Raw genomic sequence first — 115,343 nt, forward strand, 5'->3', positions numbered from 1 at the left:
ATACCTTTTTTTATCTTACGTCCGGAAAATCCCACGGTTGTCATGTTTTATTAAATACATTAATATTCGATTCTTGGTAAATTTAGTTTTCTTTGTTCCGAAATGATTCTGATGAGAACGATAAAGATGACAGAAATAAACAAAGCTAAGTTATGGCTGATTACCGATTGAAGGTATACATATAGAATTCCACCAATAATACATGGTAGGGCATAGATGTTTTCTCTAAAAATCATCGGAACTTGATTTGCAATCACATCGCGTATCATTCCACCACCGACACCTGTCAATACTCCTAAGAATACAATGAAGAAGATATTTTGTGAATAACCATGTGCTATTCCAGCATCAATCCCTAATACAGTAAAAATTCCTAGACCTATGGCATCAGAAACTAAGAGAAGATTATTGTAGAAACGTGCTGCTTTAAAAATACTCAATGCTTCTCTTCTTGATTTAATTATTAGTGCTACAAGCATAGCTACTATTGATGCAATAATCGAAATAACTATAAAAAATGGCGATTTTAATGCTGTAGGAGGTGTTGCTCCTAAGAGTAAATCTCGAAATATCCCACCACCAACAGCTGTTATTACTGACATCACAAGAATACCAAAAATATCTAGTTTATGATTGATCCCCACCACGGTCCCCGAAATAGCGAATGCTACGGTTCCTAAAATTTCCAAAAATAAATAAAAACTGCTAATCACTTCCATATCCCTTTATACTTCACCTTAATAATCTTTTTAGTACAATTTATTATACCCTATAATTCTCCAATATAAATAAAAAAGAGACTGATTTTCAACAGTCTCTTTTTCTTTAATCAACGCGGCTAAAATTAGCAACATCTGCGCTGATATTTTCAATAAATTCTTCAAGCGGAATGACTTTTGTTTCTTTTGAGCCATAACGACGAATATTTACAGTTCCATCAGCTTGTTCTTGGTCTCCAATAACGATTTGATATGGAATTTTGTGTGTTTGTGATTGACGAATCTTCCAGCCCATTTTTTCATTGGCTTCATCGACAACAACGCGGAATCCTTTATCTTGAAGTTCACGTTGAATTTTCCAAGCATAATCGGCATGAATTTCATTATTTACTGGGATAATGGTTGCTTGAGTTGGAGCGAGCCATGTTGGGAAAGCACCTTTATAAACTTCGATAAGGTAGGCAATGAAACGTTCAAGTGTTGAGATTACGCCACGGTGAATCATTACTGGGCGATGTTTTTCCCCGTCAGCACCGATATACGAAATGTCAAAGTTTTCAGGATTAAGGAAGTCCAACTGAATAGTTGAAAGTGTTTCTTCATTACCAAGCGCAGTTTTAACTTGAATGTCAAGTTTAGGACCGTAAAATGCTGCTTCTCCTTCTGCTTCAACGTAGTCAAGATTCATGTCATCCATTGTCGCTTTGAGCATGGCTTGAGATTTTTCCCACATTTCATCATCTGGGAAATACTTCACTGTATCTTTAGGGTCACGGTAGCTGAGTCGGAAGCTGTAATCATTGATTCCAAAGTCACGGTACATGTCCATAATCAATTGAAGAATTTTACTAAATTCTTCTTGAACTTGTTCTAACATGACGAAAGTATGACCATCATTCAAAGTCATTTCGCGGACACGTTGAAGTCCTGAGAGTGCTCCTGATTTTTCATAACGGTGCATCATCCCAAATTCAGCAATACGAATTGGGAGTTCACGATAAGAGTGAACGTGATGTTTATAGATAGCAATATGGCTCGGACAGTTCATTGGACGAAGTTCCATTTCTTCGCCATCACCCATATCCATTGGTGGATACATATCTTCATGGTAATGTTGCCAGTGACCTGATTGTTTATAAGTATTAAGGTTCATCATGACTGGTGTGATAACGTGTTGATAACCATTTTTCACCTCTTGGTCAACGACAAAACGTTCAATAATTCGACGAATTGTTGCTCCAGCTGGGAGCCAGTAAGCAGTTCCCGCACCAAGTTCTGCGTCATTAAAGAACAAGTCAAGTTCGCGACCGAGTTTACGGTGGTCACGTTCTTTTGCTTCTTCACGAAGTTTAAGATTTTCTTCTAATTCTTCTTTTGTAAACCAAGCTGTACCGTAAATACGTTGCATCATCTTGTTATCAGAATTACCGCGCCAGTAAGCACCTGCAACGTTGAGAAGGTGGAAAAATTTGATGACACCAGTTGATGGAACGTGTGGGCCGCGGCAAAGGTCAGTATATTCACCTTGAGTATAGATAGTAAGTCCACCTTCATCTTCATTGTGTTCTTCAATGAGTTCGAGTTTGTATGGATCATTTGCAAAAATTTCTTTTGCTTCTTCTTTGCTTACTTTTTTACGTTCTGATTTGAAGTTTTCTTTAACAATTTTCTTCATTTCAGCTTCAATTGTTGCCAAATCATCATTTGAAATTTGACCGGCTTCGTTATCTGTATCGTAATAGAAACCATCTTGAATAGCTGGTCCAACACCCAAGTGAATATCAGGGAAATGGCGTTTTGCTGCTTGAGCAAAAAGGTGAGCAGCTGAATGTCGTAAAATTCCAAGTGCCTCTTCATGGTCTGGTGTTACAATTTCAAAGTTGCTATCTTCATTGATTGCTCGAGTGGCATCAATTAATTTTCCGTTGACCTTACCTGCAAGTGTTTTTTTAGCAAGACTAGGTGAGATTGATTTAGCAATTTCAAATGTTGTTACGCCCGCCTCAAATTCTTTTACGTTACCGTCTGGAAATGTTATTTTAATCATTTTATGTGCCTTTCTTTAATCTTTTTTTAGTTGGAAATTACTGACAGAAAAATCCGAATTGCTTGGGAGCAATGAATTACTTGTTAAAAGTCTTGTCAATAATTTATGGAAATAAAAAAACGCAAATCTCATCCTATAAAGGACGCTACTTGCGTGTTACCACCTTTGTTCTATTTGCTGACAAAATTCGTTAAGCTCTTTCTAGCAATTATTGCTTACAAAAGTGCTCAATTTCTAGCTATAAAATTGCTGTCAGTAAATTTCTCTTCTTTGACGTAACGTGTCAGAGACGCTTTTCTGTTGTCCAAAAAAGAATTTAACTTACAAAAAGTCTGTAAGTAGTGAGTGGTATTTTTAGCTGCCATTTTCAGGCTCGCATCAACCGCCTGATTTCTTAGAAATTTTCACTAAAAACATGTCTCTTTTTATATTGTAAAGCTTGACCTAAAATTTGTCAAGAAGGAAATAATACTAAATAAAATTACTGACAGCCCAAAATTAAAAGTTCTGTCAGTAATTTTTACTGACGAGTAAAAAAGAACTCAATGAGTTCTTTTTATATTAATGTCTTTGCTCAATATTTTGCTTTGTTTTGTAAGCAAGAAAATCGCGTGCCACATCTTTATCAAAATCATTGAGTTGTTTTATCACTTGGTTTTGAATCGTTTCAATCTCAATTTTTTCAAAAGAGAGCTCAGCAATTACTTTTTCAACGACTTTTGTTACATTATTAGCAATCATATTGGCGTGGAGCGGTTTATCTTTGTATTTACCATTGATTGCAGCTTTGAATACTGCCGTTTGAATGCGGAAGCTATCCCAGTCAACGACATGTCCATTACGTTTGATAACTACTTTATTAACTAATTTTGCTTGCATCAATTTCTCCTTATTTTTTAATCTTCTTACAATACTATTATACCAAATTTTTCGGAATTATTTAAAAGTTTCGACGATTAATACGATATTGAGTAAAGTTACAAAAACTCCTGTTGCTAATAAGAGCCACTTTGTAAACCAAACATTTTTATATTTGCCCATTACTCTTTTAGAACTTGTCAAATAAATTTGCAAAAAGATAGTAATTGGTAATTGGATACTTAAGAAAACCTGTGAATAAATTAAAATATTAAAGGGCGAAGTCACAAAACTTAAAGCGCAAATGGCAATCGTTGCTCCAATTATTGTGATTAAAACACCTAATTTACTATGTGGGTCTTGTGCATCATAAGGTTCTGCAAAGATTCCTGCAAAAATTGACCCACCTGCCATTCCGGCTGTTACCGATGAGGCTACTCCTGCAAAAAGAAAAGCAATCGCAAAAATAATTGCAGCCACTGGACCAAGGAGAGGAACGAGCATTTCTTGTGCTTGATTAATTTCTGTTACAATTCGAGGGAAAAATAAAGCCGCAGCAATGATAATAATTGCAGAATTAATCACCCAGCCTAGAAACATTGAAAAAATTGTATCAAAGAACTCAAAACGCAATTGTCTTTCCATCACCGCTTCATCTTTTAAATTCCACTGACGACTTTGAATAACTTCCGAGTGTAAAAATAGATTATGTGGCATGACAACGGCCCCTAGGGCTGACATGATGATTGGCATTGATTTTGCATCAACAAAAGGAATGACCATTCCTTTTGCTGCTTGTCCCCAATTAATATGTGGAATAATAAAAATTTCTAGTAAAAGTGCAATCCCAATCAAACTTACAAAACCAATAATAACTTTTTCAATTTTAGGATATGAATTACTAAACAAAAACCAGATAACCAAACCAGCTGTTAAAATTGCTCCTACCACAATTGGTAATTTAAAGAGCATTTGCAAAGCTATTGCTCCACCCAAAATTTCAGCAACTGCTGTCGAAATAGAAGCTAAAACTCCCGTTCCCAAAACTGTTCTACTGAGCCAGGGTCTAAGGTATTGGGTCGCATTTTCTGACAAACACTTTCCTGTGACAATCCCTAAGTGGGCCACATTATGCTGGAGAAAAGCCAACATAATTGTTGATAGTGTAATTACCCAAAGTAATTTATAACCAAATTGAGAACCCGCAGCAAGATTAGCAGCCCAATTTCCTGGATCTATAAATCCCACCGCAACAATCAATCCTGGTCCAACATACTTCAAAAAATCAAGGGCTGGATATTTTTTATCTTGTAAAAATCGCCTCATTTTTATCCTTTTCATTTTCACTTCCTTTTGGACAATTATAGCATGCAGCTTTTAAGAGTTCAACTTTACAAAATAAAAAACCGTCAGTAAATTTTACTGACGGTCATTAAAAATGATTGATTATTTAGCAACGATGAAACGGTCTGCATCATCCATGAAAGTTTTTTCGCCAGCAGGTGCTTCGATTGAACCAAATACAAGTTGTCCACGAAGTTTCCAGCTTTCTGGAAGATTCCATTCTTTAGCAACAGCTTCGTCAATCAATGGATTGTAGTGTTGCAAGTTAGCGCCTAAACCTAGTTCAGCAAGAGCAGTCCATACATTTACAGAAATAATTCCTGAACCTTGTTCTGACCAAACTGGGAAGTTATCTGCATAAAGAGCAAATTGTTCTTGAAGATTTTTAACAACTGCTTGGTCTTCAAAGAAAAGAATTGTACCAAAAGCAGCTTTAAATCCATCAAGTTTTGCACGTGTGTTATCCCAAGCTGATTCAGGAACACCTTGTGCTTCCATGGCTGCTTTAAGTTCTGGGGCAACAATTTCATCCCAAAGTTTATCTTGGGCATCACCTGTGAGAATCAAAAGACGTCCAGTTTGTGAATTGAAAGCTGTTGGTGAAAAACGTACAGCTTCTTTAATTGTTTCAATCACTTTTTCTTCATCTTGAACGTTTCTTCCAAGAGCGTAGATTGTGCGACGGTTTTCTAATGATTTAATGAATGACATAATAATTACTTCCTTTTTGTTTTTATTGTTTACACATGTAATCTTATCAAATAAATTTACACTTGTAAACTATTTTGATTCAAAAAATTACTTTTTTTATAAAATAAAAAAAATCCCTATTTGAAATAGGGATAAATTTATTATTTAGTACCAAACAAACGGTCTCCAGCATCACCAAGACCTGGGACAATATAACCATGTTCATTAAGTTTTTCATCCAAAGCTGCAGTATAAATTTCAATATCTGGATGTGCTTCTTGGAGAGCTTTCACTCCTTCTGGTGCAGCAACAAGACAAACAAATTTAATATTTTCTGCTTTAGCATTTCGTTTTTTAAGAGAATCAACTGCTAAAATTGCTGAACCACCAGTTGCAAGCATTGGGTCAACAAGGAAAATTTGACGGTCAGCAATGTCGGCTGGAAGTTTCACTAAATATTCAACTGGTTTAAGTGTTTCTTCGTCACGATACATTCCGATATGCCCTACACGAGCAGCTGGAATCAATTTCAAAATTCCGTCTACCATCCCAATACCAGCACGCAAGATTGGTACAATCGCTAATTTTTTACCTGCGATTTGTTTAACCGTCGTTTTTTGAACGGGTGTTTCGATTTCGACATCTTCAAGGGGTAAATCTCTTGATACTTCGTAGGCCATGAGCATTCCAATTTCATCAACAAGTTCACGGAATTCTTTTGTCGATGCCTCTTTACGACGCAAGATTGAGAGTTTGTGTTGAATCAATGGATGTTCTACGACTTGAAATTTTGACATTTTGATTTTCCTTTCGCTAGATCCCTTTGCTAAGCAAAGTTCAGATTTATAAACTGCCTTTAAAAGGCAATTTTGCTAATTTTAGGCAAAATTTTTTAGAGCCTAGCAAGTTCGCTATTCTCTAAAAGCATTTTTTCTATTTTACCACTTTTTTGGTCTTTTTGGGAGGAATAAGATGAAATTTAAAAAAATTTAAATTTTTCGTCTTTTATTCTTTATTTTTTCTTAATTATCATATTTTTTCAAGACCATTTTAATTAAAAATGGTGCTAATACAGTTGCTAAAATAATCACGATAACCAGCTCCGAATAAACTTCATCTGTGATAATGGCACTCGTCAGACCAATTTGAGCCACAATCAGAGCCATTTCCCCTCGTGAAATCATTCCTGTTCCAATCAACATACTCTCACCAGTACTTAATTTACTTGCTTTTCCAACAAAATAGGCGGGGATAAATTTCGTCAAAATTGCTAAGAAGGTAAAGAGTAAAATTATCCAAGGATGATGAATCAAACTATCGAATTGAACAGATATGGCGATAAGTACAAAGAATACTGGGATAAAAATAACATAACCGATTGCTGAAGTATATTCTTCAATCTTATGACTTACTTCTGTTTGTGAAATAGCAAGTCCTGCAAAGAAACTACCTATTACCGCTGACATTCCTACGCTATCAGCAAGTAGACTTAAGCCCAAACAAATAATCAAGGCAACAATCGTATTTTTGTTGGCAATGGGTAGTTTTTGGACGAATTTCCAAAATCTTGGAATAAGCTTATGCACAAGAAATAAAAAGGCAAAAAAGAGAAGTTCAAGCAAAAATTGGATGAAAAGATGAGAACCAGAACCACCATTTTTAAAACTAGTAAAAATTGATAAAATCAATACAGCTAAAATATCATCAACAACTGCTGCTCCTAGAATAATCGAACCTGCACGTGTACTGAGTTTACCATATTCTTGTAAGACTTCAACCGTAATCGACACTGAGGTCGCAGCGAAAACAATTCCATAAAAGAAACTGGTCGATATTCCGTAACCAAAGCCAAAAGCAACAAGTCCAAAGGCAATTAATGGCACAATTACACCACCAACTGCAACGAGCATTGATGCTTTAAAATTTTTCTTTAGAACAGTTAAATCACTCTCAATTCCTGCTAAGAACATGAGTAAGATAACTCCAATCTCAGACATCACTTCTAGAACATGACCGCTATGAACCAAGCCTAAAACTGATGGAGCAATCAAAATCCCAACAAGCATTTGTCCAACGACAGCTGGAATTTTAAGGCGTCTTGAAACAAGAGTAGCAATTAAAGAGGCAATTAAAACAATTGTGAGTTGTAAAATATCATTCATAAGTTGATTTTAACATATTTTTCATTCTTAAAAACACATTTTCGACTAAAATCCTTAAATTTTGAATGTTTCTACGAGTCGTTTGCTTGCTTCTTCAATCAATGAAAAAGGTGCAGCAGCATTTAATCTGGCATGCGCTTGTCCAGCTTTTCCAAAGCTTATTCCTTTATTTAGAATCACACCTGCCTCTTCTGCTAATTTTTCATCCAATACCTTATCTTCTAATTGATATTCAGAAAAATCAAGCCAAATTAAATAGGTTCCTTGAGGTTTCATTACTTTGATTTTTGTTTTTTGATGAAGTTCTGACTCAATATAAGTGATATTTTTTTCAAGCACATTTTTGAGTTCATTTAACCATTCATTTCCATTTTCATAAGCAACTTTGGTGGCTAGCATTCCTAAAGTGCTAATTTCTTGTTGATTATTTGCTAGTCTTCTTTGCAAGTATTTTTCACGTAAATCTTGGTTTTCAATAATTGCATAAGCGCATTTCACGCCAGCAATGTTAAAACTTTTAGTGGCAGAAGATAAAACAACTGAAAAATCTTTGAAGTCTTCTGAAAGAGTGTTAAAGGTCTGATGCTGATGACCAAACAATGTTAAATCTTGATGAATTTCATCAGAAACGACAATCACATTATGCTTTTTACAAATTTGACCAAGTTTTATCAGTTCTTCTTTCGTCCACACGCGCCCACCAGGATTGTGGGGGTTACAAAGAATATATAATTTCACGGAATTTTCAACAATTTCTTTTTCAAAAACTTCAAAATCAATTAGAAATTCCCCATTTTTTTCCATCAGTTTATTTTCAATTAGCTTTCGATTATTTAGCTTAACTGTTCTGGCAAACGGGGGATAAACAGGTGTGTTTATTAAAACAGCATCATTTTCTTTGGTCAATGCTTGAATGGCCAGACCAATTCCTGGAACAACTCCTTCAACCAAAATTAAAGCTTCTTTAGAAAAGTCATACTGATGTTGATTTTTTTCCCAATTTTGAATGCTTTTAATTAAATCTTCTTCAACATAAGCATATCCATAAACTCCATAGTCTGCGTAATCATGGATACTTTGTTTTATTTCTGGTAAGGTAAGAAAATCCATATCAGCCACCCACAATGGAAGTTTATGAGGATTCTCTTTTATTTCTTGCCATTTTACAGAATTGTGGTCAAGTCGATTTGGAATGGTTGTAAAATCATATTTTGTCATTTTTATACTCTCTTTTTTCTTTTCGTCATAGGATAGCTGTCACTGCTTTAGCAGTTTACAGATATGATAGTAGTTCCATCAGTAAAAAATTTACTGACAGAACATATTTTAGCACTTATGGATATGCTGGTAGTCTCATCATAGGATAGCCGTTGGCGCTTCGCTTTAGCGGATAGACAAAACGGACAGCGTAGCACGCAGTGCGTAGATAGCCTTTACGGATATGCTAGTTTGTTCATCAGTAATTTTTTAATTTTCTAAAGCTTCTTTGAGGTCTTCTATTAAATCGCGAACATCTTCTATCCCAATCGAAAGGCGAAGCAAATCATCTGTTAAACCATAACTTTCTCTAATCTCAAGTGGAATATCATGGTGAGTTTGCGCTGTTGGATAAGTGATTAAAGATTCAACACCTCCTAAGCTTTCAGCAAATGTAAAAACGCTCAAGTGATTTAAAATAGCAGGAATTTTGTTTTTGTCAGTAACTTTTAGAGAAATCATACCACCTAATCCTGGGTAAAGTACTTCTTTTACTGATGGAAGTTTTTTTAGGAAAGTCACAATTTTTTGGGCATTTTTAGTTGCCCTCTCCATTCTGAGGCTTAAAGTTTTCAAACCTCGCATGACAAGATAACTGTCAAATGGAGAAAGAACTGCTCCAGTAGTATTGAGCTGATATAATAATCTTTCATAAAGTTCTTCATCATAAACAATGACCGCTCCAGCCAAGACGTCATTATGTCCTGATAAATATTTTGTTGCCGAATGAATCACTAAATCCGCACCCAATTCTAATGGTTTTTGATAAATTGGGGTATAAAAAGTATTGTCAACAATCACTTTTGCATGATATGCCTGTGCTTTATTGGCGATTTTTTCAATATTATATTTAACCATCATTGGATTTGTCGGTGTTTCAATATAAACAATATCAGTATTTTCATCTATTAGCTCAAGCATTTCTTTTTCAGTTTTAGCATAGGAAAAGCAAAATCGCCCCTCTTTTTCTTGTTCATCGAACCAGCGAAATGAACCTCCATACAAATCTCGACTGGCAACGATTTTGGAACCGACTGGAAAAACTGAAAAGGCCAAGACAATTGCAGCCATTCCTGACGAAGTTGCTAGAGCAAATTGTCCTGATTCAATTGAAGCAAGTGCTTCTTCCAAGGTTGCTCTTGTTGGATTTTTTGTTCTGGTGTAATCAAAGCCAGTCGATTGACCAAATTCTGGATGTTGATAGGTCGTTGAAAAATGCAAAGGACTAACTAAAGCTCCCGTTGCCTCATCTTGATGAATTCCGACTTGCGCCAATAAAGTATCTAATCTTTTATCCATAAATTTCCTCATTTTTTAACTCATTATTTTTTACTTTTACTCTTTTTGATTAAAATCATAATTTTCTTCATTCAAATGTTGACTCAGACGTTCTCCTAGATAAGGCGTTCCTTGATAAACCGCATAATTCAACCAATTTGAAAAAAAGAGGGAAGCTGCTGAAGCCCAAGTACTTTTTGGCTTATTTTTATCATCATTTTCTGGAAAATAATTTTGGGGAAGATTGGGTTTCAGTCCCTCTTCTTTATCTCTCTCATATTCCCAAGCTAAAGTTTCACGGTCATATTCTAAATGGCCAAAAAGGTAAATTTCACGCAAATTTTTCTTCGCTAAAATTGAAAATCCGGTTTCTTTGGAGCTTGACAAGACTTCCAAATCAGGTACTTTTTTTATTTCTGATGGATTTGATTGGGTATATCGCGATTGTGGATAATTAAAAAAATCATCAAATCCTCTAAATAATGGATTTTTAGGTTGCTCTACTGAGCTTTTGTAAATACCACACAATTTTTGCGGAAGATTTTCTTTAGTTACACCATAGCGAGCATAAAGTGCCGCTTGTGCCCCCCAACAAATATGCAGACTTGAATAGACATGGCTTTTAGACCAGTCAATAATTTTCAAAAGCTCACTCCAATAGTCCACTTCTTCAAAGTTTAACTGCTCAACCGGAGCTCCTGTGACAATTAATCCGTCGTAATATTGACTCTTAATCTCAGAAAAAGATTTATAGAAGGAATCTAAATGCCCTTGTTTCGTATTTTTAAAATCATGAGAAGTCATATATAAAAATTCAACATTAATTTGTAATGGAGTGTTCGATAGTAATCGTAAAATTTGTCTTTCAGTTATTAATTTACGCGGCATGAGATTGACCACCAGCAAATTTAAAGGGCGAATATTTTGATTCTTCGCTCGTTCATCATTCATAACAAAAATATTATCCGCTCGCAAATCATCAATTGCGGGCAGACCTTCAATCACTTTTACCGGCATAAATCACTCAACTTTCAAATAGAATTAGACTCAATTATAGCCCTTCGTGATTTTTTTGCAATAGTCTCGCATTTTAATTCTGTGATGGTCTAATTTAAAATTTTTAATCTTATAATAAAACTTGCCTATGGCAAGTCTCATTTTGTATTTTATTTATTTATAATTCGAGCAATGATTTTATCATAGATTACTCTCATTTCTTTTTCTGAGGATTTTTCGGAAAATTTTTCTAGGGGAATCCAGGCTAATCCCCCTGTTTCATCCGTATTCTTTTGAAGTGAATCACTTTCCTTTGCTTCAAATAAAAAAGTAACATTAAGATGAATATGAGCACTGACATAACCATATTTTCTGTGATGATGTCCAAAAACAGGTAAGGCTTCAATTGAAATTGGCATTTCTGAAAGTTTTTTGAAAGATCGCAGTCCCGTTTCTTCTTGAACTTCTTTTACCGCTACAGCTAATAAGTCAGCATTGCCGTCAGCATGGCCGCCTACCCAACCCCAACTTTGATAAATCTTATGATAAATTCCTAAAATTTTATCATGACTTTCATTCAAAACAAATGCACTTGCCGTAAAATGTGCAATAGAAGACCGATTCAAATTTTTTTCATCAGCTGCAAAATCTTGAAAAACTTTAAAATCTGTTTTTTCTTGCTGACCTTCTGGTACAAAATTCTCTAATAATTTTTCTATTTGATTTTTCATTTTTCACCTCATAAAATTATTACAATGATACTCATTAAAATTAAAGAAATAAACATGGATAAACTTATTGTCAATCCAGCTAAGGCCTTATCATTTCCAAGTTCTATAGCCTGAATCATATGTAAAAAGGACATTGGGCAAAAGAAGATTAATAAAAGAATTTCTTTTATTATGGCTGGAAATGGAAGGAAAAAATAAACCAAACTAGCTAAAATAAAGGCTAGTAAATAGCGCCAAGTCAATATTTTTAAAACAAGTTTTAATTTTCCCTTTGGCAGACGAAATTCCATAAAAAGCCCAATCGTAAAGATAGATAAAAGAGTATTAGCATTTGCTAAGGGGCGAATTGGAATCAGCCATTCATCCGGAAAAGATAGGCCGAAAATTGCTAAAATAAACATAAAAATATAAACAACAAAGGGTGGATTACGAAATAAGACGCCAAATATTTCTTGTAAGATAAAGCCGTGTTTTTTTCTGCCACTTGAAAGTTCAACAATTGCTTGAGTAGTCCCTGTCACCATTAATGAATTTCCCATGTCAAACATGGCAAGAAATGGAATTGCTGCTGGAAAAAAACTAGAAACAAAAGGAATTGAAAAATTTCCGATATTATAACCTGACAAATCAAACATATAAAGTCCACGTTCTTCAACAGTAGCTTTTCGTCCAATAAATTTTCCTAGAAAAACTAAAAGAAGATTGGAAAAAAGTCCCATAAACATCAAGATAAAAAAAATATTAGAGAGTTTTGTATGATTGACTCCAATTAAAATTGTTGCTGGCAAGGTCAAATAAACAACCATTTTTGAAGTTAATGCTCCGTCTTTTTGATGAAGAATTCTAATTTTCTTTAGTAGGAGAGCTAAAAATAAAACAAGCATGATACTCAAGGCGTTGAGAAGAATTGTAGTCATTATTTTACTTTCTGTCAGTCGTTTTTTATTCTGTCAGTAATTTTGTAACTCCTAAGTTTACTGACAGCCTATCTCAATTAATTCTAGCATTTTTTTAAGCAAAAACTCCCGTAAAAATACGAGAGTCTTTTTTGATTATTTAATTTCAATGGTATATTCACAAGAAAATTTTCCTTCTGGTGCCAATTGATTGATTCCAAATTTGTTGGTAATATCTCCATCAGTATTTTCATCATCTGCAATTCCACACCAAGGTTCGATACAAACAAAGGGTGCTTCATTTGGATAAGGTGACCATAAACCAAAATAAGGCATATTTTTCCATGTTAGGCTGACTTCGTGGTCATCTAATTTATTGGTCAATGAAACTTTCATCTCCTTTGATGAGGTATAAACTAAAGCATCTTTATCAAAAAGTGCTCTTGTTAACGGAAGTTGACTGACTTGACTTTCAACTCTTTCATCTAGTTTCAAAGTTCCTGACGGTGGATCAAGTGGAATAAATGTCCGCTTTTCATCTGGTGAAATTGTTAATTGGTAATCTTCAAAAGTTCCATTTTTTAAAGGAACATTGAAAGCTGGGTGAGCCCCAACGCCAAAAGACATGAATTTTTCATCTTCATTTTTCACTTCATAACGAACTCTAATTTTATTGTCTACTAGTTTATAAGAAACACGGAAAACAAAATGAAAGGGATAGTGGTTTAAGCTATCTTCATTGTCACGAAGTTCAAAAACAAGTTCATCAGCTGATTTCTTAATTAATTCAAAGTCATTATCACGTGCAAAACCGTGTCCGCCCATTTTATAAGTTTTGTCATTATAGCGATATTCCCCATTTTTCAATTTCCCTACGATTGGAAAGAGAACTGGAGCATGACGCCCCCAAAATTTTGCATCTGCTTGCCACAAATATTCAATATCATCATGTTGAATAGAATGCATTTCTGCTCCAAAAGTATCCACAACAACATTTAAGTGGCCATTTTTTAAAGTGTAATTCATAAAAAACTCCTTATATTTTTTTAACTTCCTCTATTTTACCATTTTTACTGACAAAAATTTCTGTCAGTAAAAAAATGTACGTCACACTTCAGAATGTTGACAAAGTACTTTCCACAAAAAATCAAAAAGTTAAATTATGACTCAAATGTCTGTGGAAATAGACAAAAGAGGAGCCCCTTGGGCTCCCCTTTTAACAATCCACTCGACTGCGAGAGTGGAGAGCCTAGCATGAAGCGCGAAGATGTTCCACACCAAATTGCTCAAATTTAGGTGCAAAACAGCTTTTTTATTCACTTGAACCATGCGCCACGGTTTAATCTTTTCTTGGTTTATAAAAATTACGATTAGATAAAGCCCAAACGCGTTGACTAAATTGACCTGGGTCAAGCGTTTGAGTCGCCGTAGTCATCATCATCATATTGGCATCCATAACATCAATTTGATGAATCATTTCTGCTTCCATAATTTGCGGACGAACAGGGCTACCATATTCCAACTCACCATGATGACTCAACAAACAATGACGAAGCATTAATAAATCTTCATTGTCATCATCAAAGCCAAGTTCAATGGCGGCTTTACTCACTTCTTCATCAATCAAAACAATGTGCCCAAGCAAATTTCCGCGCAAAGTATAAGAAGTATTTTCCGCACCTGTAAACTCTAAACATTTTGCCATATCATGCAGTAAAACACCGGCAAACATCAAATTTTCGTTGAGTTGTGGATAAACTTCGCAAACTTTTTCTGCTAATTGAAGCATGGTGGTTGTATGGAAAGCAAGACCTCCTTCAAAAGCATGGTGATTAGTTTTTGCAGCAGGAAATTCATAAAATTCTTTATCAAATTTTTTCAAAATCGTTCGTACAATTCGATTTAAAGTCGCATTTTCAATACGGAAGACGATTGATTGAACATATTCACGTAGATCTTTTTCTTGAACAGGAGAACTTTCTCGGTAATCATGAGGTTGATTAGGTTCACTATCTGTCGCCAAACGTAATTGTATTTTATTGACTTGAGGCATTCCATTATAAAGTTCTTTGAGAGCCTTCATATGTACGACACGTCCAGCTCTAAATTGTTCAACCGCTTTAGGATTGGCATCCCAAATATTTCCGTTGATTGTTCCTGTTCGGTCTTGAAAACTTAAAGCTAAAAAGTCTTTTCCTGCACGAGTTTGACGTAATTCAACTGATTTAATCAGATAAAACCCTTCAAAAAATTCGCCAATTTCTAAGTTTTTAATGAGCACCATGTTTTCTCCTTTAAGATGTGAGAACGAGCATTCAGAAGTGATAAAAATTGTGGTTCTGAATATAATCCAGTTTCTATTTCACACGCTTCTACGAGCCCGAACTCAGTTAAATTAATTTGCAGGGGCGCTTCATTTCACCAAAGAAATAAATGTTTTTCTTTCTTACGTCCCACTTTTATATGTTAATTTTTTACCGCTTTTAAGAGCGACTTTCTTAGATATCGAACCTAAACTAGAAAGAGAAGTTTATTCATTATCTATCCCTAGAAGTTCACTACTTTTACTATTATCAATTTCATTGATATTCCGTAATTTACGATTCATCACATTTGTTCTTGTGGTGATTAGATTGCTAATCTCTTTTTCAGATTGTTGCAGACGTTCTTGAACTTTTTTCAGTGAACCTTCAAACTTACCAAATTCTGTTTTGACAGCACCTAGTAGCTCATAAACTTCAGCTGATTTTTGTTCGATTTGCAAAGTTTTAAAGCCCATTTGCAAACTGTTCAAGACGGCTGTCATTGTCGTTGGACCTGTCACATTGACCTTGTAATCACGACTGATTTGTTCATAAAGTTCAGGGTTATTGACCACTTCCATAAACAGCCCTTCAGTTGGTAAAAACATGATGGCAAAATCGGTTGTTTTTGGTGGAACAATATATTTTTCGCTGATTGATTTGGCTTGAGCTTTGACGGCATTAAACAATGCTTTTCTTGTCTTATCAATTTCCAGACTGTCATTAGATTCTAAAGCCATTTGCAAGCGTTGATAATCTTCCATCGGGAATTTTGAGTCAATTGGTAATAAAAGCTCTGAATCATCAGATTTTCCAGGTAAAATCAAAGCATAATCAACTGCATTGCCCCCTTGGATATTGACTTGTTCACGGTATTGACTACTTGTAAACATTTGCTCTAAAATTCGGCCTAACTGAATTTCACCAACAATCCCACGTGTTTTAACACCGGTCATTACCTTTTGTAAGCTGTCCACATCGCTGGCAAGATTTCTCATTTCACCCAAGCCCTCTTCCACATTTTTCAAATGTAAAGTTACCTGTTCAAAGGATTGCGAAATTCTGCGATTTAATGTTTCTTGCAATTTTTCATCGACCGTTTCTTGAATCTGACTCAATCTTTTATCATTTGAATCTTGTAATTCTTTAAATTTATGGTCAAATTTGGCGGTAATTGACTCTGTCAGTTCTGACAGTTTACTAACTGTTCTATCAGTAGATTCTACCAAACTTACAGAAATTTTTTCTAATTTTTGCTCATTTGAGTTTTGTAAATCTTTAAACTGCCAATCAAACTTACTATTGATATTTTCTGTCAGTGCCGAAAAATCATTATTGACCGAACGTAAACTACTAGAAAGTTCCTGTCTATTTTGCGCAAGTTGCTGGTTAATATCTGAGCGCATTTCCGATAAATTTTGATTAAGATAATTTAACTGATGACTCGTATTTCCTTTGTCAGTTTTTTTGAAAAAATTGGCAAGGGACAGTAAAATCAAAAGTATAAGTAATATAATAATTATGACTTCCATCTTGATTTTTTATTTTCCTACATTTCTAAAAACTTTAAATCAATTCCTAAAGTTTACTGACAAAAAAGCTGTCAGTAACTTTTTGAGAATTTTATAAATTTACACGAAGTTTTTCAATATTTTTCTCAACTTCACCATTAAAAATAAATGACCCTGCAACAAAAACATTAGCTCCGGCAGCTTTAGCAACTTTAATTGTTTGGTCATCAATTCCACCATCAACTTCGATTTCAAAATCAAGCTTTTTATCAGTCCGAATTTGAGCGAGTTCACGAACTTTATCCATCATTTCAGGAATAAATTTTTGACCCCCAAAACCAGGATTGACTGTCATTACTAAGACCATATCCACAAGTGGTAAAACAGTTTTAATCGCCTCTACAGGAGTTCCAGGATTAATAACTACCGAAGCTTTCATGCCGGCATTCTTAATTTTTTGAAGTGCTCCGTGAATATGATGAGTTGCTTCAACATGAATACTCATGCTATCAGCTCCTGCCTTTGCAAAATCCTCCACATATTTTTCAGGATTTTCAACCATCATGTGAACATCGAAAAATAAATGAGTTTGTGCGCGAAGTGCCGAAACAACGCCAGCTCCAAAGGTTAAATTATCCACAAAATGTCCGTCCATTACGTCAATATGTACAAGGTCAGCTCCAGCAGATTCTAAACGTTTCACATCTCTTGCAAAATTTCCAAAGTCTGCTGACAAAATTGATGGAGCAATTTTATTTTTCATTTCTATCCTCTCTCTAAATAACTTGAATTAGTAATTTATCTTTTGAAACTAAAAACACTTATTCACCACTATTTTCTGATGAATCATCATGAAGTTCTTCTTTAATAATTGTTTTCCAAGATTCACCCTCACGTTTATGCTCTACAACTGTTGCCGCACGAACTCCAAGCATAATTGCTAAGCCTAAAGCAATGACGGTCAAGAAATTCATCACAAAGGCCAGACTTCCACTTTTGAAGACAAACATTTCTAAGATTTGGCAAATAAGCGCAAAAATAACCGCTAAAAAGGCTTCTGTTTTCAATCGTTTTTTCATTTTTCTTTGTCCTGTGAACTCTCTAAATCTTTTTTATCCTCTTTGGGCTGATTAGTTAATCCAAAAAAGACACGGTTTAACCAAAAAATAACAAAGAAAGTTGCAATAACCAAGAGGATAAATACAATAATCATCATTGTTTTTGACAAATCATTTTTAAAATAAATCGCTAAAATCCATGCTAAAACAAGGGCAAAAAAACCAGCTTGTTTTAACCAAATATTATCTTTAGCCCTGTTTTTTTCGTTTTTTCTCATAAGTTTCCCTCGTGTGATTAATTTCATCTAAAATCTGTAAATAATTATCATAGCGGCTCTCTAAAATTTCATGATTTTCTAGTGCCAGCTTGACTGCACAGCTGGGTTCATGCGTATGTGTACATTCGCGAAACTTGCAATCATGACTGATTCTTAAAATTTCAGGAAAAGCAGCATTTAAATCCGGCTGATTCGTCACTTCATAGTCTAGACTAGAAAATCCTGGTGTGTCAGCAATTAAGCCACCAGCCAATTCAAAAAATTCAACATGACGTGTCGTATGACGCCCACGTCCCAGTTTTTCTGAAGTTTCTCCCGTTGCCAGTTGCATTTCTGGTGCAATTTTATTTAGCAAAGTAGTCTTACCCGCGCCAGTTTGACCCATAAAGACAGTTACTTTTCCCGCTAAATTACTGACCAAATGCTTAGCATCAAAAAAAACATCATAACCAATTTGTTCATAATCACTTTTTATCTGTTCATAATCTGTCAGCTGATCAAAAGTCTTTTTATTCTTATCTGAACCTTCCTGCATCTCTGTCAGTAAATCCAACTTAGAAATGTAAATCATCGGGTGAATATTTTTATGCTCTAAAAAAACCAAAAAGCGGTCTAATAAATTCAAACTAAAATTTGGGCTCACTGTTGACATAATAATCACAGCTTGATCAATATTAGCAATAGATGGTCGAATTAAAGAATTTTTTCGCTCACCAATTTTTAAAATATAACCTTCTGAATTTTCCTCAGTAGAAAATTCAACAAAATCTCCCACAACAGGTTTCATCCCTTTTTTTCTGAAATTACCACGCGCACGCGTCTGATAAACTTCACCTTCTGATTCTACATCATAAAAGCCTGCCAAAGATTTGACAATACGTCCATTTTTTATCATGTTCTCATTATACCAAAAAAAGGCTTCACTGTAAGCCTTTCATTATTTTTTAAAGTTTATTAACTCAAAACAGTGATTTGAATATTTTTCCGTCCCCAAGCAATTGCTTGGTCATTAGTTGGAAAATGGACATCAATGATATTCCCAATAATTGCTCCCCCAGTATCACCAGCAATTGCAATTCCATATCCTGGAACTTCAACAAGAGAATTCAAAGGAATAACACTTGGGTCAACCGCAATACAAATTGGATTTTTACTTAAATCAATTCCCGTTGCTGTAATCCCATTCAAAGCATAAGCCGTTGCTTCTACATTTAAAGTACGACCACCAGAAGTTGTTGTAGATGAGCCATTGTTAGCACCATCCGTTCCTTTATCGCTTGAAGCCTGTGAACTTTGAGAACTTGATGAGCTTGAGTTTTGAGTACTTGACGAACTTGATGAAGTCTTAGCCTTCTCTTGCTCCGCTTTAGCTTTAACCTCAGCTACCGATTTAGCCAATGCTTCATCGCGAGCTTTTTGTTCTGCTGCTGCTTTTTCTTGCATTTCACTCAAAAGTTGTTTATTAGAACTAATTTTATCCTTAAGCGATGAAATACTACTTTGCAAGCTATCTACTTGTCCTTGATAGTCATTTTGGTTTTTCACAAGAGATTCTTGCGTTTCTTCCAATTTAACTTTCATTGTTTTAAGTGAAGCTTCTTTTTCTATCAAAGATTTAGCTTGGTCAGCCTCGGCTGTCAAAACTACATTCAGATTGGTCAAACGTGTAATCATCTCTGAGAGATTTTTTGATGACGCAACGACATCAATATATGAGAACGTAGCCCCACCATTTGATTGTACTGCCCGCATTTGTTTTGCGACAGAAGCCTTGAGTTGAACAATATCATTTTCAGTTTCAGCAATTTTGCCTTCATATTCTGTGATTTTGCTCTTTGACTGCTTAACTTTTTCTTGAGCTTCTTGCGCTTGACTATAAATCTTATTCGCCTGCGCTAATTTGCTATCGAGTTCTGTTTGGAAGTTTGTAAGTTCTTGGTTGACTTCCGTTTGAGAGCTCTCAGCATTTACCTTTGTTACTCCTAAGAGATTAGATGGTAGTACTGACAAAATCATCAGTAAAGCTCCCACAAGTATTCCAACTTGTTTTATTTTTTTAGGAATTAAATTCTTCATACTTTGTCTATTCTAACATATCCCCTCAGGATTTTAATTGCAATATCTTTACTAACATTAACATAATTTTAAAATAAATACAAAACGACACTTCCACAAGAGCCTTTTGATTTACTGAAAGCAAATTTTCATTCGCTTCTTTATTATTTATTTGCAAAAAAATCTCTATCAGTAAAATACCAATAGAGATTTTTACTGACAGTTTTTTTGTCAGTACTTTTTCAAATTAACGGATTTCTATATCCAATTTTTCCACAAGATTTTTTGTAATTTTATTGACCGCAGCCGTAATTTCATCATCTGTCATTGTATTTTCAGCAGGTTGGAAAGTGAGACTGTAAGCCATTGATTTCTTACCAGCCGGTAAGTTTTTGCCTTGATAAATATCAAATAACTCAACTTGGCTAAGTGTTTTGACACGACTTGATTTAATGACAGAAACAATTTGTGCATGTGTCACTTCAGCATCAATCAAAAGTGCGATATCACGGTGAACAGCTTGAACTTTCGGAATGTCAGTAAAGATAGTTTGAGCTGGTAATTCTTCAAGCATCACTTGCATATCAAGACCAGCAACATAAGTTTCTGCAATATCGTATTTTTTAGCTGTCGCCGGATGAATTTGTCCTACAAAACCAGCCACACGACCATTAATTTTAATGACAGCAGTCCGTCCTGGGTGCATCGCTGCTTGATTATTGCTTGGAATAAATTCTACTTCTTTGTATGCTTCGAGAAGGTTTTCCACAATTCCCTTAGCATAGTAGAAATCAACAGGAACAGCTTGCCCATTATATGATTTATCCACAACATTTCCAGAAATAGCAAAAGCAAGGTTTGGTACTTCTATCGGACGAATATCATCTGGATTTGGTAAGAAAATATTGCCAATTTCATAAATTGCCACATCAGCATTTTTACGATTCTGATTGTAATTTACAATATCCAAAAGTCCTGGAATCATGTTTGCACGAAGTGTTTGACGATCTTCGGTCATTGGCATCATAAGCGTTGTTGTTTCAAGCTGACCCACAAATTCAGTTGCTTTTTCTGGAGTTACAAGCGAATAACCAATAACTTCATTAAGCCCTGAACTTTCGAGACCTGTTCGCACCGTACGACGGAATTTTTGCATTTGAGTCAATTCCCCAGCATTTTGTGAGGAAGGCAAAGTACTTGGCAAATTATCATAGCCATAAATACGAGCTACTTCTTCAACTAAATCAGCTTCAATATGAATATCCCAACGACGTGATGGGATTTCACAAGTAAATTTTTCACCCTCAACTTCAACCCCAAAGCCAAGTTGAACAAAAATTTTTTCCACAGTCTCAAGAGATAAATCTGTTCCCAAAGCACTATTAACACGACTCAAAGTAATTGATACTTTTGGCAAAATAGGTTGATAATCATTTGATTCAACAACACCTGAAAGAACTTTTCCACCAGCCAATTCAACTATCATTGCTGCTGCAAAATCAAGTGCCTCACGAACCGTTCCTTCATTAATTCCTTTTTCAAAACGACTTGATGCTTCCGAACGCAAAGCAAATTTTTGAGAAGTTTTACGAATTGAAGTCCCATCAAATAGAGCCGCTTCAAGGGCAACACTTGTTGTTTCGTCAGTAATTTCACTATCAGCGCCACCCATAACACCACCAAGCGCTACAGGAAGTCCATTTGCGGTAACCACAATATCAGAATCATCTAATTCACGTTCAACATGGTCTAAGGTTGTCATTTTTTCACCAGCCTTAGCTTGACGAACCAAAATTTCATCAGAACCAAATTTAGAAAAATCAAAACTATGCAAAGGTTGACCAAAAGCCATCAAAACATAATTCGTCACATCCACTACATTGTTGATTGGTTTCACACCAGCATTCATCAAACGGTTTTGCAACCATTGTGGTGATTTAGCAATCTTAACCCCTTCAATCAAACGAATTTTATATGTTGGAACCTTATCTGTTTCAACTTTTACTGCAATTTTACTTGCTGCTGATTCAGAAGCTTCTACTAAATCTTTCTTTTCTAATTGAACTGGTAAACCATAAATAGCACCAACTTCCCAAGCTGCCCCATGCATTGACAAAGCATCCGCACGGTTTGGTGTAATTGATAATTCAATGATTTCATCATCCATATCAAGATAAGAGAAAATACTATCACCAACTTTAGCATCCACTGGCATTTCAAAAATACCATCCTCATGCTTCATTGGATTAATTTTTTCATCAATCCCAATTTCATCAAGCGCACAGAGCATCCCGAGAGATTCAACTCCTCGAATTTTACCTTTTTTGATTTTATAATTATCAGCAATTCGAGCACCCACAAGTGCTACAATTACTTTCATACCCACACGAACATTTGGCGCACCACAAACAATTTGCAATGATTCTTCAGCTCCAACATTCACTTGTGTGATGTGTAAGTGTGTGTCAGGAATATCTTCACTTGATAAAATTTCTCCCACAACAAGTTTTGACAAACCTTCCATTGGACTTGTCACGCCTTCAACCTCAATCCCAGACGTTGACATCTTTTGTTCTAATTCAGCCGATGTCGCTCTAAGATTAGGCACCAACTCTTTTAACCATTTATATGATACTTGCATTTTATTTCACTTTCTATTCACAGTTTTTTGACTTTTTTATTTTCCAAATTGCTCCAAGAATCGTACGTCCCCTTGATAGAATCCACGAATATCATTGATTCCATAACGGAGCATCGCAATACGTTCTTGACCAAGCCCGAAAGCAAAACCAGAATAAACTGAAGAATCTAAACCAGACATTTCAAGCACATTGGGATGGACCATACCTGCACCAAGAATTTCAATCCAGCCGGTATGTTTGCAGACGTTACAGCCTTTTCCGCCACATTTGAAACAAGAAATATCAACCTCAACAGAAGGTTCAGTAAATGGGAAATAACTTGGACGCCAGCGTAATTCACGGTCTTGACCAAACATTTTTTTCATGACAAGGTCAAGCGTTCCTTTAAGGTCTGCCATTGTGATATTTTTATCTACAACCAAACCTTCAATTTGATGAAATTGGTGGCTGTGAGTGGCATCATCTGTATCACGACGATAAACACGACCAGGAGCAATCATGCGTAAACCCCCTTTAGAGAAATCATGAGCATCCATTGTCCGAGCTTGCATAGGTGAAGTATGCGTACGAAGTAAAACTTCATTAGTGATATAGAAGGTATCTTGCATATCACGAGCTGGATGATCTTTTGGAAGATTCATTCGCTCAAAATTATAATGGTCCGTTTCCACTTCATAGCCATCAACAATTTCATAACCCATTCCAAGGAAAATTTCTTCAATTTCTTCTTGCGTTTGAGTTAAGATATGGCGACTTCCTTTTTTCTGAGCTTTTCCTGGCAAAGTCACATCCAAAGTTTCTGATTCTAAAGCGGCATTCATTACTGCTTGTTCAATTTCCACTTTTTTAGCTTCAAATTTTGCCCCAAACTCATCACGAAAAGCATTGGCAAGTGCGCCAATAACTGGACGTTCTTCATTAGTCAGGTCTTTCATCCCTTTCAGAATTTCAGTCAATTCACCCTTTTTACCAAGCATCACAGTTCTTAAATTATTCAGTGTTTTTTCATCAGCAACAGAGAGTAAGTCAGACAAAGTCCGCTTGCGAAGGTCTTCAATTTTTTCTTGTAAGTTCATTTTTATCCTTTCAACTTATGAAAAATATATATTTGTTATTAAAAAGAGATTTGAGTCAGATTTAATAGAAAATAAAAAATACCACAACTCTCATCTCCAAAGGAGCGAAAGCCGCGGTACCATCCTATTTTATCACTTAATTTAATTATTTAATTCACACAAAAGCCTACCTTTTAGACTATCACTCTAAATCATAGATTAAAAATAGCTTTCTTTAGTAAGGTGAACTTCAATTGCAATTCCATATTGTGGCTTTCAGTCGGTGACCACAATTCCCTCAAATTTCATAGACAATCTACTCTTCTTACATCTATGCTTAATTTTATCACTTTCATAAGATTTGTCAACTTTAAGAAAGTGTATTTTTTTATCTTGACAAAACAAAAAACGTATTTTATAATAAATATATATTTAAAACATGTTTATAAAACATGTTTAGAAAGAAGGAATTTAATGAAAACATTTAAAAGCTTAGAAGATTTTGTCGGAACACACTTTATCTATACCTATGATAATGGTTGGGAATATGAACTTTACGTCAAAAACGACCATACCATTGATTACCGTATCCATGGCGGAATGGTCGCTGGCCGATGGGTCAAAGACCAAGAAGTTTCATTAGTGATGTTAACCGAAGGGATTTATAAAATTACATGGACAGAACCTACTGGTACTGATGTTGCCTTAGATTTTCTTCCAAATGAAGGAAAATTACATGGCATGATTTTCTTCCCGAAATGGGTAGAAGAACACCCAGAAATCACTGTCTGCTTCCAAAATGATTTTATTGACTTAATGCATGAGTCTCGCGAAAAATATGAAACTTATCCTAAATATTTAGTCCCAGAATTTGCAAAAATCACTTATGCTGCTGAAGCAGGTAAAGATAATGACGATGTCGTCGCACAAGCTCCTTACAAAGAAATGACAAATGATATTCGTAACGGAAAATACTTTGACCAAAATTATAAAATGATTAAGCATTAATTTTCAAGTCAAAAATAATAAAGAAGAGACAAATAATATTTAATTTGTCTCTTCTTTATTTGAGAAATCAATAGAATACCATCTTATCAACATTAAATAATTATCAATTTAGATTTCCTTAAATTTCGTTATATATAATAGAATAGACAGTTTTTTAAAAATGAAGTTTAAATTCTACATCAAAAATTTACAATTTACTATTTTTTGTGTATCATGGAAATAAAGGAGAAAAAATATGAGCCATAGAGATAAATTATCTTATATTATACTTGGACTTTTAAAGACCGAACCATTAAGTGGTTATGACCTTAAGAAAAAGTTTGAAAGTGAAGTCGGTGAATTTTGGCAAGCCAACACAGGGCAAATTTATCCTTCACTTAGAGTATTATTAAACGATCAAGCCGTTACTTTTGATGTACACATTGTAGGTGAAAAGTTAGAGAAAAAAACCTATCAAATTACTCCAAAAGGAATCGAACTATTTAACGAGTGGTTAAAACACCCTGTTGACCGCTATCCAATTCAAAAAGATGAATTCATGCTCCGCCTTTATTTTCTTGATGACAAAAATGAAGAAAATCTCCAAAAACTAATTGAAGAAGAAAGTATTGTCCACCAGAAAAAACTGGAATATCTGATTAAACGTCAAAAAGACCTCTTTGGTGAAGATGAAAAAAATAAAAAAAGTGGCCACTATTTGGTTTTAGATTTTGCTATTCAAAGAGAAACTTTTAAAAAAGAATGGTTAGATTCTTTACTTAAAGATTTAAAATAAGAAAAACACTAATATTTTATGAATATTAGTGTTTTTTTATCCTTCAAAAATAATTATTTTATAAACCTTTTTATTTTTAGTTAAGGAAAAAAATTGTTAAAATAAAGTTAGCGCTTACAGAACAAGGTTCCGGAATCTTTAAAATCACTATTGTTTAGGAGATATTTATGATTTCAGTGAAAAAACGTAGAGAAATTAAGGCTTTTTTGGTAACAGCATCTATAGGAATTGTTGTATTAGGAGGGCAACAAGTCTTAGCAGATGCAGCTAGTGAAATGGTCAATCCAAAAGATAAAGTGCTTGTAGGTTATTGGCACAATTGGAAATCAACAGGAAAAGATGGTTATAAAGGAGGAAGTTCTGCTGACTTCAATCTTTCAAGTACACAAGAAGGCTACAATGTAATTAATGTTTCCTTTATGAAAACACCTGAAGGACAAACCCTTCCCACTTTCAAGCCTTATAACAAAACCGATACTGAATTCAGAGCCGAAATTTCAAAATTAAATGCCGAAGGTAAGAGCGTCTTAATCGCTTTAGGAGGAGCTGACGCTCATATTGAATTAAAGAAAAGTCAGGAAAGTGATTTTGTTAATGAAATCATTCGTCTTGTAGATACTTACGGCTTTGATGGATTAGATATTGATTTAGAACAGGCTGCAATTGAAGCAGCAGATAATCAAACTGTTATCCCATCCGCTTTAAAAAAAGTTAAAGACCATTATCGAAAAGATGGTAAAAACTTTATGATTACGATGGCTCCAGAATTTCCTTATTTAACAAGTTCAGGAAAATATGCACCATATATCAACAATTTAGATTCGTACTATGATTTCATCAATCCTCAATACTATAATCAAGGAGGAGATGGTTTCTGGGATAGTGATTTAAATATGTGGATTTCTCAATCAAATGACGAAAAAAAAGAAGATTTTCTCTATGGTTTAACTCAACGTCTCGTAACAGGAACAGATGGGTTTATTAAAATCCCAGCCAGTAAATTCGTTATTGGTCTACCATCTAATAATGACGCTGCTGCAACAGGTTATGTGAAAGACCCCAATGCCGTAAAAAATGCATTGAATCGCTTAAAAGCTTCTGGTAACGAAATAAAAGGTTTAATGACTTGGTCAGTAAATTGGGATGCTGGAACCAATTCAAATGGCGAAAAATATAATAATACTTTTGTAAATACATACGCCCCAATGCTCTTTAACAATCAACCGATTGAAGATACTGAAAAACCAACCTTGCCCACAATTTCAATTAGTAATGTGACTGCTTCTACTGCCACGATTCAAGGAAAATCTACAGACAATGTTCGCATTGATCACTATGAAATTAAGATTGGTACTCAATCATTTAAAAGTACTTCCGGCTTACAAGATGTGACGGGATTATCCAAAAAAACTGAATACAATGTTGAAATTGTAGCAGTTGACCCTTCAGGTAATCGTTCTGATACGGCCAGAGCTACATTTATGACACTGGACACATCAGCGGAAAATAATACTTGGCAAAAGGATAAAGTTTATGTTCAAGGTGATCGTGTTACTTTTAATGGAGTAAATTATGAAGCAAAATGGTGGAATACTGGCCAACAACCTGACCAATCAGGAGATTTTGGTCCATGGAAAAAGCTATAAATAGGAGAGGAATAAATTTATGAAAAAACTACTTACTGGTTTATTAGTTGCTGCAGGTCTACTCAGTGTCTCCCTTTTAATTAAAACAGATACTGTATCAGCTCATGGTTATGTTCAATCACCACCAGCCAGAGGCTATCAAGGACAATTAGATTCTCAAAGTTTAGGTTGGACCGCCGCTTTTAACATTTATGGAAATGTTATTAGTAACCCACAATCTTTAGAAGCACCTAAAGGCTTCCCGGTGTCTGGTCCCGCTGATGGTCGGATTGCTTCTGCAAATGGAGGCTTAGGGCAAATAGGCGACTTTGTTCTAGATAATCAAACTAGTTCACGCTGGAAAAAAACATCTATTAGTACAGGTTCTAACATCTTCACTTGGAAATACACTGCACCTCATAAAACAACTAAGTGGCACTACTATATGACCAAAACAGGTTGGGACCAAAATGCACCTTTAAAACGTTCAGAATTAGAACTTATAGGAACAATCAATCACGATGGGTCTCCTGCAACAAATAATCTCTCACATACGATTAACATTCCAACTGATCGATCTGGATATCACATTGTTTTGGCTGTCTGGGATGTAGCTGATACTTCTAATGCCTTTTATAATGTAATTGATGTCAACGTCAATAATAAAAACTCTAGTTCACAAGTCTTTGGACCCTTCTTGTAAACAAAAAAAGTCAGAGCATGCTCTGGCTTTTTTATTTTGACTTTATACGCCCCAAACTGATTCTAAAACATTAGTTTGTTCACGACCAGGACCTACTGAGAAAGTCGAGATACGTACGCCAACTAGTTCACCAACCCGACGAACATAGTTACGAGCAGCTTCTGGTAACTCTTCTAAAGTTCGGCATGAAGTAATATCTTCAGACCATCCTGGCAATTCTTCATAGATTGGTTTGCAATCTGCTAATTCCTTAAGTGATGCTGGATAATGAGTAATTTGTTCACCATTACTACGTTCGTAAGCAACACAAATTTTTACTGTTTCAAGTCCTGAGAGAACGTCAATTGAATTCAAGCTAAGATTTGTCAAGCCAGAAACACGTTTTGCATGACGCATTACGACTGAGTCAAACCAACCAACACGACGTGGACGTCCTGTTGTTGTTCCATATTCATGTCCTACTTCACGAATTTGATGTCCAACTTCATCAAAAAGTTCTGTTGGGAATGGACCATCACCCACACGTGAAGTATAGGCTTTACAAACACCAACAACTTTTGAAATTTTTGATGGACCCACACCAGAGCCAATTGTTACCCCACCAGCTACTGGGTTTGATGAAGTTACAAATGGATATGTTCCTTGGTCAATATCAAGCATTACCCCTTGCGCTCCTTCAAAAAGGACACGTTTTCCTGCATCAAGGGCATCATTCAAGATAACTGAAGTATCTGTCACATATTTTTTAAGTTGTTGACCGTATTCATAGTATTCTTCAAATATTTCTTCAAATTCGATTGGTTCTGAATCATACATTTTTACAAATTCACGGTTTTTAGCTTCAAGGTTTGTACGTAAACGTTCCTCAAAGATTTCTTTGTCAAGTAAGTCTGCAACACGAATTCCGACACGAGCTGCTTTATCCATATAGGCTGGACCAATCCCTTTAATGGTTGTCCCAATCTTCTTATCGCCTTTGGCTTCTTCTTGAAGGAAGTCTAATTTTTTATGGTAAGGCAAGATAACATGTGCACGGTCTGAAATACGTAAACTCTCTGCAGAAACTCCATTTTCAGCGAGATAAGCGATTTCTTCAATCAGTGATTTTGGGTTAACAACGACACCATTCCCAATAACGGAAATCTTTTCAGGGAAGAAAATTCCTGATGGAATAAGGTGAAGTTTGAACTTTTTGCCGTCGATGACGATGGTATGACCTGCATTGTCTCCCCCTTGATAACGGGCAATAACTTCTGCATTTGAGCTTAGGAAATCTGTAATTTTACCTTTTCCTTCGTCTCCCCATTGCGTTCCGACAACTACTACTGATGGCATAATATTCTCCTTTTGGATAGTTTTGACTATCCACTTTTCTTAAAATATTTTGCACGCTCCAAGTTCGCTTGGCTGGCATTTCTAAAAAACTTCTTCAACTTTTGAACTAATTTATCAAAAGTAAAAGATAAATCATTTCTTGAAAGCTCCTATCGCACTATTTTTTATTTTATCAAAAAACATCAAGATTTACTTAAAAAATCCTGATGCTTTTGATTAAATCTAAATTATCGTTCGGAAATACGGAACTTTTTTAATCTTTAAATTATGTTTTACAAAAAACTGAGAATTTTGGAGACTGTTCCACTTTCTAGTAAAACCATTATTCCAAGTACTATATAAACAAAAGCAAGAATCCAACGACTGTATTTTTCTAAAACGTCATGAAGGTGAGGAATTTTTGCAATTGTTTTTCCAAGAAGCCCTAAAATTAATATGTTTAAGGCAAAAATTATTATAGATAATAGCAAATTATTTGCTGACAGTGTCATAAAAAATGGAGTAAACAAAGCAATGTTATCCGCTCCACAACTCGCAAAAGAAATGATAATAACAGTTCCAAGCAAGCTTTTATTTTTCCTTTTTTGTAGCAATTCATCTAATTCTTCATCGTCATCATCATCCCCAAGGAATAAATATTTTATTCCTAGTCCTAAAGGAATCAGGCCCAGTAAACCCAAAATCCACTCTTCTGGAACAAGTTTTAGGATGACCGCAAAAAATAAACTGACCACTACAAGTGCAAAAGAACCAATTATTTGTCCCAAAGTAATAGATAAATGACTTTTTTTATCAAAACGAACATATAATATTGCTAGTAATATAAGTAAATCTAGGGCTGTTGCCCAGTAGATAACCGTTGAATTTATTATAACCGAAAACATATTAACCATTTTCTAACCTCTCAAAGCTATTGAGGATGAGCTTTTTCATTATTTTACTAAATAAAAAGCTATAAGCATATGACATTTGAGTTATTAATTTAGTGAAAGAAGCGAGATATTTTTTTCTTCAACTACTTTTAATTGACCATTTTCCAATTTTACAATACAGCTATGTTGATAATTTGATTCATCACCAAATATAACGGTAGCTTTCTGTCCATCAGCTAAGATGATGATGTCGCCTTTTTTCATGTTCTAAATTCTTTCTATTTTATAAAAATGGATTTTATCCAGTTGGATGATAGATTACATTTATCTTGAGATTATAGTTTGCACCCTAATACAAGTTTTAATATTTTAGCAAAATAAGCTATATTTTTTCGAATTATTAGTGCTAATTGTCTTAGAAAACTTTATTTTCTCAATCATTTATCGGAAATGCATCCATAGATTTTAGAGAACGAGCAACTGGGACAATTCTTTTACTTTTTTGTTGACTTTTAAAACCTAGAGTAATTTCAGAATTATCGTTAGGCAGCTTCTTAGCAATTTTAGAAACTATTTTTTGCAGGACTATAATTTTACTTTGTGCATAAGAATCCCCCATTTGTGAATCTATATTTATATTAAATAGCCTTTTTGAATCTCTTTCTTTTTTTGGATAAACTTCAATCATATCTCCTTTAGAAATATCTGCATTTGTCACATTATGAACGACTTTATAGCTCCATTCATAATTATCAAAAGTAAGCTTCGAATCCCCTTTAACAGCAAGTTCTGATCTTAAATCTGAAATTACTGAATCGTACTTGCTATTTTTATTCTTTGAGCATGACGATAGTGTTAATATTACAAGAAAAGTAAGACCCCATAAGATAATTTTTTTCATAACTACTCCTAGTTGTTAAACTCTTATTCCATGTCAATTTGTTTTTTTATTTTGTGATTGAAAAATTATGAATCTTGAGGAAATGTCCAATTTTTAGTGGTTGAATTATAATATGTTCTTGCCTCATTTATTATATTATCAAAAGTAGGAAGTCCTAATCCTCCATTTTGATAATGAGCTTCAGTATAAGCTCTTAAATGTTCAGGGAGTATTTTTTTTACTTTGTTTTCAATCGTTTCTGTACACTGCTTATAATCGCTATCATATTTTTCTTGAAACTGACTGTCACTATAACTTATTTTTGGTTCAGCATACATGGTAATGATATCTCGCAACATTTGTCTATGCCAAGCCTCTTTCTCAAGTTCAATAAATTTATATCCTTCTTCAAGTTTCTCCTGATCTTCTTGTGATAATTTTGATGAATCTTTGTAATCAATTGAAGAACCAGTATCTGTAGACTCCCTTTCTTTTTTGGAAGATTGAGAAGTGCTACTAGCAAAACTTGCTTGTGAACTCTTTGGACTGGGATAGAAAAAGATCGTTAATAAAATTCCTATCGCAAATATTAAAAGACTCACAATAACAGTTCCTAAAACAAGCACTATTTTTTTATTAGAGTTTGGAACACTAGACTCCTCGCGTACCAAGCCTAGTGAAAGAGCCTTTTCATAGTCTTCTTCATTAGGCTCACGCCCATTTACATTTTTAAAGGATTTCTCCCACTCCTTTTTTCTAATCATTTTCTATTCCAAATTTTCATAATTTATATAAAATCATTCTCTTTTAAAGAACATTTTTATGTAGCTTAACAATATAAGTCCGAAAAATTTCTAATTTTTTTTCTCAGGATGGATATTTTGTTTTACAGTATATGAGTCCAATTCAATTTTTATTACTCCAACTCGCTCTAACATTTTTTCTGGCATGGGGTCGTATTCTTTTCCTTTTGCTGCATGCTCCATTAAAAGCTCCAATGCCACCCTCTTTTCGTCCAAATTTTCTAGCATTTCTGCTTTTCCAAAACCAATCAAACTTTGATAGGCGTAAGAATAAGTTGAAGCATTTTTATTTCCTTCGATTAGCTTATGATGACTATCCATTTCGATAGCAACTAAAGGATTTTTTTCTAGCATTGATACTTTCTTTCCTTCTTTTGCTCCATGAACATATAGTGTTAGTTGATCATTATTATCCCAAGAATAGCCGAAATTTACTGGTACTACATAGGGGTAAATTTCTCCATTTATGGCCAGACGAACGACTTGTACTTCTTCAACCAGTTTTTTAATTAGCTCAATATCTGTAACCTGTCTTTTAGCTCTTCTCATATCCATTTTTATTATCCTTTACTTCTGTATTTGTTCAATTAATTTATATTAAGTTTTTACATATGATTATTTTAAAATACCATTCTCAGGGCTTACTTATCCAACGAATCCATTCGGGCAAAGCTTCTTTTTTAGGCTTGTAACCTTTCTTAAACATCGTATAAAAATATTCTTTATTAAGACGTTCAAATCTATCTAAAAATGATTCATCTACATTTTCATTTTTACGAACTGCATTGATAAAAGCAGTTAAAATAATTGCTATGACTAGTCCTATATAAATTAATATAAAAAAAGCAATAAATATTAATATTGGTCCAAGTGGTACAGTTCGCATAATTCACATTCTTTCTTTTAATAATTGGTTTCAGGATACATAAATTTACAAATACAAATAATTTTTATAGTTTATTATCAAAACACCAGTTAAATTTAATGGCCCAAGTTCCATTTTACAATCTCACTAACTAAGCGTTTGAGTTCATTGGTTTCAACATCATAAGGGACTTTTATGGTCCCTTTACTGCATTCGTATTGTTCTTTAAGAGACGCACTATTATTTTCAATGAAGTTTGGTTTGGGATAAATTCCTAAGTGCTTTTTTTGAGAACTTGCATAAATAAGGACATTCTTATCCTTAAACCATGCAGGCATTCCGTAGGAAATACGTTCTTGTACTTCAGAAAAGACCAATTTTACAGTTTCTCTGACAATGTTCATTAACTTATCATTTTTAAAATAATCTTCAAATTCCATAGCAGGCCTCTCTCATCTTCATTATCATTTTTTTGTTGTTTTTAGTAATAATATGTTCAAAAAATTTATTTACTGCTATTAGTTTATCAAAATCCTTTATTCTTAACAAACACTTTTAAGCTTTCTCAAACATCAAAGGAAAATCTGAGGTTTTTTCTTGCTTTTATATCATTTATTGATTGACAATTTTTGTGCTCTATTGAGGTCAGTTGGGGTCTTGTGGTACAATAGACTCATGGATAAAATTATCAAATCAATCTCAAAAAATGGGCATTTCAGAGCTTTTGCTTTGGATTCAACCCTAACTGTGAAAGAAGCACAGGAACGCCATCAAACATGGCCAACTTCGACGGTTGCCTTAGGTCGTACATTGATTGCTGGACAAATTTTAGGAGCTAATGAAAAAGGTGATACTAAAATTACAGTTAAAGTTCTGGGTGATGGAGCAATGGGGCCAATCATCGCAGTCGCTGACAGCCGCGGCCATGTCAAAGGTTATGTCAAAAATCGTGAACTCGACTATAAAAAAGCTTCAACTGGTGAAGTGTTAGTTGCTCCTTTTGTTGGTAATGGCTTTTTAGTTGTGGTCAAAGACATGGGGCTTAAACAACCTTATAGTGGTCAAGTTGATTTAATTACTGGTGAAATTGGCGAAGACTTAGCTTGGTATTTTTTAAGTTCAGAACAAACTCCTTCTTCTGTTGGTGTGAATGTTTTGCTTAATGAAGACTCAGATACAGTCAAAATTGCTGGTGGATTTATGTTGCAAGCTTTGCCAGATGCTACTGACGAAGAAATTACCGAAATTGAACATAATATTAAAAGTATGCCTTCAATTGCAACAATGCTGACCAGTGAAGAACCATTAAAAACGATGTTAGACAATATTTATGGCGATATGGAATACAAAAATCTTGGCGAATTTCCTTTGGAATTCAAATGTGATTGTAGTAAGGAACGTTTCCTTGAAGGCATTAAATCTTTAGGAAGAGAACCAATTGAGGAAATGATAGCCGAGGATCACGGTGCTGAAATTATTTGTCAATTCTGTGAAAACAAATATGAGTATTCTGAAGATGAATTAAAAGCACTCCTTAAGTAAAATAACTAATTATTTTACTGACAGAAATTCTGTCAGTAAATAGAATTGAGAAAAATGACTGTAAAACTTTTTATTGCTTCTACATTAGACGGCTATATTGCCACCAAAGAAGAAAGTCTCCAATGGCTTTTTGATGTTGAGGGTGAGGGTGATAACGGCTATGGTGCTTTTTATAGTGATATTGATACAATCATTATGGGTAAAAAGACTTATGATTGGTTAGAAAAAGAGCAAGCCGGTCAGTGGCCTTATTCTGACAAAACTTCTTATATTTTAACTCATCAAAAAATTTCTTCTACTGACAATATCGTTTTTATTGACAAAGAAAAACTGACAGAGCTGTCAGTAAATTTTGCGGATACTGACAAAAATATCTGGGTTGTTGGCGGCGGAGAAGTCATCAAACTTTTTCTTGAAAATCATTGGGTTGATGAATTACAAGTTACCATTGCCCCAGTTTTACTAGGAGACGGAATTTCACTTTTTCCGTCAGGAAATTACAAAGAGAAACTTCAACTGATTGATACAAAAAACTACGGACAATTTGTTGAATTACATTATTTAGTAAAAAAATAGATACTGACGATTTTGTCAGTATTTTTTGTCAGTAAAACTTACTGACAGAATTCACCGACAGATCTGTCAGTAACTTTTTAAGCCTTAAAACCTTGTGAAATCTCAAAAAATTGCTATAATATTCTTTATGACTATGGACAAAATTTACAACGAATCGTGGAAAATTGGCGATATCGAAATAAAAAATAAAATTGTGTTAGCACCAATGGCCGGAATTACGAATAAAGCTTTTCTGACTACTGCTAAAGAATTTGGAGCTGGACTTGTTGTAACTGAAATGATTTCTGATAAAGGAATTGAACATCGCAACAAAAAGACTTTGGAAATGATGGATTTTGAAGGGGTCCCTCATCCACTCTCAATGCAAATTTTTGGGGGTGAAGTAGATACTCTGGTTGAAGCAGCCAAATTTGTTGAAGCAAATACTGTTGCTGATATTATTGATATCAATATGGGTTGCCCAGTACCCAAAGTAACTAAAAACGAAGCCGGTTCTCGTCTTTTGCTTGATCCTGATAAAGTTTATGATGTGGTCTCTGCTGTTTCTAAAGCTATTTCAAGACCATTAACAGTGAAAATCCGAATTGGTTGGGATGATGACCACCTTTTTGCAGTTGAAAATGCTAAAGCAATTGAAGCGGGAGGCGGAGCGGCTGTTTCTATGCATGCACGAACCAAAGCACAAGCTTATACAGGAAATGCTCAAGAAAATTGGCACTGGCTCAAAAAATTGACCGAAAATGTCAATATTCCGGTCATCGGAAATGGCGATGTCAAGACTCCTGAAGACGCGAAACGCATGATTGATGAAACAGGCGTCACTGCGGTCATGATGGGAAGAGCAGCCCTTGGAAACCCTTGGATTCTTCATCGTACCGAGCATTATCTACGAACAGGTGAACTATTGCCTGAACCAACAGTTGCGGAAAAAATGGAAATTGCAAAACTACACTTGGCACGTCTGGTTGAATTAAAAGGTGATAATCTTGCTAGCCGAGAATTTCGTCAGCACGCAGCATATTACCTAAAAGGAGCTTCTCGTGCAGCAAAAGTAAAAGTTGCTGTCAATCAAGCAGAATCACAAGCAGAAATTATCACTATTCTCGATAATTTTGTGAATGGAATCAAATAAAACGATATGAAATCTGGAAATTTCCAGGTTTTTTAGTTATAATAAATATAGAGATAAATATTCAAACAATTCCGAAAATAGAAAGGGTTTTCTATATGCGTACAACAAAAGCCACTGAAGAAATCGAAAAAGCTATTATTCACCTGAAGAAAGCAAAACGAGAAATTAGTAATTATACTTTTGAATACAATGTTCAAAACTTGATTCAGTTAGATAAGACAATTAAGCAGTTGGAAAATATCAAAACTGGAATCAATGCAGATAGTTTTTCTGTTGAAGGAGTCAAATCTACCGGTGAAATTGAAGGCGCACGTCTTTCAAGATAATTAATTTCACTGACAAAAATAAAAAATAGCTCAAGAGAGCTATTTTTTTCCTTTTTTAGCCACTTTATAACGACTGCGTGGATAAGTGAAATCACCAATGACTTCATGAACATTTATAATTGATGTGAAAGCATTCGGGTCAAGAATAGACAAAATTTGTTTTACTTCTTGAATTTCTCCAGGGTTTAAAACAACATATAAAATTTCTTTAGAATTTCCTGAATAAGCCCCTTCTCCATGTAAATAAGTCGCGCTACGACCGATTTCTTCAATAATTGCTTTAGCAATTTCAGCATGATTATTCGTGATAATAAGCATTCCTCGAACCGTATAACCACCAGATTGAACCACATTAATTACTTGTGCTGCCACAAAACTTGCAATCAAAGTGTACATCATATGGCGTAAATCAATATAGCTTAATGAAAGTAACATCACACAAGCATCAAAGATAAAGAAAGTTCGCCCAACAGCGACCCCAGCCTTAATCTGCAAAAGCTTGGCAATAATATCGGCCCCACCAGTCGTTCCACCAAAACGGAAAACTAAACCAATTCCTGTTCCGGCAAATACACCAGCGAGCAAAGCAGCGATTAAATAATCATGTCCAACATTAATTGCGACTGGAATCCGTTGGAAAATCCACATCCAGATTGAAAGACTCACGATTCCCCAAATTGTATAAACAAAGGTTCGGCGCCCAAGAAAGCGATATCCAAGAATTAAAAGTGGAATATTTAAGATAAGCTGGGTGTAGGAAGGGTCAATATTCAATAAAGCATAACCAATCAATGAAAGCCCAGCGACTCCACCTTCAGCCAAGTGGTTCCCCATGTTGAACTCAACAAAACCAAAGGCATAGATTGCTGTACCAATTGTAACAGCAAGAAGTTGCAAAAAATGCACCTTAGATAATTTTTTCATAATATTCCTCAAAAATTTCGATGAAATATCCTTGCCGAGGGCAAGGATGTTTAAATCTATTGTAGTTTAAATTTAGAATTTAGTCAACTTTTGAAAACTTCTCCCTTTTTAACTTAAGTATCTTAAAAAAAATAGCCCAATGAGCTATTTTATTTTTTTAAATCTTTAAATCTACCTCGTTTAGGAGCGAAATCTCCCACAACTTCATGAACATTGATGACTGAAGCGAAGGCATTCGGGTCAATTACCGATAGAATTTGTTTTACTTCTTGTATTTCACTTGGGTTAAGAACAACGTAAAGCACTTCTTTTTCAGTTCCTGAATAGGCTCCTTCACCGTGTAAATATGTTGCGCTTCGACCAATTTCTTCAATAATTGTTTTAGCAACTTCTACATGATGATTTGTGATAATAAGCATTCCCCGAACTGTATAACCACCATTTTGAATCAAATTAATCATTTGCATTGAAATAAAACTGGCAATCAAAGTATACATCATATGTTTAAGGTCAACATAACTTAAAGATAGAGCCAAGATACAAGAGTCAAAGATAAAAAGCATTCGCCCAACAGGAATTCCTTTTTTTATTTGAAATAACTTAGCAAGAATATCTGTCCCACCTGTTGTTCCACCAAAGCGAAAGACTAATCCGATTCCTGAACCTGAAAAGACTCCGGCGAGTAAAGCGGCTATTAGAGTATCATTTCCAATATTAATTGTAAAACTGACCCTTTGGAAAATCCAAATCCAAACAGCTAAACTCACAATTCCCCAAATTGTATAAATAAAGGTTCTTCTTCCTAAAAAACGATAACCTATCATCAGAAGAGGAATGTTGATTAAAAGTTGAACATAAGAAGGGTCAATATGCCATAAAGCATAAGAAATCAAAGAAAGTCCGGCGACCCCTCCTTGAGCTAAGTGATTCGCCATATTAAAGGCGACAAAGCCAAAAGCATAAATTCCAGTACCAATTGCGATGGCAAGCAAGTACAAAAAATGTACTCGTGCAAATCTTTTCATTTTATTTCCCCCTTTATTTTTTCAGATAATAAGGGGAGAAAGTCCTCCTTTTGGCTTTCTCCCTTTTATCTTTCTTTTTTCAATGTAAAACCTAAGCAGTTAATCTTCTACTTCTGCAAATTTTCCAAGCACTCGAACATTCTCCGATATTGATACAAAAGCATGTTCGTCATATTTTTGAATAATATCCTTGAATTCCTGATATTCATACATTGTAATGACAGTCATGAGGACGGTCTGACTGGTATGTGTATAGCCACCTTCCGCGTCATGTAAAATGGTTACTCCATGTTTAAAACGATTCACTAATTTCTTTGTCAGTAATTCTGGATTTTTAGTTACAATCATTACTTGAAGACGTTTTTGTCTTGTAAAGATTGCATCTTGAACACGAGAGTTAACGAAAATAGCAATTAAACTATAGAGCATGTATTCCCAGCCAAAAAGAACTCCGGCTGTAAAAATAATCACACCATTGACCAGAAATGCCAAAGTTCCAACACTTCTTCCTGTTTTCTTACGCATATAGAGGCTGACGATATCAGTCCCTCCAGAAGAAATCCCAGATTTCATTGCATTCCCAACACCAAATCCCATAATTGCCCCACCAAAGACAGCATTAATAACTGGCTCATGAGTTAAGGGCGTCACTGGAATAAAATGGATAAAAACTGAACTCATAACAACTGTAATCACTGTATAAACGGTGAACTGTTTGCCTATTCCTCGCCAAGCAAGAATGAAAAGTGGCGCATTTACTAATATCAAAGAAGCAGAAATAGGTAAGATATTATGACCACTTATTCTGGCTACTAATTCAGTAACAACCTGAGCTGCCCCCGTCGCACCAGAAGCATACACATGTCCTGGCTGATAGAAAAAGTTCAATGCGAATGATGAGAAGACAGCATAAACAACTGCTGCCGAAAATTTATTTGCCATTTTTTCAGCGCCAATAGATTTTAAAACTTGATAAAGTCCAATTCTATCTAGAAGGGCGCCGAGAATTTTATTGATCTTTGTTTGCAAGTTTAATACTCAATTCTTCCAGTTGTTTTTCAGCAACTATGGATGGAGCCTGTGTCATTGGGTCAGAGGCTTTGTTATTTTTAGGGAAAGCAATTACTTCACGGATATTGTCTTTTCCAGCAAGCAACATTACGAAACGGTCAAGACCGAGTGCCAAACCGCCATGTGGTGGGAAACCATAATCAAGTGCTTCAAGCAAGAAACCAAATTGTTCGTTTGCATCTTCTAATTTAAAGCCAAGAGCGCTCAACATTTCTTCTTGAAGTTGGCGGGTATTAATTCTTAATGACCCTCCACCAAGTTCATAACCATTTAAAACAATATCATAAGCATGGGCACGAACTTTTTTCAAATCAGAATCTTTGCTATGTCCGTCAGCAGATAAAAAGGCTTGTGTTTCTTTCGTTGGTAAAGTAAACGGATGATGAGCAGACATATAACGTTCTTCTTCATCTGACCACTCAAACATAGGCCAATCAATGACCCAAAGGAAATTGAACTGACGGAAATCAATCAATCCTTGTTGTTTACCAATCGTTAAACGAAGCGCACCAAGAGCTGAATTTGCTACATCAAGACTGTCAGCAACGAAGAGTACCAAGTCATTGTCAGTCAATTTCAATTCATTAACAAAGCTGTCAGTAGATTCTGCTAAGAATTTAGAAACGCCACCAGCAAATTCACCTTTTTCAAATTTAACCCAAGCAAGGCCTTTAGCCCCATTTTGTTTGGCTTGTTCTGTCAATTTATCAATTGACTTACGAGAATATTTGTCAGCAGCATCTTTGACAACAATCGCTTTAACAACTTCTGCTTCTTGGAAAACTTTGAAATCAATTGTTTTAGCAAGTGCTGACAAGTCTGTCAGTAACAATTCAAAACGAGTATCAGGTTTGTCAGAACCATAAAAGTTCATGGCATCATCATATTTCATACGTGGGAAAGGTAAAGTGACATCAATTCCTTTCACATCTTTCATGACTTTAGCAATTAACTCTTCTGTCAAATCTTGAATTTCTTCTTCTGACAAAAATGATGTTTCTAAATCGACTTGTGTGAATTCTGGCTGACGGTCACCACGTAAATCTTCATCACGGAAACATTTAACAATTTGATAATAACGATCAAGCCCAGCAGTCATTAAAAGCTGTTTCATTAATTGTGGTGATTGTGGAAGAGCATAAAATTCACCTTTATTAACACGAGATGGAACAAGATAATCACGCGCTCCTTCTGGTGTTGATTTATTTAAAAATGGTGTTTCAACATCAATGAATCCTGCTCCATCCAAATATTCACGAATTGAACGAGTCGTCGCATGACGCATTGTGATATTTTTAAGCATTTCTGGACGACGTAAATCAAGATAACGATATTTCAAACGAGTATCATCAAGAACTTCAACATCATCTTTAATTTCAAAAGGTGTTGTTTTAGAAGTAGACAAAATTTCAATGGCAGTCGCTTCAATTTCAATACCACCAGTTTTAATTTTGTCATTCTTGCTTGCGCGCTCAACAACTTTACCTGTCACTTCAAGAACAAATTCATTGCGTGCTTTATCAGCTGCTTCTGCCACATCAGCCGCTGCTGTTTCAGGATTGACAACGATTTGGACAATCCCTTCTCGGTCACGTAAATCAATGAAAATTAATCCACCAAGATTACGGCGTTTGGCTACCCAGCCTTTAACCGTAATCGTTTGATTTAAGTATTCTTCTGTAATATTTCCCGCGTAATTTGTACGTTTCATATAAATGTAAATTTTACTCTTCTAGTACACAAAGTAAAATTTTACTCCTCTTTCTTTTTATTATCTATAGTTTTGTTTTTCAGGTATGACACCACGAACACCACCGGTTGGATTCTTTACATCTCCCTGATGCCGCGGTATTAGATGAACATGACAATGAAAAACAGTTTGTCCAGCTGCTTTACCAACATTAATGCCAATATTGTAGGCCTCGGCATGAAATTTCTCAGTTAAATTATCTTTTGATAAGTCTAAAAGTGCTTCAATTGCTTTTCTTTCAGCTTTGGTCATCTCAAAATATGAAGACACATGTCTTTTAGGTGTAATCAACATATGACCTTCACTGACTGGATAGGCATCATAATATGCCTGTGCCAATTCATTTTCAAAGATTGTATCTTTCATCTGACAAAATGGACAATCCGTCATCAATTCACCCCTGCTTTAAGTCACTTAAAGTTCTTCATCCGCATAAATCTCTTCAAAAATCGGTGCAAATGATTCATGAACAGCTTTAAGTGTTGTTTCTACTTGTTTACGTGTTTGATTATGTTTCACTTTGATTTGACCTGTGCGAATCTCATCTTCTCCAAGTGTAATAATCAACTCAGCACCCAATTTTTCAGCCGTTTTAAATTGCGCTCCTAGTTTTCGATTTGAGAAATCACGTTCGACTTTAAAGGCCTGTTCACGTAGGCTTTCAGCTAATTTTGTTGCTTCAAGATTTGCTTTTTCGCCCATTACAGCAATATAAACATCCAAAGTTTCTTCAGGAATGAAATTAATTTCTTGTTTTTGAGCAATCATCAAAAGTCTTTCAATTCCTAAACCAAAACCAAAGGCAGGAGTTGCTGGTCCGTCGAAATATTCAACTAACCCATCATAACGTCCACCACCACATACAGTCAAATCTTTACCATCAAAATCGACAATAAATTCAAAAATTGTATCATTATAATAATCTAAACCACGAACCATATTTGGGTCAATAGTGTACTCAATATGTAAAGCTTCAAGTAAGGCTTTCACTTCTTCAAAATAAGCTTTTGAAGCTTCATTGAGATAGTCTAAAATAGCTGGAGCATTTTTAACAATTGCGATGTCTTCTGCTTCTTTACTATCCAAAACGCGTAAAGGATTTTCATTGAGACGACGACGGCTATCTTCTGAAAGTTGATTCTCAAAAGGAGTCAAATAATCAATCAATGCTTGACGGTAAGCCATGCGACTTTCCATATCTCCAAGTGTATTTAGAGCTAGTTTAAGACCAGTAATTCCTAACTGGCGGAAAAGTGTGTCAGCCATTGCAATAATTTCTACATCAACTGCTGGATTTTTCACTCCTAAACACTCTACACCAAATTGATGAAATTGACGTAAACGTCCTGATTGTGGACGTTCATAACGAAACATTGGTGCGTCATACCATAGCTTCACTGGTTTTACTACTTCAGGGGCATAGAGTTTATTCTCAATATAAGCCCGAACAGCTGAGGCAGTTCCTTCTGGACGAAGCGCAATATGACGTCCCCCTTTATCCTCAAAATCATACATTTCTTTGGTAACAATATCACTTGTTTCACCTGTTGCACGACTAAAAAGTTCATAGCTTTCAAACATCGGTGTCCGAATTTCTTTGAAATTATAATCATTGAAAACGCCACGAGCAATTTCTTCAATGTACTGCCATTTTGCAGTTTCAGCAGGCAGTAAATCTGCTGTTCCTTTTGGTTTTTGAAGTTTCATTTTTTTCCTTTCGGTTAACTGGGAGTAAAAATCTTTATGATTATTCATTGGGTTTGAGCATTCATTCCAAAGATACCGTTTACATAAGAAAGCACCCTAAAGCTTCTCGCTCTAGGGTGCATCATTGCACGGTACCACCTAAATTTGCTCCTAGAAAATCAGAGCCTCAGATTGATTATAACGTTATCACCGATAAACACTGTCACAAACCCTATGAGCTTTCACCAACACTCACTCTCTTTTCTATTATTGTAACGCAAAAAGTGAGCCAAAGCAAGCAACTTTTGTAGGATTTAGAAAATATTTTAACTTCTATGATTCTTCTAAATTAAGAACATGGCGATTATAATATTTTTGAGCAAAATCACGACTAATAGGAACTTCTAAAAAGTCAAATAAGGCAATCACTCTAAGCATTTCTTTTTGACCTTCTATTTTTCCATTCCTATAATCTAAATAAGCCCAAGCAAAGCGATAAAGTCCTTGGACATGTGTATCAAGTGCTTCTGCATAGTGATGAACCATTGATAATAAGGCACTTGCTTTTTGGGTTTCCCCTCTACTTATGAGTGTCATAGCACATCGCCCGGCAGTCTGTACAATACGACGTCGATAAATTAATTTTCCTTTATATTCTTTCTCGTGTAAATTAATATCTGATATTATTGCATAAACTAAAGAGTAAGGGAGTTGCCAAGCATTTAAAGCCAAAATTCCTAAACTATATTCAAGCCAAAGCTCGATTCCAAATAAAAAATCACCAATTTCTGTTACTTCTTCATCATTTAATATTTGATGACAAGCTTTAGCAGTTAATTCTAAGACACGGTAATCAGTGTATTGTCTGGTCAATCTTTCTTGCGAATGCAATTCAAGCCACTCATTGTTATAGTTCAAAGTTTCAAAATTTTCTTCAAGGATCTTAACTTTTATTTCTTGATTATTCGCATATTTGTGTGCTTCATTTTGAATCATTTCTGCTTCCGCAAATTCTTCTCTTAACTGTATCCTATCCAACCAGTTGATATAATGAACAAAATAATCATCCTTACTTCCATTGATAATATAAGAAAAATCCTGTTCCGGAATATGCATGAGCCCAAGCATTGCATCAATCACATCATACGGTAGCAAAATTTTTCCACTTTCAAATAGGCTCAAACGAACAGGATTTACACCAACTGGAATAAAAAAATCATCACGATAGCCTTGCTGGTAGCGAATGATATGAAACTTTTCCCCATAAACTTCATCAACTCGACTTTCTCCAGATAAATACATAAAGTCACTCAAAGTATAACCCATAAATTTTAAAAGTTCAGCCAACCTCTCAAAAGAAATATTTGAAGTCCCATTTTCAAGCCTAACAATTCCATTTTTAGACATAATTGATTCTAAATCTTTATACTTAAAACCTGCCAACTGCCGTAACTCTTTGAAACAACTACCATATTTTTGTGACTTTTGTTTCATCTAATTATCCTTCTTTTAATAATATGGCTTTATTATATAACCATTTGTTTGCGCTTTCAAGTCCTGAATCAGTTTTTTAAGATATAAAAAGACCCTGAAGAGGGTCTTCTACTTTCGATTCAATGTCAGTCCGACTTTTTTATCTTGGATACCAATTTAGCGATTAGAAAAACTATCCCTGCCATAAATACTATTAATCCAAGAAATACTATAGTCATTACAAACATATTCAGTTCCTCCTTATCATAAAAGATAACCTAGTCCTATTGATGTAATACCACCGAAGACCATAAGGCTTAAAAAGCAAAGCGTGGCAAATAGAAGATAGATTAGATTTAAATCGTTATTTTTTTCTTTTATATAAAAGTAAAGATAGAAGATAAAGGAAAAAGTGGGAATTCCTAGTAAGAGCAAAACAGGCACCAACCAATCAACCGGACTTATCTTACTTAACATCTTACCGATAAGTTCAAAAGACTTATTCATAAAACTAATCTGACTAAAGAAGGGAGCAGAGAGCCAAAGCCAAATGGTCAGTAAAATAGGAATTGTTTTTTTGATTGTCATAGTTTAGTATCTTCCTACCTGATAAGGAGCGTATGCTTGGGTAAATAAAGCGGGTAACCCTGTCGGTACGACAACTCCACTTCCTATCCCATACATAACCGGTAAATCACCAGTGCCATAATAATAAGCTTGCCAAACTAATTTTGAACAATAGTTCGGATTTACTCCTTTAATATCAGTGGTAATTCTATAATCAATATGAATGTTTTTAGTTATACTTCCAGTGGTAGAATAATAATGAGTATCTGCATATTGAGCAACTTGTCTTGCTAAACCAGTATTTCTTATTCTGTAAACAGATGTCCATTCTTTAATATGTTCAGTAATCCATTGTCTTTTAGGGAGTTGACGATTATTATCTGCTATTCCCCAAAACCAATTAGCCCCACCTGGCATTTCTAAAACATAACCGTCCGCATTTAAGATAGCTGCATGTCCAATTACTCCCGTAGGAAAGTCTCCACCAACGACTAAAATATCACCGGCTTGGGTATCACGACAGAATTTGTCAATATTATCTTGTGCCGTTCTCAGTCTAATATTTGACTCAGCGGGGGTTTTAAGTTGTAAGACTGGCTCTTTTGTGTCAGCCATAACTCCATAGTTATTGAGTTCTAACCATGATTCATAAGTAATTGATGAATCATAATTTTTGTATTCTTCATAAGAGGGACGCATGGTAGAAATTTCGTCTTTTTCCCAATTTGCTTTTGGATAAAGATTGGGGTCAATAATGTTTTCGTTGACAGCTTTATCATAAAGACCTCCAACATCCGTGAATTCATCAGCATTAACGATTAGTCCTGTAAACAGAACCAGTCCCAGTAGTAGTGCGATGAGGCTTCCAATTTTAAATTTTTTCATTTGCTTTTCTCCTTTTTAGGCTCAGGGTGCAAGACTTTTTTTGTAATAATATTTTCTGTTCATTTGTGCAAAAATCTCCTTTCTATTGTGAACTACAAGTGTTTCAAATTAGCATTATATTCTTTCTAAAATCATTATAACAGCTGATTTTTCGACTTCTTTTATTCGTGCCATATCTGGCACTCCAAATAAAAAAATCCAAGTATTTCTACTTGGATTTTTTTATTTTCTATTTGGAAATGATTAATCAGCATTTCTAAAAACTTGCATATTTTTAGCAAAATAGTCATAGCCACTATAAATGGTAAAGAAGACACAAACATAAAAGAGGATTGTTCCTATATACAAGGGATTTCCAATGAAAAGGAAAATAACGCTTAACATTTGTGTGGCAGTTTTGATTTTACCAGGCATTGCAGCCGCCATAACAACTCCACCTTGTTCAACCAATAAGAGGCGCAATCCTGTAACCGCAAGCTCACGACAAATGATAATGGCAACAGCCCACATTGGAACAACATGAAGTCCTACAAGAACAACAAAGGCAACCATATTGAGCATTTTATCGGCCAATGGGTCAGCAAATTTACCAAAATTGCTGACAACGTGCCATTTACGGGCGAGATATCCATCAAGCCAGTCAGTAAATGAGGCTACGGCAAATACAATTGCTGCGATAACCCACATCACTGAACTATGGTCTTGTGAAACAAAACCATTAAAATGTGCACCTTCTGGTAAATAAAATAAAATCACAAAGATTGGAATCATAAAAATCCTTGCCATTGTCAATTGATTGGGTAATTTCTCTTTCATAGTTCTCCTTTTGCAGCTTAAAATAAGCCTCAACTTTTATTTATTGAGCAGCTGAATTGCTTGTCGTTCGATTAATTTGTAAAGTAATTTTATTTGGTCCAGTTGTGGTTAGTGATGATAAATCAAGAGCTTTTCCATTAACCGTAATGGTAAGCCCTTGAACACTTCCAAGTGTAATTACTGAATTTTCTGCGCCTGTTGTCACTAAAGCAGACAGACTATTGGCTCCATCAGATAATGTTTGACCAGTTGCTGGAACATTGGAATTCGTCATGCCAACCCAAATTGTTCGTCCTGCTGCAACTGAAAAATCAACTTTTATAGGGTCAGAAATATTAGAAATTGTGGCAATCATTGCCGAACTTGAGCCTGAGATAGCAATTGTTGGTTCAGGTTTACTACTACTTGCTTGTGTACTACTTTCTGATGGTTTTGTAGAGCTTGTAGAAGACTTAGAAGTACTAACTTCACTCTTTGAATAAGAATAATCATTGGTTATTAAATCTGGTGTTTCTGGTTTATTCATAATTACCGCTGCAAAAACACCTACTACAATTAATAATGCCGCTGCTGATAAAGAAATAATTGGTACATAATGACGCCATGTTTTTGGCACTTCTTCCTCAGGTTCTACTCGCTCACTCGGTTTCACAAAATGATAATTTTCTAGGATATCCTCTTTATCCTCAACTGTGATTCCTTTGCCTTCATCATAGGCTTGAATAATTCTATCTGCATTCAACCCCAATTTTTCTGCATATTGTTTGAGGTAAGCTTTAATGTAAAAGTCACCCGGTAGGGCTTTATAGTCATCTGTCTCCAGTGCTACGATATATAATTTTTGTACTTGAGTTAATTGTTCTGCTTCAGAAAGATCAAGTCCAAGCGATGTCCGCTTTTCTTTTAAGACTTGTCCGATTGTTTTGATTGTCAACATATCCTCCCTTCATTTTTGTACTGCACATCGATTGTTAATTATCACTGTTCTTTGTTTATTTTGGAGATTTTTACTATCTCACCTTAGAAATTGCGCTGACAAAGTTTCACTGAAACTTTGAGCGACTTTTATTTTACTGACAGAAAGATTTTAATAGGCTTAATTTCTGTCAAAGGATAGCCGTTGGGACTTTAGTCCCTTACGGATATGCTTAAATTTCTGTCAGTAGATTTTTAGCTTTTCTGTCTTACTGACAGAGGGATTTATTTAGGTAAAATTGTAAATTCTACTTTTTTCATCTCAGAAATAAATTGGTCAGCAAATTTTTCAATTTCTGACAGACTTAATTCTTTCAAAATTTCAGGGAAATCAAAGAAAGTTAAGTCACCATAAATTTCTGATGAAAATTGATTCGCAATATATTCAAGCGAATTTAATGAACTAAAATAATCTCCCAACATTTCTCTTTTGAGTAAGTCGAGATGTTCCTCACTAAAATCTCTATCTATTTTATAACTTTTTATGGCTTCTTGCAAAGTTTGACCTAAAATTTGCGGATTTTCTGTGTCAGCAGTCAACACTGCAAAATGAAATCTCTTGTCCAAATCAAAGGAGAAACCAAAGGAATCGTCGATTAGGCCTGAATTATAAAGCTCTTCATAGCGCTGACTGGTTCTACCAAAAAGCAAATCGAGAAAAAGTTGATTGGCTAATTTATATTTAAATAGGGTCATTGAGTCACTTGAAAGTTGGTCTTCACCGCGCAGACCAAAAGCAAATTTTGGCATGGCGACTTCAAGTTCCAAACTCTCTCCCGAAATTGGTTCGCTCGCTTTAATTTCTTTTCTTTGAATTTCTGATAGATCAGCAAAGTCTTTTTTAGCTTGATTACTTCTTACAAAGTCTGACATCATCTCAATATCAAAAGGACCTGTTAGGAACAAATTCATATTTTTAGGATGATAAAAAACTTCATAATTTTTATACAAATCATCTGCCGTAATGGCATTAATTGTTGCTGGTGTCCCAGCAATATCAGCTGCTAAAGGAGAATCAGGGTACATTTTTTCCAAAAGCCCTGCAAAAAGACGCCAATCGCTGTCATCTTGATACATTTGGATTTCTTGTTGAATAATTCCTTGTTCCTTTTCAACATTTTCTTTTGTAAAATAAGGTTTTTGGACAAAATCAAGTAAAAGTTCTGTACATTCATAAGAATTTTCACGAGTAGAAAAAAGGTACGAAGTCCTTGAAAAACTTGTAAAAGCATTAGTTTGAGCTCCCAAAGCTCCAAACTTATACATGACATCACCCTCTTCTTTTTCAAAAAGTTTATGCTCTAAGAAATGGGCGATTCCTTCTGGAAAAGTCTGAAATTCACTTTCTCCCAATGGGACAAAACTTGTATCAAGTGAACCAAAATTTGTAGTGAACAAGCCGTAAGTTCGATTGTAATCTGCTTTTGGAAGATAATAAACTGTCAAGCCATTAGGCAAAATATCTGTAAATAATCTCTCACCTATTTTCTCATAAAACTTACTTTTCAAGGCTGACCTCCATTTTTTCCTGATTCACAGTAAATCCTTTCATAAAGTATTCTGCCTGCAGATTTAATGATTTTGCAACGCTAATCAAATCGGCTTTTGAAACAGATTCGAGGGCCTTTAAAAATTCAGACATCGGTAAAAATTTATCTGGAATAAGTGCTTTTACATACTCTAACTCAATTGTGTTTGACGGCGAATCCTGCCCCACAAAATAAGCATTTCGTAACATTGTTTTGGTTTGCTCAACTTCTAATTCTGTAAAATCTCCTGATTTTATGGCTTCTAATTGTTCAAAGATTAAACTTTTGGCTTCTTCATAATTTTCAACGTCAATTCCAGCTGCAATTTTTAGAAAACCTGTGAAAGAATCAAAAGTTGAAGAAATTGAATAGGCTAAACTTGCTTTTTCCCGAACATTGGTAAAGAGTTTTGAATGAGCAAAACCTCCCAAAAGTCCATTCATCACTTGCAAAGCAAGGTAGTTTTTGTCTCCATAAGCAATTGGCATTTGATAAGCGAATTGCAAAATAGATTGAGCCACCTCTTTTTCATCTGACACTACTGAGCTTTCTGTCAGTGATTGTTGATAAAAAATTTCTTTACTGACAGCTCTGTCAGTAAAATTGAAGTCTGCGAATCGTTCAATCATTCGTTTTTCATCTACATCACCTAAGACAAAGATATCAATGGCATTGTCTGTCAGCATTTTTTGATAATATTCAAAAACGGCTTTTGGATTTTCTTTGGCAATCAATTCGCTCGTTCCAACACTTGGTAATGCTTGATTCTCATCTTCAAAGAATAAATTAGCCAACTGACGGCTGGCATAATAAGAACGGTCATCATTCATTGAGGCCAAATAATGCAATAAATTTCTTTGCTCTCTTTTGAAAATTTCGGGATTGAATTGACCATTAGCAGCATCGGGTTGAAAAATTGCAATTTTCAAGAAATCGACTGCTGCTCCCAAAGTATCAAAATCAACAAGTTTAGGATTTACGATACTCATATTAAGAGAAAGTAAATGTTGTCTCCCTTTTTTAGCCACTCCTGTCGTAAACGAAGCGCCATACATTTCAGATAATTTGCGACTAAAATCTTTTCCGGTTTGATAAACCGCATTAGTGCTTTCGAGCATATTAGAAATAAGGACACGTTTCCCAAGGGTGTCAGCTGACATTTCTTCACGAAAACGAACCATTAGTCTTACTGTTTTAAATTTGCTTTCTTTAATGAGATGAAGCATCGCTCCATCTGCCATTTTAATTTCTGTCAATTGACTATCACTTTCCTATTTTATCAAGCTTTTTCTAGTTATTAAGGCAACCTTTATTATACCAAAAACTGAAGCAATTTTGTGAGATTTCCTAACGAAAATGACGAATAATTTTTATCTTAAAGCTTCCTTATTTTATTCAATAAATTTCTAAATTTCCAATGAACTAAATTTCAGATTTATGTTAAAATAAGACTATGAAAAAATACATTTTATTTGAAGAATATATCACACTCGGACAAGTTTTGAAAGAACTTGGATTAATTTCAACAGGAGGTCAAGCAAAAATTTTCCTTGCTGAAAACGAAGGAAATATTTTCTATAATGGCGAAGCTGAAAATCGTCGTGGCAAAAAACTCCGTGACGGAGATTTATTAGAATTTCCAACTTTTGATTTAAAAGTTACTTTTGAGCAAGCTGACGCTGATGCGATTAAAGAACATGAAGCAGAAAAAGCTGAAGAAGCGCGTGTTAAAGCTATTGTGAAAAAAATGAACGCGGAAAACAAGACGACAAAACCAGCTAAAAAAGCTCCGCCACGTTTTCCTGGTAGAAAATAATGAAACTCAAAGCAATTGAACTCAAAAATTTTCGTAATTATGAGGAATTAAAACTTGATTTTCATCCTAATCTCAATATTTTTTTAGGACAAAATGCTCAAGGGAAAACAAATATTCTTGAGGCGATTCATTTTTTAGCACTCACTCGTAGTCACAGAACAAGTCACGACAAAGAGCTCATTTCTTGGTCGCAACAAGAAATGAAGGTCTCAGGAGTCGTTGAAAAAGCTCATGCAACTGTTCCACTTGAAGTTCAATTAAGTCCCAAAGGGAGAATTGCTAAAGCCAATCATCTCAAAGAAAATCGCTTAGCCGACTACATTGGTCAACTAAAAATCTTGATGTTTGCACCTGAAAATTTGGAATTAGTCAAAGGTTCTCCAGCTACCCGCAGAAAATTTATGGATATTGAACTGGGACAAATCCATGCGGTTTACCTTTATGATTCCATGCGATATAATCGTGCGTTAAAAGAACGGAATGCTTACTTAAAATTTGATAAAGACAAAATTGATAAAAATTTTTTAAGTGTTCTTGACGGACAATTAGCTGAACATGGTAATAAAATCATGCTTGAGCGGCAAAATTTTATTGATAAACTTGAAGTTCATGCAAAAAAAATCCATGAGCAACTTACTCATGGTAAAGAAAATTTAAAAATCATTTATAATCAAAATGTGAAAACTGACTTTTCAAAAGAATTATTGAGCAGACAAGACCATGATATTTTTAGGCATCAAACATCGGTTGGACCTCATCGTGACGATTTACAATTTTTTATCAATGAGATTAATGTTGCTGATTTTGGTAGTCAAGGACAACAACGAACCGTTGCTCTCTCAATTAAATTAGCAGAAATTGATTTAATTTTTGAAGAGACTGGTGAGTATCCGATTTTACTTTTAGATGATGTCATGAGTGAATTAGACAATCATCGTCAACTTGATTTGATTGAAACAAGTTTGGGTAAAACACAAACTTTTATAACTACAACTACTCTTGATCATCTTAAAAATTTACCTGAAAATCTGAGTATTTTCCATGTTAATGCTGGAACCATTGAACAAGAGCAATAAAAAGTTACTGATGAAACTACTAGCATATCTGTAAACTGCTAAAGCAGTAACAGCTATCCTATGACAAAAATTCATCAGTAACTTTTTTACTTTCTGTCAGTAAAAATTTCCTTAGCAACAAAGATAGCATTTAAAAATCTTGGAAAACCGACATAAGGAGCATAGTGAATAAAAGTTTCAATAATTTCTTCTTGCGTTAGTCCAACATTTAACGAAGCTTGAATATGCACGCGCAATTGATTTTCACAGCCTCCTTGAGTCAACAAACTGGTGATAGTAATCATTTCACGGTCTTTAAAATTGAGAACTCCTCGCTCATAAATCGTTCCAAAAGCAAATTTTAGCATCAGATTATTCAAGTCTGGTGCAAGGTCTTTGAGTGAATCAAAAAACAACTTCAGCAGCTACTCCATCAATTTTCGCTAAATTTTTTAAACCAATTTCTTTTTTATTCATTTTATTTACCAGCTTTCTATGATAAAATCATTATAAACCCTCAAGTTAACTTGAGGGCAAGCAAAAAAGAGAAAAAAATGACTAAAACTTATAAAATTTCAGAAATAGCTTTACTGACCGAACTTCCAATCGATACTCTTCGTTATTATGAAGAACTTGATTTGTTAAAACCTGCTCGAAACTCTAGTAATTATCGAGAGTTTACAGAAACTGACCTTGAATGGATTTACTTTATCAAAAGAGCTAAAGCAACAGGAATGCCTCTTGCAAAAATCCAAGATTATTCTCGCTTAAGAGAACAAGGCGATTCAACAATTATTCAACGTATTTCACTTTTAGTTGAACAAGAGCGAATTTTACGCCAACAAATTACTGATTTAGAATGTCACTTAGATTTTATTTTACAAAAAAAACATCATTACTATGAAATTCTTCAAAAAAACTCGGAATCTTAATTCCGAGTTTTTTTATGGTGTATCATAAATAAAATTTTTGATATATTTAATAGCTATTTCATTTTCGGTTGCATGGGCGTGACTGGTTTTTGTCGGATATAAAGTTGCACTTATTTCATTTCCGTTCTTTTTAAAAAGATGATAGATTGAAAAACTATCTGCCCAGGGAATAGCACTATCCGTTTGATTTTGAGTATCAAAATCTCCTTCAAGAAACATCATTTCGGTTTTTGAAGACACTTTTTCATAGTTATCTTCAATATATTTGTACATTCCTGTTTTAACCCAAGGACCATTTTCTAAAACATTAGTTAGGGTCTCACCATATTGTAATTTTGTTCCTTCATTATATTCACCATCTAAAGAAACAAATTTATTCACCGGTGGAAAATTTGGGTTGTCAACAGTGTCAATCATATAGTAGATAGCTCCAGTCCCACCGGAAGAATAGCCTACCATATTAACCCAAGGAATATTATAGTGATCACTTAAATAATTCATCATTTTTTGTAAACCTATGGAGTAGGGCTCACCTGAACCAGTTCCTTTGCCTGTTGCAAACTCAATTAAAGGGTATTGATTATCTTTTGATATTTCTCCTTTAACTGTTAAATCATAATTTTTTGTAATATTCGAGATGATTTGCAAAGATTTATCTGCCGGAAGACTTTTTATAGGCAAAAGTTTCTTAACCATAACATCAGGGGGAGTTAGTCCTCCTGACGAACCTGTGATATATATCGTTGGATAAATCACAGGCTTTCCTGAAGACGATTTTTTACTAGTTGTTACTAAACTTGTTTTTGTACTCTCACTTTTATCATAAGTAGTTGTTCCATTAATATGTAATATGAATATGCCTATTCCTAACAGGAAGATTATACCTACTAAAGTAAAGAAAACGATTTTAAATTTATTATTATTTTTTCTTGCCTGTCTTTTTTTCATCCACTTCATTATATCAAATTTTTTTATTAATAATTACTTTGAATTGCTTTACATTTTCACGACAAAATTATAAAAAGCACAGATATCTGAGCTTTTTAAAATTTATCAATAACCTTTTGGATGACTTTGGTGCCATTTCCAAGCAAAAAAATAATATTTGATTGAATTTTTTATCTTGATTTTATTAATCTATCAATGTTTATTTGAATTACGGTTTCTAAAAAAAATCTTTTTTTATTTTGAAATGGGAAAAATATGGGAATATTTAATTTTGTGCAAGTTGATATTCAATACATTAGTCAGTTTCAGTAATAATAGCGTCTTGTAGGAAATCATCAGATATCTCTATTGGGTTTAAGATTTTATACTGTAAGGTGACTTCACTTTTATACTCATTACCACTACAAAGATTAATAGCCAATATTTTACCTACTGCAGCATAGTTGTTGGAATTCACCCACATGATCCCATCTCCAATTTTTAATTTAGTACTCCATTTAATCGATGTTAAATTATCACTTCTTATGTCCGATGGAGTATCGATATCTTCAAATTCTTCAAAATTATGTATATAGAACATTTCTTGAACTTTATTACAAGAGTAAATACTACTTGCACCTGCAGTACTCCAATGAGTTGTAAAATTCATCGGGGGAATTCCTATAACAAAATCCCCTCCATTTAATAAATATTGAAAACTAACTGTCTGTTCAGTTTGGCATTCAAAACTCATCAAATTTGCTGTTTTTGCTTGAAATTTAAAATTTTCTACATTTTTATAATAATCATCAATTCTTGTTTCTGAACTCACTTCTTTAATAGACAAACTTTCATCTCTTAAAGTACTTATTAACTCAAATATATTGTCCTTATTCTTTTGAGAGTAAGGAGTATCAAATAACAATTCGCTAACAAATTTCCCTTCAAAGAATTCTGGTAAATCAGAGAAGCATCCCTTTTCAATAATTGGAATTATAAAAGGACTATCAGACATTTCTTTCAACAGTGTAATTTCATTATAAACCCCTGATTTGGGGTTATACATTTTTTGAATATATGTTTCCGTACATATACATATTACAAATTTTGAAGAATTGATGCCCTCAGACATGAATTTATCAAGCTTAGACCCTGGATGATTTTCAAATAAATCCAGCAAAACATCAAATCCCCATTTTTTAAGGTAAACTGCTAACCATTGAGTAAATAACTTTATTTTATCATCATCTTCTTTTTGTTCTTCCCACGCATACGAAATAAATACTTTAGTTGCCACAATGCCCTCCATACATACATTATTCTATTCACTGAAATCAACATATATATTTTATCATAGGCCCGTAAGAAATATATATGGTTGAGTGTTAAACAAATAATTATTTTACTTTATTCTTGCTTTTTAAAAGATATTAAAGTAAAATAAAACTAGATAAAGAAGTTTATCTGGTTTATAAATATTAATTAAGGAGGTAACATATGGCTCGTGGAAAACCTGTTCCATCAGGTAGCATTTTCAAAAATCCTACTAAAATTTCAGCAGTAATTGATAAGTCTACAAAACTAAATTTAGAAATTATTGCTGGTGAACTTGTAAGAGAATTTGGATTTGCCCCAACTCAAGGTCAAGTTATAGATCATATTGCTAACTACTACTTGGTTAACAAAGATAATAAAAAATAAGCGGTAGAATATTCTTCCGTTTTATTAAAAGTCGATAAGCTGGTTTATAAATTTTATGAAGTTTATTTTTGTTCATCAAATAAATTAGAGATGTGTAGAAAATCTAGAAACATAAAATGTAATATTTTATTAAGCAATATCCCAGCAAAGTGTTTTCTAATGAAAAATTAAAAATGGAGATTAAAAGATGAAAGAAAAGCTAAGCGTTATTACACTTAATATAAACATGTACAATAAAAATTCTAAAATTAAAAGAAATACAGATGAAGTTGCAAAATTTTTACTAGCTGAAAATCCTTCTTTGATTTCATTGCAAGAATTTGGAAACCGCTCTTTCAATGGTGATATTAACGGAATCAACCTTATTAGGATTTTAGAAAATAACAACTATACAATTGTTGAACCTTATATAGATGGTAAAAATCCGGTTAATGTAAGGTTACTATTTGATAAGACTAAAATTGAGTTAGTTGAAAGGCTCCCCCCCCTTTATTCAAAATTCTTTGTTAATAGACAGATAGGAGGTTTATTCAAAACTCTTGGGGGAATTCCACTGATTGTATTTTCTATTCACTTACCACTGTATGAAAGAAACCCCAAAGAGAAAAGGCAGATGTGGGAAAATATTATTTCCTTTGCTAAAGTAAAACAAAACAAAAGCATAATTATAGCTGGTGACTTCAATGAAAATTCTTTAAATAATAACCCCACAATACTCTCCGATAAAATTGAAGAACTGTCTAATTATTTCAAACCAGCAAGTGAAAAAGAAATTCCGACTTGGAGAAACAAGAAACTTGATCATATTTTTGTGAACCCTGAACTGATAGTAGAAAAATATAAAACTCTAGAGAACACTGTCAGTGATCATAAGGCTCTCACTCTAAACTTTAATTTGGAGGTATAAATAATTAAAGAACAAATTTATAGAAATCTTTGTCTCGCCTTAGGGGGATTATTAATAGTCACTTCTGGTTATATTATTGTGACTGGTGTTATAAACCCTCATGAAGTTATTGTTAAAGCTTTCTTTCATCCAGAAAAAACGATTATTAGCGGATTATTATTAATTATAATTTGGTTGTTAATTAAATTGATTGCAAAACAAGGAGAAGAAAAATGAAAAATTTTTATCGTAATTGTACTTGGTGTATGTTATTACTCATTAGTATAGGAGTTGGATTTAGTGGAAATTTAAAATTTAGTGTTGGTGGATATAATGCTTTTCTTACTATTAAAGCTTTCTTGTTATTAGTTATAATTTTAATTTTAGCAAGTTTGCCCGAGCTAATTGTTTTATTTCAAGGCAAAAATAGAAAGGAAGTAAAACATGACTGATACATTTAAACATTACTTTTTCTTTGTTTTAGGTTTAATTTTACTTGTAATTTCAGTGAGCTTATTTACTGGATTTCTGCAAATATTGTTGGGAAGCATTGGTGGTATTTCTTTAATGATAGGATTGTATTTTTTATTGAAAATAAAAATTAAATCATTTTTGCGTAAGGTTCGTGGCGATGAATAAATTCATTAATAACTGTGTGTCTTTGTATATATCAATCTTCTTACTCCCCCCTCCGGAAGAGATAAGCCTTTATCGAATTGCACCAAATTTCAAAAAAAAGCTTAGTAGCTTAAGCCTTATATGGGTTGCGTTCATCGTCCTACTCTTCTTCTTCAGTTTTGCAATTCACAATATTTTGATTTTACCCTCGTGGTTATTTCTCTTTTATTTGTCAGGAAAAATATTCCGAATTCGGAGGGAGTTCAAAAATTATGTCTCTATGTGGGATAATTTTCTGATGATCCAAGAGTTTATCATAAATAATGGGCTTTATAAAGAGACTTCTGATATTTTTCTTTCAGCGGTTTTCACAATCTTAGAACGCGAAAATGAAATCATTATCACTGCTTATAAGATGGGGAATTTCTTAGATTCTAAAGTTGAGGGGCTTGATACTGAACTCAGTGGGCTCCTGTCCTTGGATATAACTAAAAAGAATATTTTTGCTGACAGAGTAGAGTATGTCTTTGAAAAGAATAAACGAGAAATACAGCAATATGTTTTTGCTAATTCTGATAGTAAAGAGAATCTAACAAGAGAATTTTTCCAAAGTATCCCAAAGGATATAATAAAATTGTCAAATACTCAGCAATTCTCTCTCAAAAGAAACACTAATATTGGGCTTTACGGCCGCACTGGCAGTGGTAAAACCGTTACACTTCAGTGGCTTTTATACAATGCAATTTCAAAAGGGTGTGGTCTATATCCAGACACCTATTTAAGCATAGTAGATGGAAAAGGTGCTGATTTATATTCTTTAGGAGAGATATTACAAGAGACATTAGGAGAGCAAATTAACATCGGTCAAACTCCACATTCTCTCGCTAAACTCTCTAGAGAATTTTGCCAGATTATGAATGAACGATTTGAGTTAATCAAAAATAGTGAAACCCTGAATGCTGATGCTTATGATTTAAAAATGACTCCAAATTTTTTATTTGTTGATGAATTAGCTAGTATCAGAGATTCTTGTGGCTCCTCTAAAGAAGGAAAAGCTCTTTTGAATGAAATATTACAAAATTTAGGTTTAATCGCTAGAAAAGGACGTCAAGCAGGGTGTCATCTATGTATCAGTACTCAAGACCCAAACGCTGAAAATATCCCCGTGGAGCTTAGGAATCAGATTTCGGCAGTGCTATACATGGGTTCTCCCTCGGCTGATAGGGTTCGTATGGCTTTTGCAATGTGCGAGCTTGAAAATGTACCTACTGTAACCGGAAGAAAGGGAGAGGCTCTCTATTATGCTGATGGGGAAAATATGGTAGAACCTGAAATTACAGTTGCTCCTTTTGTTGATTTAGAAACCAAACATGAGTTCAAACAAGTCATCTTAAATATTTTACCAAACCTAAAATAAGAGGGATTTATTATGTATGAGATAAGATTTGAAGTAAAATTGTTTGACGTAAACGGCTCTTATATGAGTGATAGTGAATATGATGCAAATATTTTTAATGCTTTACTCGCTGTACATCAGGACATTCAATTATTTTTATCAGGATTCTATAATTATTCGCTTAATAGAAAAGAAGAAAAATATCAACAGTTTACTAAAGCTGAAATAGAAATCATACTTTCAGATAAAGAAACTTTAGTACTGAGAGAGGAAGGTAACGCTTATATTGCGTTGTCCAAGGTTATATCGAGAGCTTATCAATGTCTGGTAGACAATGACTTAGAATAATCCAACCCAAGAGAGAGCGTTTGAAAAAATAACTAAAACTAAAGCCCAGCAAGGCTCTAAACTGCTTGAAAGGAAAAAAATGGTTGTACAAATTAATGAAAATATGAGAGATATTTTTCTAAAAGGTGTTAATAAGCTTGCTGATGAAGTTGTCCCTCTTCCAGAGACGCTCAAGATTGTGTCTAAAGAAAGCGGTACCTTTGATGGCACCTCTTGGGCAAAGTTATCCGCTGTAGATGCAGAAGGAACACCTTATGAAGTGAAGATATCGGGATACGATAATTCGTTGAATCTTTCAAAGCTTATGTTCAAGGATATAGAGACCAAACAAATTTTAAAGAGCTTGGCAACAAAGACCGGAAAGAAGGGCTCAGCGTATATAGCTGGATTCGATTTTAGAGTAACAAATGATTATTTAAAGACACTTCTAAAATAACCAAAATGGACGGCTTGACCGTCTAAGAGCTCAGGCGCCTGAGCGAACATTAATAGTTAAACATTTGAATTAGCACTTTATAAGGTTTGAAATATTAATCACAAGTTTCACTTAGCCAGCCACAAGCGTCAGCGCGTTAGCCTAAAGGGAAAAAATCCTTTAACATTGCCTTAGGCATAAAAACACTCTTAGCGAAAGGAGAGCGGAGCTCTCCTAATGGAATGGAGAAGCTAAGAGTGTTTTTATTTCTCAAAATTCGAGGTTAAGAGTTTTTGGGATTTTAAAGTAATAAATGCAAATTTGCTATGCGTGCACCATTCTAGGGCTTGTCGAAAGAATGGTGTAAATGGTGTAAACATAGTCATATCAAGGATTGACGATAAAACAAAAATCAGACCATCTGGCTTAAAAACTTAAAAAATGTGGATTTTATTGATGGATTTTATAGAACAAAGAATTTAATAAAATCCACTTTTCAATATTATAAAATCCATTTGAGGAAATTAAAGAAAATGAGAGATAAAAGAGTAAAGTCCTTTATTTTCACTCAGTATCAACAAGCAGATTTTTGGGATTGGGATGAGGATAAAAAGATACTTTTTGAAAATAGTAGAAATAATCAAGCTAAAATTTTTAATGAGATTTATAATCGCTTAAAAAATTTAGAGGGGTTGAAAATAATTGCTTTAGTAAACCATGATAAAGATAAAAATGCAAAAGGTGAGCTTAAACATCCTCATATTCATGGTTATATTGAATTTGAAAAGTTAAAGACTATTGCGAGCGTTTCAGCTTGCTTAGGAATAGAGCCTCAGTATGTCGAAGTTCCTCGTAAAGGTCGTTATGGACGCTTAAATTGTTTGGCTTACCTTGTACACGCTAAAAATTTAGACAAATATCAATATTCTCCTGAAGAGGTGCAGACTTTTGAAACTTTTAATTATGAGGAATTCATTGATGAAAATTTAGAAGATTTTACAAAGTATAATGCTACTGATAAGCGAAAAAAGAATGAGATAGGCTTAGACCTTGCTTTACAGGAAGTTCAACAGGGAAAACTGAAACTGCGAGAAATCATGAGAGATGAGGATTTAGCTCTTCTCTATGCAGGACACATGCAAAAGTTCTCCGAAGCATTTGAATTTTATGGCCTACGTAACGCTCTGCTGAGACTTGATGAATTAGAGCAAGGAAAATATGACTTGACTGTTCTTTATATTCAAGGAGCACCAGGGATTGGAAAAAGTTTTTTGGCACGTGAGGTTGCTCAAAAAGTGCGAGAATACGGCAATAAGAACGGTTTTGCGAGTGATGTGTTTTCTGCTAGTTCGAGTAATCCTTTTGATGATTATTATGGGGAGGATATTTTAATCTTAGATGATCTTCGCCAAGAGAGCTTAAAAGTTAGTGATTGGTTGAAACTATTTGACCCACTTAATACAGCTAAAATGTCTGCTAGGTATAGAAATAAGATGATTGTTCCTAGATTAGTAATCGTAGCAAATTATCAAAGTGTAGAGCAGTTCTTTGGTAGTTTTAACTTCAAAAATGAAGACATTAATCAGTTTAAACGAAGAATCAACTTTACTTCAAAAATTAGTGAGAAAACTTTTGGGATTCCCCCTTTTGATAGAATATATAGTTTATCCGCTTCAAAAAAATTAAATGAGCCAGAAAACATGAGAATTTCTAAAAATGAATTTATTACTTTAAATTATGGGACAAAATTATTATTTACTTATGATGATAAAGAAAAATTTATAAATGAATTGCTTACTCAGCACGTTTATCCTAGAATTTTCTCTGAAAAATAAGATACGAAAGGATTTGATGAAATGGTAAAAAATAACAAAGGCATAACAGCGAAGGAGCTAATCGAGGAGTTACATCTAAAGCCTGCCACTGCACAAAAAGCAATCCGATTAGTAAAAGAACAATTAGTAAAACAAGGCTTTGATTGGTATGCAAATAAACGATTAGGAGTTGTACCAAGAGACGTAGTTTCCAAAATTTTAAGAATGGAGTTATAAAAAATGGCTTCTATTAGATACAGACAGAGAAAAGGAAAAAGTGGTGTTTCATGGTCTTATGAAATTAGACAAGGTGATAAAACGTTGAAATCTAAGTCAGGTTTCAAGACAAAAAAGGAAGCTTCAATAGATGGTCTTTCTATATTGAGAGAGTTTAAAACTGGGCTTACTATTGACAAAAATACCGATTTACCTACACTTTATCAAGAATGGTATAACCTAAAGGTTCTTCATAGTGGGCGTTCTGAACAAACACTCTACAAATATCGCTATTTTGGAAAAATCATCAAAAATAATTTTGACGGGATTCCTATAACAAGTATTAAATCCTCTCAGTACCAGAGAATAATGAATAAGCTAGGTACTGATGACAAAATTAGCTATAATACCCTTATTCGTGTTAATTCTGTAATTAGGCAGACAATTGAAATGGTAAAAGCTGATGATGTTTTTATTAAAGATTTCACTACAAGTGTTGTGATTCAGAGTAAATTTAAACCGCAAACAGCAGATGAAAAGTATATACATTCATTAGAAGACTACAATAAAATTATTGAGTATTTAAAAGATAATTTAGATTATAAAAAATCAATTAATAATTATATTGTCTACTTCTTGTTTCATACAGGACTACGCTATGGAGAACTGGTAGCCTTAACTTGGTCTGATATTGACTTTGAAAATGGCTATTTAAAGACGTATAGACGTTACAATACAAATATTAATAAGTTTGTACCTTCCAAGACTGAAACATCTATAAGACATGTTCCTTTGAGCTCTACGGATATATCAATATTGAATGACTTGAAGAAAACACAAGAATTTATAGTCGAAAGTCTTGGATTTGAAAATGAATATAATATGGTATTTTACCATCCATTTTTAATTCACGGTATTCCTCATAGTACAACGATCAATAATCATTTAGCATTATTATTAAAACAACTTAATATAGAGCCAGTAATTACATCAAAAGGCGCTCGGCATACTTATGGTTCCGTACTTCTTGCTAATGGTTATAGCATGGATATAGTCGCTAAGATACTCGGACACAAAGACATTATGATGCTGGTACGTGTATACGGTCATGCACTTGATGAAAATATAACTAAGCAAATTGAAAGTATTAAAAATCTTATGAATTGATAAAATAAAAATAAGTTCAGTATTTTAAAAATACTGAACTTTTATTTATCATTTGAAAAATGCTAATATAGTAAAAACATTAGCTATAAAACCTGTCATACCTACAATAATGGAAATTATTAGGAAAAAAGAACTTTTTTTCATCTCTCTCGGCTGTTTGGCTTTTTTGTAATCCATTTCGGAATTTTGAGGGATTGACTTAACTATACCTGATATCAAACCAAATACTCCTATTGCTAGCAATATTATAAGCACTAATTTCGTTAATATATTTGGAAATAAAATTGTAGAGACTATGCCAATTAAAAGAAAAGCTCCACCTAAAAACATACTTGTATAGTCTTTACCTCCATATATTTTATCCAATTCAATACCAAATCCAGCAATTCCAACTGCTACAACAAATGTTCCTACTAACATCGTAACAAAATTACTAAATAATAAAGGTATAGCTACACCTGTTACAATAAGTGCAGCTACTAAACCAATTCCTGATGAAGAGTCATTTTGCTTATTATCCATTTAAAATTCCTATCTGTTTACTAATATAAATTATACCATTTTTCATAATTTTAATTTATAAGTGGGAAAATATATGGGAAAAAATAACTCATCAAATATAAAAAAAGCCCAGTAATATTGAAATACCGGGCTATGTTTTAATATCCATTTGGATGTGAGCTATGCCATTTCCAAGCGTTCGTAATAATGTGCTCTAAATCATTTTGTGCTTTCCAACCCAAAATTTCACCAGCTTTTGTTGAATCAGCAACCAGCTCATCTGGGTCTCCTGCACGGCGTTCACCCATTTGGCTTGGAATTTCTTTACCTGTTACTTTTCGTGCGGTTTCAAGCACTTCAAGATTTGAATAACCCTTACTTGAACCGAGATTAAATTGGTCAGACTGACCGCCCGCTTTAAGATACTCTAGTGCTTTGATGTGTGCTTCAATCAAATCTTCCATATCAATATAATCACGAATACAAGTTCCATCAGGCGTGTGATAGTCATCACCATAAATAGTAATGAATTCCCTTTGGCCAAGTGCTGTTTGCAAAATAATTGGAATCAAATGTGTTTCATTTTTATGAGCTTCACCAATTGAACCATCATCCTTAGCCCCTGCAACATTGAAATAACGTAAAGCGACATAAGTCATATCAGTTGCTTGCGATTGCCATTTCATCATTTTTTCCATGATTAATTTGCTTTCACCATAAGGATTAATTGGTTTTTGAGGTGTTTTTTCTGAAATTGGACTTTTTTCTGGAATTCCAAATGTAGCTGCTGTACTTGAGAAAACAATATGTTTTACTCCGAATTCTTCCATCGTTTCTAGAATTACTTGAGCACCACCAACATTATTATTAAAATACATTAAAGGTTTTTGCATTGACTCACCCACTAAAGAGTAAGCACAAAAATGCATGATTCCTTCAATATTTTCTTTTTCAAAAACACTAGCTAAGAAAGCATGATCACGCACATCACCCTCGTAAAAGCGTACATTTGCTGGAACAGATTCACGGTGACCTGTCACTAAATTATCCACCACTGCCACATCGTAACCACGTTTAAGAAGCATATCTACCGCGTGACTTCCCACGTATCCTGCTCCACCAAGAACTAAAACCGTCATAAGAACCTCCATTTTCTCTATATTATATCAAATTCTTGAAAATTTGTATCATCACGTTAATTTAAAACTAACTTCATAATGATAATTTCCCTTTGTCAATAAATATTCCTGAGCGACACTTGGACTCCATGAATCATCTCCACCTACACCCATATGGAATCCGTCAATATTTAACCATGTTCCTGCTTCTTCTTCAAGTAGATGCCAATGTCCCTTTTTAGCAAGCTGGTTTTGACTATACGGACTTAGATTAAAAGCAAAAGATTGACCCATTGCCCGAACTTTTAAACGACCATAATTTAACTCTCTGGTTTCCATCCTCAACCCATTTTCACTAGGAAAAATATAAGGGGTTGTCATATCAGTAATCCTTAAATTCCACTGGCCAAATAAACTTGCCCCTCTTCGGTCAGGATAATTTTCATCTGGGCCAAGTCCAAAATATGTAACATTTTCTGCTTTTTCAGCTAGTTGAAGACTCAAGCCAATTCGAGCTGGTTCTGGAAACTCTATATTTCTTTTAAAATCAACTTTTAAAAGAAGTTCACCGTTTCTAAAAATATGATATTCTCGAATGGTTGAAAATGCAATTTTTCCTTTTGCTTCATAGTCTGTTTGGACAGAAATAATCACTTCATTCTCTGTTGCTTGTATTATCATATTTTTCAAAAGCGTTTTTAACTCATAAAAGCCAACAGCCTTCCAACGTTCTAACCAAGCATTAGGATCAATATGTTCAACTTCACTAACACCAATATCATTATCTAATGGAGCCCTTGTAAATTGTTCTGAGAGCTCATGCAGTAACTTTTCATTACCTTTCTCATCAAGCCAGCGCGAGAGATTACCATTGCTTTTATTAAAAATAAATTTCTGTTTTGCTGATTGTACGGTCAGTAGCTCTTCATCCTCCAAAAGTGTAATTTCTTCATTACTATCTATTTTGTCAGTAAAATTAATTTTTTCTTGTAGAACAAATTGTTGATGAGCAACTTCAAAATCAGACTCAAGAAGATTATATTTCTCAATTGTTTTAACTTGAATGTTCAAAAATAAATTATCTGTTCCATCAATAGGCAACTCAGACAGGTCTATTCTCATAGACCCTCCAGCAGGCATATTCAATATAAGCTCATTTTCCCATAATACTTCTAAGCCATTGGTCAGTTGGTAGCATAATTTTTCATTGTCAGTACTTCGAAATAGATACTCATTTGTAACTGTAAAGGCCAAAACTTGACCTAGTGGAGTTTTCTCCAATTCAAACTGATAATATTGTTGCCAATATTTTGCTTCACGAAGAGCTGGTTTTGCTTGACGATTTGGAAAAACAAGACCATTAAGGCTAAACTGACGATCATTTGGCTTATCCCCAAAGTCACCTCCATAAGCATAATTTCCATCTTTTAATAAACCTTGATCCACCCAGTCCCAGATGAATCCACCTTGCAATCGGTCAATTTCTCGAAAAGCTTGCCAGTACTTCCCGAATCCTCCTAATGAATTCCCCATATCATGAGCATATTCACAAAGGATTAGTGGTCTATTCTCTCCAGCTACCCCCATCCAGGTTTTTAATGAATAAGGCGCATTAATACTTGGACTATCTACTCTAGCATACATCGGACAAATGATATCAGTGGCATCTGTTGCTCCTCTACTTGCGTCATCTCCCCCCTCATAGTGAACAGGGCGGCTAGAATCAAATGATTTACACCAATCATATAAAGCTTGATGGTTACTTCCATAACCTGACTCATTACCAAGAGACCAAATAATAATTGATGGATGATTACGGTCACGTATAACCATTCGTGTAACACGTTCACTCATTAATGGTAAATAAGTCGGATCATTTGTCAAACGATTCATCGGAGTCATTCCATGCGTTTCGATATTTGCTTCATCCATAACATACAATCCATATTCATCACACAATTCATACCAGCGTGAATCATTAGGATAATGAGAGCAGCGGACCGCATTAAAATTATGTTCTTTCATCAATTTGATGTCTTTAATCATCACTTCTTCAGAAACGACATAACCATGCTCAGGGGTAAATTCGTGCTTATTCACTCCACGAACAAGAAGTGCTTTCCCGTTTATTTTTAGCTGTCCTTTTTCAATAGCAATTTTTCGAATACCAATTTTTTTTGTTTCTTTATGAAATACCGCCCCACTCCGGTCCATTAAAGTTAATTCTAAACGATAAAGATAGGGAATTTCATCTGACCATAATTTTGGATTGACTACTCCAATTTCTGCATCAAAACCATGACACTCTCCAATTAATTGTTCGTCATCATAAAGCTTAAATTCTAAACAAGCATCATCCATGTTTTTAGCATATGCTTGAAGTTTTACATTTGCAAAATCTAAATCCTCATCCAAATCTGTTTTTATAGAAAAGTCTAACAAGTAGTTATCTGGAAGCCATTGTAAGTTCACCGAACGAAAAATACCTGACATTCGCCACATATCTTGATCTTCAAAATAGGTGCCTTTTGACCAACGAAAAACTAGAACTTTTAAACAATTTTGACCTTCTTTGGCCAGGTTGCTGATATCGAATTCAGCAGGCAAGCGGCTATCTTCTGAATAACCTCCGTATTCCCCATTCAACCAAAAATGAAAAGCTGATCCAACCCCTTCAAATGTAAGGTGAACATGACCGCTCTCAAGCCATTCTTTTGTGATATCAAAATAGCGACTATAAGCTCCAACTGGGTTAGCCTCTGGTACATAAGGAGGCTGAATTGGAATAGGATAAGTCACATTTGTATAAATTGGAACATCGCTTTTATCCTTAAATTCTATTTGCCAATTACTTGGAACGATAATTTCCGTTTTACTCTCCGTCAGTTCTAACCAATTTTTAGGTACATCTGAAATTCTAGAAAAATGATCAAAATTCCAAAGACCATTCAGTGATTGCTTTTCTAAAAAGTCCATAGGTGTATGCATTGGCAACCTATTCCAATTTGAAACTACTGGATTTTCCCAATCTTTACGCTCTAGTACATCAATCATTGTCATCATAGCCATTCCTTTCAGATGAACTCATCTAAATCAATCTTTTTTCCATGATCATAAGTTTTAAAGTCAGAATCATTGATTTTTCTTTTAACCATACAAGGAGTTCCAAAAGCAACCACATTATCTGGAATATCTTTAGTTACAAGACTCCCTGCGCCAATCACACTATTTTTCCCAATTCTAACACCAGGTAACACAATTACACCAGCACCTAGCCAAACATTTTCTTCAATATAAACTTTTTTATTATATTGAGCCCCTCGTTTACGTAAGTCAGGCGAGACAGGATGTGTCGCCGTGTCAATCGTAACATTTGGTCCAAACATGACATGATTTCCTACAAAAATATCTGTATCGTCAACCAATGTTAGATTAAAATTAGCGTAAATCCCTGTCCCAAAATGAACATTTTTTCCGCCAAAATTAGCATAAAAAGGGGGTTGAATAAAACAATTTTCCCCAATTTCTGAAAACATTTTTTTTAGAAGTTCCATTTGTTGCTCTGGCTGAGTCACTGAAGTTTGATTAAACTTTTCCAGTAAAACTAAAGCTTCTTGTTGCTCTTTCCATAATTTTTGATCGTTAGGAAAGTAGAGTTCTTCTGTGTGAACTCGTTTGTAGCTTTCTAATTTAGGCATTTTATCAACTCCTTTTTTAAACTCTCTTGATTTATGAAAATTAATTATTTACGAAATTTATAAATTCATAAAAACCTTTTTGTCCCTCTTGATTATCTTTGAATACTCCGGCATCTTTTAACACCTGTTCAAATACTTCTCCAACTGCTTCCTGAACTGTTTCATGAACTGTTTCTTTTGAAAAATATTCTGTTTCTTTCAATTCTTCAGCCCATGGTCTGTGAATTTCTGACATCTCATTTTCTTGATTCAAGAGATATTTTTCAACTTCCAAAAGTTCTGTCTTTAACCTGGCTGGTAAAATTGCAAGTCCCATCACTTCAATCAATCCAATATTTTCTTTTTTAATATGGTGTAGGGCTGGATGTGGATGAAAAATTCCATCTGGATAAATTTCACTTGTATTATTATCTCGTAAAACTAAATCTAATTCATATTTCCCCTCTCGAATTCGAGCAATCGGAGTAATTGTATGATGAAGCTTTCCGTCAGCACTTTTAGCTTTGATTTGAAGACTTTCATCACTATAAACTTGCCATTTTTTTAAAAGTTCATCTGCAGCTTTTGAAAGTTCTACTTGGTTTTTACTTGATAATCTTAGAACAGACATTGGCCAATTCACAATTCCGCAAGAAACTTCTGGAAATTGTTGAAGTTTAATTTCTTCTCGAAGTTCAGCTTTTGCCATCGGAAATTCATAGCGTCCAGCTTGATAATGGTCATGAGTCAAAATTGACCCTCCAACAATTGGTAAATCTGCATTAGAACCAATCATATAATCAGGAAATTGATCTAGAAATCCCAATAAATTATCAAAAGCACGTTTATTAATTTCCATTGGTTGATGTTTAGCATTTAGTAAAATCGAGTGTTCATTAAAATAGGCATAAGGAGAATATTGGAAGCCCCAGTCTTCGCCGTTAATTGAAAATTGAATGATTCGATGATTAGAACGAGCAGGTTTATTTCCTATGCCATAAAATCCTTCGTTTTCCAAACAAAGTTGACAGGCTGGATAAGAGGAAGCCTTTACTAATTTAGCTGCCGCAATGGCTTTGGGGTCTTTTTCTGGTTTTGAGAGATTAATCGTTATTTCAAGTTTTCCATATTTTGTCAAATGACTAAAGGCAATATTACGTGCAATATCTCGAGTTTTTACTTGGTTCACTTGCTGTGCCAGTTCATAAAAATATTGAGTTGCTGCATCTGGAGAAGTCTTATATTTTTCCCAGAAATCATGATTGATTTTACTTGGGCGTGGTGTAATAAAATTCATCAGAGCGGCTTCATAAAATTCATCTTGTCCTTTTTCAATCACATTATTTTCATTTGCAATCGCTAAAAGTTGGTCCATTAAAATCAAGGAATCTTTCTCGTGAGCTTCTTTATCGACTTCTGCCCAATCATTTAGACCAAGAAAATGAAGAAGTTGATTTCTATGATAGAGCTCATCAAGTGGCTCAATCGTTCCATTTTGTAAAGCAAGACTAATAAAATCTTGAATTGATTGATAAATTGACATAAAATACTTTCTAATTTACTTCTGTAAGTAAAGTTCTTGCTTTGTCTTGATTAGTGAGTTTTGGAAATGAATACAAAATTCAAGCACTTACTTTTGAGTGCTTGAATTTGCTATCACTAATTTAATGTTAACTCACTTAAATCACTCATAAAATTTTTTAAATATTATTTGATTTATTCAACATCCAACTTTGTTGAACCAGAACCGATTTGAGCGACGTAAAAGCTTGCTGGATAACCGACAACTTCTTCGTAAACTTGGCCGACGGCTTTTTCAAAGGCTGAAACATTGTCATGAGCAACAAGAGCGATTGCACAACCGCCAAATCCGGCTCCAGTCATTCTGGCCCCCAAGACACCGGCTTGTTTTTGAGCAGTTTCTGCTAAGGTATCAAGTTCAAGTCCTGTGACTTCATAATCATCTTTCAAAGACGCATGTGAAGCATTAAGAAGTTCTCCAAATTTTGTCAAATTACCTGCAACAAATGCTTTTTGAGCAATTTTAGTTCGATTATTTTCATAAACGGCATGACGTGCACGTTTAATTAATGTTTCATCCCCAATCAAATTAGTATTGGCATCAAATTCTTCATTTGATAATTCTCCAAGTGATTGAATGTCCAATCTCGTTTGCATTCTTTTGAGCGCTTCACGTGTTTCAGCAAAACGTTCGTTGTATTTTGATTCTGTCAAAGCCCGCGGTTTGTTAGTATTCATGATAACAATATCATAATCACGAAGTTCAACAGGAACCATCTCATATTTTAGAGTGTTACAGTCCAATAGGATTGCTTTTTTGACTTCACCAAAACCAATAGCGAATTGGTCTAAAATTCCAGAATTAACACCAATATAATCATTTTCTGTTTTTTGTCCTAATTGAACCAATTCAAGACGTGGAACATTTAAGTTAAATAAATCATCCAAAACAACGCCGACTAAAAGCTCAAGTGATGCTGATGATGAAAGGCCAGATGCTGTAGGAATTTCTCCTTTTATCAACAATTCAAAACCTTTGTCAATTTCATATCCTGCTCCTTTAAGCATGACAATCATTCCCTTAACATAATTAGACCAAAGCTCACCATCTTTCTTTTCAACTTCATCTAAATCAAATTCAATGACGCCTAATTTAGGAAAATTTTCTGAGTAAAGTTTGACTTTTTTATCTTCTCTCAGACGAGCTAGTCCTGTTGTTCCAATTGTGATTGATGCCGGGAAAACATATCCCCCATTGTAATCGGTATGTTCACCAATCAAATTAATTCGTCCTGGGCTAAAAAAGTATTCAACTTCTTTTGTATCTCCAAAAACTTCTGCAAATTTTTCTGTTAATGCTGATAATACAGTACTATTTTCTACAACTATAGACATTTCTTCTCTCCTCTAAATTTATTTCTTTATTTTGTATGCAAGCTGTAAATTGTGGTTGCTTGATATTTTTCTCCCGCTTTTAGGCTGATATCTCCAAGCTCTGGAATTTGCTCAGATCCAGGTGATACTTGACATTCAAAAGTAATTCCACCATGGTGCACTTGCTTGTTCCCATGATAAAGAGTTCCTAAATCACCAAAATTTGCTGTAAATATCACAATACTTGGTTGGTCGGTAAAGACTGAAATTGAAGTATCATCAAGCGTTAAACGAGCTTGTTCTTTATCAAGTCCTAACTGGTCTAACAAGAAAGGATGGTCAATTCCTTTAACTAATTGAACTTGTTCCATATTAGAATTGAAGGCATTTGATAATTGTTTTTCCTGACGGAAATCCAAGTCTGTATTTTTTATATCAACGATATCACCACGAACAATTTCTGTTTGGTCTTTTAAAGGAACAAATCTTGAAGCGGCCAGTCGAAGTCCATGATTTTCAACAGATTCACTAGCATCACCATTCAAATTAAAATAGACATGCCCAGTTGGATTAAACACAGTGTCTTTATCAGAAATGGCCTCATAATGAATTTTCCACTTATTGTCATCATCAAAAGAATGAGTTACTGACATTTCTATTTTACCAGGATAACCATTTGTTCCGTCATTAGAAACTAAGGAAAATTTGACTTGAACTTCAGCTCCTAAATCGGTAACTTCATATGTCCAAAGTTTAGTATGAATACTTTCTTCCCCACCATGTAAGGTTTGAGGGCCTTCATTTTGATTTAAGATATAATCTTTCCCAGAAATTTTGACCAAACCATCCTTAATTCTTCCTGCTGTAGGTCCAACTGTTGCACCAGGATAGGCATCTTTTTCTAAATATTCTTTAGCTGAATCAAAGCCTAGAATCAGATGCTTTCCATCTTTTTGCCAGTCAACAATCCGAGCGCCCAGATTTGTAAAAGAAATTGTGACACCTGCTTTATTGGTTAGACTAATTAAGTCACTTCCTAAGCCAAAATCTCTTATTTTAATTTCCATGATATTTCCTAACTATAATGACCTTTAATCAAATTTTAAAAATTCTACTGACAGATTTACTGATGACAGTTTAAACAAATTTCATCTTTTTATTTTCTATCTTACAAAAGCTGTCAGTAAATTATTTACCTATTTTAAACGTTCTTCGAGTTCTGCAACAATTTCTTCGTGACGTTTTTCAGTCAATTTAACTTTGAATAAATAAACTGCTAAAGCGATAATCATCAAAATGGCTGGAACTACAAATGAGTAGAGTTTAAATGTTGCCACACCGTAAGTGTGACCAGCGATATATTTTGAACCTGTCATTCCTGCTGAAATTGCCACAAATCCATAGATACCATTTGAGAAAGCACCGGCAATTTTGTCAAGCAATGGACGCATGGCAAGCGTTACGGCTTCATTACGTACTCCATTTTTCCATTGACCATATTCTACCGAGTCAGTAATTGTCATTAATACTGACAAGAAAACAAGTTGATAGGGGGCAGTTAAGAAGATTAATCCAGCAACAGTCATTGCTACTGAACTTCCTAAAACGAACAAGAGATAACCAAGAAGCATTGAAATGATTGCTCCAGTCAAAACTTTGCGTCGTCCAAATTTTTTAGCTAAAATCGGAAACATTGGAACGAGAATGATTGAACCAATGAATCCGACAATTCCTGTAATTGAATAAAGACTAGCATTTCCAATAACAAAAGTAAAGTTCAAAATCAAAGTTGCTGTTGTTGCCACATAAGCAATGGCAAATAAAATATATGAAAGTGACAACCACATTAATTGGTCATTTTTTAGGAGCGCTTTAAATACATCCAATGTATTTGTTTTGGTTCCTTCTTGACGAATAACTGATTTTTGTTCTTTAGTTCCCCAAGCGGTTACCAAAGCCGAAATTCCTTGGACCAAAGCGGCAATAACACCAAAAGCAAAGAATCCTCTTGCTCCTTGAGCATGTCCACCTTTAGTAAAGAAAATTGTAATTGGAATCGCTAAAATAGTTGCCCCTTGCGCACCAATTGCTGAGCCAAAACGGGCGAAAGTTCCAAGTGTTTCACGTTCAGAATTTTTTTCTGATAGCGCTGGAATCATTGACCAGAATGCAATGTCTTTGAATGAATAAAAGGCATCAAGAATAATAAAGGCAATGATGAAGACAATGGCAAATAATGTACGATTATCACTTTTTGCTAGTCCGAAGAAGTCTGAAAACATGAGCATAATCATCAAAGATGACATAATCCCACCAACAACCAACCAAGGTTTAAATTTTCCCCATCTTGTGTGGGTATTATCAATAATTGAACCAATGATTGGGTCAAAAATAATTTCGATTAAACGAATAATAACGACTAAACTAGTGACTAAAGCAATCATCGCATCCTCATGTGGTGTTCCAGCAAACATTTGTGCCGTTACAAAGGCGATGAAGAATGTACTAATTGAATAATAGTAAACATCATGTCCTAATGCACCAAAAGCGTACGATAAACGTTGTTTCATTTTTCCCTCTTTCATGGGAATCCTCCTTTATACTAAATCTACTTAATTCATAAGTAAATCTACAAAGCTACTGTTTTGCCTTTTGAAACGAGTAATCCTTGGTTGGGAAAACTTTTATTTTGGATAAGTTTTTAAAAGCGAAACAGTCTTCAATTTCATTTTGAAATCGCTCACATTTAGAGTATAACACTTTGATTTAAGAAAGGGTTTCCAATTTCAGCTTATCTTTTGGAAACCCTTTCTATTTTGCTCTTTTTATAAAAAAAAGCTCGATATGACTTGATATCGAAGCTTTATTGTTTTAAAGTATAAATGGAGTAAGCATCAATTAGAACTCTTGATAAAATGGATAATGAGAGTCTACTATGAACATCTAAATCAAAATAATTCACCTCAAGACTACTCTTGTAACCAATCAAACTTATATCCGAAAGATTGGTCAGACTGGTATTAGCATTAACAGTTAAGGATAATATTTTGGGATTTTGTCCTTTGGCAATATTTAGAGCATTTAAAATTTCTACTGTTTCTCCTGAAAGTGATAAAACGATGATTAGGCTTTTTTCATTAACAAAACGGGCATAGTAAGCCATGTATTTTGAATCATCATGCAAACTGACGGGCTTACGGAAAAGTTGCAACTTTTTCATCAGTTCGTCAGCAACGTTTGTTGATAAGCCTCGTGAAAAAATTAAGATTTCCTCTGATTCTTGAATCAACTCCACAGCTTTTTCAATTTCTTCAGCAGAGATATTTTCTATTGTTTTCAAAAGTTCTTCTTGATTTTTAGCAATAGCCCCCAAGACTTCTTTGGAAAAACCATTGATTTCAGGAAGTTTTTTCTCACGAATTGAATATCTAAATTCACCATAACCTTCAAAACCTTTTTTTCTTACTGTTCGATTGACAGTTGAGAGAGAAACATGAGCCAATTCTGCCAATTCTGAAATTGATAATTGTGGAATTTTCTCATAGTTTTCTTGAATAATTTGCCAAGTATAGGATTCAGCATTGGTTAAATTGGACATATTTTTACTCCATTGATTCGCTTGTTGTTATCAAAAAATGTTTTCTATCCTAAAATTATAACATTTGACGCTTACATTTGCTATAATTCCCTGAAATCGTTTTTATTTCTATTTTTAAGGAGAAAGTAATGACTTATATTCCCAATCCCACTCGTTATGATCACATGATTTATCGCCCAGCTGGAAATTCTGGTTTATTATTGCCTGCCCTTTCATTAGGACTCTGGCATAATTTTGGTTCGGTAGATGATTTTGAAAATGCGAGGGACATGATTCATACGGCATTTGATTTAGGAATTACTCATTTTGATTTGGCCAATAATTATGGGCCAGAACCCGGTTCGGCAGAACGTAATTTTGGTCGTATTTTGAAAGAAGATTTCCAAAAAATGCGTGATGAGTTAATTATCTCAACTAAAGCTGGTTATCTAATGTGGCCTGGACCCTATGGAAACTGGGGCAGTAAAAAAAGTTTGCTGGCTAGTCTTGATCAATCTTTGGAACGTTTGGGACTTGACTATGTTGATATTTTTTATTCACATCGTCCTGACCCAAATACACCGATTGAAGAAACAATGGGGGCTTTAAAGAGCGCTCTGGATAGCGGAAAAGCACTTTATGTAGGTTTGTCCAATTATTCCGCCAAAGAAACCGAAGCTGCGGTCTTAGCGGCTGAAAAGTTAGGCTTTAAACTCTTGATTCATCAGCCTCGTTATTCAATGCTAGATCGATGGATTGAAGATGATTTGCAAGAAACTTTGACGGAGGCGGAGATAGGAACAATCGCCTTTAAACCTTTGTACCAAGGACTCTTAACCGGAAAATATTTACATGGTATTCCTGAAGATTCGCGAATGCGTGACCCTCATTATGCAACTTTGCATGATGACAGTCTTACGAAAGAAAGATTGGAACAAGTCCAAGCGCTTAATGATTTGGCTCAAAGTCGTGGACAATCTTTAGCTCAAATGGCCTTGGCCTGGGTTTTACGAGAAAGAGATAACAGGGTTCAAGGCATCACTTCTGCTTTAATTGGCGCAAGCCGTCCGCAACAAATCATTGAAAATGTGGCAGCTTTAGAACATTTGAAATTTACTGACGAAGAATTAATTAAGATTGAAAAGCTCTTATAAAGAATAAAAAAGTTACTGACAAATCTGTCAGTAACTTTTTTATTCTTTATAAAGCTGTCAGTAAAATTAATAGCTCAATCGGTCAATTTTTACACCAGTATATTCGTGAACAGCATCAATTGCATGATGATAACGTGTTAAATAACCTTCTTGGTCTCTATGGTCTCCTTCGTCATCTAAAATAACAACTTTATCCATTAAACCAAACTCAGCTAATTGACGCATCAATTCTTCATGGAATTCATGACGTGATTCTTCCCATTCCATATGACGAAAGCCATCATCAATATATTCTGTAATTGGTGGAATGACTAAAATTAAATCCATTCGTTCATCTGCAATTGTTTTCTTGAATAGAGGTTCAAGCTGCTCGAAATCTTCTCTAGGTAAGTATAATTTAGCGTACACTCTGGTCACAATGGCATCAGTATCTAAAAAGACAATTCCTTGGTTAGCAGGCGAATTGACTTCGCGAGAATTTGCATCATATTGACCTGTAATCATTCGAGCATAGTCATCCATTTTCAACTCATCATCATCAATATTAAAAGCTTCTTCATATTCTCTAGCGTATTCTTCTGAAAACGGGGCATTAATGGAACGTGCCAAACGGCGAACAAGGGTTGATTTACCTGTTGAAGCTGAACCCATGACGGTTACAATTTTCGAAAAATGTCTTCTAAAGACGCGATTAATGTGAGTCCAGTGTTCTTGCGGATTTTCTCTAATTTGTGTGGCTGATAGTGAAATATCATGTCTGTCAGCAATTTCAACAGCATATTGATTCCCGTCAGCTGGAAATCGTTTCTTCAATTCTGCTGCGTATTCTAATTCGCCGACATAAAAAGTGACTGATAAATCTCTCTCCAATGTATTATGATGAATCAATTCAAATAAACGATTTGCCCATTCGTCCCAACCATTAGGCATTTCTGGTAAATCATTTTCATTAAGCATCGAAACTTTAATATTTTCTTCATCATTAAAAGCTTCACGCAAATAACGAAATCGTTTCTCAAGAGGTAAGCCAATTTGAGCACCACGGTCATTATCATAACCAGAAACGACAAGCAAGACCCCGTCATTCAAACTCGCACATTTATAGATTTGTTGCTGATGCCCCGTATGTAGAGGAGCAAAAGTTCCAAAATAAATACCGATATTTTTTCCACTTAATTTTGATTTTGAAATATTATTTGTGAGCATTTCGTTTATATCCTGTTTTCATATCAACAATATTTGTCAATTCCTTACCATTTGCATAGGCATCGAGATTTTTTTCCAATATTTTCATAAAGCGACGCCATGTTTCAGGAAGAGTATAACCGCCAGAAGCATGAGGAGTGATTAATAGTCTTTCTGTATGCCAAGCCCGGTGACCTTTAGGCAATGGTTCTGGGTCGGTCACGTCAATTCCTGCCCCAGCAATTTTTTTAGACTCAAGAGCATCACACAAGGCTTCTAAATCGACATTTGTTCCCCGACCAACATTTAGGAAAATAGCATTTTCTTTCATTAAATCAAATTTTTCTTGATTAAATAATTTATAAGTTTCATGGGTCCCAGGGACACTTGAAGCAATAATATCAGCTCTTGGTAAAACTTTGTCTAGGTCAGTTTCGGCATAGACTTCATCAGCAAATTTTTCATCACCATAAACAGTTCGTTTGACTGCAATGACATGACCTCCCAAAGCTTGAATCTTTTGTGCAAAGTGACTTCCAATATCACCTAAACCATGAACCAATACTGTTGAGCCATAAATAGATTGAATCTGACCAATATTTTCCCAGATTTCTTTTTCTTGTTGTTTTTGATAAAGGTCAAATTTTCTTAGAAGAACGAAAGCCATTGTTAGTAAATGCTCAGAAATCGTAAGTCCATAAGTTCCTGTTGCATTTGTCAAAACTACCTCTTGAGGAAAATTTGCTCCTTGAGTATAACCATTGGTTCCAGCTGATAAAAGTTGGAGCCATTTTAAATTTTTATATTTTGCTAATAAATCAGGCTTTGGCAGACCAACTAATACTTCTGTTTCCAGAAAATCTGATTCTGTCAGCTCTTCTTCTTTTTTAAATTGAAACTGGTAAGCTTTATTTTTCTTGAAAGCCGCTTTTGTTTCATCTGAAAAATTTAACCAAACATTTTCTAAGGCAATTGCTTTTATCATTGGGGCTCCTTTGTATAAAATGAATTTTAAAGACTACTTAAAGAGAATAAAGTCAAGCCTTGTTTTCTTTATCTTCTTTCTTTGATTATAGCACTTTGCCTTAATTTTATAAAAAATAGAAGTTTGACAATTCTGAAATTATCAGTCCTAAAATGATATAAAAGAGAATTTCAGCAAAAATTCTCTTTTTATTTTTATTAAGCTCGTACTGTTTTAGCAAGACCTGTTTTTTTGTCATAAAGATTAATCAAACCTGAGCCATTTTTACGAATCATATCCCCTGCTTTAACCGCAAAAGGAACATCAATATGTAAAAGGGTCATTGGGTTTGGTGCACGGTCAATATGTTCATCTGTTTCTGCCAAACGAAGATTTTTGACCACTGTTTCCACGTGGCGGAATCCTGGGCCATAAAATTCAATTTGGTCACCTTCTGTAATAACATTTCTTTGACGAATTGTAGCTACCATTGTTTCAGCATCAAAGGCAACAACTTCTCCGACGAATTTGTACTCAGGAATTTTACGACGAGCCCCAAAGAGTTGTTTATTTTCATCAGGCGTTCCATAATAAAAGCCAGTGTCTAATTCTCGTTGAGCTACTTTCCATAATTCATCAACTAAGGCTGGTTTTATTTCTTCAAAACGTTCTGGTGATTCCAAATAGGCATCAATAGCTGCTTTATAAACGTTAGAAACTGTTGAAACGTAGTGAATTGATTTCATTCTTCCTTCGATTTTAAGCGAATTAACTCCATTTTCAATCATATCAGGAATATGTTCAATCATTGACATATCAACGGCTGACATTGAAAATTCTTCAGTGACTTCACCAGTAATCGATTTTCTCTCGCCAGCAAATGGCATATCGTATAAATCATATTTCCAACGGCAAGATTGTGAACATCCCCCACGGTTAGCATCACGCATACTCATATAATTTGACAAGACACAACGTCCTGAGTATGAAATACACATGGCTCCGTGAACAAATGCTTCAATTTCAACATCAGTATGTTGACGAATTTCTCTTAACTCTTCTACAGAAACTTCACGCGCTAAAACTACGCGTTCAAGTCCTAAATTTTTCCAGAATTCTAAGGTTTCATAGTTAGTAGCAGACGCTTGTGTTGACAAGTGAATGGCCAAACCTGGTGCTTCAGCAGCGCAGATGGCAATCAAAGCAGGGTCAGAAACGATAACCGCTGAAATTCCTAAATCACGTAATGTACGGAACCATTCGCCCGCCCCTTTTTCATTTCCTTCATGTGTCACCATATTGGCTGCTACATAAACTTTAGCGTTGTGGGCACTTGCATAAGCGACCCCTTCAGCCATTTCTTCAAAGGTAAAATTACCTGCGCGTGAACGTAAGCCATAGGCCTGTCCACCAATATATACTGCGTCTGCGCCATAATCAATAGCGACTTTTAGTTTTTCGAGTGTTCCTGCTGGTGCAAGCACCTCTGGACGTGTTTTTGTAATTGACATGTTTCAATTCTCCAATTTTCAAGATTGTAAGTATTTTGAAAAGGCTCCAAAAAGAAAAATCTTAGTCAAATTTATTGTCAGTAAATTTGCGAGCCAAAACTTCTTTGTTTCTTTATTTTACAGGATTTCTTGCCAAATTTAAACCTTCAAATGTGACAAAGTTCTTTGACATTATGTTGCTTATCTCTCATTTTTACTGACAGAATTATTGATAAAGCTTTTTACATTTCTGTCAGTAAATCCTCTATTTCAACTTTATTTTCCTGATTTTCTCATATCATTTATAACGAAAAGAATAAGTACCCCAATAATCAATATGAGCGTCAAAATTATTTTTTCTCTTGTTCCTGGGTCAAAGAACAAAATAATGAGCCAGACAATCAGTATCAGCAACGGAAAAAAATATTTTTGAAATTTAATCATTATTTTCTCTCTTAAAGAGTTAATTTAAATTTTTATGAATTTTATTTAAAATTAATTATAAATGATTTACGAACCTTTGACAATAGTTTTTTATCAAAAAAAAGCTGTCAGTAAATGAACAACTTCTTTTCTTTTTTTATTTAATGGCATCTTTGTCCAAATCATAGAAACCGTGTGATAGTGTCCGTCCTGCTGGATGTATTTTTCGTATTTCTTCATCTAGTTGGAAAGCCTTAAGTTCTGTAAATTCGCCTGCTTCAATCAGCTTTTTAGCTTCTACAAAAAGTTTGCTTATCGCTACAAAATCTTCACCACGAGTAAAAATTCCATCCAATTTCCAATGGTCATAACCCATTGCTACTAAATCTGAAAGTTCTGTCATCATATCTAAATCATCATTAGCAAAAATATGCGTCCCGTGATTATCTTCAAAGATTGAATAATGTGTATCAACTTTCTTAGGTTCAGAGACAAAAAGATTTCTTTCTCTGTCTTTGCCTGTTTCTTCAGTCTTGATGAAATTATAATAGTTTTGCACCAATGGACGTTTGCTATGATGAATCACTGTTGCACCATAAACTAAAATTTCGCCTGGTACAGCTAGTTCATCGGTCATATCAGCAAGTTCTTCTTTTGGCAATTCACGTGCAAGAACAGCTTCAATTGCCCCTTGTTTGGCCCAAAAATTAACTTGGCGGGCAGAAGCAACCATGGTTGAGGCATCATAAGTAAATGGTAACTCATATTTATCACGTTGCAAAACAAAAATCACACCCGCATCGCCTACTGCAATTCGGTCAGCTTTAATTTCAACTAAGAAATCTAAAAAATCTTTTATTTTTGCCATCATCTCTGTATGCATCAGAGCATTGACCGCGACAGTCACTGTCTTTCCTGCATCATGTGCAAGTTCTGTAATTTTTTGAATCTCTTCGTTGGTTAAGGCAGTTGGTACGCGTAAACCATAATTTTTTTCACCAATGTATAAACGGTCGACTCCAGCTTCGAGCAATGCTTTAGCTTGCTCTAGGCTTTCTGCCGTAGAAGTAATAGTAATCATAGTGATAATTATATCATATTGTTCTCTTACACGTTTTTTCTAATTCATCCTCTTACTAAAATTTACTACTCAAAATGATATTTATTCATAAAAAAGTATAGGTTAATTTTATTTTAACCCAAACGAAACTAAATAGTAATGCATTTAAATTTCGAGTAACGTAAACCTTTGCTTTTTATACTATAATTGATTACATAATATAGGAAAGTGCTAGAAAATTATGGAATTAAAGAATTTAAAAGATTTTTATGAGAAGCAAGAATATGTCGATTATAACGAAAGTAAAAATTTTGAGCAAAGACAAGTCAACAAAAGAATTGAAGAATTAAGCTTCTTCACGAATATTGCTGTTTTCTCAATTTTTCTTGTTTTTACTACTTACATTTTGGTGAGTTTATTGGCAAGCTGGATTGCTATTCCAGTTTCTATTGTTCTCTCGCTTGCTCTTTATATTTCCGTGAAAAAAGGAATTGCTAAAGCGATTAAATTTATGATGAAATAAAAACTGTCTAATAGACAGTTTTTTTATTTTATTCCAATTAAAATTTGCACATGAATTCTCGCTGTTTTTGGCGGATTTTCCTTTGCAAATTTTTTTCTTTCCTCAGAAACTGACCATTCTAATGGACTCATCAATAAGAAATCTTGACGCAAATTTTCTGGAATTTCAAAAGTATAATCAATTGTTTGTTGAGTATTCTTAGGAAATTCTTCTTTAAAACGCTCAATAACTGCTTGATTATCATAATCAACTGGAAATTGATAAACTTCTCGCAACTCACGTAAATAATTTCTGTCAGGAATAATTTTAATGACCCGGCCATTTTCTGTCAGAACTCGATGAAATTCTGCATAATTTGAAGGCGTAAAAATATTCAAAATTACTGACAGACTTTCGTCAGCAAAAGGGAGATTAGTTAAATCAGCTAAGGACAGAAAACTTTTCGTATCTAATTCGGTTGCCATTTCAATTCCATCTTTAGCAATATCAAAAGCAAACTTCGCCCCCGCACCCTCTAGGAGTTCTAAAAATGAACCTTCACCTGTTCCAACATCAAGTAAATTTCCACTGACAAATGATTTTTGAATTTCTGTCAGTAAATTTTGATACATCCCTGCTTGAATTAGGCGTCTACGTGGTTCAAACATTTTACGCGTATAATGCTCTGTGTCAGCTTTTGTTTGTAAAAAATTAACATAACCTTTCTTGTTTAAATTATAAGTATGATTATTTTCACATTTTAAGGCATAGGCTGCCAATTGAAATTTACCATGACAAATTGGACATCTCAACATTTCCACATTTTCTTCTAAAAGTAAATAAGCTTTTTCAATTTTTTTTAACATAGTTCTATTCTAGCATAATCACTTTCATTCTTTTTATTCAAAATAATTCTTGTAATTTTTTTAAGTTAAACAAGATAATCATGTTATAATAATTTTAGTAGATGAAAGGAAGAAATTATGATTATCCGAGAACTTTGCCTTGAAAATTTTACCAAAATTCCTCAAGCGCTTCAAGCCGGCGTTGAGAGAATTGAACTTTGTGACAACCTCGCCGTTGGAGGAACCACTCCTTCTTATGGTGTCATTGAAGAAGCTGCCAAATATGTTGCCGAAAGTAAGACAACTCTTGCTGTCATGATTCGTCCTCGCGGTGGTAATTTTGTTTATAATTCTCATGAACTTAAAATTATTGAAACTGACACCCTTAAAGCTGTTGAAGCTGGTGCCCAAAACATTGTATTTGGTGCCCTTACTCCTGACAATGAAATAGATACTGACGCACTTGAAACAGTGAGCATTGCCGCACAAGGGCTCCCAATCACTTTCCACATGGCTTTTGATGAAGTCACTGATCAAGAAAAAGCAATTGACCAACTTGTCGAATTTGGCGTAGATAAAATTTTGACGCACGGTGGGCCACTTGACCAACCCTTAAATACTGACAAACTTAAAAGTCTCATTGACTATGCTAAGGGTAAAATTAACATTATTATTGGTGGGGGTGTCAATGCTGAAAACTTTGAAAACCTCGCTCAATTAACCGGAACAAATTATGTTCATGGCACAAAAATTATCAAATTATAAATAAAAAGTTACTGACAGACATTCTATCAGTAACTTTTTTATTTATTTTTAAGTCGGAATCTAACATAAAATTTTGTCAGTAAAAAGTTTGTAAGTAATATAATCAAACTCAAGAAAAATGGTCGAACAAAAATTAATGACAGAATCAATTCAACAATTGTCACAAACATCATCACTCTAAAAATAAGCACCCGTAAACCAGCTGTTTTAGCCGCTTTTTTCAGTGGATAAATTCTTGTTAAAAGTTGATAATCAAAAGCCGTTTGTAATGATAAAAGTTGAAAAATAAGCAAATAGTTAAATACAACCACCATAATAATGGCAACAATTCCATTATTAATAAAAATCATCGCTAAAATTGACAAAATAAGTAAACGAATCGTTAAACCAAGATAATCTCCTGAGCGTAAAAAACTTCTTGTAAATAGATACTCATAAGTTCTTTTTGTTTTCGTCAGTAGAAAATCAAGATATTTCCGACGATGACTGTGTGATTTAAGTCCCTTAACATTCGTAAACAGTGAGAATAATCTTAAAGTTCCTGTTTTTCGTCCTTCTTCTAAATCAATCAAGAAAGCCCAATCCAAAAGTCCACTTTTTTGAGAAGACCAAATTTTGTAAGCCAACCAAGCCGCTTTGATTACGACAAGTAAGACGAACCAAAGGACTAAGAAAATAGGATTAAATCTTAATAATGGAGCAGCAATCAAAACCAAAAGTGCTGACACAACTGCTGGAATAATCAAAGATCGGATTAAACATTTTACTAAATATGCCCGAACTTCCATTTCTTTTGTCAGTAAAAAAACTTTATCTGGACTCTCAATAAATGTTGCCAAACGTCCCACAATTTGACTAGCCAAACTGATCAAAATAACTAAAATAATTTTGCCCCATAAATTCAGCTGATGAATTTGTAGAAAGTTAATGTACTGAACTACCAAAGCTCCTAATAAAATCATCAGGAACAAAACAAAATGGTCATTAAAAACATAACGAAGATATTTTATATTTTGCTTATACCAAAGGTTACGTCGTTTTTTAAAAATTTCATTCATTTGACTTTCCTGCCTCTACAACTTCTTTAGAGTTTGGAATATTTCCTTTTGTTAAGGCAAGATAAATTTCATCTAAACTTGCCTTAGGCTGATTAAATTGAGTCCGTAATTCTTCTACTGTTCCAAAAGCAACAACTTGACCTTCATGCAAAACAATAAATTTATCACAGAATTTTTCAGCTGTGGACAAGATATGTGTACTCATTAAAATCGAACTTCCTGATTTTTTCATGTCAATCATCAAGTCAATCAAATCCTGAATCGCAAGCGGATCAAGTCCCATAAAAGGTTCATCAACAATATAGAGCGAAGGTTCCACTAAGAATGCGCAGATAATCATCACTTTTTGTTTCATCCCTTTTGAAAAATTCACAGGGAACCAATCTAATTTATCACTCAAGCGGAAAGTTTCTAATAATTTTTCAGCACGTTCAAAAGCCAAGTCAACAGAAATCCCGTAAGCTAAAGCTGTCACCTCAATATGTTCACGCAAAGTCAATTCTTCATACAAACTTGGTGTTTCTGGAATGAAACCAATTTTTCTACGATAGCCTTCTAAATCTTGTTGTAAAGTTAAGCCGTCTAATTCAATTTGTCCAGAATAAGGAGTCAAAAGTCCAATAATTTCTTGAATTGTCGTCGATTTTCCTGCACCATTTAAACCAATGAGTCCAACTAACTCACCTTCTTTAATTTCAAAATTAAGGTCTTTTAAGACAGGATGCCCCAAATAGCCACCTGTTAGATTTGTTACTTTTAACATACATTCCTCTTTTCAATCTTATTCTATATTTATTATTGAAGTCATTCTTAAAATACGTTGCGCATAGCTCGGATTATCATCATCCTCGGCGATAACTTCTTTTAAGTCATCAAGATTATCTGTAATAATTCCATCTACTCCATTGAACATCTGTTCTCTCATATCCGTTTCGTCATTGACCGTCCAAGCAAAAACCATCTGCTTTCTTGCCTGAGCTTTATCCACAAAACTACTATTGAGTGTTGTGGCCTCCATGGTATAGGCCGACATCTTAGTTTGTGGGAAAAGTAAGTTGAACGGAAGGATGAAACTCACTTTAATCTTAGGATTAATTTTTTGTTCAATTAAAAGGGCATTATAATCTAAAGAATGGATCATAGCCTTATCTTTTAAAAGACGTGCACCATATTTTTTACTAAAATTTTCAACCATCTTTGGAGAATCAAATGGAGAAACTTTAATCTCAACCAGTAATTTTTGGTTAACTTTTTCAGCAGCCGCTAAATAATCATCAAAACTTGGGATTAAAGCCTTTTTCCCATTTTCCGATACAACTGTATTCGTCAATTCTGCTAAGGTAAGTTTTTGTGGCGGAATATCAATTCCAGCTAAATCTTTTAAAGTTGGATCATGGAAAACAACAAATTGATGGTCTTTTGTTTCCTGAATATCCATTTCAACATAATCTGGTTTTGATTTAGCCGTAGCTTCCATGGCTGGAATTGTATTTTGCACCCCATTTTCTTCATCAACTCCCCGATGTGAAATGGTTAAAGGGACAGTATCCATAAATCCTTCAACATAAGTCCAGCTCACTAAAGCAAAAATTAAAACAGCTAAAGTAGAAAAAATTATTTTATATTTTCTTCTAACTTTCGGAGATTTTTTTACTACTTCTGAAATTTCAAAGGCTTCCAAGTCAGCTTCTCTCATCAAGTAACTAAAAAGCATGACCAAACTCAAGGTAGATATAATAGAGCTTCCCAACCAAATCAAATCCAGTATTGACACTGCTCCCACAAGGGCAAAAGAAGTTTTATCCAAATAATCTTGGGCAAAGTAGCCGCCAATAAAAAGAAGCCCCTGCATTATTATACTAAATAAACCGATAAGTCCAAAATAAACAGATAGTCTGAAAAAATTTCTAACTCCTTTTGTTCGTTTTAAACTTTCTTTTATTGCTACTTTCAATGATTGACCTTTTAAAATCATCAGTGGAAGAGTCAAAATTAAACGGGTACTAATCCAAAATGTTATAGCATAAAATAGGAACAAAATTAGCATATTTTGCCAACTTTTAAAGAAAAATTCAAATGTAAAAACAGGAATTTTAATTTTCGACAAAAGTGGCGTACTAAAGACATAACGTCCAAAAGGAATAATTAATAGAAAATAAAATACGAAAAAGACTAATTGTTGAATTCTGACATTTTTAAGATCCGAAATAACTTGCCTAAATAAACTTTTTAAACTAAAAGTTCTCGCCTGAATCAAACGAATTCCTTGAAACTGAACGATGAATTGCAGATAAACCAAAAAGATGAGCACAAATAAGACAACTACGAGCCCCAAAACTCCTAAGAAATGCTGCTGAAGCAAGTTTCCAAGATTATTATAAGAAACATAAGGAATTCCACTAACTCGCATAATAAGCTCAGAAATGGATTCTAAAAGTGGAATAATAACAAGTGTGATGACTATAGTTGCCCCAACAAAAATCGAAAGATATTCAAACCAAAACTTAGAAAACTCTCGCAAATATTTAAAAATCAAACCAAGTGGCCGATTAGCATTCTTTTTCTTCTTAGCTTTTTTTCTCACCATACTCCTAAACTCCCCCATACTTTCTCTAAACAGAAGAATAATTTTCATTACATTATATCAAATTTATAAAATAAAAAATGCTTAAATTTAAGTTATAATAAATAAAAGTTTTATTTATTATAACATATTTGAATTTCCCTTTTTCGGCAATTCCCTTACGATTTAGTAAGTTTCAGCATTATTACTGGGATTTTTAGCTTATTTATAATATAATCTAAGTATATTATAAGTTTTGACTTTGAGTAAAGAGTCATTATTACTACTGGAGGACCTATCAAATGGAAGATTGTATTTTTTGCAAAATTATCGCTGGTGAAATTCCTAGCACCAAAATTTATGAAGATGATGATGTTCTTGCCTTCCTTGATATCACTCAAACAACTAAAGGGCATACATTAGTGGTTCCCAAAAAACATTATCGCAACATTCTTTCAATGACAGGCGAACAATCAGCTGAACTTTTCAGCAAAGTCCCTTTTATTGCCAACAAAATTGTTAATAATCTTCATGCTAAAGGGATGAACATTTTACAAAATAATGAAGAAATCGCTGGTCAAACTGTTTTCCATACTCATATTCACCTTATTCCTCGTTTTGATGAAAATGATGGTTTCGTTGGAAAATTCACTGCTCATGATTATGATTTAGCTGAAATTGCTAAAGAAATCAATGGCCAATAAAAGGACATTACTATGATTGAATTATTTAAAGACTTAAAAAATATCATTGGCGAGTTGTCAGAAGAAGTCAACACGATGAAAGTAAATGTGGAACGTGTTCAAGAAGAAGGTATCAAAGCAGAAAAAGTTGGAAAAGATATTCAAAAAAAAGTAGATGAATTTCAAATTTCCATCCAACCTAGAGTTGAAAAAATTAATGAACTTGTTAATCAAATAAATAAAAGAGTTGAATAATTTCAACCCTTTTATTTTTTTGATTTTTCTTGATGTTTATAAAACTGTCTCCCCCAGAAAATCCCCAATAATTGGGACAAGACAAAACTAACAACTATGACCAGCATTTTTTCGACATCATGATGTTGAATGTAAGTAAAGGTATGTTGTGAAAAATATAGAATACTTATGAATATAATATTAATAATATTCATTCCAATAATTCGCCAATGTCTTCCTTTGGTACTTTCCCAAAAACTGATAAAAAGAATGAGAATGGTAACGACCTCTAATCCAATCAGCGTCAGGTTTAGAACTTGAAAAAGATAGGCAATTGCAAAGATAATTGTTGTATAAGCCCATAGAAATAATAACATACCTCATTCTAGCATGTTTTTTTATATTCTACAATAAATAAAAAAAGAGAAAAATATTTTTCTCTTTTTTTATTGTTATTAGAATGATGCAGAATCAACTTTAACACCAGGACCCATTGTAGTTGTAACAGAAAGGTTTGTGATGTAAGCTCCCTTAGATGCAGCAGGTTTAGCAGCTGCAATTACAGAGTTCAAAGCTTTAAAGTTTTCAACAAGTTTTTCTGTATCGAATGAAACTTTACCGATTGGAACATGAACGTTACCAGCTTTGTCAGCACGGTAGTTAACTTTACCAGCTTTTGATTCTTCAACTGCTTTAGTTACATCCATAGTAACTGTACCAGTTTTAGGGTTTGGCATCAAGTTACGTGGTCCGAGGACACGTCCAAGACGTCCAACAACAGCCATCATATCAGGTGTTGCGATAACAACGTCGAAGTCCAACCATCCACCGTTGATTTTAGCAACGAGTTCATCAGAACCAACGAAGTCTGCACCAGCTGCTGTAGCTTCTTCAGCTTTTGCACCTTTAGCGAAAACGAGAACACGAGCAGTTTTACCAGTACCGTTTGGCAATACCATTGCTCCACGGATTTGTTGGTCAGATTTTTTAACGTCGATGTTAAGGTTGTAAGCAACTTCTACAGTTGCATCAAATTTTGCAAATGAAGTTTCTTTTGCAAGTGCTACAGCTTCTTCTACGCTGTATAATTTAGTTGCGTCGATTTTTTCAATCGCTGCGCGCAATGCTTTACTTTTTTTAGCCATTTCTATTTTCTCCTTGTGGTAATATCGGTTGTCTGTCTTCCTTGTTGCATTTAAAAGTCCGCTCTATTGCGCTCAAAGGAAGCTATTTTCTCGCTCCGTGCCGCTCAGATGAACTAATAGTACTTTATAACAACAAGAGTAACAGCCTTCCACTAAATGTGTGGATTGCATGTGTGACTTTTTCTGAATTTACAATATGTAAATCTCGAAAATTTAGTCGAAGTACGAGGCGACAGGTTCCGAAGCCTACCTAAGTAGGTGAGGGTTCTGTCAACGAAGTAATTCGTCTAAATTTTTAGTCAGTAACAGTGAATCCCATAGATTTTGCAGTACCTTCAATCATTGACATTGCAGTTTCAACTGATGACGCGTTAAGGTCAGGCATTTTAAGTTCTGCAATTTCTTTGATTTGTGCTTTTGTAACTGAAGCAACTTTTGTTTTGTTAGGTTCACCAGAACCTTTTTGAACGCCTGCTGCTTTTTTCAAAAGAACTGCTGCTGGAGGAGTTTTTGTGATGAATGTAAATGATTTGTCATCATAAACTGAGATAACAACTGGAATGATCATACCAGCTTGGTCAGCTGTACGAGCGTTGAATTCTTTTGTGAATCCCATGATGTTAACACCTGCTTGACCCAAAGCTGGTCCAACTGGTGGAGCTGGTGTTGCTTTACCGGCAGGGATTTGTAATTTAACGAGTTTTTCTACTTGTTTAGCCACGATAAATTCTCCTTATATTTTGTTTTCGTGATGTGGTATGATGCTGTATTTTACAGCTTCCACGCCTTGCATGTGAAAATTCACATACCTGAGTATTCTATCAAAAAAAAAGCGCTCTGTCAAGCGCTCTTTGCTTTATAAATCTTGTTTTCTGATGAGAGACAGTCCGAGTAATCCAAAAGCAACTATTTCAACTATTGAAAAAATAATCCCAATTAAACTGGTATTTGACATCATATTTTGACCATGAGTTAACACTACGTTTGTTGAACTGGTAAAGATGGTGACGACAATCCCAATTCCCATTGTAATTCCTAAATAAACAAAAATTCCCCAGAATTTGCCTCTTGTCATAATCACAACGAAAAATAAGATAACAATAGAAGCCAAGGCACCAGCAAATGAATTAAGCAAAACCATCCAAACACTACTAAGTGAAAGAGAGCGAGAGACCATACTCAAAAATTCACTTAATTGCCGGGCATAGACACCTAAAATTAGGAAAAAAGGAATAATCAAAATTGTAAATAAGGCTAGTAAAGTCGAAAGAATTGTTGAAATTAATTTAATAAAATAGTAAGTCATTCGATTTACCCCAGAAGCAATCATTAGTCCTAAGGCTTTATTACTATAATCAACTGATAGTAGATGGAAAGGATAAATGATTTGAAAGGCCCAAATTCCAAGCCCTAAAGCCAAAGTGACGAAAATAGTTAAAGCCGCTAGGACTGCTGCCCCGGCACTATTCTGACCGTATCCAGAGACTGTTTTTCCAATGAGATTGATGATTAGAATTGAATCAATTAATGCTAAAACAGCCATAACTCCAATGACAATCAGCCAGCTTTTATCTCGAAAATTTCGGTAAAATTCCATTTTGAAAATGTTTTTTGCGTTCATCAGTTACTCCCTTTTTTGATAAATTCAGCAAATTTTGATTCTTTTTTAATGCTATCAAAGTATACACCTTCTTCAACAGCATGACGAAATGCAATTTGGAAATCTTCGGGACTGCTGTCAAATTTTATTGTATTTTCTTTAATTTCCACTTGAACACCAGCCCTCGTCAAAAAGTTTTCTAAGACTTGAACATCAGTCACAGAAACCGTATAAGTCAAGACTTCTTGTTGATTTTTCAAATCAAAAGTAGCTGTGAAATCTCCATTAGACAGAAGATAAACTTTATCGCAGATTGTTTCAATATCTTCTTGAACATGGCTTGAAATGAGAATCAAACGTCCTCTTTCTTTGAGTGTAAGCAAATAATCTCTAAACCACTCAACAGATTTTGCATCAATTCCTCGAAAAGGCTCATCGAAAATCAAAATTTCCGCATCATTCATAACCGAGATGAGTAGAATTAACTTTTTCTTCATTCCAAGTGAATAAGTGGCGACTTTTTTTGATAACATTTCAGGAGTTAAATCTAATTTTTCAGCTAAATCGAGCGCTTTATCCTCATCAAACTCTCCTCGTAAACCACCAAAGTAGTGGAGATTAAATAAACCTGTGTAACTTTTATAAAGCTCCATATCATCTAGCATGATACCAACTTTTGTAAGCAATCCTGGATTTTCTTTGATTTCTTGACCATCAAGTTGAATACGCCCCTCATAGTTTGTAATAATATTGGTCAACGTCTTGAAAAAGGTTGTTTTACCAACACCATTATTGCCAACAATTCCATAAATATGGCCCGATTCAAACGCCCCTTCATTAATAGACAAAATTTGTCTAGACTGATATGAGAATTTAAGTTTTTCTACTGTAATTTGCATAAATCTCTCCTTTGGGTCCATTATATCATTTTATTATTTTTTGTTAAGAAAAAATTATGATAATCGCTAAGCTTCTAAATAACTTTCCCAAATATTATCAAACAGGGTAAGATTAAAGTAAAATGGGGCTTGGGTTTCTAAATAAGTCGAAATTTCATCGAAATCTTTAGACTGTTTTGGAAAAAGCGGGTCTTGAAAAACTAAATTTGCAAGACGAGTTGCATCATCTTTTTCTACTGGTGCACGATGGCGCATAAGGTAATTATAAAAAGTCATTTTCTCTTTCTATTATCATTAAGTCGGAAAATTAATTATTTTTCCCATTGTTTTTCCAAAAAATCATGACGAATTTTACTTGATTGGGCATAATCTTCTGGATTTTTTTTGTAAAATCCTTGATGGTAGTCTTCTGCTGGCCAGAATTTTTGAACGGCTTCAATACTTGTCACAATAGGTGAATCAAAATTTCCGCTGGCTTGCAATTGCGCTTTGCTTTCTTTGGCAATTTTTTCTTGTTCTTCGTTTTCAACAAAAATGACTGGACGATAGTTATCCCCACGGTCTTCAAACTGACCAAAAGCATCTGTTGGGTCCGTGAGTGTCCAATAAAGTTCAACAAGACTTTGATAGGTAATTTTACTATTATCAAAAATAATTTCTACTGCTTCTGTATGACCAGTCAGGTGTTTTTTTACTTGTTCATAAGTTGGATTTTCAACATTTCCACCTGTATAGCCACTTATCACAGATAAAATCCCTTCTCGTTCTTCAAAAGGTTGAACCATACACCAAAAACATCCACCTGCAAATATTGCTCTTTCTGTTGCCATTATTTCTCCTTCACTTTGTTTGTCTTGTGAAATATTATAGCATAGCTCAAAAAAAAGTAGCCAATTAAGCTACTTTTTTACTGACAGAAATTTTTATAAGTCATCAGACTGACAGAATTTACTGACAAATGCTTTTAAATTAAGCTTAGTATTTCTAAAGAAGCTGTCAGTAAATTATTCTCCGATTAATTCTGTTCCCTCTGGACTTTGTTTGATTTTTTTAGCTTTCATCAAACCACCAAGCGCTTTTTTGAATTGTCCTTTTGAGATTCCAAAAGTTGCTTTTATTTCATCTGGATTTGATTTGTCATTAAATGCCATTTTCCCGCCCATTGATTGAAGATAAGCTAAAATCATTTGGCTATCAGCATCAAGCATTTCATAAGCACGTGGTTTTGCTGACAGATTTAGACTACGGTCTTCTTTTCTAAAACCAATAACACGAACTTGAAGTTCTTGACCGACACGTGGAACTGAGAAACGTTCATTTGGATGAATAAATCCTAGCATATTGTTGTCAGGCAAATAAACAAATGTTCCTGATTCTTTATTTCGATAAACAATTGCTCGTAAATCTTGGTTTTGCATGTTGTCATAACCAGGACCTGCAAGATTCCAGAAATCTTCATGCCATGCTAAATGACCCCAAATTCGCTCTTTTCTGTCAATAATTAATTTCACATAAAGTTGGTCACCAACTTTTGGCCATTGGTCTTTTTCGAGTGGCAAATCATCAAGAGAGACGACCACATCTTTTCCTGGTAAACCTGTGTCAACAAAGGCACCAAGGTCCTTACGTACAGCTGTTACCGTTCCCCAACCATAATGCTCATTTGTTGCTTTTTGTTCCAAAGTCGTCAAACGACGATGGTCATCTTTATCCACATAAACAAAACCAGTTACCACATCGCCAACTGTATGTTCACCTTCTGTTTTATCTAAACGTAATAAATCTTCTCCCTTTTGGAGAAAATAGAAACGTTCACTTTCTTCCACGATTATCGCGGAGATTGTTTGTCCAATAATACTCATTTGTACCTCTTTATAAAATGTGATTGAGAGACTATTTGTCTCTGTTTAATTGATATTTCCTTCGTAAATCCGTGATTTTTCACCCCAAGGATGATAGCCGTCAGCTAGATAATGAAAATCAAAGTGCTCATAGAAATCAGCAAAATCCGTTGCAAGATAAAGTTTATCAATATCAAAAGTTCTGCAATCTTCTTTTACTGCTTCAATCAACAGACCAGCAAGACCTTGATTTCGAAATTTTTCTTCAACATAAAGTGCACAAAGCCAAGGGTATAAGTCCATTCGACTAATAAAATCATTGCTAATCAGTCCACACCCCGCAATAATTTTTCCTTCATCAACAATCAGATACCACTGAGGAATCTTTTTGTTACTCTCTAAACTATGCTTCAAACAGTCATCATATACAGGGTTACTGTCCGTATTTCCCCATTTTTCCTGAAAAAATCGAATTGCTTCTTTGAGATAAGACGGTTGCTCTCTAAGTTTGATTAGTTCTCTCAAATTTATCCATCCTGACAGATTTTTGATGTAAAAACGGCTCAATGGAGCCGTTAATGCTTTTACAGATTACTTTATTTGTTAGATTGTTCTACTTAGATATCCAACAATTCTTTTTCTTTAATTGATGCAAGACGATCTGCTTCTTTAACCGCGTCATCAGTCACTTTTTGAATGTTGTTTTCAAGATCTTTAAGATCATCTTCAGTGATTTCTTTTGCTTTTTCTGATTTCTTAGCAGTGTCCATTGCATCACGACGGATATTACGGATTGCTACTTTTGCTGATTCAATATATTTACCCATTTCTTTGACAAGTTCGCGACGGCGTTCTTCTGTCAACATTGGGATAACTAAACGAATCACAGAACCATCATTTGCTGGTGTAATCCCAAGATCTGATTCATACAATGCTTTTTCAATATCTTTCAAGATTGATTTATCAAAAGGAGTAACCATCAATACGCGCGCTTCTGGAATTGTGATGGACGCTAATTGATTGAGTGGTGTTGGTGCGCCGTAGTAAACAACTTGAACACGGTCAAGAAGACTTGCGTTGGCACGACCAGCTCGGATATGTCCTAAATCACGTTGTAAACTTCCTAATGATTGTTTCATCCGGTCTTGAGCTGTTGTAACAATTTCGTTTGCCATTTTATTTCCTTTTTCTACTTTTAATTCTTCTATTTATTTTACTGACAGAAATTTTGTCAGAGATAAGTGTTAGTATTTTAATGATTACAGTTATGCTAATATTTCCATCATAGGATAGTCGTTGACGCTTCAGCGTTTACGAATATGCTAGTATTTCCATCAGTAATTTTTTACTGAATAAATTTACTGACAACTTTTTTGTAAGTAAATCTTATTCAACCGTTGTTCCGATTTCTTCACCACGAACGACACGTGTAATATTTCCAGCTTCATTCATGTTGAAAACAACAAGTGGAATATGATTATCCATTGACATTGTTGAAGCCGTACTGTCCATTACTTGCAAGCCTTTGGTAATAACATCCATATGTGTCAAATGTTCAAATTTAATAGCATCAGCAACTAATTTAGGGTCAGCATTATAAACACCATCAACACCATTTTTAGCCATTAAAATGACATCAGCATTAATTTCCGCAGCACGTAATGCAGAAGTTGTATCAGTTGAGAAGTAAGGCGAACCAGTTCCCCCAGCAAAAATGACAACACGTCCCTTTTCTAAATGGCGTTCAGCACGACGACGAATATAAGGTTCAGCAACAGCTTTCATCTCAATGGCTGTCATCACTCGTGTGTCAACCCCAATATTTTCAAGAGCACTTTGAATGAACAATCCATTTTGAATTGTTGCAAGCATTCCCATGTAATCTGCCTGAGCACGTTCCATTCCGGCTTTCTCACCAGTAATTCCACGCCAAACATTACCACCACCGCAAACAATCGCAAGTTCTGCGCCCAAATCATGGACTTCTTTGAGTTCTTCAGCGACAGCTTTTGCTGTTTCAGGGTCAAATCCGAAACCTTTTTCGCCTGAGAGGGCCTCTCCCGAAAGTTTTAACAGTACGCGTTTATATTTAATTTCAGCCATATTGCACCTATTCTATTATATTTTCTCTATTTTACCATAAAATGCTCACGAAAAAAAGACTAATCAAAGCCTTTTTAGAAACTATCATGATGTCAATAAACCCAGATGTCCCAACAACTGAATAAGTAAATAAATCACAAAAAGAATCCCCGCAATCCAAAAGATTAAATTAAGACTTTTAAAACCTTGCCAAATTGGGTGCTTGATTTCTTCTAACTCTTTCAATTTTTCCGGGTCCAGACTGTCAACATGTTTAAGACTGTGTTTCCAAAGAATTTCAGCAGGAATCACCGATTTATTAAGTATCAAATCTCCATTAGGTTCAATCTTGATCTCATTTCCAATCCATGAAACCATTCCCCCAAGAAACAAATTTGCGCCATATGTCTTTTTTAACTTACTCACATCAAAAGGGTTCATCAGCAAATCAATTTGCTCATGAACAGGATAATATCGAACTTGTCCATTATCAAATTCTAAACGTAAACGCACTCCTGGCAACATTTCAGCTTTTGTAACTTTTGGTAAATCCTCCACAACCTTCCCTCCATTCACCCTAATTATAGCGCTTTCTTTTATAGAAGACAAACCATTTGTCAAAACTTTACTGACAGCTTTTTCATAAGTAAAAAAATTTACTGACAGAAATTTGTCAGTAAATTTTATCTAATTATTTAGCAGCTTCAACATCACGAGCAATAACCAATTCTTCGTTTGTTGGCACAACAAGTACTTTCACTTTAGACTCTGGTTTAGAAATGATACCAAATGCTCCACGAACATTTTTACTTTCATCAATTTCCATGCCAAACCAAGAAAGTCCATTAACTACATCAGTCCGAACAGCTGTATCATTTTCACCAACACCAGCCGTGAAAATAAGAGCATCAGCCCCATTTAATACTCCAAAATATTGGGCAATAAATTTCTTGAGACGGTCAACATACATTTCATAAGCAAGAATCGCTTTAGGATTTCCTTTAGCCACAGCTTCTGAAAGATCACGCATATCACTTGAGAGTTCTGACACCCCAAGAACTCCAGATTCTTTATTGAGAATGTCAATCACATCTTGAGCATTTCTAAGGCTTGGGTCGCTCTCTAACATATAAGGAATGACTGAGGCGTCCATTTCACCTGCACGTGTTCCCATCATTACACCAGCAAGTGGTGTAAATCCCATTGAAGTATCAACAGATTTTCCAGCTTCAATTGCTGTAATTGAAGCTCCATTTCCGATATGAGCCGTAATTAGCTTCAAATCTTCCAATGGTTTTCCTAAAACTTTTGCCGCTTCTTGGGCGACATACATGTGTGACGTTCCATGTGCTCCATATTTTCTGATTGAATAATCTTCATAATATTTTGTTGGAATAGGATAACGATAAGCCTTTTCTGGCAAAGTACTGTGAAAAGCAGTGTCGAAAACAGCAACTGCAAGTGCATCTGGTAATAAACGTTGAAAAGCTTCAATCCCTAAAACATTAGCAGGATTATGCAAAGGAGCCAAAGTTGAAAGATTTTTAATCTCAGCCAAAACCTCAGGACTAATAACCGTAGAAGTTTTGAAAAATTCCCCACCTGCAACAACACGATGGCCAATTCCTGTGATTTCGCGGAATTCATGAATTAATTTAAAGTGAATTAATTCATCCATTAATAACAAAACGGCTTGACGATGGTCAACAATTTCTTGTTTTCTAACGTGTTCTTCATTGTTAAATTTAGTTGTTGAGATTGAGCCAGACAAACCAATACGTTCAAAAATTCCTTTAGCAATCACGGTTTCTTCCGGCATTTCGTAAAGTTGCCATTTTAATGACGAGGAGCCTGCATTGACAGCGAGCGTTTTTTCCATACTTACTCTCCTTAATGTATGCGTTTTATTCTTAAAATTATATCATATTTTATGTCTGATTTCATTTCTCCTCCCTCAAGGATTCCCAGAACTTATCATTTTATGTCATTTTAAAAATAAAAAAGATTTTGTTCTAAAACAAAATCTTTTAATTAATTATTTTTTAAGTGCTTCAACATCACGAGCAATTACAAGCTCTTCGTCAGTTGGAATCACAAAAACTTTTACGCGTGAATGAGGTGTTGAAATTTCTCCCTCGACGCCAAAGACATTTTTCTCAGGGTCAACTTCAATTCCAAACCAAGTCAATCCAGAAAGAATTGCTTCACGAACAGGAACCGAATTTTCACCAATACCAGCGGTGAAGACAAGAGCATCTGCCCCATTCAAAACGGCCAAATATTGACCAATAAATTTTTGAATTCGGTCAACATACATCTCAAATGCAAGTTTTGCATCAGTATCTGTATCTTTAGCAGCAATGATATCACGCATATCTGATGAAATACCAGATACACCATAGAGACCAGATTCTTTGTTCATCATATCAACAACACCTTGAGCATCTTTTAACTCAGAGTCATTTTCAATAAGGTATGGAAAAACAGAAGGGTCCATTTCACCTGTACGTGTTCCCATCATTACTCCAGCAAGTGGTGTGAATCCCATCGAAGTATCAATTGATTTCCCACCTTTTACTGCTGTCAGTGATGCGCCATTCCCGATATGAGCAGTGATAATTTTAGTTTCTTCAATTGGTTTTCCAAGTAATTTTGCAGCTTCTTGTGAAACATACATGTGTGAAGTTCCATGAGCCCCATATTTACGGACAGCATAATCTGTATAATATTTTTTAGGCAATGGATAACGGAATGCTTTTTCAGGCATCGTTGTATGGAAAGCTGTATCAAAAACTACTACTGAAGTTGCATCAGGCAGTAAGTTCAAAAAAGCTTCAATTCCTGCAGCATTTGCTGGATTATGCAAAGGAGCAAGAGCTGACAAATCTTTAACTTGTTGCAACACTTCTGGTGTAACAACTGTTGATTTTTGGAAAATTTCACCTCCAGCAACCACACGATGTCCTACACCTGTAATTTCAGTAAATTCCTCTACTATTTTCAATCGTTTTAAATCTTCAAGTAAAACTTCTACTGCTTCTGTATGATTTGGAATGTCAAAAACGCGTTCTTCTTTTTGCTCACCAAATTTGACGGTCACAATCGAATCTTTCAAACCAATTCGTTCGATTAATCCCTTGGCAAGAACTTTTTCTTCTGGCATTTCATACATTTGCCATTTCATAGATGATGAACCAGCGTTAACTGCTAATGTTTTGGTCATTTTTAATAAACCCTCCTTGAATTTGAAATACGGTTAAATTATAACACAATTACAATTCCTTTTGTGTTTTTCGGTCATGATTCACGAGCTTAATTCAAGATGTAGTTTTTAAAATAAAAACCTTTTCAAATTCAATTATTTTCATACACTCTAACCAAAAAAATTACTGACAGAACCTGTCAGTAATTTCAATCTTATAATTTTACAATTTTTGTAAATTCTTCCATAAAGACTTCTAAACTTTCTCTGTCTGTCAGTGAAGACAAAGGGTGAGCAAAAGTTGCATGTGCAGCCGGCCCCTTTTTCAAAACATAAATCGCCTTAGCATCAGCATTAAAAAGTGATTTTGGTAAAGTGATGACAGCCATCACACTTCCATGTTTACTAATCCACTCCTTTAATAGTGGTCCTTGAGGACTTGTCAGTAAATCTTCTGGAGCTAGGAAAATGGCAAAAGAACCCTCTTTTAAATAATTAAATGATTGCTCAATCAAAAGATGATGAGCAAAAGTATGTCCGTCAGTAGTCGCAACTTCAAAATTCTTTGCAACTTCATCATCTGGATAAAAACCAATTGGTAAATCACTGACAACAACGTCTGCAGGTTCCATCAAACGCTTTTGTACTGCATCAATTTGCATGAACTCAGCCTGACTCCCCATAATTTCAGACATTGAAGCAGACAAATCTAAAAGTAAATCATCAACTTCAAAGCCTACATAATCAACCTTTTTATTAAGATTAACTAAAAGCGTTTCAGCAAGATTACCCATACCAGACCCAAATTCAATTAAACGAAGTTCAGAATTTTTATTAAGATGTTCAATAATGAAATTAAAAATTAAACCAATTGCATCTGGAGTCATTGCATGATTGGGCTGAAGTGGTGCGACTTGTGATCCTTTCAACAAAACAAATTGAAAAAGTTTTTGCCACTCCTTATTTGATAAATTTAACTGACGAAGTTCGTCATTATTTACTGACAATTCAACAATTCCTTGGTCAGTATCATCTAAAAAAGCAGCATTTTGTTCTACAAAAGCATCATAAAAATCTGTATCCAATTTCTCAGATAGTAACATAATATTTGCAACAACTAGCTCAAAACCTTGAGCCACTTTTTCCATATCCATGTTTTTTCTCCATTTCTACAAAATCAAAATAAAACTGCCAAACTTTGACAGTTTTATTCATTGCTTGATTATTAATCAATCAATCATTTATTTTTTTCTTTTTCGACTGTCCAACTTTTCCAATTCCATCCAAGCTCTGACCGTTACGACAAGCATCGCCACAATACCGATAATTTCTAAAAGTAATGACCGATGGCTTACCGCCTGGGCCACAGCAAAAGCAAGAACTAGAACTCCAACACCAGCAAAGAAGAAAATGTCCATACTCCGCCGAACGTCTTTGGGCATCATGAAAATATACGCAAAGGCAACTAAAATCAACAAGATAATATAGAACATTTTTCTCCTTTCCAAGTTATGACAAGAACTAACGAAAAATTAATTTATTCATCATCAAACTTTCAATAATTGAAAATCAAGTTTCTCTATTTGATTAAACTTATTTTTTCTTCTTAGTTGATTTTTCACGCATTGCTTTATCCAAAATTTGTTTACGCAAGCGGATTGATTCTGGAGTTACTTCCAAGTAATCATCATCTCCAAGGAATTCCAAAGATTCTTCAAGTGAAAGAATTTTTGGTGTGTTCAAAACAGATGTAGAGTCTTTATTTGAAGAACGAACGTTTGTTTGTTGTTTCATTTTAGTGATATTTACAGTCAAATCATTATCACGACTGTGTTCACCAACAATCATCCCACCATAAACTTCAGTACCTGCATCAACAAAAAGTTGTCCACGTTCTTGAACGTAACCCATTGCGTAAGAAGTAACTTGACCTGAATCCATAGAAATCAAAGAACCACGGTGACGTCCACCGATTTCTCCCTTAACAGCTGGAAGATATTGATCGAAAGTATGGTTCATAATTCCGTATCCACGAGTCATTGACATGAATTCTGTTGTGAATCCAATCAAACCACGTGCAGGAACAAGGAAAATCAAACGCGCTTGACCGTTACCAGTGATTTGCATATCAAGCATATCACCTTTACGTTCAGAGAGCGCTTGGATGATTGAACCTTGGTATTCTTCAGGAGTGTCGATTTGAACACGTTCAAATGGTTCGCAAGCAACACCATCAATTTCTTTGATGATAACTTCAGGACGTGAAACTTGAAGTTCATATCCTTCACGGCGCATTGTTTCAATAAGAATTGACAAGTGCAATTCACCACGACCAGAAACAACCCATTTATCAGGAGATTCAGTGTTTTCAACACGAAGTGAAACGTCAGTTTGCAATTCAGAAACCAAACGTTCTTCAACTTTACGTGATGTTACCCATTTTCCTTCGCGACCAGCGAAAGGTGAGTTGTTAGCAAGGAAAGTCATTTGCAAAGTAGGTTCATCAATGTGCAAGATTGGCAATGGTTCAACGTGGTCTGAAGGTGTAACAGTTTCCCCAACGAAGATATCTTCCATACCAGACAAAGCAATCAAATCACCAGCTTTTGCTTCTTGGATTTCTTGACGGTCAAGACCGAAGAAACCAAAAAGTTTAGTAACGCGGAAGTTTTTAGTTGAACCATCAAGTTTAGACAAAGTAACGCTGTCCCCAACTTTGATTGTTCCACGGAAAACACGTCCAATACCAATACGTCCAACATAGTCATTGTAGTCCAAAAGTGAAACTTGGAATTGCAAAGGTTCATCAGAGTTATCAACTGGTCCAGGGATATGGTCGATGATTGTATCAAAAATATTTGCCATTGTGTGTTCTTGATCAGCTGGATTATCAGACATTGATGAAGAACCATTGATTGCTGAAGCATAAACAACTGGGAAATCCAATTGTTCGTCATCAGCACCAAGTTCGATGAAAAGTTCAAGAACTTCATCAACAACTTCAGCTGGACGAGCAGATGGTTTGTCAATCTTATTAACAACAACGATTGGAGTCAAGTTTTGTTCCAAAGCTTTTTTCAAAACAAAACGTGTTTGAGGCATTGTTCCTTCATAAGCATCGACAACGAGGACAACCCCGTCAACCATTTTCATAATACGTTCAACTTCTCCACCGAAGTCCGCGTGACCTGGTGTGTCCAAGATGTTGATACGAGTTCCGTTATATTCAACTGCTGTATTTTTGGCAAGGATAGTAATCCCACGTTCTTGCTCAAGTGCATTTGAGTCCATCGCACGTTCAGCTAATTCTTTACGAGCATCCAACGTTTGAGATTGTTTTAAGAGTTCGTCAACCAATGTAGTTTTACCATGGTCAACGTGGGCAATAATAGCGACGTTTCTAATATCTTCGCGTAATTTAGTCAATTTTATCATACCTTACTTTCGTATATATCTAACCCATTATAGCACACTTTTCTAAAAGCTGTAAATGCACACGTTTACAAGCCTAACAAAGATTTTTTTACTTCCAAAATGAAAACCCCAAAGAAAAATTTCTAAGGAGTTCTTTATTTTTTTATAATTAATAAAATCAGTAAAAATGATTATGTTGTTAATATTCTTTTATTCTTAAACTGTAGAGAAAGAGTAAAAGAAAAGCAACTAAACCAAATAGAACAGCAATAATATATCCAGCTCCATAAAAGGTTAGAAAGATAGAAAGTTCAGCCCCAAAAGTATTCCCAGATAAACTATGATTAAAAATAATCATAGACGGAAAAGCTATAACTAAGAAACTAATTTAAAAATAAGACTAGCAAAAGAAAAATAGACACTAAAATTTATTTTCCTATAAATGAGAAAAAGTGATATAAGCAACACCAATCCCAAAATGAAACTATAAAAAGGGACTTGATGAAAAAGAAAATAAAAGAAATTTTCTCGACTTTTTTTATAGTCAAAATTCGTATTCAATTTAGCCTGATTTACCGTTGCAGGAAGAAACATGGTTCCTATCCAAATGATGAATGCAAGAAATACTTGCCAAATTTTTATTTTTCTTACCCACATTTTAATCTCCCTTTTTATAGGCATCAATACAAACCAAAACATTAAAAATTAAAAACAAAGCGAAACTGATAAAATAGCCAAAACTATAATCTCCTAGCACCATCAGTCCTCTTTGTATTCCACCAATCAAAAATTGACTAAATGCGAGACCACCATAAGCTCCAAATATAGCAATTGTGATTAAAAGCGGAATGACTTTTTTATATCTTACATACCGCTCATTTATTGTAAAATAATTAACCAATAGTACAATCAAAACAACGAAATAGAGCCGCAAACCATATTTAACAACATATTGAAAGCCCAAAAGTTGAGTATTCTCAAAGTGATTATTAGTCGCTGGAAAAAAAGGAAGAAAGAAGCTGAGCAACCCTAAAATAAATGTAAATACTATATATTTTTTCATATCTATCTCCTAACTAAATTAATAAGAAAATACTAAATTATTAAGGGTTACTGACCATTTAGAATGAGTTCCTCTTTTTAGATTAACTGTATAACCTACTTCCCCTCTTGAACCAGGAGTATTCGAAACAGCTGTATAACCTGTTGATACACTCCAAGACGCTGAGGTGCCTTTTCCCCATGTATGGTCTTGCGACGGATGATATTTTTGTTGTACTCTTATACTAGATGAGGTTACCTGAATTGACGAATCAGCAATCGTGTAGCCGCCCGTAACTTTATAAATATTCAACTTATTATCATTATGTGAACCCGTTACTGTCCAGTAAATTTCTTCTTTAATCTTTACGCCATATGTTGAATCCCATTTAGATGTTGTTGAAGTATCATAAGTTGTAGCAGATACCTTAGTGCCAAAAAAATTCCCCAATATGTTTATAGCCAAATTATTATCTGAACTTGCTTTATCATTACTAATAACTTGAGCTTGAGATAAATCAGCAGTATAAGTTGTCACTCCTTTTGTATTGTCTCCATTATCAATAGTTACTTGACTATCCACCGTTACAGGCGCTGTCAAATTACCACCACTTGTACTCTCTAGCTTCACGGCTCCCTTCACAACATATTTAACTTGCTTTTTCGTATTCATAATAATTTTATCTGCCTTTTTAGGTATATTCAAATTAACTTTCCCATTTTTAGACACATCAACATTAGGTGCTAATGCACCATCTGCTTTTACAGCAAATCCAGTTGCAAATAATACACTGACAACAAGTATGCCAATAATAATTTTTTTCGCATTCATAACTAAATCCTCTTTTCTTAGTCTGTAAGTTACTAATCTAAGAGCTAGTCTTTAAATTATAACTTACTTGATGTTATATTTTTCATTAAAAAATTACCCACTTTCTTTTTGCACGATATATCTTTGAGTTGATATTGAACTTTATTAATTTTCCATTGGTCCTCCCTCTCTTTCAAGATTTATTTCTATCATTATTCATACTTTAATCGTAAGCCTTTTCATTTTCGTTTACAATATTTTTTTGCACAATTTCATCATTTTTGTGACGAAATCAATTTTTTTGTGATGAAATTGATATTTTCATTGTAAAAAGTAAAAATCCCCCCAATATATTACCTCATCTGGACAATTCAACAACCTCATCTGCCATTTCCCAAATAACAGGATTATGCGTAGCGATAATAATAATCCGATTTTCATTTTTCATACTCAAAAGCAGTTTCATCACTTCTTCACTATTCTCAGAATCTAGTGCTGCTGTTGGTTCATCCGCCAAAATAACCGGTGAATCTTTCAAAATCGCTTTAGCAAGTGCTACACGCTGTGCCTCACCACCTGACAATTCATAAATTTTTTGATTGAGTTTTAAATAGGCTACATTAACTTGTGCCAGAGTTTCAAGCTTTTTTTCTTGTTTAGTTTTCTTGGATAACTTTTGATTAATCAATCCCAAATCCAAATTTTTATCAATCGTTTCATTTTCAATCAATCCAAAATTTTGAAAAAGATAAGACAAATCATTTAGAAAATAGGAATGTTTCTTGATTTTTGATAATTCTTTTCCCTCATAAAGAATACTTCCCTCGTAGGATTCAAGTTTAGCAATCATATTCAGTAAGGTTGTTTTACCAGAACCTGATTGACCGATAATGGCATAAACTTTCCCAGCTTCAAAGGTTAATTTAAAGTTATCAAAAACCTTTCTATGTAAAAATTCTTTAGTAATATTAGTTAATTCAAACATCTATTCTCCTTTCAAACTATTTATTTGTCCATTTTCAAAATTCTTCATTTGAACAAGTAGGATAATGAGCGAAATAAACCACAAAGCACTTACAACAAAAAGAGAATATAAAAACTCATTGCTGATTATTGTCAATGTTGGTAATAAAATCAAAAGTAATCCTAACTCTACAAAAATGAACCGACGATGAATTCTCAAGTTGGGCATTCCAGAAATAAATTTTATTACAATTGTTCTTCTGAAATGAGTAAAGTAAAGGACATGGAGTAAAATATAGAAAAAACTAATGACAATAATCGTTATAATGGCTGATATGATTGCCATACTTAAACTCTCTTTTACAAGATTTGTCTGTGCTTCATACTGTCCATAGGCATTAACTAAATAATGAACCTTATCGTATAGTCCCAACTCTTTCAGCCTATTAAGCGTTTGTTCTTTACCTTTCACAAAAAAGTAATCATTATCCCCTGCCCACGATAGACCAGTTTCTTCTCCTGATGATTTCGGTGTTATCACAATAATAATTGGGTCAGAGATTTCTTGCTGTGTTGTCATTTTCTCATCGGCCACATTGTAAATAAAACGTTTTTCACCATTTAGTACTTCTTCAACGTATTTTGCCTTCATCTTAGTCTCTTTTTTACCGTTTTGTGTGGTTTCCGTCAATGATTTATTATATTTAGTGATAAGTTTTTGACGGTTTTTCATTTGATTTTTCGGTATCAAAAGAGCGTATTCTCCAAGTTTAAGATTAGAAAAGTCTTCTTTAGTCTTGATATGTTGTGCTTTCAGATAACTTGGTGTAACGAAAAGTTGGTCTTGGCTACTTTCTTCTGGTCCAGCAAATAGGTCATGTCTAACGAATATCGCATCATCTTTCGTTACTTCAATATTATAAAAGTTCCACCATGCTTTTGCTTCTTGATTACTCACTTGCAAATTAATAGAGGCATAGGGAAACGTATAATAATCTTTTTGCTGTTTCCATTTATCTAAGTCGGCTTCCTGTTTTTTTAATTCAATTTGATTATAGTGAATTCCCGATAGACTTGTGACAAGGACAAGACTCACAGCAAATTGCATCAAAACCACAAGAACCATCAAAGCGATTGTCGGTAGTTTCCCTTTGATAAGTGAATTAAGCTGACTCCGAGAGAGGATAATCATGATTATTGCACTTACTAAGCATGACAATAGCACAAATATCAGAGAAGAAAAGAAGATAGAAAATAAAGCAAAAATGTGAAGTGACAAGTTGCTTAGACCAGTTATGAGCAAGTAACTAGAAGTCCCTATCATAGCAATAATCGTCAAAATTGAGATAAACTTTATATCACGAATACTATCTGAAAATACCGTATTCAACAGTTTCTTTCCAGACAAAAGTTCTATTCCTGATTTTCGTAACTCTGAGATTCTTACAAAAATAGCTAAGCCGACAAAAGCCAGAAAAACGCTTATCAATAAGGTTACAGCCTGTGGATTACCATAGATGTTGTAATATTCCCCAAGAAGTGACATGTTTGGAATATAAGATGCTGTTACATGAAATTTTTGATTTAAATATTGACTAAACTCCTCAGATTCTTTCTTTCCAGAAAAAATGTTGTAAGTCCCAAACATACCAAGTGGGTCGTACTCCTCTCTTTTCTCTTTTGGAAGTAGAGTCATATTACTTGCAAGTTTCCCTTTCCCAAAAGTCATATAAGTTGGCTTGAAATCTCCTGAACCGTTAGGTGTGACAACATCCATAACGATAAAGACATCATGTTTTCTTGCATAGTCATCCACATCTTTGATAACTTCACGAGGACTAGGAATAGTTTCTGGATTTTGCTTCTCATTATTTGCAATAAGAACGGCATTTGGCAATCTTTCTGCGATAATTTGCTGGTCTTTTCCTTTTATATTAATAATATAAAAGACTGTGACTAAAATTGTAGCCACAGCCAAAAAAATATATTTTATTTTTTTCATTGTGGCCCCCAATGTTTGCTTTTAACTATACCGTTGCTATGGTAGAAAACCACACTTTCTCCCCAACGAGTATTCAACCAGGCATAGGCTTGCTGATTGGCATGAGCTTCTCCTGCTATTGTCCCTCCATATCTAGTCCGAAAAGCTACTTCAGCCCAATGATTTCCATAGTTATTCCAATAAGCGGCATAAGCTCCCATACCGTACTTCTTATCATTGGTTGAACCTTGAGAATAAGTTGAACGATTAATAGCGAAAACGGGACTGACTTGAAGAATAGTCACACCGAGAGTCGCAAGGATAAGTGTTGAAACAAGTAATTTTTTAGTTTGCATTTTTCTACTTCCTTTCTAAAAATTTTTAATCTTTTGTAGAACTTTTTAAAAATTCTACTACAACAAAATTTTTAGTACCTCCTTTCCTCACTTTGAGGGTGTACAAGCCTCTGGTCGAATTCGTTTGTTTAACATTTTTAAGTTGATGTTAAATTTCTATATTTCGATTGTAAACCTTTTCACTTTTGCTTAAAATCTTTTTTTGCATAATTTCATCATTTTTGTGACGAAATCGCATTTTCTGTGATGAAATTGAGTTTTTATCAGGTAAAAACAAAAATCACCCTAAAAAAGAGTGATTATTTTATTCGTTTTGAATGTTTTTTGAGTTCCTTTAACTCTTTTTTGCAAACCTTTGGTGCCTTGATTTTTTTCAAACTTTGTACAAAGCATAGCGTCAATCCATCTTCTTCTATTCGACGAATTTTATTTGTATCAACGAGTAAACCGCGTCCAAGTGCAAGTAAATTGGGAATTTTCTTTTTTACATCAGAAATCGTACCACGAACTAAACATTCATTATCTTTTGTGATGGCTCTAAGATAATTTCGATGTGTTTTGTCCGCTTCAATATATAAAAGAGAATCTATCGAAATTGGATAACCACTGATTTCGACAATAGTTAGCTCATTTGTAAAACAGTAGAGCAACACTTTCTTAATCATTTCTCTAACTTCAGTATCAGAGTCACTGGCCACAGTCATTTGAGTCCATAACGGAGAGGTAGTAAAGTTCAATAATTCATCTTTTAAGTCAGGATTATCAGTATAAATAAGAAAAAATGCCTTACTTTCTAACTTCTGTATTTTTTTCAGTATTTCGAACTCTTCTTTTTGTACAATTTTTATAAAACAAGTCTTAACTTCATTAAGGTAAATTTGAAGAAATTTATAGACATGCTGATGATTATAGAATACCATTGTTGCATCGATCTCGTCTTTTATCCCAAGTTCTTTTTCATTTTCAAGAACAAATCGCTCCAAGCGATTTACTGCATAAAAGTCCGCATCAATCAAAATTCTATTCATTTATTTACCTTCAACAAGTAAATTTTAACTATAATCTTATTCCAAAAGCATCATTACCATTAAATATCTTTTTAGTTACGTTTTCAAATTATATTGTATTATACCATTTTATAAGCAAATTCTGCACTATTCTCTCTCTTTTACATATAGCTTGGACTTGAAAGCCTTTATCAAATACGGTAAAATGTAGTAATGAAAACTCTCTATGACGTGCAAGAAATGCTGAAAAAATATGGATATATCAATCTTTTTCCAGATCGTTTGGATGCGATTGCTTTTATGCAAATTGAATTAGGAAAAATGCTTGAATCAGGAATATTTCAAAAAAGCGACCATGACTATTTGACTGCTCGCTTGATTTTAGCACGTGAAGAGAGAATTGAAAAGAAAAAATCTACGACCAATAAAAAATGATTCTTTTTTTTATTGTCAGATTGGAGAAAAAAACATGACTGCAAGTAAAATTATCGGTATCGACCTTGGTGGAACTTCAATTAAATTTGGAATTTTGACACTCGATGGTGAGGTTCAAGATAAATGGTCTATCCCGACAAATATTTTAGAAGATGGAAAACATATCGTTCCTGATATTATTGAATCAATCAACCACCGTTTAAGCCTTTATAACTTGGACAAATCTGAATTTCTTGGAATTGGAATGGGAACACCAGGTTCAGTAAATATTTCTGAAAGTACCGTAAAAGCTGCTTTTAACTTAAACTGGGCAGATACTCAAGAAGTAGGTAAACCAATCTCTGAAGGTGTTGGTCTTCCTTTCATTTTGGATAACGATGCTAATGTTGCTGCTCTTGGTGAACGTTGGGTAGGGGCAGGTGAAAACAATCCTGATGTTGTTTTCATTACTCTTGGAACTGGTGTTGGTGGCGGAATTATCGCTTCAGGTGAGCTCGTTCATGGTGTTGCCGGAGCTGGTGGCGAAATTGGCCACATTTGTGTTGACCCTGATGGTTTTGAATGTACTTGTGGAAATCGCGGTTGCTTGGAAACAGTAACTTCTGCAACAGGTATCGTTCGTTTAGCTCGTAAATTCGCTGAAGAATACGAAGGTGATTCTACTATTAAAGCAGCTATTGACAATGGTGATGAAGTGACTTCTAAAGACATCTTCTTTGCAGCTCAAGAAGGAGATCACTTCAGCTTATCCGTTGTTGATAAATTTGCTTATTATCTCGGTTTTGCTTGTGCAAACCTTGGTTCTACTTTGAACCCTGCTTCAATCGTCATCGGTGGTGGTGTTTCTGCTGCTGGAGAATTCTTACGTGAAAAAGTTGAAAAATATTTCACTAAATATGCCTTTTCAACTGTTCGTAACTCAAGTAAAATCAAACTTGCTGTCCTTGGAAATGACGCTGGAATTATCGGTGCCGCAAGTCTTGCTCTTAAATTTAAAGGAGAATAATTTTGGTTATTATTATCATTGATATCATTCTTGTTTTAGTAATTATCGGAATGTTTGTCTATCCTCGTTGGAATCTTCGTCGTAATGCTAAACTTGTTGAAGAAGCTGAGTTTGCTCGTTTAATGCCTACTTCTCAATTAATTGATATTCGTGAAGCAAAAGATTTTCGTATTAAACATATTCTTGGTGCACGTAATCTTCCTGCTGGACAAATTGACCAAAGTTTAAATGCCTTAAGTAAACATAAACCTGTACTCATTTATGAAAATGGTCGTCCTGTTGGCGGAGCAAAAGTTGCTAAAAAACTAAAAAAAGCTGGCATTCCTGAAGTTTATATCCTTAAAAGTGGTTTGAATTCTTGGAATGGTAAAACTAAATCTGGTATCTAATTACTAATCGTCTTATTAGTAAATTTCAAATAAAAAAACTCTCTATCATTAACTGACAGAGAGTTTTTTATTTATAAAGTAATTAACCTACTTCAGCTTCAATCATCCAAAGTGTTTTTTCAATATCTCCAAGAGCAGTCGTATATAAGTCAACTGTCACATCATCACCATCATCACCAGCAATTTTAATGCCATCTTTGAAGAGTTGAGTCAAATATTTGTAAGCAACAATCAATTCTTTCACACGTTCTGAATTAGATTTTCCCCAAATGGCGGGAGTCATTTCAATTTTAGAATTTTTATCAAATTCTGCTAAAGTTGAAACTGGAGAACCACCAATAGTGATTAGACGTTCTGCAAATTCGTCCAAATGTTCATCCAATTGATCTTTCAATTCATCCATTTTTGGGTGTAGGTAAAGAAAACCCGGACCACGCAAATACCAGTGGATTTGATGAACAAGTGCTGATGCTTTTGATAAATCAGCAACTGTTTGATTTAAAACTTCTTGTGTGTGTTCATTTGACATAACTAACCTCCATTTTTTAAATATTAAATGTCATAAAGGAACTTAATATTAACTTTTCTATAAATATATTATAAACCAATGAGATTTTTTTCTCAAATGATTTACTTATTTTCTTTTTTCGCTATATTTAAAGTTACAATTCTTCATTTATTTCGTATAGACTAGTATGGACATTTTATTTATATTTGTAATTGGAAGTATTTTTGGCTCCTTTTTTGGCTTAATAGTTGACCGTATTCCACTAAGAAAATCAATTATTTTTGGACGCTCACATTGTGATTCTTGTCAGCAACTTTTAGCCTATCGTGATCTAATTCCTATTTTTTCTCAAATAAGCTCTGGCTCACATTGCCGTTATTGTAAAAGTAAAATTCCATATTTATATGTTTTTTTGGAGTTCTCATCATCTTTAATTTTTGTTTTAGCTTGGGTAAATTATCTTAAACCTAGTCAATTTTTACTGATTATTCTTTCACTAATTTTATCTGCTTTTGATTATCGTCAGCACAGTTTTCCTTTTGTTATCTGGTTTATTTTTGCACTCAGTTTTATTTTAATATTTCCTCTTTCTCCCCTTTTCTATTTTTGGCTTATTTTAGCCGTCTTAGCTGAAAAATTCAATTTAAGAGTTGGCAGCGGTGATTTTTTATGGTTTTTTACCGCTTCATTTTCTCTAACTTTCTTAAACGAAATGCTGCTCCTTCAAATCGCTTGTTCACTTGGTATCATTTATTATCTAATCACAAAAAAACGAGTTGAAATTGCCTTCATCCCGTTTCTAACTATTGCATATCTAATGTTGCTTTTTGGGCACCAAATTCTGTCACCGTAACCCCTAAAAGCCTTACTCCTAAACTTTCATCATATTCAAGCTCTTCAAATATCTCTTGTGCTACTTCTGCAATTTCTTCTGGACTTTCTAACTTTTCTGCTAAAGATTTTCTTTTTGTCAATGTTGTAAAATCAGAATATCTCAATTTTAAAATGACAATACTTCCTTTTAATTGATGACTCTTTAATGAGTCGGAAACTTTGCCAGAAATTTTACTCAACTCTGCTTTAATATCATCCGGAAGATATAATAGTTTACCATAAGTTCGTTCTTTTCCAACTGACTTTCGCTCACGGTAATTTTTGACTTTCGAGTTATGTATTCCATTGGCCTTTTGATAAAGCTCCCAACCATAAACTCCGAATCTTTCAGCTAAATCAACTGGGTCTGCTTTTTGTAAATCTCCCCCATTAAAGAAACCTAGTGCGTGCAATTTAGGAACTGTCGCTTTTCCAACACCATGAAATTTTTCCACCGGTAATTTTGCTAAAAATTCTAATGCTTCTTCTGGCATAATTAAGGTTAAGCCATGGGGCTTTTCATAATCAGATGCAATTTTCGCTAAAAATTTATTATAAGAAACTCCTGCAGAACAGGTTAAACCTAACTCAACAAATATATCATGCTGAATCAACTTAGCAATTTTAATTGCTGATTGAGCACCGATTTTATTTTCTGTTACATCTAAATAGGCCTCATCAATTGAAGCTGCTTCAATATCATCGGTATAACGTTTAAAGATTTCACGAACTTGTTTACTTACTTTTGTGTATTTTTCATAGTTTCCTGAAATAAAAATAGCTTGTGGGCAAAGATCATAAGCTTCTTTAGCACTCATTGCCGAATGTATTCCAAAAGCACGCGCTTCATAAGAACAAGTTGAAACCACGCCACGTCCACCTGTCTGTAATGGATTTCTGGCAATAACAACCGGCTTACCTTTTAAACTCGGATTATCACGCACTTCAACAGAAGCAAAAAAGGCATCCATATCAATATGAATGATTTTTCGCGAAGTGTCATTGATGAGTGGGAAAGTTAACATATTGCTATTATACAAGAATTAGTTTTCAGACTCAATAGATTGATTACAAAAAAACTCTTAACAAGTAAGAGTTTTAATTTATAAATCAATAATTTGGTATTCATAACCCTGCGACTTCAAAATTGTAAAACAAGCATCCATCGCAAAGAAAATAGTTTTGGTATTATCATTAGGATGAAAAGTTTGAATTTGATAGTCATCTAGCATTTGTTGGTCAAAATAAATATGCATATTATTATAATGTTTACCAACAAGTCCAAAAAGAGAAACAATTCCGGAGTTTAATCCAAGCATATCTTCTAGTCGTTCTTCCGAGACAAAGTGAAGTCTCTTCACTCCAATAATTTCTCCCAAGCGATTCATATCAACCTGTTTAGCATCATCCATAATTATCATATAGAACTGGGTAGACTTTTTATTGGCTAAGATTAAAGTTTTGGAACGACAACCTTCATAATCTTTAATGTAGTTATCCGACTCCTCAGTTGAATGACTTGCTGGATGTTCTACTATATTATAAGGAATTTCAAGCTCAGCTAATAATTCCTTAACTTCTGAAAAAGTTCTCATCAATTCTCTCCTTTATTCACTTTTAGAAAAATACCGATAAAATTAATTTATATAAGACAACTTATTTTTATATTTTGTTTAGTAGCCTAGTAATCCCCGAAGATCTAAAGCTGTTCCTGATTTTGCGCCACAAATCAAGACCAGAATTGCTAAAACTCCTAGTAAGGCCACAATGAACATTCCTGCCCATTCCTTGACTGATATTGCTTGTCGACTTTCTTTTTTCGCTTTAATAAATAAAATGAAACCAATCGTATAAAGAATCATCGCCAACCAAACATATTGCCAACCTGAAAGATAAAGGGCCAGAGCTTGAAAAGCAAAGGTGAAAAATCCTATTAATATATTTTTAATTGAACCTTCTTTAATCCCAATTTTAAGAAGATAAGCTCCAACCAAAGCATAACAAATCATAATTACAGCTGTTGCCATATAAATAAAGACATTATAAGCATTGGCTACAAAATATGTAATGATAATAAAGATTTGAATCATCAGCTGAGTAATAAGCAAAGAATTACTTGGCGCATGATATTTATTCAGCTTACCAAACCAACTTGGCAATAGTTTTTGCTCTGCCAATTGTTGTGTCGCCTCAACTGGTAACATTGTCCACGAAAGCCAAGCTCCTAATAAGGAAATCATTAGTCCAATTGCCATCAGACTTCCGCCCCAGCCACCGACCATCTCGTTAAGAATATAAACTAAGCCTGGTGCTTTAACATTTGCCAAACTTGCCTGGTCCATATAACCATAAGGAAGTAATGATAAAAGGACATAAATGACAAGCAAAACTGCTAGACCAATAATTGTCGCTTTAGCTGTATCCGATTTTTTCTTTGCCCGATTTCCCATCATCGCTGCGCCTTCAATCCCGACAAATACCCAGACCATGACCATCAGCGAGCCTTTAATTTGATCAAGGAGTCCACCAGCAGTCATCGCATGCCAAACTAGGCTTTTGACTGACCCATCCGCAGCTAGATTGCTTGTGAAAGTTTGCCAAAAATGTTGAGTGAATACATCAGCTTTAAATAGGATAATCCCTGTGATTGAAAATACAACTAAAGGAATGAGCTTTGCAATCATAACAACCGCATTTACAAGGGCGGCAGTTTCTACTCCTCGGTCAACTAGAAACATTAATATCCATGAGATTATTGAAACAATAATTACTGATAAAACAGTCAACGAACCATTGGAATTAGCAAATTTGCCAGGGAAGAAATAGTCAGCAGATGTCATCATTAAAACTGCAAAACCAATTGTTCCAGTCCAAGCTGAAATCCAGTAACCCCATCCTGATAGAAAACCGATAAAGTCTCCAAACCCTTCTCGAGCATAGTCAGAGACTCCCGAAAGTTTGGGTCTAATTGTAATCAGTCGATTAAAACTCAAGACAAGCATGAAAATCCCAAAACCAATAAAGAGCCATGAAATCATGACTCCACCGGGTGTTGAACCATTGGCGAGGTCATTAGCAAGATTGAAGACTCCACCTCCAATTGCTCCAGAAATAATAATTGCTAATAGTGCAAAAAGGCTAATCCCTTTTGTTTTCTTGTTTTCCATTTACTCACTTTCTACTATTTAATCATAAATTTCCTATAATTAAATTTGTATAATATCATTTATAAATATAAAAGAGTCTCTTGAATATAGAGACTATTTTATATTCTTCAATTATAATTATACTATCAGTTCTTTATTATACACTTTTTATACACTTTAGTAAAACAGAAATGTATTTTATAAAGAATATATCAAACCTGATATTCTCTCAAAAATTCAGATAAGAGTTTAAGGCCTTGACGTAAGGTTGTTTCATCTGTACAATACCCAATCCTAGCATAGCCTGGTAAATCAAAACGATTTCCAGGAATAATTAGGACACCTTTTTCACGAAGAAGTTGGATTGCAAAATCTTCAGTTTTTGTCGGATCAAGTTCTTCAAATTTAACAAAACTTACAGAGACTGCATTGGGATAAACCATTGAGACTAAAGGTTCATTTTCCACCCATTCTTTCAAAATTGATAAATTACCTTTGACAATTTTACGAGCTCGTTCAAGTACTTTATCTTTATGTTTCAATACTAAAGCCGCTACGGCGTCATCAAATACTCCGGTACAAATCAAGGTATAATCCCGAATTTTTCTAAATTCATTACAAAGGTCACGGTCTTGAGTGGCTACCCAACCCACACGAATTCCTGGTACAGAGTAAGTTTTAGAAATAGAGTTAGTTGATATTCCTTTTTCGTATAAATCAGCAATAGGTGAATAAGGCGTTTCTTCATCTAGTGGAAGATAAACTTCATCACAAAGAATATAAGCATCAACACTGCGTGCAATTTCAACCACTTCTGACAAAAATTTAGGACTCATGATTGCTCCAGTGGGTTGGGCCGCATTGTTTAAACAAATAAGTTTTGTATTACTTTTAACTAAACGACGTAATTCTTCAATTTGTGGCAACCAATTATTTTCTTCTTTGATATACCAATAATCAACTTGGGCACCTAATGTTTTAGGCCAATCATACAGTTGTTGATAAGAAGGATATTGAGCAATCACATGATCGCCTTGACCAATTAATCCTAAAATTGTAAGGAAATTTGCTCCGGTAGCTCCATTTGTAGATAAAATATTATCCTCTGGCACTCTTTTATAAAGTTTTGCCACTTCTGATTTAAAGGCTGGTGAACCCTCAATCCAACCATAACTGAATTTTTCTTTCATCATCTGTGACATAAAAGCTTCGCCATTATCTTCTTCAAAGGCCAAAACTTCTTCCAAAGATAACGAATCAATGGTTGACTGAGCAATATCAATCGTTGCAGATTTTTCCCAAACATTGAGCCAGTCTTCACAACCAAATTGTACAAGTTCCATAAGTTTTATTTGCAAATTTAAATATTTTTTTAAAAAAAATCATTTAAATTTGTCTTCCTCTCTTTATTTTTTTACTGACAGATTTAGTAATCATTTACCTTAATATTTATCGCCGATACTTACATCTTGTCAGTAACTTTATCAATATAAATCGTTTACATGTTAATTGTACAATAATTATTGATAAAATATCGGAAAGTTTATCGATTTTTAGACTACATTTATAAAAAAATGCTACATCAAAAATGTAGCATTTTTATCTTTAAGGAATAATCTTTGTTCCTGAATCATTG

119 protein-coding genes and 4 pseudogenes (1 of these 123 running past the window's edge) are annotated in these 115,343 nt (G+C 34.4%); 30 read left to right on the forward strand and 93 right to left on the reverse strand.

All coding sequences use genetic code 11. From position 1 onward, the window contains the following. Positions 1 to 59: 59 nt before the first annotated feature. From IAE51_RS06595 to pheS, 22 genes are all read right to left on the reverse strand, one after another. Entirely contained in the window at positions 60 to 719 is a 660-nt protein-coding gene (locus tag IAE51_RS06595; RefSeq protein WP_004254956.1) for a trimeric intracellular cation channel family protein, read from the reverse strand. Between the two features lie 106 nt (positions 720 to 825). Then, positions 826 to 2,766, reverse strand: a complete 1,941-nt coding sequence (thrS, locus tag IAE51_RS06600) for a threonine--tRNA ligase (RefSeq protein ID WP_200095040.1) — start codon at positions 2,764 to 2,766, stop codon at positions 826 to 828. 561 nt (positions 2,767 to 3,327) lie between these two features. Continuing rightward, entirely contained in the window at positions 3,328 to 3,645 is a 318-nt protein-coding gene (locus tag IAE51_RS06605; RefSeq protein ID WP_004254946.1) for an ATP cone domain-containing protein, read from the reverse strand. Between the two features lie 57 nt (positions 3,646 to 3,702). Further along, on the reverse strand, positions 3,703 to 4,965 hold the full coding sequence (locus IAE51_RS06610) for an Nramp family divalent metal transporter (RefSeq protein WP_012898456.1): 1,263 nt from the start codon (positions 4,963 to 4,965) through the stop codon (positions 3,703 to 3,705). A gap of 105 nt (positions 4,966 to 5,070) precedes the next feature. Then, positions 5,071 to 5,679, reverse strand: a complete 609-nt coding sequence (locus IAE51_RS06615) for a nitroreductase family protein (protein ID WP_010906194.1) — start codon at positions 5,677 to 5,679, stop codon at positions 5,071 to 5,073. A 140-nt stretch (positions 5,680 to 5,819) separates the two neighbouring features. Continuing rightward, the gene (upp, locus tag IAE51_RS06620; protein ID WP_011835873.1) at positions 5,820 to 6,455 is read right to left on the reverse strand and encodes a uracil phosphoribosyltransferase; all 636 of its coding nucleotides are present in this window, start codon (positions 6,453 to 6,455) and stop codon (positions 5,820 to 5,822) included. Between the two features lie 225 nt (positions 6,456 to 6,680). Continuing rightward, a complete protein-coding gene (locus tag IAE51_RS06625) occupies positions 6,681 to 7,820 on the reverse strand; it encodes a cation:proton antiporter (RefSeq protein WP_004254931.1) in 1,140 nt (379 codons plus the stop codon). A gap of 54 nt (positions 7,821 to 7,874) precedes the next feature. Beyond that, positions 7,875 to 9,038, reverse strand: coding sequence for a MalY/PatB family protein (locus tag IAE51_RS06630; RefSeq protein ID WP_200095042.1), 1,164 nt, complete (start codon positions 9,036 to 9,038; stop codon positions 7,875 to 7,877). 249 nt (positions 9,039 to 9,287) lie between these two features. After that, on the reverse strand, positions 9,288 to 10,376 hold the full coding sequence (locus tag IAE51_RS06635) for a cystathionine gamma-synthase (protein ID WP_081041166.1): 1,089 nt from the start codon (positions 10,374 to 10,376) through the stop codon (positions 9,288 to 9,290). A 36-nt stretch (positions 10,377 to 10,412) separates the two neighbouring features. Next, positions 10,413 to 11,372 (reverse strand): homoserine O-succinyltransferase, encoded by a 960-nt coding sequence (gene metA, locus IAE51_RS06640; RefSeq protein ID WP_023188678.1) that lies wholly within the window; start codon positions 11,370 to 11,372, stop codon positions 10,413 to 10,415. Between the two features lie 149 nt (positions 11,373 to 11,521). Next, on the reverse strand, positions 11,522 to 12,082 hold the full coding sequence (locus tag IAE51_RS06645) for an NUDIX hydrolase (RefSeq protein WP_023188677.1): 561 nt from the start codon (positions 12,080 to 12,082) through the stop codon (positions 11,522 to 11,524). An 8-nt stretch (positions 12,083 to 12,090) separates the two neighbouring features. Beyond that, on the reverse strand, positions 12,091 to 12,999 hold the full coding sequence (locus IAE51_RS06650; protein WP_012898462.1) for an AEC family transporter: 909 nt from the start codon (positions 12,997 to 12,999) through the stop codon (positions 12,091 to 12,093). Between the two features lie 135 nt (positions 13,000 to 13,134). Further along, positions 13,135 to 14,004, reverse strand: a complete 870-nt coding sequence (locus tag IAE51_RS06655) for an aldose 1-epimerase family protein (protein WP_033900845.1) — start codon at positions 14,002 to 14,004, stop codon at positions 13,135 to 13,137. Between the two features lie 313 nt (positions 14,005 to 14,317). After that, positions 14,318 to 15,262, reverse strand: a complete 945-nt coding sequence (locus tag IAE51_RS06660) for a 3'-5' exoribonuclease YhaM family protein (protein WP_004254890.1) — start codon at positions 15,260 to 15,262, stop codon at positions 14,318 to 14,320. A gap of 246 nt (positions 15,263 to 15,508) precedes the next feature. Further along, positions 15,509 to 16,813, reverse strand: coding sequence for a DNA recombination protein RmuC (rmuC, locus tag IAE51_RS06665; protein WP_004254886.1), 1,305 nt, complete (start codon positions 16,811 to 16,813; stop codon positions 15,509 to 15,511). A gap of 91 nt (positions 16,814 to 16,904) precedes the next feature. Continuing rightward, the gene (rpe, locus tag IAE51_RS06670; protein WP_004254883.1) at positions 16,905 to 17,555 is read right to left on the reverse strand and encodes a ribulose-phosphate 3-epimerase; all 651 of its coding nucleotides are present in this window, start codon (positions 17,553 to 17,555) and stop codon (positions 16,905 to 16,907) included. Positions 17,556 to 17,613: 58 nt separating this feature from the next. After that, positions 17,614 to 17,871 carry a hypothetical protein gene (locus IAE51_RS06675; protein ID WP_004254880.1) on the reverse strand — a complete coding sequence of 86 codons (258 nt, stop codon included), beginning with the start codon at positions 17,869 to 17,871 and terminating at the stop codon, positions 17,614 to 17,616. Next, positions 17,868 to 18,128 carry a hypothetical protein gene (locus IAE51_RS06680; RefSeq protein ID WP_012898465.1) on the reverse strand — a complete coding sequence of 87 codons (261 nt, stop codon included), beginning with the start codon at positions 18,126 to 18,128 and terminating at the stop codon, positions 17,868 to 17,870. Before IAE51_RS06680 ends, IAE51_RS06675 begins: the two co-directional genes overlap by 4 nt. Beyond that, on the reverse strand, positions 18,100 to 19,023 hold the full coding sequence (gene rsgA, locus IAE51_RS06685; protein ID WP_200095044.1) for a ribosome small subunit-dependent GTPase A: 924 nt from the start codon (positions 19,021 to 19,023) through the stop codon (positions 18,100 to 18,102). The genes IAE51_RS06680 and rsgA overlap by 29 nt, the downstream gene beginning before the upstream one ends. 59 nt (positions 19,024 to 19,082) lie before the next feature. Next, the gene (locus IAE51_RS06690; RefSeq protein ID WP_033900840.1) at positions 19,083 to 20,204 is read right to left on the reverse strand and encodes a 3D domain-containing protein; all 1,122 of its coding nucleotides are present in this window, start codon (positions 20,202 to 20,204) and stop codon (positions 19,083 to 19,085) included. A gap of 226 nt (positions 20,205 to 20,430) precedes the next feature. Next, positions 20,431 to 22,824 carry a phenylalanine--tRNA ligase subunit beta gene (gene pheT, locus IAE51_RS06695; protein ID WP_200095046.1) on the reverse strand — a complete coding sequence of 798 codons (2,394 nt, stop codon included), beginning with the start codon at positions 22,822 to 22,824 and terminating at the stop codon, positions 20,431 to 20,433. 36 nt (positions 22,825 to 22,860) lie between these two features. Beyond that, entirely contained in the window at positions 22,861 to 23,901 is a 1,041-nt protein-coding gene (gene pheS / locus IAE51_RS06700) for a phenylalanine--tRNA ligase subunit alpha (protein ID WP_004254858.1), read from the reverse strand. Between the two features lie 453 nt (positions 23,902 to 24,354). Here pheS and IAE51_RS06705 point away from each other — a divergent pair, with 453 nt between their 5' ends. From IAE51_RS06705 to IAE51_RS06720, 4 genes are all read left to right on the forward strand, one after another. Continuing rightward, on the forward strand, positions 24,355 to 24,888 hold the full coding sequence (locus IAE51_RS06705) for a phenolic acid decarboxylase (protein WP_010906203.1): 534 nt from the start codon (positions 24,355 to 24,357) through the stop codon (positions 24,886 to 24,888). 235 nt (positions 24,889 to 25,123) lie between these two features. Further along, a complete protein-coding gene (locus IAE51_RS06710) occupies positions 25,124 to 25,663 on the forward strand; it encodes a PadR family transcriptional regulator (protein ID WP_004254847.1) in 540 nt (179 codons plus the stop codon). Between the two features lie 167 nt (positions 25,664 to 25,830). Further along, entirely contained in the window at positions 25,831 to 27,309 is a 1,479-nt protein-coding gene (locus tag IAE51_RS06715; RefSeq protein WP_012898470.1) for a glycosyl hydrolase family 18 protein, read from the forward strand. 19 nt (positions 27,310 to 27,328) lie between these two features. Further along, complete coding sequence (locus IAE51_RS06720) at positions 27,329 to 27,991, forward strand: lytic polysaccharide monooxygenase (protein WP_012898471.1); 663 nt, start codon at positions 27,329 to 27,331, stop codon at positions 27,989 to 27,991. A 42-nt stretch (positions 27,992 to 28,033) separates the two neighbouring features. Here the strand turns inward: IAE51_RS06720 and IAE51_RS06725 are convergent, their stop codons facing one another. The 8 genes from IAE51_RS06725 to IAE51_RS06760 form a co-directional block, all read right to left on the reverse strand. Then, positions 28,034 to 29,326 carry an adenylosuccinate synthase gene (locus IAE51_RS06725; protein ID WP_004254838.1) on the reverse strand — a complete coding sequence of 431 codons (1,293 nt, stop codon included), beginning with the start codon at positions 29,324 to 29,326 and terminating at the stop codon, positions 28,034 to 28,036. A 272-nt stretch (positions 29,327 to 29,598) separates the two neighbouring features. Next, complete coding sequence (locus IAE51_RS06730) at positions 29,599 to 30,219, reverse strand: CadD family cadmium resistance transporter (RefSeq protein WP_200095048.1); 621 nt, start codon at positions 30,217 to 30,219, stop codon at positions 29,599 to 29,601. A gap of 84 nt (positions 30,220 to 30,303) precedes the next feature. Beyond that, the gene (locus IAE51_RS06735) at positions 30,304 to 30,462 is read right to left on the reverse strand and encodes a hypothetical protein (RefSeq protein ID WP_004254823.1); all 159 of its coding nucleotides are present in this window, start codon (positions 30,460 to 30,462) and stop codon (positions 30,304 to 30,306) included. A 169-nt stretch (positions 30,463 to 30,631) separates the two neighbouring features. After that, complete coding sequence (locus IAE51_RS06740) at positions 30,632 to 31,099, reverse strand: hypothetical protein (RefSeq protein ID WP_058204367.1); 468 nt, start codon at positions 31,097 to 31,099, stop codon at positions 30,632 to 30,634. 65 nt (positions 31,100 to 31,164) lie between these two features. Continuing rightward, a complete protein-coding gene (locus IAE51_RS06745; RefSeq protein WP_200095050.1) occupies positions 31,165 to 31,842 on the reverse strand; it encodes a hypothetical protein in 678 nt (225 codons plus the stop codon). 90 nt (positions 31,843 to 31,932) lie between these two features. Continuing rightward, positions 31,933 to 32,430, reverse strand: coding sequence for a pyridoxamine 5'-phosphate oxidase family protein (locus tag IAE51_RS06750; protein WP_058203771.1), 498 nt, complete (start codon positions 32,428 to 32,430; stop codon positions 31,933 to 31,935). A gap of 85 nt (positions 32,431 to 32,515) precedes the next feature. After that, a complete protein-coding gene (locus IAE51_RS06755) occupies positions 32,516 to 32,767 on the reverse strand; it encodes a hypothetical protein (protein WP_057720407.1) in 252 nt (83 codons plus the stop codon). A 95-nt stretch (positions 32,768 to 32,862) separates the two neighbouring features. Then, entirely contained in the window at positions 32,863 to 33,186 is a 324-nt protein-coding gene (locus IAE51_RS06760; RefSeq protein WP_200095052.1) for an iron chaperone, read from the reverse strand. Positions 33,187 to 33,421: 235 nt separating this feature from the next. On the opposite strand from IAE51_RS06760, the gene hslO reads away from it, so the two are divergent. The 4 genes from hslO to IAE51_RS06780 all read left to right on the forward strand — a co-directional run bounded on the left by hslO (position 33,422) and on the right by IAE51_RS06780 (position 36,322). Beyond that, complete coding sequence (hslO, locus tag IAE51_RS06765; protein WP_004254807.1) at positions 33,422 to 34,288, forward strand: Hsp33 family molecular chaperone HslO; 867 nt, start codon at positions 33,422 to 33,424, stop codon at positions 34,286 to 34,288. 54 nt (positions 34,289 to 34,342) lie between these two features. Further along, positions 34,343 to 34,864: a dihydrofolate reductase family protein gene (locus IAE51_RS06770; RefSeq protein ID WP_058224202.1), complete on the forward strand. Its 522-nt coding sequence runs from the start codon at positions 34,343 to 34,345 to the stop codon at positions 34,862 to 34,864. A 127-nt stretch (positions 34,865 to 34,991) separates the two neighbouring features. After that, positions 34,992 to 35,996 (forward strand): tRNA dihydrouridine synthase DusB, encoded by a 1,005-nt coding sequence (gene dusB, locus IAE51_RS06775; protein WP_012898479.1) that lies wholly within the window; start codon positions 34,992 to 34,994, stop codon positions 35,994 to 35,996. A 95-nt stretch (positions 35,997 to 36,091) separates the two neighbouring features. Then, positions 36,092 to 36,322, forward strand: coding sequence for a hypothetical protein (locus IAE51_RS06780; RefSeq protein WP_004254795.1), 231 nt, complete (start codon positions 36,092 to 36,094; stop codon positions 36,320 to 36,322). Between the two features lie 39 nt (positions 36,323 to 36,361). Here the strand turns inward: IAE51_RS06780 and IAE51_RS06785 are convergent, their stop codons facing one another. The 13 genes from IAE51_RS06785 to yfmF form a co-directional block, all read right to left on the reverse strand. Then, positions 36,362 to 37,246: a YitT family protein gene (locus tag IAE51_RS06785; RefSeq protein ID WP_004254791.1), complete on the reverse strand. Its 885-nt coding sequence runs from the start codon at positions 37,244 to 37,246 to the stop codon at positions 36,362 to 36,364. Between the two features lie 149 nt (positions 37,247 to 37,395). Then, on the reverse strand, positions 37,396 to 38,271 hold the full coding sequence (locus IAE51_RS06790; protein WP_012898480.1) for a YitT family protein: 876 nt from the start codon (positions 38,269 to 38,271) through the stop codon (positions 37,396 to 37,398). Positions 38,272 to 38,370: 99 nt separating this feature from the next. Further along, a complete protein-coding gene (locus IAE51_RS06795) occupies positions 38,371 to 39,300 on the reverse strand; it encodes a YitT family protein (protein WP_004254786.1) in 930 nt (309 codons plus the stop codon). After that, complete coding sequence (gene aspS / locus IAE51_RS06800; RefSeq protein ID WP_200095054.1) at positions 39,281 to 41,053, reverse strand: aspartate--tRNA ligase; 1,773 nt, start codon at positions 41,051 to 41,053, stop codon at positions 39,281 to 39,283. Before aspS ends, IAE51_RS06795 begins: the two co-directional genes overlap by 20 nt. Positions 41,054 to 41,113: 60 nt before the next feature. Continuing rightward, positions 41,114 to 41,482 (reverse strand): HIT family protein, encoded by a 369-nt coding sequence (locus IAE51_RS06805; RefSeq protein ID WP_200095056.1) that lies wholly within the window; start codon positions 41,480 to 41,482, stop codon positions 41,114 to 41,116. Between the two features lie 24 nt (positions 41,483 to 41,506). Beyond that, entirely contained in the window at positions 41,507 to 42,799 is a 1,293-nt protein-coding gene (gene hisS / locus IAE51_RS06810; RefSeq protein ID WP_004254776.1) for a histidine--tRNA ligase, read from the reverse strand. A 312-nt stretch (positions 42,800 to 43,111) separates the two neighbouring features. Next, positions 43,112 to 44,272 (reverse strand): Rgg/GadR/MutR family transcriptional regulator, encoded by a 1,161-nt coding sequence (locus IAE51_RS06815; protein WP_033900825.1) that lies wholly within the window; start codon positions 44,270 to 44,272, stop codon positions 43,112 to 43,114. A gap of 243 nt (positions 44,273 to 44,515) precedes the next feature. Then, the gene (locus tag IAE51_RS06820; protein ID WP_017865074.1) at positions 44,516 to 44,839 is read right to left on the reverse strand and encodes a hypothetical protein; all 324 of its coding nucleotides are present in this window, start codon (positions 44,837 to 44,839) and stop codon (positions 44,516 to 44,518) included. Between the two features lie 3 nt (positions 44,840 to 44,842). Beyond that, positions 44,843 to 45,703, reverse strand: coding sequence for a hypothetical protein (locus IAE51_RS06825; RefSeq protein ID WP_033900821.1), 861 nt, complete (start codon positions 45,701 to 45,703; stop codon positions 44,843 to 44,845). Between the two features lie 243 nt (positions 45,704 to 45,946). Then, positions 45,947 to 46,519 carry a CDP-diacylglycerol--glycerol-3-phosphate 3-phosphatidyltransferase gene (pgsA, locus tag IAE51_RS06830; RefSeq protein ID WP_012898490.1) on the reverse strand — a complete coding sequence of 191 codons (573 nt, stop codon included), beginning with the start codon at positions 46,517 to 46,519 and terminating at the stop codon, positions 45,947 to 45,949. Between the two features lie 40 nt (positions 46,520 to 46,559). After that, entirely contained in the window at positions 46,560 to 47,456 is an 897-nt protein-coding gene (locus IAE51_RS06835) for a RodZ family helix-turn-helix domain-containing protein (protein ID WP_017865077.1), read from the reverse strand. Between the two features lie 263 nt (positions 47,457 to 47,719). After that, positions 47,720 to 49,003, reverse strand: a complete 1,284-nt coding sequence (gene yfmH, locus IAE51_RS06840; RefSeq protein WP_200095058.1) for an EF-P 5-aminopentanol modification-associated protein YfmH — start codon at positions 49,001 to 49,003, stop codon at positions 47,720 to 47,722. Further along, positions 48,993 to 50,279: an EF-P 5-aminopentanol modification-associated protein YfmF gene (gene yfmF, locus IAE51_RS06845; RefSeq protein ID WP_200095060.1), complete on the reverse strand. Its 1,287-nt coding sequence runs from the start codon at positions 50,277 to 50,279 to the stop codon at positions 48,993 to 48,995. Before yfmF ends, yfmH begins: the two co-directional genes overlap by 11 nt. 197 nt (positions 50,280 to 50,476) lie before the next feature. Between yfmF and yaaA the strand changes: the two genes are divergently transcribed. Then, positions 50,477 to 50,839: a S4 domain-containing protein YaaA gene (yaaA, locus tag IAE51_RS06850; protein WP_012898492.1), complete on the forward strand. Its 363-nt coding sequence runs from the start codon at positions 50,477 to 50,479 to the stop codon at positions 50,837 to 50,839. Further along, positions 50,839 to 51,915, forward strand: coding sequence for a DNA replication/repair protein RecF (recF, locus tag IAE51_RS06855; RefSeq protein ID WP_010906242.1), 1,077 nt, complete (start codon positions 50,839 to 50,841; stop codon positions 51,913 to 51,915). Before yaaA ends, recF begins: the two co-directional genes overlap by 1 nt. Before the next feature lie 86 nt (positions 51,916 to 52,001). Here recF and IAE51_RS06860 read toward each other — a convergent pair. Beyond that, positions 52,002 to 52,371: pseudogene (locus tag IAE51_RS06860) on the reverse strand (carboxymuconolactone decarboxylase family protein). A gap of 77 nt (positions 52,372 to 52,448) precedes the next feature. On the opposite strand from IAE51_RS06860, the gene IAE51_RS06865 reads away from it, so the two are divergent. Further along, positions 52,449 to 52,826 carry a MerR family transcriptional regulator gene (locus tag IAE51_RS06865; protein WP_109991317.1) on the forward strand — a complete coding sequence of 126 codons (378 nt, stop codon included), beginning with the start codon at positions 52,449 to 52,451 and terminating at the stop codon, positions 52,824 to 52,826. A gap of 12 nt (positions 52,827 to 52,838) precedes the next feature. Here the strand turns inward: IAE51_RS06865 and IAE51_RS06870 are convergent, their stop codons facing one another. Together IAE51_RS06870 and IAE51_RS06875 are read right to left on the reverse strand one after the other, a co-directional pair. Continuing rightward, entirely contained in the window at positions 52,839 to 53,774 is a 936-nt protein-coding gene (locus IAE51_RS06870) for an alpha/beta hydrolase (protein ID WP_033900815.1), read from the reverse strand. A 295-nt stretch (positions 53,775 to 54,069) separates the two neighbouring features. After that, a complete protein-coding gene (locus tag IAE51_RS06875; protein ID WP_242327227.1) occupies positions 54,070 to 55,050 on the reverse strand; it encodes a toll/interleukin-1 receptor domain-containing protein in 981 nt (326 codons plus the stop codon). Between the two features lie 200 nt (positions 55,051 to 55,250). On the opposite strand from IAE51_RS06875, the gene IAE51_RS06880 reads away from it, so the two are divergent. The 10 genes and pseudogenes from IAE51_RS06880 (at position 55,251) to IAE51_RS06925 (ending at position 62,314) form a co-directional block, all read left to right on the forward strand. Continuing rightward, entirely contained in the window at positions 55,251 to 55,454 is a 204-nt protein-coding gene (locus IAE51_RS06880) for a hypothetical protein (protein WP_023889921.1), read from the forward strand. Between the two features lie 187 nt (positions 55,455 to 55,641). Then, entirely contained in the window at positions 55,642 to 56,361 is a 720-nt protein-coding gene (locus IAE51_RS06885) for an endonuclease/exonuclease/phosphatase family protein (protein WP_200095063.1), read from the forward strand. 212 nt (positions 56,362 to 56,573) lie between these two features. Continuing rightward, entirely contained in the window at positions 56,574 to 56,792 is a 219-nt protein-coding gene (locus IAE51_RS06890) for a hypothetical protein (protein ID WP_200095065.1), read from the forward strand. After that, on the forward strand, positions 56,785 to 56,979 hold the full coding sequence (locus IAE51_RS06895) for a hypothetical protein (protein ID WP_200095067.1): 195 nt from the start codon (positions 56,785 to 56,787) through the stop codon (positions 56,977 to 56,979). The genes IAE51_RS06890 and IAE51_RS06895 overlap by 8 nt, the downstream gene beginning before the upstream one ends. A 189-nt stretch (positions 56,980 to 57,168) precedes the next feature. Further along, positions 57,169 to 58,375 (forward strand): annotated as a pseudogene (locus IAE51_RS06900) (FtsK/SpoIIIE domain-containing protein). Between the two features lie 12 nt (positions 58,376 to 58,387). After that, on the forward strand, positions 58,388 to 58,702 hold the full coding sequence (locus tag IAE51_RS06905) for a hypothetical protein (protein WP_200095071.1): 315 nt from the start codon (positions 58,388 to 58,390) through the stop codon (positions 58,700 to 58,702). A 79-nt stretch (positions 58,703 to 58,781) separates the two neighbouring features. After that, a complete protein-coding gene (locus IAE51_RS06910; RefSeq protein WP_200095073.1) occupies positions 58,782 to 59,138 on the forward strand; it encodes a hypothetical protein in 357 nt (118 codons plus the stop codon). Between the two features lie 512 nt (positions 59,139 to 59,650). Next, complete coding sequence (locus IAE51_RS06915; protein ID WP_200095075.1) at positions 59,651 to 60,952, forward strand: Rep family protein; 1,302 nt, start codon at positions 59,651 to 59,653, stop codon at positions 60,950 to 60,952. 21 nt (positions 60,953 to 60,973) lie between these two features. Further along, the gene (locus tag IAE51_RS06920; RefSeq protein ID WP_200095077.1) at positions 60,974 to 61,168 is read left to right on the forward strand and encodes a DUF3173 family protein; all 195 of its coding nucleotides are present in this window, start codon (positions 60,974 to 60,976) and stop codon (positions 61,166 to 61,168) included. A 3-nt stretch (positions 61,169 to 61,171) separates the two neighbouring features. After that, positions 61,172 to 62,314, forward strand: a complete 1,143-nt coding sequence (locus IAE51_RS06925) for a site-specific integrase (RefSeq protein ID WP_200095079.1) — start codon at positions 61,172 to 61,174, stop codon at positions 62,312 to 62,314. Between the two features lie 48 nt (positions 62,315 to 62,362). Here the strand turns inward: IAE51_RS06925 and IAE51_RS06930 are convergent, their stop codons facing one another. From IAE51_RS06930 to IAE51_RS06970, 9 genes and pseudogenes are all read right to left on the reverse strand, one after another. Further along, positions 62,363 to 62,836, reverse strand: coding sequence for a hypothetical protein (locus IAE51_RS06930; RefSeq protein WP_200095081.1), 474 nt, complete (start codon positions 62,834 to 62,836; stop codon positions 62,363 to 62,365). 137 nt (positions 62,837 to 62,973) lie between these two features. Next, a complete protein-coding gene (gene galE / locus IAE51_RS06935) occupies positions 62,974 to 63,954 on the reverse strand; it encodes a UDP-glucose 4-epimerase GalE (protein ID WP_200095083.1) in 981 nt (326 codons plus the stop codon). Between the two features lie 51 nt (positions 63,955 to 64,005). Beyond that, positions 64,006 to 67,002, reverse strand: a complete 2,997-nt coding sequence (locus tag IAE51_RS06940; protein ID WP_305067130.1) for a beta-galactosidase — start codon at positions 67,000 to 67,002, stop codon at positions 64,006 to 64,008. A 5-nt stretch (positions 67,003 to 67,007) separates the two neighbouring features. Then, a complete protein-coding gene (locus tag IAE51_RS06945; protein ID WP_033900809.1) occupies positions 67,008 to 67,631 on the reverse strand; it encodes a sugar O-acetyltransferase in 624 nt (207 codons plus the stop codon). Between the two features lie 40 nt (positions 67,632 to 67,671). Then, entirely contained in the window at positions 67,672 to 69,153 is a 1,482-nt protein-coding gene (locus IAE51_RS06950; RefSeq protein WP_103055135.1) for a UDP-glucose--hexose-1-phosphate uridylyltransferase, read from the reverse strand. Between the two features lie 173 nt (positions 69,154 to 69,326). Beyond that, a complete protein-coding gene (locus tag IAE51_RS06955; RefSeq protein WP_124137177.1) occupies positions 69,327 to 70,526 on the reverse strand; it encodes a galactokinase in 1,200 nt (399 codons plus the stop codon). Between the two features lie 26 nt (positions 70,527 to 70,552). Further along, the gene (galM, locus tag IAE51_RS06960; protein WP_200095085.1) at positions 70,553 to 71,572 is read right to left on the reverse strand and encodes a galactose-1-epimerase; all 1,020 of its coding nucleotides are present in this window, start codon (positions 71,570 to 71,572) and stop codon (positions 70,553 to 70,555) included. Between the two features lie 129 nt (positions 71,573 to 71,701). Next, on the reverse strand, positions 71,702 to 73,090 hold the full coding sequence (locus IAE51_RS06965) for a glycoside-pentoside-hexuronide (GPH):cation symporter (RefSeq protein ID WP_004254704.1): 1,389 nt from the start codon (positions 73,088 to 73,090) through the stop codon (positions 71,702 to 71,704). Positions 73,091 to 73,368: 278 nt separating this feature from the next. Continuing rightward, positions 73,369 to 74,106: pseudogene (locus IAE51_RS06970) on the reverse strand (MurR/RpiR family transcriptional regulator); the annotation flags it as partial. A gap of 125 nt (positions 74,107 to 74,231) precedes the next feature. On the opposite strand from IAE51_RS06970, the gene mgrA reads away from it, so the two are divergent. Continuing rightward, positions 74,232 to 75,236, forward strand: a complete 1,005-nt coding sequence (gene mgrA / locus IAE51_RS06975) for an L-glyceraldehyde 3-phosphate reductase (protein WP_200095087.1) — start codon at positions 74,232 to 74,234, stop codon at positions 75,234 to 75,236. Positions 75,237 to 75,302: 66 nt separating this feature from the next. Here mgrA and IAE51_RS06980 read toward each other — a convergent pair whose 3' ends face one another. The 4 genes from IAE51_RS06980 to IAE51_RS06995 all read right to left on the reverse strand — a co-directional run bounded on the left by IAE51_RS06980 (position 75,303) and on the right by IAE51_RS06995 (position 80,379). Next, a complete protein-coding gene (locus IAE51_RS06980; protein ID WP_010906251.1) occupies positions 75,303 to 76,442 on the reverse strand; it encodes a nicotinamide-nucleotide adenylyltransferase in 1,140 nt (379 codons plus the stop codon). Continuing rightward, on the reverse strand, positions 76,429 to 77,406 hold the full coding sequence (locus tag IAE51_RS06985; RefSeq protein WP_058204383.1) for a D-2-hydroxyacid dehydrogenase: 978 nt from the start codon (positions 77,404 to 77,406) through the stop codon (positions 76,429 to 76,431). The genes IAE51_RS06980 and IAE51_RS06985 overlap by 14 nt, the downstream gene beginning before the upstream one ends. Before the next feature lie 197 nt (positions 77,407 to 77,603). Further along, a complete protein-coding gene (locus IAE51_RS06990; protein WP_015427103.1) occupies positions 77,604 to 78,896 on the reverse strand; it encodes a U32 family peptidase in 1,293 nt (430 codons plus the stop codon). 559 nt (positions 78,897 to 79,455) lie between these two features. After that, complete coding sequence (locus IAE51_RS06995; protein WP_200095089.1) at positions 79,456 to 80,379, reverse strand: peptidase U32 family protein; 924 nt, start codon at positions 80,377 to 80,379, stop codon at positions 79,456 to 79,458. Between the two features lie 220 nt (positions 80,380 to 80,599). On the opposite strand from IAE51_RS06995, the gene IAE51_RS07000 reads away from it, so the two are divergent. Next, positions 80,600 to 80,881 carry a DUF3270 domain-containing protein gene (locus tag IAE51_RS07000; protein WP_004254660.1) on the forward strand — a complete coding sequence of 94 codons (282 nt, stop codon included), beginning with the start codon at positions 80,600 to 80,602 and terminating at the stop codon, positions 80,879 to 80,881. A gap of 23 nt (positions 80,882 to 80,904) precedes the next feature. Here IAE51_RS07000 and IAE51_RS07005 read toward each other — a convergent pair whose 3' ends face one another. Then, positions 80,905 to 81,726: a putative RNA methyltransferase gene (locus IAE51_RS07005; RefSeq protein ID WP_200095091.1), complete on the reverse strand. Its 822-nt coding sequence runs from the start codon at positions 81,724 to 81,726 to the stop codon at positions 80,905 to 80,907. A 117-nt stretch (positions 81,727 to 81,843) separates the two neighbouring features. Here IAE51_RS07005 and IAE51_RS07010 point away from each other — a divergent pair, with 117 nt between their 5' ends. Then, complete coding sequence (locus IAE51_RS07010; RefSeq protein WP_017865091.1) at positions 81,844 to 82,470, forward strand: copper homeostasis protein CutC; 627 nt, start codon at positions 81,844 to 81,846, stop codon at positions 82,468 to 82,470. 38 nt (positions 82,471 to 82,508) lie between these two features. Here IAE51_RS07010 and IAE51_RS07015 read toward each other — a convergent pair whose 3' ends face one another. The 3 genes from IAE51_RS07015 to IAE51_RS07025 are packed head-to-tail and all read right to left on the reverse strand — an operon-like array spanning position 82,509 to position 86,115. Next, positions 82,509 to 83,528, reverse strand: coding sequence for an ABC transporter permease (locus IAE51_RS07015; RefSeq protein ID WP_200095093.1), 1,020 nt, complete (start codon positions 83,526 to 83,528; stop codon positions 82,509 to 82,511). Further along, complete coding sequence (locus IAE51_RS07020; protein WP_004254655.1) at positions 83,521 to 84,291, reverse strand: ABC transporter ATP-binding protein; 771 nt, start codon at positions 84,289 to 84,291, stop codon at positions 83,521 to 83,523. Before IAE51_RS07020 ends, IAE51_RS07015 begins: the two co-directional genes overlap by 8 nt. Positions 84,292 to 84,309: 18 nt before the next feature. After that, positions 84,310 to 86,115, reverse strand: a complete 1,806-nt coding sequence (locus tag IAE51_RS07025) for a glycerophosphoryl diester phosphodiesterase membrane domain-containing protein (protein WP_058204387.1) — start codon at positions 86,113 to 86,115, stop codon at positions 84,310 to 84,312. Between the two features lie 278 nt (positions 86,116 to 86,393). On the opposite strand from IAE51_RS07025, the gene IAE51_RS07030 reads away from it, so the two are divergent. Both IAE51_RS07030 and IAE51_RS07035 read left to right on the forward strand, forming a co-directional pair. Next, positions 86,394 to 86,795 (forward strand): HIT family protein, encoded by a 402-nt coding sequence (locus tag IAE51_RS07030; RefSeq protein WP_004254651.1) that lies wholly within the window; start codon positions 86,394 to 86,396, stop codon positions 86,793 to 86,795. A 12-nt stretch (positions 86,796 to 86,807) separates the two neighbouring features. Beyond that, entirely contained in the window at positions 86,808 to 87,029 is a 222-nt protein-coding gene (locus IAE51_RS07035) for a hypothetical protein (protein WP_010906257.1), read from the forward strand. 11 nt (positions 87,030 to 87,040) lie between these two features. Here the strand turns inward: IAE51_RS07035 and IAE51_RS07040 are convergent, their stop codons facing one another. The 24 genes and pseudogenes from IAE51_RS07040 to IAE51_RS07155 all read right to left on the reverse strand — a co-directional run bounded on the left by IAE51_RS07040 (position 87,041) and on the right by IAE51_RS07155 (position 107,371). Then, positions 87,041 to 87,385 carry a hypothetical protein gene (locus tag IAE51_RS07040; RefSeq protein ID WP_004254648.1) on the reverse strand — a complete coding sequence of 115 codons (345 nt, stop codon included), beginning with the start codon at positions 87,383 to 87,385 and terminating at the stop codon, positions 87,041 to 87,043. A gap of 78 nt (positions 87,386 to 87,463) precedes the next feature. Next, positions 87,464 to 88,153: a 50S ribosomal protein L1 gene (rplA, locus tag IAE51_RS07045; RefSeq protein WP_004254644.1), complete on the reverse strand. Its 690-nt coding sequence runs from the start codon at positions 88,151 to 88,153 to the stop codon at positions 87,464 to 87,466. Positions 88,154 to 88,448: 295 nt separating this feature from the next. Further along, on the reverse strand, positions 88,449 to 88,874 hold the full coding sequence (gene rplK / locus IAE51_RS07050; protein ID WP_004254643.1) for a 50S ribosomal protein L11: 426 nt from the start codon (positions 88,872 to 88,874) through the stop codon (positions 88,449 to 88,451). Positions 88,875 to 89,009: 135 nt separating this feature from the next. Beyond that, positions 89,010 to 89,774, reverse strand: coding sequence for an ABC transporter permease (locus IAE51_RS07055; protein ID WP_058203738.1), 765 nt, complete (start codon positions 89,772 to 89,774; stop codon positions 89,010 to 89,012). Continuing rightward, the gene (locus IAE51_RS07060; RefSeq protein WP_012898513.1) at positions 89,774 to 90,652 is read right to left on the reverse strand and encodes an ABC transporter ATP-binding protein; all 879 of its coding nucleotides are present in this window, start codon (positions 90,650 to 90,652) and stop codon (positions 89,774 to 89,776) included. The genes IAE51_RS07055 and IAE51_RS07060 overlap by 1 nt, the downstream gene beginning before the upstream one ends. A gap of 66 nt (positions 90,653 to 90,718) precedes the next feature. Further along, positions 90,719 to 90,928, reverse strand: coding sequence for a YozE family protein (locus tag IAE51_RS07065; RefSeq protein ID WP_010906259.1), 210 nt, complete (start codon positions 90,926 to 90,928; stop codon positions 90,719 to 90,721). A 35-nt stretch (positions 90,929 to 90,963) separates the two neighbouring features. Next, on the reverse strand, positions 90,964 to 91,482 hold the full coding sequence (msrA, locus tag IAE51_RS07070; RefSeq protein ID WP_012898514.1) for a peptide-methionine (S)-S-oxide reductase MsrA: 519 nt from the start codon (positions 91,480 to 91,482) through the stop codon (positions 90,964 to 90,966). A 174-nt stretch (positions 91,483 to 91,656) separates the two neighbouring features. Next, positions 91,657 to 92,514: a S1 RNA-binding domain-containing protein gene (locus tag IAE51_RS07075; RefSeq protein ID WP_010906261.1), complete on the reverse strand. Its 858-nt coding sequence runs from the start codon at positions 92,512 to 92,514 to the stop codon at positions 91,657 to 91,659. A gap of 45 nt (positions 92,515 to 92,559) precedes the next feature. After that, positions 92,560 to 93,018, reverse strand: a complete 459-nt coding sequence (locus tag IAE51_RS07080; protein ID WP_010906262.1) for a GNAT family N-acetyltransferase — start codon at positions 93,016 to 93,018, stop codon at positions 92,560 to 92,562. Positions 93,019 to 93,110: 92 nt separating this feature from the next. Then, positions 93,111 to 93,668, reverse strand: coding sequence for a ribosome recycling factor (frr, locus tag IAE51_RS07085; protein ID WP_004254618.1), 558 nt, complete (start codon positions 93,666 to 93,668; stop codon positions 93,111 to 93,113). Between the two features lie 211 nt (positions 93,669 to 93,879). Then, positions 93,880 to 94,596 carry a UMP kinase gene (pyrH, locus tag IAE51_RS07090; protein ID WP_021464089.1) on the reverse strand — a complete coding sequence of 239 codons (717 nt, stop codon included), beginning with the start codon at positions 94,594 to 94,596 and terminating at the stop codon, positions 93,880 to 93,882. Between the two features lie 84 nt (positions 94,597 to 94,680). Then, positions 94,681 to 95,133, reverse strand: coding sequence for a hypothetical protein (locus tag IAE51_RS07095; RefSeq protein WP_021464090.1), 453 nt, complete (start codon positions 95,131 to 95,133; stop codon positions 94,681 to 94,683). Positions 95,134 to 95,266: 133 nt separating this feature from the next. Further along, positions 95,267 to 96,454 carry an acetate kinase gene (locus IAE51_RS07100; protein ID WP_015427114.1) on the reverse strand — a complete coding sequence of 396 codons (1,188 nt, stop codon included), beginning with the start codon at positions 96,452 to 96,454 and terminating at the stop codon, positions 95,267 to 95,269. A 156-nt stretch (positions 96,455 to 96,610) separates the two neighbouring features. Further along, positions 96,611 to 97,798, reverse strand: a complete 1,188-nt coding sequence (locus IAE51_RS07105) for an acetate kinase (RefSeq protein WP_004254593.1) — start codon at positions 97,796 to 97,798, stop codon at positions 96,611 to 96,613. A 194-nt stretch (positions 97,799 to 97,992) separates the two neighbouring features. After that, positions 97,993 to 98,931, reverse strand: coding sequence for a class I SAM-dependent methyltransferase (locus tag IAE51_RS07110; protein ID WP_200095095.1), 939 nt, complete (start codon positions 98,929 to 98,931; stop codon positions 97,993 to 97,995). 87 nt (positions 98,932 to 99,018) lie between these two features. After that, entirely contained in the window at positions 99,019 to 99,270 is a 252-nt protein-coding gene (locus tag IAE51_RS07115) for a DUF3165 family protein (RefSeq protein ID WP_004254583.1), read from the reverse strand. Positions 99,271 to 99,370: 100 nt separating this feature from the next. Next, entirely contained in the window at positions 99,371 to 101,203 is a 1,833-nt protein-coding gene (typA, locus tag IAE51_RS07120; protein WP_025016832.1) for a translational GTPase TypA, read from the reverse strand. A gap of 187 nt (positions 101,204 to 101,390) precedes the next feature. After that, positions 101,391 to 101,848: pseudogene (locus IAE51_RS12445) on the reverse strand (hypothetical protein). A gap of 1 nt (position 101,849) precedes the next feature. After that, positions 101,850 to 102,254: a hypothetical protein gene (locus IAE51_RS07130; protein WP_033900784.1), complete on the reverse strand. Its 405-nt coding sequence runs from the start codon at positions 102,252 to 102,254 to the stop codon at positions 101,850 to 101,852. An 18-nt stretch (positions 102,255 to 102,272) separates the two neighbouring features. Next, entirely contained in the window at positions 102,273 to 103,064 is a 792-nt protein-coding gene (locus tag IAE51_RS12205) for a hypothetical protein (protein WP_233611042.1), read from the reverse strand. A 337-nt stretch (positions 103,065 to 103,401) separates the two neighbouring features. Then, complete coding sequence (locus tag IAE51_RS07140) at positions 103,402 to 104,028, reverse strand: ABC transporter ATP-binding protein (protein WP_033900782.1); 627 nt, start codon at positions 104,026 to 104,028, stop codon at positions 103,402 to 103,404. Further along, positions 104,029 to 106,008 carry a bacteriocin-associated integral membrane family protein gene (locus IAE51_RS07145; protein WP_200095097.1) on the reverse strand — a complete coding sequence of 660 codons (1,980 nt, stop codon included), beginning with the start codon at positions 106,006 to 106,008 and terminating at the stop codon, positions 104,029 to 104,031. Beyond that, the gene (locus IAE51_RS07150) at positions 106,005 to 106,343 is read right to left on the reverse strand and encodes a lactococcin 972 family bacteriocin (protein ID WP_058212143.1); all 339 of its coding nucleotides are present in this window, start codon (positions 106,341 to 106,343) and stop codon (positions 106,005 to 106,007) included. Before IAE51_RS07150 ends, IAE51_RS07145 begins: the two co-directional genes overlap by 4 nt. Before the next feature lie 299 nt (positions 106,344 to 106,642). Then, positions 106,643 to 107,371, reverse strand: coding sequence for a LytTR family transcriptional regulator DNA-binding domain-containing protein (locus IAE51_RS07155; RefSeq protein ID WP_085623766.1), 729 nt, complete (start codon positions 107,369 to 107,371; stop codon positions 106,643 to 106,645). 192 nt (positions 107,372 to 107,563) lie between these two features. On the opposite strand from IAE51_RS07155, the gene IAE51_RS07160 reads away from it, so the two are divergent. From IAE51_RS07160 to IAE51_RS07170, 3 genes are read left to right on the forward strand one after another with little or no spacing between them, the layout of a single operon-like run. Further along, positions 107,564 to 107,785, forward strand: a complete 222-nt coding sequence (locus IAE51_RS07160) for a YqgQ family protein (RefSeq protein WP_010906270.1) — start codon at positions 107,564 to 107,566, stop codon at positions 107,783 to 107,785. Between the two features lie 34 nt (positions 107,786 to 107,819). Continuing rightward, entirely contained in the window at positions 107,820 to 108,791 is a 972-nt protein-coding gene (locus IAE51_RS07165) for an ROK family glucokinase (protein WP_015427121.1), read from the forward strand. 2 nt (positions 108,792 to 108,793) lie between these two features. Then, positions 108,794 to 109,180 (forward strand): rhodanese-like domain-containing protein, encoded by a 387-nt coding sequence (locus IAE51_RS07170; RefSeq protein WP_004254540.1) that lies wholly within the window; start codon positions 108,794 to 108,796, stop codon positions 109,178 to 109,180. A gap of 82 nt (positions 109,181 to 109,262) precedes the next feature. On the opposite strand, the gene IAE51_RS07175 is transcribed toward IAE51_RS07170, so the two are convergent. Beyond that, a complete protein-coding gene (locus IAE51_RS07175; protein ID WP_033900772.1) occupies positions 109,263 to 109,709 on the reverse strand; it encodes a DNA starvation/stationary phase protection protein in 447 nt (148 codons plus the stop codon). 166 nt (positions 109,710 to 109,875) lie between these two features. Here IAE51_RS07175 and IAE51_RS07180 point away from each other — a divergent pair, with 166 nt between their 5' ends. After that, positions 109,876 to 110,541 carry an A24 family peptidase gene (locus IAE51_RS07180; protein ID WP_085623762.1) on the forward strand — a complete coding sequence of 222 codons (666 nt, stop codon included), beginning with the start codon at positions 109,876 to 109,878 and terminating at the stop codon, positions 110,539 to 110,541. Here the strand turns inward: IAE51_RS07180 and dinB are convergent. The 5 genes from dinB to arcC form a co-directional block, all read right to left on the reverse strand. Next, complete coding sequence (gene dinB / locus IAE51_RS07185; protein ID WP_023164600.1) at positions 110,492 to 111,586, reverse strand: DNA polymerase IV; 1,095 nt, start codon at positions 111,584 to 111,586, stop codon at positions 110,492 to 110,494. The genes IAE51_RS07180 and dinB overlap by 50 nt on opposite strands. A gap of 78 nt (positions 111,587 to 111,664) precedes the next feature. Further along, the gene (locus IAE51_RS07190) at positions 111,665 to 112,156 is read right to left on the reverse strand and encodes a prolyl-tRNA synthetase associated domain-containing protein (RefSeq protein ID WP_010906273.1); all 492 of its coding nucleotides are present in this window, start codon (positions 112,154 to 112,156) and stop codon (positions 111,665 to 111,667) included. A gap of 78 nt (positions 112,157 to 112,234) precedes the next feature. After that, complete coding sequence (locus IAE51_RS07195) at positions 112,235 to 113,728, reverse strand: basic amino acid/polyamine antiporter (RefSeq protein ID WP_015427125.1); 1,494 nt, start codon at positions 113,726 to 113,728, stop codon at positions 112,235 to 112,237. A gap of 191 nt (positions 113,729 to 113,919) precedes the next feature. Next, positions 113,920 to 115,050 carry an aminotransferase gene (locus IAE51_RS07200; RefSeq protein WP_200095098.1) on the reverse strand — a complete coding sequence of 377 codons (1,131 nt, stop codon included), beginning with the start codon at positions 115,048 to 115,050 and terminating at the stop codon, positions 113,920 to 113,922. A 262-nt stretch (positions 115,051 to 115,312) separates the two neighbouring features. Beyond that, on the reverse strand, positions 115,313 to 115,343 hold the 3' end of the coding sequence (gene arcC / locus IAE51_RS07205) for a carbamate kinase (RefSeq protein WP_012898533.1). Its footprint extends 914 nt past the window's final position; only the last 31 of its 945 coding nucleotides appear in the window; the start codon falls outside the window, past its right edge; its stop codon occupies positions 115,313 to 115,315.

The organism is Lactococcus sp. S64, assembly GCF_016516525.1.
GTDB classification, from domain to species: Bacteria; Bacillota; Bacilli; order Lactobacillales; family Streptococcaceae; genus Lactococcus; species Lactococcus lactis.

Excerpts from the sequence above, each read along its gene's own strand:
- IAE51_RS06815 (WP_033900825.1), bottom strand. The coding sequence starts at position 44,272 with ATGAAACAAAAGTCACAAAAATATGGTAGTTGTTTCAAAGAGTTACGG.
- IAE51_RS06880 (WP_023889921.1), top strand. The coding sequence starts at position 55,251 with ATGGCTCGTGGAAAACCTGTTCCATCAGGTAGCATTTTCAAAAATCCT.
- IAE51_RS07155 (WP_085623766.1), bottom strand. The coding sequence starts at position 107,371 with ATGAATAGAATTTTGATTGATGCGGACTTTTATGCAGTAAATCGCTTG.
- IAE51_RS06905 (WP_200095071.1), top strand. The coding sequence starts at position 58,388 with ATGTATGAGATAAGATTTGAAGTAAAATTGTTTGACGTAAACGGCTCT.
- IAE51_RS07140 (WP_033900782.1), bottom strand. The coding sequence starts at position 104,028 with ATGTTTGAATTAACTAATATTACTAAAGAATTTTTACATAGAAAGGTT.
- IAE51_RS07040 (WP_004254648.1), bottom strand. The coding sequence starts at position 87,385 with ATGTTATTATTTCTATGGGCTTATACAACAATTATCTTTGCAATTGCC.
- IAE51_RS06820 (WP_017865074.1), bottom strand. The coding sequence starts at position 44,839 with ATGACAATCAAAAAAACAATTCCTATTTTACTGACCATTTGGCTTTGG.
- IAE51_RS06915 (WP_200095075.1), top strand. The coding sequence starts at position 59,651 with ATGAGAGATAAAAGAGTAAAGTCCTTTATTTTCACTCAGTATCAACAA.
- recF (WP_010906242.1), top strand. The coding sequence starts at position 50,839 with ATGAAACTCAAAGCAATTGAACTCAAAAATTTTCGTAATTATGAGGAA.
- IAE51_RS06740 (WP_058204367.1), bottom strand. The coding sequence starts at position 31,099 with ATGAAAAAAATTATCTTATGGGGTCTTACTTTTCTTGTAATATTAACA.
- IAE51_RS07105 (WP_004254593.1), bottom strand. The coding sequence starts at position 97,798 with ATGACCAAAACATTAGCAGTTAACGCTGGTTCATCATCTATGAAATGG.
- IAE51_RS07010 (WP_017865091.1), top strand. The coding sequence starts at position 81,844 with ATGATTATCCGAGAACTTTGCCTTGAAAATTTTACCAAAATTCCTCAA.
- IAE51_RS06730 (WP_200095048.1), bottom strand. The coding sequence starts at position 30,219 with ATGGTTAATATGTTTTCGGTTATAATAAATTCAACGGTTATCTACTGG.
- IAE51_RS06785 (WP_004254791.1), bottom strand. The coding sequence starts at position 37,246 with ATGAAAAAATTATCTAAGGTGCATTTTTTGCAACTTCTTGCTGTTACA.
- dusB (WP_012898479.1), top strand. The coding sequence starts at position 34,992 with ATGACTATGGACAAAATTTACAACGAATCGTGGAAAATTGGCGATATC.
- IAE51_RS07005 (WP_200095091.1), bottom strand. The coding sequence starts at position 81,726 with ATGTTAAAAAAAATTGAAAAAGCTTATTTACTTTTAGAAGAAAATGTG.
- IAE51_RS12205 (WP_233611042.1), bottom strand. The coding sequence starts at position 103,064 with ATGAATGCGAAAAAAATTATTATTGGCATACTTGTTGTCAGTGTATTA.
- mgrA (WP_200095087.1), top strand. The coding sequence starts at position 74,232 with ATGACTTATATTCCCAATCCCACTCGTTATGATCACATGATTTATCGC.
- IAE51_RS06945 (WP_033900809.1), bottom strand. The coding sequence starts at position 67,631 with ATGCCTAAATTAGAAAGCTACAAACGAGTTCACACAGAAGAACTCTAC.
- IAE51_RS06965 (WP_004254704.1), bottom strand. The coding sequence starts at position 73,090 with ATGAAAGAGGGAAAAATGAAACAACGTTTATCGTACGCTTTTGGTGCA.
- IAE51_RS06835 (WP_017865077.1), bottom strand. The coding sequence starts at position 47,456 with ATGTTGACAATCAAAACAATCGGACAAGTCTTAAAAGAAAAGCGGACA.
- IAE51_RS06910 (WP_200095073.1), top strand. The coding sequence starts at position 58,782 with ATGGTTGTACAAATTAATGAAAATATGAGAGATATTTTTCTAAAAGGT.
- IAE51_RS06625 (WP_004254931.1), bottom strand. The coding sequence starts at position 7,820 with ATGAATGATATTTTACAACTCACAATTGTTTTAATTGCCTCTTTAATT.
- IAE51_RS06865 (WP_109991317.1), top strand. The coding sequence starts at position 52,449 with ATGACTAAAACTTATAAAATTTCAGAAATAGCTTTACTGACCGAACTT.
- IAE51_RS06595 (WP_004254956.1), bottom strand. The coding sequence starts at position 719 with ATGGAAGTGATTAGCAGTTTTTATTTATTTTTGGAAATTTTAGGAACC.
- IAE51_RS07025 (WP_058204387.1), bottom strand. The coding sequence starts at position 86,115 with ATGGTGAGAAAAAAAGCTAAGAAGAAAAAGAATGCTAATCGGCCACTT.
- IAE51_RS06725 (WP_004254838.1), bottom strand. The coding sequence starts at position 29,326 with ATGCCATCAGTAGTAGTTGTCGGAACGCAATGGGGAGACGAAGGAAAA.
- IAE51_RS06745 (WP_200095050.1), bottom strand. The coding sequence starts at position 31,842 with ATGATTAGAAAAAAGGAGTGGGAGAAATCCTTTAAAAATGTAAATGGG.
- IAE51_RS06980 (WP_010906251.1), bottom strand. The coding sequence starts at position 76,442 with ATGCTCACAAATAATATTTCAAAATCAAAATTAAGTGGAAAAAATATC.
- rpe (WP_004254883.1), bottom strand. The coding sequence starts at position 17,555 with ATGAAAAATAAAATTGCTCCATCAATTTTGTCAGCAGACTTTGGAAAT.
- IAE51_RS07180 (WP_085623762.1), top strand. The coding sequence starts at position 109,876 with ATGGACATTTTATTTATATTTGTAATTGGAAGTATTTTTGGCTCCTTT.
- IAE51_RS07150 (WP_058212143.1), bottom strand. The coding sequence starts at position 106,343 with ATGCAAACTAAAAAATTACTTGTTTCAACACTTATCCTTGCGACTCTC.
- IAE51_RS07195 (WP_015427125.1), bottom strand. The coding sequence starts at position 113,728 with ATGGAAAACAAGAAAACAAAAGGGATTAGCCTTTTTGCACTATTAGCA.
- IAE51_RS07030 (WP_004254651.1), top strand. The coding sequence starts at position 86,394 with ATGGAAGATTGTATTTTTTGCAAAATTATCGCTGGTGAAATTCCTAGC.
- IAE51_RS06660 (WP_004254890.1), bottom strand. The coding sequence starts at position 15,262 with ATGGTGCTCATTAAAAACTTAGAAATTGGCGAATTTTTTGAAGGGTTT.
- IAE51_RS06870 (WP_033900815.1), bottom strand. The coding sequence starts at position 53,774 with ATGAAAAAAAGACAGGCAAGAAAAAATAATAATAAATTTAAAATCGTT.
- IAE51_RS06650 (WP_012898462.1), bottom strand. The coding sequence starts at position 12,999 with ATGACTACAATTCTTCTCAACGCCTTGAGTATCATGCTTGTTTTATTT.
- IAE51_RS07015 (WP_200095093.1), bottom strand. The coding sequence starts at position 83,528 with ATGAATGAAATTTTTAAAAAACGACGTAACCTTTGGTATAAGCAAAAT.
- IAE51_RS07100 (WP_015427114.1), bottom strand. The coding sequence starts at position 96,454 with ATGGAAAAAACGCTCGCTGTCAATGCAGGCTCCTCGTCATTAAAATGG.
- IAE51_RS06955 (WP_124137177.1), bottom strand. The coding sequence starts at position 70,526 with ATGTCTATAGTTGTAGAAAATAGTACTGTATTATCAGCATTAACAGAA.
- IAE51_RS07190 (WP_010906273.1), bottom strand. The coding sequence starts at position 112,156 with ATGAGAACTTTTTCAGAAGTTAAGGAATTATTAGCTGAGCTTGAAATT.
- IAE51_RS06605 (WP_004254946.1), bottom strand. The coding sequence starts at position 3,645 with ATGCAAGCAAAATTAGTTAATAAAGTAGTTATCAAACGTAATGGACAT.
- upp (WP_011835873.1), bottom strand. The coding sequence starts at position 6,455 with ATGTCAAAATTTCAAGTCGTAGAACATCCATTGATTCAACACAAACTC.
- dinB (WP_023164600.1), bottom strand. The coding sequence starts at position 111,586 with ATGTTAACTTTCCCACTCATCAATGACACTTCGCGAAAAATCATTCAT.
- IAE51_RS06895 (WP_200095067.1), top strand. The coding sequence starts at position 56,785 with ATGACTGATACATTTAAACATTACTTTTTCTTTGTTTTAGGTTTAATT.
- rmuC (WP_004254886.1), bottom strand. The coding sequence starts at position 16,813 with ATGGAAGTCATAATTATTATATTACTTATACTTTTGATTTTACTGTCC.
- IAE51_RS06940 (WP_305067130.1), bottom strand. The coding sequence starts at position 67,002 with ATGGCTATGATGACAATGATTGATGTACTAGAGCGTAAAGATTGGGAA.
- metA (WP_023188678.1), bottom strand. The coding sequence starts at position 11,372 with ATGCCGGTAAAAGTGATTGAAGGTCTGCCCGCAATTGATGATTTGCGA.
- IAE51_RS06635 (WP_081041166.1), bottom strand. The coding sequence starts at position 10,376 with ATGGATAAAAGATTAGATACTTTATTGGCGCAAGTCGGAATTCATCAA.
- IAE51_RS06705 (WP_010906203.1), top strand. The coding sequence starts at position 24,355 with ATGAAAACATTTAAAAGCTTAGAAGATTTTGTCGGAACACACTTTATC.
- IAE51_RS07000 (WP_004254660.1), top strand. The coding sequence starts at position 80,600 with ATGGAATTAAAGAATTTAAAAGATTTTTATGAGAAGCAAGAATATGTC.
- IAE51_RS06925 (WP_200095079.1), top strand. The coding sequence starts at position 61,172 with ATGGCTTCTATTAGATACAGACAGAGAAAAGGAAAAAGTGGTGTTTCA.
- IAE51_RS06805 (WP_200095056.1), bottom strand. The coding sequence starts at position 41,482 with ATGACGGATTGTCCATTTTGTCAGATGAAAGATACAATCTTTGAAAAT.
- IAE51_RS06920 (WP_200095077.1), top strand. The coding sequence starts at position 60,974 with ATGGTAAAAAATAACAAAGGCATAACAGCGAAGGAGCTAATCGAGGAG.
- IAE51_RS07175 (WP_033900772.1), bottom strand. The coding sequence starts at position 109,709 with ATGTCAAATGAACACACACAAGAAGTTTTAAATCAAACAGTTGCTGAT.
- rsgA (WP_200095044.1), bottom strand. The coding sequence starts at position 19,023 with ATGATAAAAAATGGACGTATTGTCAAATCTTTGGCAGGCTTTTATGAT.
- IAE51_RS06715 (WP_012898470.1), top strand. The coding sequence starts at position 25,831 with ATGATTTCAGTGAAAAAACGTAGAGAAATTAAGGCTTTTTTGGTAACA.
- IAE51_RS06825 (WP_033900821.1), bottom strand. The coding sequence starts at position 45,703 with ATGAAAAAATTTAAAATTGGAAGCCTCATCGCACTACTACTGGGACTG.
- IAE51_RS06755 (WP_057720407.1), bottom strand. The coding sequence starts at position 32,767 with ATGCGAACTGTACCACTTGGACCAATATTAATATTTATTGCTTTTTTT.
- IAE51_RS06655 (WP_033900845.1), bottom strand. The coding sequence starts at position 14,004 with ATGAATTACACTTTAAAAAATGGCCACTTAAATGTTGTTGTGGATACT.
- thrS (WP_200095040.1), bottom strand. The coding sequence starts at position 2,766 with ATGATTAAAATAACATTTCCAGACGGTAACGTAAAAGAATTTGAGGCG.
- IAE51_RS06930 (WP_200095081.1), bottom strand. The coding sequence starts at position 62,836 with ATGGATAATAAGCAAAATGACTCTTCATCAGGAATTGGTTTAGTAGCT.
- IAE51_RS07200 (WP_200095098.1), bottom strand. The coding sequence starts at position 115,050 with ATGGAACTTGTACAATTTGGTTGTGAAGACTGGCTCAATGTTTGGGAA.
- IAE51_RS06790 (WP_012898480.1), bottom strand. The coding sequence starts at position 38,271 with ATGAAAAGATTTGCACGAGTACATTTTTTGTACTTGCTTGCCATCGCA.
- IAE51_RS06680 (WP_012898465.1), bottom strand. The coding sequence starts at position 18,128 with ATGAGAAAAAACGAAAAAAACAGGGCTAAAGATAATATTTGGTTAAAA.
- IAE51_RS07145 (WP_200095097.1), bottom strand. The coding sequence starts at position 106,008 with ATGAAAAAAATAAAATATATTTTTTTGGCTGTGGCTACAATTTTAGTC.
- IAE51_RS07055 (WP_058203738.1), bottom strand. The coding sequence starts at position 89,774 with ATGAACGCAAAAAACATTTTCAAAATGGAATTTTACCGAAATTTTCGA.
- pgsA (WP_012898490.1), bottom strand. The coding sequence starts at position 46,519 with ATGAAAGAGAAATTACCCAATCAATTGACAATGGCAAGGATTTTTATG.
- hslO (WP_004254807.1), top strand. The coding sequence starts at position 33,422 with ATGGATAAAATTATCAAATCAATCTCAAAAAATGGGCATTTCAGAGCT.
- pyrH (WP_021464089.1), bottom strand. The coding sequence starts at position 94,596 with ATGGCTGAAATTAAATATAAACGCGTACTGTTAAAACTTTCGGGAGAG.
- IAE51_RS06710 (WP_004254847.1), top strand. The coding sequence starts at position 25,124 with ATGAGCCATAGAGATAAATTATCTTATATTATACTTGGACTTTTAAAG.
- pheS (WP_004254858.1), bottom strand. The coding sequence starts at position 23,901 with ATGAACTTACAAGAAAAAATTGAAGACCTTCGCAAGCGGACTTTGTCT.
- IAE51_RS06780 (WP_004254795.1), top strand. The coding sequence starts at position 36,092 with ATGCGTACAACAAAAGCCACTGAAGAAATCGAAAAAGCTATTATTCAC.
- IAE51_RS07130 (WP_033900784.1), bottom strand. The coding sequence starts at position 102,254 with ATGAAAAAATATATAGTATTTACATTTATTTTAGGGTTGCTCAGCTTC.
- IAE51_RS06995 (WP_200095089.1), bottom strand. The coding sequence starts at position 80,379 with ATGATTACTATTACTTCTACGGCAGAAAGCCTAGAGCAAGCTAAAGCA.
- IAE51_RS06630 (WP_200095042.1), bottom strand. The coding sequence starts at position 9,038 with ATGACAAAATATGATTTTACAACCATTCCAAATCGACTTGACCACAAT.
- galE (WP_200095083.1), bottom strand. The coding sequence starts at position 63,954 with ATGACGGTTTTAGTTCTTGGTGGAGCAGGATACGTGGGAAGTCACGCG.
- aspS (WP_200095054.1), bottom strand. The coding sequence starts at position 41,053 with ATGAAACGTACAAATTACGCGGGAAATATTACAGAAGAATACTTAAAT.
- IAE51_RS07065 (WP_010906259.1), bottom strand. The coding sequence starts at position 90,928 with ATGACTTTTTATAATTACCTTATGCGCCATCGTGCACCAGTAGAAAAA.
- IAE51_RS06735 (WP_004254823.1), bottom strand. The coding sequence starts at position 30,462 with ATGAAAAAAGGCGACATCATCATCTTAGCTGATGGACAGAAAGCTACC.
- IAE51_RS06690 (WP_033900840.1), bottom strand. The coding sequence starts at position 20,204 with ATGAAGAATTTAATTCCTAAAAAAATAAAACAAGTTGGAATACTTGTG.
- IAE51_RS07075 (WP_010906261.1), bottom strand. The coding sequence starts at position 92,514 with ATGAGTATTATTGGACAAACAATCTCCGCGATAATCGTGGAAGAAAGT.
- IAE51_RS06760 (WP_200095052.1), bottom strand. The coding sequence starts at position 33,186 with ATGGAATTTGAAGATTATTTTAAAAATGATAAGTTAATGAACATTGTC.
- galM (WP_200095085.1), bottom strand. The coding sequence starts at position 71,572 with ATGGAAATTAAAATAAGAGATTTTGGCTTAGGAAGTGACTTAATTAGT.
- IAE51_RS07165 (WP_015427121.1), top strand. The coding sequence starts at position 107,820 with ATGACTGCAAGTAAAATTATCGGTATCGACCTTGGTGGAACTTCAATT.
- msrA (WP_012898514.1), bottom strand. The coding sequence starts at position 91,482 with ATGGCAACAGAAAGAGCAATATTTGCAGGTGGATGTTTTTGGTGTATG.
- IAE51_RS07115 (WP_004254583.1), bottom strand. The coding sequence starts at position 99,270 with ATGTTCTATATTATCTTGTTGATTTTAGTTGCCTTTGCGTATATTTTC.
- IAE51_RS06750 (WP_058203771.1), bottom strand. The coding sequence starts at position 32,430 with ATGAGAAGAGCTAAAAGACAGGTTACAGATATTGAGCTAATTAAAAAA.
- IAE51_RS07060 (WP_012898513.1), bottom strand. The coding sequence starts at position 90,652 with ATGCAAATTACAGTAGAAAAACTTAAATTCTCATATCAGTCTAGACAA.
- IAE51_RS07020 (WP_004254655.1), bottom strand. The coding sequence starts at position 84,291 with ATGTTAAAAGTAACAAATCTAACAGGTGGCTATTTGGGGCATCCTGTC.
- IAE51_RS06950 (WP_103055135.1), bottom strand. The coding sequence starts at position 69,153 with ATGTCAATTTATCAATCAATTCAAGATTTTATTAGTCTTGCTTTACAA.
- IAE51_RS06890 (WP_200095065.1), top strand. The coding sequence starts at position 56,574 with ATGAAAAATTTTTATCGTAATTGTACTTGGTGTATGTTATTACTCATT.
- IAE51_RS07035 (WP_010906257.1), top strand. The coding sequence starts at position 86,808 with ATGATTGAATTATTTAAAGACTTAAAAAATATCATTGGCGAGTTGTCA.
- rplA (WP_004254644.1), bottom strand. The coding sequence starts at position 88,153 with ATGGCTAAAAAAAGTAAAGCATTGCGCGCAGCGATTGAAAAAATCGAC.
- IAE51_RS06720 (WP_012898471.1), top strand. The coding sequence starts at position 27,329 with ATGAAAAAACTACTTACTGGTTTATTAGTTGCTGCAGGTCTACTCAGT.
- IAE51_RS07160 (WP_010906270.1), top strand. The coding sequence starts at position 107,564 with ATGAAAACTCTCTATGACGTGCAAGAAATGCTGAAAAAATATGGATAT.
- yaaA (WP_012898492.1), top strand. The coding sequence starts at position 50,477 with ATGAAAAAATACATTTTATTTGAAGAATATATCACACTCGGACAAGTT.
- IAE51_RS06610 (WP_012898456.1), bottom strand. The coding sequence starts at position 4,965 with ATGAAAAGGATAAAAATGAGGCGATTTTTACAAGATAAAAAATATCCA.
- IAE51_RS06645 (WP_023188677.1), bottom strand. The coding sequence starts at position 12,082 with ATGAAAAATCAAATAGAAAAATTATTAGAGAATTTTGTACCAGAAGGT.
- pheT (WP_200095046.1), bottom strand. The coding sequence starts at position 22,824 with ATGCAAGTATCATATAAATGGTTAAAAGAGTTGGTGCCTAATCTTAGA.
- IAE51_RS06985 (WP_058204383.1), bottom strand. The coding sequence starts at position 77,406 with ATGATAAAAGCAATTGCCTTAGAAAATGTTTGGTTAAATTTTTCAGAT.
- IAE51_RS06770 (WP_058224202.1), top strand. The coding sequence starts at position 34,343 with ATGACTGTAAAACTTTTTATTGCTTCTACATTAGACGGCTATATTGCC.
- IAE51_RS06675 (WP_004254880.1), bottom strand. The coding sequence starts at position 17,871 with ATGAAAAAACGATTGAAAACAGAAGCCTTTTTAGCGGTTATTTTTGCG.
- hisS (WP_004254776.1), bottom strand. The coding sequence starts at position 42,799 with ATGAAACTTCAAAAACCAAAAGGAACAGCAGATTTACTGCCTGCTGAA.
- IAE51_RS06885 (WP_200095063.1), top strand. The coding sequence starts at position 55,642 with ATGAAAGAAAAGCTAAGCGTTATTACACTTAATATAAACATGTACAAT.
- IAE51_RS06615 (WP_010906194.1), bottom strand. The coding sequence starts at position 5,679 with ATGTCATTCATTAAATCATTAGAAAACCGTCGCACAATCTACGCTCTT.
- IAE51_RS07110 (WP_200095095.1), bottom strand. The coding sequence starts at position 98,931 with ATGGATATGGAAAAAGTGGCTCAAGGTTTTGAGCTAGTTGTTGCAAAT.
- frr (WP_004254618.1), bottom strand. The coding sequence starts at position 93,668 with ATGGCAAACGAAATTGTTACAACAGCTCAAGACCGGATGAAACAATCA.
- IAE51_RS06990 (WP_015427103.1), bottom strand. The coding sequence starts at position 78,896 with ATGTCAATTACAAAAACACGTCCAGAGGTGCTTGCACCAGCAGGAACA.